The 114,455-nt window shown below is 61.6% G+C and carries 102 protein-coding genes and 1 other RNA gene (2 of these 103 running past the window's edge); 49 read left to right on the top strand and 54 right to left on the bottom strand.

Annotation, left to right across the window (positions count from 1 at the left end; all coding sequences use genetic code 11):
• The 4 genes from tilS to ftsA all read left to right on the top strand — a co-directional run.
• Positions 1–578, top strand: the 3' portion of a protein-coding gene (tilS, locus tag AC1DON_RS11250) for a tRNA lysidine(34) synthetase TilS (RefSeq protein WP_476934892.1). Its footprint begins 745 nt before the window's first position; the window shows 578 of its 1,323 coding nt (coding positions 746–1,323); its start codon lies beyond the left edge, outside the window; the stop codon is at positions 576–578.
• A gap of 175 nt (positions 579–753) precedes the next feature.
• The gene (gene ftsH, locus AC1DON_RS11245) at positions 754–2,661 is read left to right on the top strand and encodes an ATP-dependent zinc metalloprotease FtsH (RefSeq protein WP_476934891.1); all 1,908 of its coding nucleotides are present in this window, start codon (positions 754–756) and stop codon (positions 2,659–2,661) included.
• A 341-nt stretch (positions 2,662–3,002) separates the two neighbouring features.
• Positions 3,003–3,911: a cell division protein FtsQ/DivIB gene (locus AC1DON_RS11240; RefSeq protein WP_476934890.1), complete on the top strand. Its 909-nt coding sequence runs from the start codon at positions 3,003–3,005 to the stop codon at positions 3,909–3,911.
• Positions 3,912–3,948: 37 nt separating this feature from the next.
• On the top strand, positions 3,949–5,328 hold the full coding sequence (gene ftsA, locus AC1DON_RS11235) for a cell division protein FtsA (RefSeq protein WP_476934889.1): 1,380 nt from the start codon (positions 3,949–3,951) through the stop codon (positions 5,326–5,328).
• Positions 5,329–5,337: 9 nt separating this feature from the next.
• Here the strand turns inward: ftsA and AC1DON_RS11230 are convergent, their stop codons facing one another.
• Together AC1DON_RS11230 and AC1DON_RS11225 are read right to left on the bottom strand one after the other, a co-directional pair.
• On the bottom strand, positions 5,338–6,762 hold the full coding sequence (locus tag AC1DON_RS11230) for a DUF6880 family protein (protein ID WP_476934888.1): 1,425 nt from the start codon (positions 6,760–6,762) through the stop codon (positions 5,338–5,340).
• A gap of 72 nt (positions 6,763–6,834) precedes the next feature.
• Entirely contained in the window at positions 6,835–7,551 is a 717-nt protein-coding gene (locus AC1DON_RS11225; protein WP_476934887.1) for a response regulator transcription factor, read from the bottom strand.
• Between the two features lie 423 nt (positions 7,552–7,974).
• On the opposite strand from AC1DON_RS11225, the gene ftsZ reads away from it, so the two are divergent.
• The 7 genes from ftsZ (at position 7,975) to AC1DON_RS11190 (ending at position 16,656) form a co-directional block, all read left to right on the top strand.
• Positions 7,975–9,657, top strand: a complete 1,683-nt coding sequence (gene ftsZ, locus AC1DON_RS11220) for a cell division protein FtsZ (protein WP_476934886.1) — start codon at positions 7,975–7,977, stop codon at positions 9,655–9,657.
• Between the two features lie 149 nt (positions 9,658–9,806).
• Positions 9,807–10,700, top strand: a complete 894-nt coding sequence (gene lpxC, locus AC1DON_RS11215) for a UDP-3-O-acyl-N-acetylglucosamine deacetylase (RefSeq protein ID WP_476934885.1) — start codon at positions 9,807–9,809, stop codon at positions 10,698–10,700.
• Positions 10,701–10,800: 100 nt separating this feature from the next.
• Positions 10,801–11,685 (top strand): outer membrane protein assembly factor BamD, encoded by an 885-nt coding sequence (locus AC1DON_RS11210; RefSeq protein ID WP_476934884.1) that lies wholly within the window; start codon positions 10,801–10,803, stop codon positions 11,683–11,685.
• A 115-nt stretch (positions 11,686–11,800) separates the two neighbouring features.
• On the top strand, positions 11,801–13,531 hold the full coding sequence (locus AC1DON_RS11205) for a DNA repair protein RecN (protein WP_476934883.1): 1,731 nt from the start codon (positions 11,801–11,803) through the stop codon (positions 13,529–13,531).
• Positions 13,532–13,545: 14 nt separating this feature from the next.
• Positions 13,546–13,797, top strand: a complete 252-nt coding sequence (locus AC1DON_RS11200) for a hypothetical protein (RefSeq protein WP_476934882.1) — start codon at positions 13,546–13,548, stop codon at positions 13,795–13,797.
• Between the two features lie 46 nt (positions 13,798–13,843).
• A complete protein-coding gene (ligA, locus tag AC1DON_RS11195; protein ID WP_476934881.1) occupies positions 13,844–15,922 on the top strand; it encodes an NAD-dependent DNA ligase LigA in 2,079 nt (692 codons plus the stop codon).
• Positions 15,901–16,656, top strand: coding sequence for an SDR family oxidoreductase (locus AC1DON_RS11190; RefSeq protein ID WP_476934880.1), 756 nt, complete (start codon positions 15,901–15,903; stop codon positions 16,654–16,656). Before ligA ends, AC1DON_RS11190 begins: the two co-directional genes overlap by 22 nt.
• Here AC1DON_RS11190 and AC1DON_RS11185 read toward each other — a convergent pair.
• From AC1DON_RS11185 to AC1DON_RS11175, 3 genes are all read right to left on the bottom strand, one after another.
• Positions 16,653–18,488: an aminopeptidase P family protein gene (locus AC1DON_RS11185; RefSeq protein WP_476934879.1), complete on the bottom strand. Its 1,836-nt coding sequence runs from the start codon at positions 18,486–18,488 to the stop codon at positions 16,653–16,655. The genes AC1DON_RS11190 and AC1DON_RS11185 overlap by 4 nt on opposite strands.
• 194 nt (positions 18,489–18,682) lie before the next feature.
• Positions 18,683–19,174 carry a hypothetical protein gene (locus AC1DON_RS11180; protein WP_476934878.1) on the bottom strand — a complete coding sequence of 164 codons (492 nt, stop codon included), beginning with the start codon at positions 19,172–19,174 and terminating at the stop codon, positions 18,683–18,685.
• Positions 19,175–19,279: 105 nt separating this feature from the next.
• Positions 19,280–20,146: a 50S ribosomal protein L11 methyltransferase gene (locus AC1DON_RS11175; RefSeq protein ID WP_476934971.1), complete on the bottom strand. Its 867-nt coding sequence runs from the start codon at positions 20,144–20,146 to the stop codon at positions 19,280–19,282.
• 97 nt (positions 20,147–20,243) lie between these two features.
• On the opposite strand from AC1DON_RS11175, the gene AC1DON_RS11170 reads away from it, so the two are divergent.
• Together AC1DON_RS11170 and AC1DON_RS11165 are read left to right on the top strand one after the other, a co-directional pair.
• Entirely contained in the window at positions 20,244–20,981 is a 738-nt protein-coding gene (locus tag AC1DON_RS11170) for a hypothetical protein (protein ID WP_476934877.1), read from the top strand.
• 99 nt (positions 20,982–21,080) lie between these two features.
• Positions 21,081–22,922, top strand: coding sequence for an ABC transporter ATP-binding protein (locus tag AC1DON_RS11165; protein ID WP_476934876.1), 1,842 nt, complete (start codon positions 21,081–21,083; stop codon positions 22,920–22,922).
• A gap of 64 nt (positions 22,923–22,986) precedes the next feature.
• Here AC1DON_RS11165 and AC1DON_RS11160 read toward each other — a convergent pair whose 3' ends face one another.
• Positions 22,987–23,886, bottom strand: a complete 900-nt coding sequence (locus AC1DON_RS11160) for an alpha/beta hydrolase family protein (RefSeq protein WP_476934875.1) — start codon at positions 23,884–23,886, stop codon at positions 22,987–22,989.
• 319 nt (positions 23,887–24,205) lie between these two features.
• Here AC1DON_RS11160 and fumC point away from each other — a divergent pair, with 319 nt between their 5' ends.
• From fumC to AC1DON_RS11145, 3 genes are read left to right on the top strand one after another with little or no spacing between them, the layout of a single operon-like run.
• Positions 24,206–25,597 carry a class II fumarate hydratase gene (gene fumC, locus AC1DON_RS11155; protein ID WP_476934970.1) on the top strand — a complete coding sequence of 464 codons (1,392 nt, stop codon included), beginning with the start codon at positions 24,206–24,208 and terminating at the stop codon, positions 25,595–25,597.
• Positions 25,598–25,601: 4 nt separating this feature from the next.
• Positions 25,602–26,300, top strand: a complete 699-nt coding sequence (locus AC1DON_RS11150) for a phytanoyl-CoA dioxygenase family protein (RefSeq protein ID WP_476934874.1) — start codon at positions 25,602–25,604, stop codon at positions 26,298–26,300.
• A 42-nt stretch (positions 26,301–26,342) separates the two neighbouring features.
• Entirely contained in the window at positions 26,343–26,891 is a 549-nt protein-coding gene (locus tag AC1DON_RS11145) for a PH domain-containing protein (RefSeq protein WP_476934873.1), read from the top strand.
• 134 nt (positions 26,892–27,025) lie between these two features.
• Here AC1DON_RS11145 and AC1DON_RS11140 read toward each other — a convergent pair whose 3' ends face one another.
• The 3 genes from AC1DON_RS11140 to AC1DON_RS11130 form a co-directional block, all read right to left on the bottom strand.
• Positions 27,026–27,175, bottom strand: coding sequence for a hypothetical protein (locus AC1DON_RS11140; protein WP_476934872.1), 150 nt, complete (start codon positions 27,173–27,175; stop codon positions 27,026–27,028).
• 174 nt (positions 27,176–27,349) lie between these two features.
• Positions 27,350–28,423, bottom strand: a complete 1,074-nt coding sequence (locus AC1DON_RS11135) for a GIN domain-containing protein (protein WP_476934871.1) — start codon at positions 28,421–28,423, stop codon at positions 27,350–27,352.
• A 146-nt stretch (positions 28,424–28,569) separates the two neighbouring features.
• Entirely contained in the window at positions 28,570–28,968 is a 399-nt protein-coding gene (locus tag AC1DON_RS11130) for a YccF domain-containing protein (RefSeq protein WP_476934870.1), read from the bottom strand.
• Between the two features lie 351 nt (positions 28,969–29,319).
• Between AC1DON_RS11130 and AC1DON_RS11125 the strand changes: the two genes are divergently transcribed.
• The 5 genes from AC1DON_RS11125 to AC1DON_RS11105 all read left to right on the top strand — a co-directional run bounded on the left by AC1DON_RS11125 (position 29,320) and on the right by AC1DON_RS11105 (position 33,630).
• Entirely contained in the window at positions 29,320–29,529 is a 210-nt protein-coding gene (locus tag AC1DON_RS11125; RefSeq protein ID WP_476934869.1) for a DUF4169 family protein, read from the top strand.
• Positions 29,530–29,674: 145 nt separating this feature from the next.
• Positions 29,675–29,911, top strand: coding sequence for a ribbon-helix-helix domain-containing protein (locus tag AC1DON_RS11120; protein ID WP_476934868.1), 237 nt, complete (start codon positions 29,675–29,677; stop codon positions 29,909–29,911).
• Positions 29,912–30,130: 219 nt separating this feature from the next.
• Positions 30,131–32,431: an ATP-dependent helicase gene (locus AC1DON_RS11115; RefSeq protein WP_476934867.1), complete on the top strand. Its 2,301-nt coding sequence runs from the start codon at positions 30,131–30,133 to the stop codon at positions 32,429–32,431.
• Between the two features lie 30 nt (positions 32,432–32,461).
• Entirely contained in the window at positions 32,462–33,277 is an 816-nt protein-coding gene (locus tag AC1DON_RS11110; protein ID WP_476934866.1) for a peptidylprolyl isomerase, read from the top strand.
• On the top strand, positions 33,274–33,630 hold the full coding sequence (locus AC1DON_RS11105) for a RusA family crossover junction endodeoxyribonuclease (protein ID WP_476934865.1): 357 nt from the start codon (positions 33,274–33,276) through the stop codon (positions 33,628–33,630). The genes AC1DON_RS11110 and AC1DON_RS11105 overlap by 4 nt, the downstream gene beginning before the upstream one ends.
• A gap of 109 nt (positions 33,631–33,739) precedes the next feature.
• Here AC1DON_RS11105 and AC1DON_RS11100 read toward each other — a convergent pair whose 3' ends face one another.
• From AC1DON_RS11100 to AC1DON_RS11090, 3 genes are all read right to left on the bottom strand, one after another.
• Complete coding sequence (locus AC1DON_RS11100; RefSeq protein ID WP_476934864.1) at positions 33,740–34,633, bottom strand: DUF72 domain-containing protein; 894 nt, start codon at positions 34,631–34,633, stop codon at positions 33,740–33,742.
• Positions 34,634–34,684: 51 nt separating this feature from the next.
• Positions 34,685–37,213 (bottom strand): serine hydrolase domain-containing protein, encoded by a 2,529-nt coding sequence (locus AC1DON_RS11095; protein ID WP_476934863.1) that lies wholly within the window; start codon positions 37,211–37,213, stop codon positions 34,685–34,687.
• 107 nt (positions 37,214–37,320) lie between these two features.
• Entirely contained in the window at positions 37,321–37,857 is a 537-nt protein-coding gene (locus AC1DON_RS11090; RefSeq protein WP_476934862.1) for an SspB family protein, read from the bottom strand.
• A 208-nt stretch (positions 37,858–38,065) separates the two neighbouring features.
• Here AC1DON_RS11090 and AC1DON_RS11085 point away from each other — a divergent pair, with 208 nt between their 5' ends.
• Positions 38,066–39,409 (top strand): methyl-accepting chemotaxis protein, encoded by a 1,344-nt coding sequence (locus AC1DON_RS11085; RefSeq protein WP_476934861.1) that lies wholly within the window; start codon positions 38,066–38,068, stop codon positions 39,407–39,409.
• 84 nt (positions 39,410–39,493) lie between these two features.
• Here AC1DON_RS11085 and ssrA read toward each other — a convergent pair.
• Positions 39,494–39,846: a transfer-messenger RNA gene (ssrA, locus tag AC1DON_RS11080) on the bottom strand.
• 79 nt (positions 39,847–39,925) lie between these two features.
• Here ssrA and AC1DON_RS11075 point away from each other — a divergent pair.
• Positions 39,926–40,765, top strand: a complete 840-nt coding sequence (locus tag AC1DON_RS11075; RefSeq protein WP_476934860.1) for a hypothetical protein — start codon at positions 39,926–39,928, stop codon at positions 40,763–40,765.
• A gap of 23 nt (positions 40,766–40,788) precedes the next feature.
• On the top strand, positions 40,789–41,751 hold the full coding sequence (locus tag AC1DON_RS11070) for a M23 family metallopeptidase (protein ID WP_476934859.1): 963 nt from the start codon (positions 40,789–40,791) through the stop codon (positions 41,749–41,751).
• On the opposite strand, the gene AC1DON_RS11065 is transcribed toward AC1DON_RS11070, so the two are convergent.
• The gene (locus AC1DON_RS11065; RefSeq protein WP_476934858.1) at positions 41,748–42,590 is read right to left on the bottom strand and encodes a methyl-accepting chemotaxis protein; all 843 of its coding nucleotides are present in this window, start codon (positions 42,588–42,590) and stop codon (positions 41,748–41,750) included. The genes AC1DON_RS11070 and AC1DON_RS11065 overlap by 4 nt on opposite strands.
• 146 nt (positions 42,591–42,736) lie before the next feature.
• Positions 42,737–44,080: an MFS transporter gene (locus AC1DON_RS11060; RefSeq protein WP_476934857.1), complete on the bottom strand. Its 1,344-nt coding sequence runs from the start codon at positions 44,078–44,080 to the stop codon at positions 42,737–42,739.
• Positions 44,081–44,626: 546 nt separating this feature from the next.
• Between AC1DON_RS11060 and AC1DON_RS11055 the strand changes: the two genes are divergently transcribed.
• The gene (locus AC1DON_RS11055; protein WP_476934856.1) at positions 44,627–45,388 is read left to right on the top strand and encodes an alpha/beta fold hydrolase; all 762 of its coding nucleotides are present in this window, start codon (positions 44,627–44,629) and stop codon (positions 45,386–45,388) included.
• 59 nt (positions 45,389–45,447) lie between these two features.
• Here the strand turns inward: AC1DON_RS11055 and nhaA are convergent, their stop codons facing one another.
• The 7 genes from nhaA to miaA all read right to left on the bottom strand — a co-directional run bounded on the left by nhaA (position 45,448) and on the right by miaA (position 55,847).
• Complete coding sequence (gene nhaA / locus AC1DON_RS11050; RefSeq protein WP_476934969.1) at positions 45,448–46,629, bottom strand: Na+/H+ antiporter NhaA; 1,182 nt, start codon at positions 46,627–46,629, stop codon at positions 45,448–45,450.
• 85 nt (positions 46,630–46,714) lie between these two features.
• Positions 46,715–48,529 carry an IlvD/Edd family dehydratase gene (locus AC1DON_RS11045; protein WP_476934855.1) on the bottom strand — a complete coding sequence of 605 codons (1,815 nt, stop codon included), beginning with the start codon at positions 48,527–48,529 and terminating at the stop codon, positions 46,715–46,717.
• A 12-nt stretch (positions 48,530–48,541) separates the two neighbouring features.
• On the bottom strand, positions 48,542–49,732 hold the full coding sequence (locus AC1DON_RS11040; protein WP_476934854.1) for an aldose epimerase family protein: 1,191 nt from the start codon (positions 49,730–49,732) through the stop codon (positions 48,542–48,544).
• Positions 49,733–49,871: 139 nt separating this feature from the next.
• A complete protein-coding gene (locus tag AC1DON_RS11035; protein ID WP_476934853.1) occupies positions 49,872–50,672 on the bottom strand; it encodes a FadR/GntR family transcriptional regulator in 801 nt (266 codons plus the stop codon).
• Positions 50,673–50,793: 121 nt separating this feature from the next.
• Positions 50,794–52,740, bottom strand: a complete 1,947-nt coding sequence (locus AC1DON_RS11030) for a S9 family peptidase (RefSeq protein ID WP_476934852.1) — start codon at positions 52,738–52,740, stop codon at positions 50,794–50,796.
• 65 nt (positions 52,741–52,805) lie between these two features.
• The gene (locus tag AC1DON_RS11025) at positions 52,806–54,818 is read right to left on the bottom strand and encodes an alpha/beta hydrolase family protein (protein WP_476934851.1); all 2,013 of its coding nucleotides are present in this window, start codon (positions 54,816–54,818) and stop codon (positions 52,806–52,808) included.
• 177 nt (positions 54,819–54,995) lie between these two features.
• Positions 54,996–55,847 carry a tRNA (adenosine(37)-N6)-dimethylallyltransferase MiaA gene (miaA, locus tag AC1DON_RS11020; RefSeq protein ID WP_476934850.1) on the bottom strand — a complete coding sequence of 284 codons (852 nt, stop codon included), beginning with the start codon at positions 55,845–55,847 and terminating at the stop codon, positions 54,996–54,998.
• Between the two features lie 76 nt (positions 55,848–55,923).
• Here miaA and AC1DON_RS11015 point away from each other — a divergent pair, with 76 nt between their 5' ends.
• Together AC1DON_RS11015 and AC1DON_RS11010 are read left to right on the top strand one after the other, a co-directional pair.
• The gene (locus tag AC1DON_RS11015) at positions 55,924–57,018 is read left to right on the top strand and encodes an Mrp/NBP35 family ATP-binding protein (RefSeq protein ID WP_476934849.1); all 1,095 of its coding nucleotides are present in this window, start codon (positions 55,924–55,926) and stop codon (positions 57,016–57,018) included.
• A 113-nt stretch (positions 57,019–57,131) separates the two neighbouring features.
• Positions 57,132–58,451, top strand: a complete 1,320-nt coding sequence (locus AC1DON_RS11010; protein WP_476934848.1) for a hypothetical protein — start codon at positions 57,132–57,134, stop codon at positions 58,449–58,451.
• Here AC1DON_RS11010 and AC1DON_RS11005 read toward each other — a convergent pair whose 3' ends face one another.
• A complete protein-coding gene (locus AC1DON_RS11005; protein WP_476934847.1) occupies positions 58,452–58,982 on the bottom strand; it encodes a dihydrofolate reductase in 531 nt (176 codons plus the stop codon).
• Entirely contained in the window at positions 58,979–59,818 is an 840-nt protein-coding gene (locus tag AC1DON_RS11000; protein WP_476934846.1) for a thymidylate synthase, read from the bottom strand. The genes AC1DON_RS11005 and AC1DON_RS11000 overlap by 4 nt, the downstream gene beginning before the upstream one ends.
• A 79-nt stretch (positions 59,819–59,897) precedes the next feature.
• Here AC1DON_RS11000 and ilvC point away from each other — a divergent pair, with 79 nt between their 5' ends.
• Positions 59,898–60,902: a ketol-acid reductoisomerase gene (gene ilvC, locus AC1DON_RS10995; RefSeq protein ID WP_476934845.1), complete on the top strand. Its 1,005-nt coding sequence runs from the start codon at positions 59,898–59,900 to the stop codon at positions 60,900–60,902.
• 42 nt (positions 60,903–60,944) lie between these two features.
• Here ilvC and AC1DON_RS10990 read toward each other — a convergent pair whose 3' ends face one another.
• Positions 60,945–61,349 (bottom strand): TM2 domain-containing protein, encoded by a 405-nt coding sequence (locus AC1DON_RS10990; RefSeq protein WP_476934844.1) that lies wholly within the window; start codon positions 61,347–61,349, stop codon positions 60,945–60,947.
• Between the two features lie 77 nt (positions 61,350–61,426).
• On the bottom strand, positions 61,427–62,290 hold the full coding sequence (locus tag AC1DON_RS10985; RefSeq protein ID WP_476934843.1) for a tRNA1(Val) (adenine(37)-N6)-methyltransferase: 864 nt from the start codon (positions 62,288–62,290) through the stop codon (positions 61,427–61,429).
• A gap of 116 nt (positions 62,291–62,406) precedes the next feature.
• On the opposite strand from AC1DON_RS10985, the gene AC1DON_RS10980 reads away from it, so the two are divergent.
• Genes AC1DON_RS10980 through AC1DON_RS10970 form a run of 3 tightly spaced genes read left to right on the top strand, consistent with a single transcriptional unit; the run spans position 62,407 to position 66,275 of the window.
• Positions 62,407–63,459: a polyprenyl synthetase family protein gene (locus AC1DON_RS10980; RefSeq protein ID WP_476934842.1), complete on the top strand. Its 1,053-nt coding sequence runs from the start codon at positions 62,407–62,409 to the stop codon at positions 63,457–63,459.
• Positions 63,460–63,461: 2 nt separating this feature from the next.
• Complete coding sequence (locus AC1DON_RS10975) at positions 63,462–64,697, top strand: acyltransferase family protein (protein ID WP_476934841.1); 1,236 nt, start codon at positions 63,462–63,464, stop codon at positions 64,695–64,697.
• A 57-nt stretch (positions 64,698–64,754) separates the two neighbouring features.
• Positions 64,755–66,275 (top strand): helicase HerA-like domain-containing protein, encoded by a 1,521-nt coding sequence (locus AC1DON_RS10970; protein WP_476934840.1) that lies wholly within the window; start codon positions 64,755–64,757, stop codon positions 66,273–66,275.
• A gap of 240 nt (positions 66,276–66,515) precedes the next feature.
• Here AC1DON_RS10970 and AC1DON_RS10965 read toward each other — a convergent pair whose 3' ends face one another.
• Positions 66,516–67,259 carry an SDR family NAD(P)-dependent oxidoreductase gene (locus AC1DON_RS10965; protein WP_476934839.1) on the bottom strand — a complete coding sequence of 248 codons (744 nt, stop codon included), beginning with the start codon at positions 67,257–67,259 and terminating at the stop codon, positions 66,516–66,518.
• A 13-nt stretch (positions 67,260–67,272) separates the two neighbouring features.
• The gene (locus tag AC1DON_RS10960; RefSeq protein WP_476934838.1) at positions 67,273–67,623 is read right to left on the bottom strand and encodes a dihydroneopterin aldolase; all 351 of its coding nucleotides are present in this window, start codon (positions 67,621–67,623) and stop codon (positions 67,273–67,275) included.
• Between the two features lie 203 nt (positions 67,624–67,826).
• Here AC1DON_RS10960 and AC1DON_RS10955 point away from each other — a divergent pair, with 203 nt between their 5' ends.
• Positions 67,827–68,315, top strand: coding sequence for an NUDIX domain-containing protein (locus AC1DON_RS10955; RefSeq protein WP_476934837.1), 489 nt, complete (start codon positions 67,827–67,829; stop codon positions 68,313–68,315).
• Here AC1DON_RS10955 and AC1DON_RS10950 read toward each other — a convergent pair whose 3' ends face one another.
• Positions 68,316–69,494: an acyltransferase family protein gene (locus AC1DON_RS10950; protein ID WP_476934836.1), complete on the bottom strand. Its 1,179-nt coding sequence runs from the start codon at positions 69,492–69,494 to the stop codon at positions 68,316–68,318.
• A gap of 379 nt (positions 69,495–69,873) precedes the next feature.
• On the opposite strand from AC1DON_RS10950, the gene uvrC reads away from it, so the two are divergent.
• The 6 genes from uvrC to AC1DON_RS10920 all read left to right on the top strand — a co-directional run bounded on the left by uvrC (position 69,874) and on the right by AC1DON_RS10920 (position 76,828).
• Positions 69,874–71,772, top strand: coding sequence for an excinuclease ABC subunit UvrC (gene uvrC / locus AC1DON_RS10945; protein WP_476934968.1), 1,899 nt, complete (start codon positions 69,874–69,876; stop codon positions 71,770–71,772).
• Between the two features lie 223 nt (positions 71,773–71,995).
• Positions 71,996–72,616 (top strand): CDP-diacylglycerol--glycerol-3-phosphate 3-phosphatidyltransferase, encoded by a 621-nt coding sequence (gene pgsA, locus AC1DON_RS10940; protein ID WP_476934835.1) that lies wholly within the window; start codon positions 71,996–71,998, stop codon positions 72,614–72,616.
• A 158-nt stretch (positions 72,617–72,774) separates the two neighbouring features.
• Positions 72,775–73,911, top strand: a complete 1,137-nt coding sequence (locus AC1DON_RS10935) for an ABC transporter permease (RefSeq protein ID WP_476934834.1) — start codon at positions 72,775–72,777, stop codon at positions 73,909–73,911.
• Positions 73,908–74,615, top strand: a complete 708-nt coding sequence (locus tag AC1DON_RS10930) for an ABC transporter ATP-binding protein (protein ID WP_476934833.1) — start codon at positions 73,908–73,910, stop codon at positions 74,613–74,615. The genes AC1DON_RS10935 and AC1DON_RS10930 overlap by 4 nt, the downstream gene beginning before the upstream one ends.
• 22 nt (positions 74,616–74,637) lie before the next feature.
• A complete protein-coding gene (locus AC1DON_RS10925) occupies positions 74,638–75,624 on the top strand; it encodes an HlyD family secretion protein (RefSeq protein ID WP_476934832.1) in 987 nt (328 codons plus the stop codon).
• Between the two features lie 85 nt (positions 75,625–75,709).
• Positions 75,710–76,828 (top strand): acyltransferase family protein, encoded by a 1,119-nt coding sequence (locus AC1DON_RS10920; protein WP_476934831.1) that lies wholly within the window; start codon positions 75,710–75,712, stop codon positions 76,826–76,828.
• Here AC1DON_RS10920 and nadC read toward each other — a convergent pair.
• The 3 genes from nadC to nadA all read right to left on the bottom strand — a co-directional run bounded on the left by nadC (position 76,825) and on the right by nadA (position 80,407).
• Positions 76,825–77,673, bottom strand: a complete 849-nt coding sequence (gene nadC / locus AC1DON_RS10915; RefSeq protein WP_476934830.1) for a carboxylating nicotinate-nucleotide diphosphorylase — start codon at positions 77,671–77,673, stop codon at positions 76,825–76,827. The two genes, AC1DON_RS10920 and nadC, sit on opposite strands and share 4 nt — an antisense overlap.
• Complete coding sequence (locus AC1DON_RS10910) at positions 77,643–79,214, bottom strand: L-aspartate oxidase (RefSeq protein ID WP_476934829.1); 1,572 nt, start codon at positions 79,212–79,214, stop codon at positions 77,643–77,645. The genes nadC and AC1DON_RS10910 overlap by 31 nt, the downstream gene beginning before the upstream one ends.
• A 104-nt stretch (positions 79,215–79,318) precedes the next feature.
• Positions 79,319–80,407 (bottom strand): quinolinate synthase NadA, encoded by a 1,089-nt coding sequence (nadA, locus tag AC1DON_RS10905; RefSeq protein WP_476934828.1) that lies wholly within the window; start codon positions 80,405–80,407, stop codon positions 79,319–79,321.
• A 263-nt stretch (positions 80,408–80,670) separates the two neighbouring features.
• On the opposite strand from nadA, the gene AC1DON_RS10900 reads away from it, so the two are divergent.
• The 3 genes from AC1DON_RS10900 to arfB all read left to right on the top strand — a co-directional run bounded on the left by AC1DON_RS10900 (position 80,671) and on the right by arfB (position 82,425).
• Complete coding sequence (locus tag AC1DON_RS10900; protein WP_476934827.1) at positions 80,671–81,141, top strand: Dps family protein; 471 nt, start codon at positions 80,671–80,673, stop codon at positions 81,139–81,141.
• 123 nt (positions 81,142–81,264) lie between these two features.
• Positions 81,265–81,954, top strand: coding sequence for a DUF2459 domain-containing protein (locus AC1DON_RS10895; RefSeq protein ID WP_476934826.1), 690 nt, complete (start codon positions 81,265–81,267; stop codon positions 81,952–81,954).
• Between the two features lie 39 nt (positions 81,955–81,993).
• Positions 81,994–82,425, top strand: coding sequence for an alternative ribosome rescue aminoacyl-tRNA hydrolase ArfB (arfB, locus tag AC1DON_RS10890; protein WP_476934825.1), 432 nt, complete (start codon positions 81,994–81,996; stop codon positions 82,423–82,425).
• Between the two features lie 29 nt (positions 82,426–82,454).
• Here the strand turns inward: arfB and AC1DON_RS10885 are convergent, their stop codons facing one another.
• Positions 82,455–83,576: a glycosyltransferase family 4 protein gene (locus AC1DON_RS10885; protein ID WP_476934824.1), complete on the bottom strand. Its 1,122-nt coding sequence runs from the start codon at positions 83,574–83,576 to the stop codon at positions 82,455–82,457.
• A 123-nt stretch (positions 83,577–83,699) separates the two neighbouring features.
• On the bottom strand, positions 83,700–84,908 hold the full coding sequence (locus AC1DON_RS10880) for a pyridoxal phosphate-dependent aminotransferase (protein WP_476934823.1): 1,209 nt from the start codon (positions 84,906–84,908) through the stop codon (positions 83,700–83,702).
• A gap of 161 nt (positions 84,909–85,069) precedes the next feature.
• Between AC1DON_RS10880 and AC1DON_RS10875 the strand changes: the two genes are divergently transcribed.
• The 6 genes from AC1DON_RS10875 (at position 85,070) to rodA (ending at position 92,447) form a co-directional block, all read left to right on the top strand.
• Complete coding sequence (locus AC1DON_RS10875; RefSeq protein WP_476934822.1) at positions 85,070–85,801, top strand: TVP38/TMEM64 family protein; 732 nt, start codon at positions 85,070–85,072, stop codon at positions 85,799–85,801.
• Between the two features lie 338 nt (positions 85,802–86,139).
• The gene (locus tag AC1DON_RS10870; protein ID WP_476934821.1) at positions 86,140–87,183 is read left to right on the top strand and encodes a rod shape-determining protein; all 1,044 of its coding nucleotides are present in this window, start codon (positions 86,140–86,142) and stop codon (positions 87,181–87,183) included.
• A gap of 143 nt (positions 87,184–87,326) precedes the next feature.
• Complete coding sequence (mreC, locus tag AC1DON_RS10865) at positions 87,327–88,484, top strand: rod shape-determining protein MreC (RefSeq protein ID WP_476934820.1); 1,158 nt, start codon at positions 87,327–87,329, stop codon at positions 88,482–88,484.
• The gene (locus AC1DON_RS10860; protein WP_476934819.1) at positions 88,484–89,068 is read left to right on the top strand and encodes a hypothetical protein; all 585 of its coding nucleotides are present in this window, start codon (positions 88,484–88,486) and stop codon (positions 89,066–89,068) included. Before mreC ends, AC1DON_RS10860 begins: the two co-directional genes overlap by 1 nt.
• Positions 89,069–89,179: 111 nt before the next feature.
• Entirely contained in the window at positions 89,180–91,174 is a 1,995-nt protein-coding gene (gene mrdA, locus AC1DON_RS10855; protein WP_476934818.1) for a penicillin-binding protein 2, read from the top strand.
• Between the two features lie 109 nt (positions 91,175–91,283).
• Positions 91,284–92,447, top strand: a complete 1,164-nt coding sequence (rodA, locus tag AC1DON_RS10850) for a rod shape-determining protein RodA (RefSeq protein WP_476934817.1) — start codon at positions 91,284–91,286, stop codon at positions 92,445–92,447.
• A 179-nt stretch (positions 92,448–92,626) separates the two neighbouring features.
• Here the strand turns inward: rodA and AC1DON_RS10845 are convergent, their stop codons facing one another.
• From AC1DON_RS10845 to pip, 3 genes are all read right to left on the bottom strand, one after another.
• Positions 92,627–93,739, bottom strand: coding sequence for a D-Ala-D-Ala carboxypeptidase family metallohydrolase (locus AC1DON_RS10845; RefSeq protein ID WP_476934816.1), 1,113 nt, complete (start codon positions 93,737–93,739; stop codon positions 92,627–92,629).
• A gap of 5 nt (positions 93,740–93,744) precedes the next feature.
• Positions 93,745–95,067, bottom strand: a complete 1,323-nt coding sequence (locus AC1DON_RS10840; protein ID WP_476934815.1) for a hypothetical protein — start codon at positions 95,065–95,067, stop codon at positions 93,745–93,747.
• Positions 95,068–95,233: 166 nt separating this feature from the next.
• Positions 95,234–96,232 (bottom strand): prolyl aminopeptidase, encoded by a 999-nt coding sequence (gene pip / locus AC1DON_RS10835; protein ID WP_476934814.1) that lies wholly within the window; start codon positions 96,230–96,232, stop codon positions 95,234–95,236.
• A 75-nt stretch (positions 96,233–96,307) separates the two neighbouring features.
• On the opposite strand from pip, the gene AC1DON_RS10830 reads away from it, so the two are divergent.
• Positions 96,308–97,531, top strand: coding sequence for an MFS transporter (locus AC1DON_RS10830; protein ID WP_476934813.1), 1,224 nt, complete (start codon positions 96,308–96,310; stop codon positions 97,529–97,531).
• Here the strand turns inward: AC1DON_RS10830 and dgcA are convergent.
• The 14 genes from dgcA to AC1DON_RS10760 form a co-directional block, all read right to left on the bottom strand.
• Positions 97,520–98,497, bottom strand: coding sequence for an N-acetyl-D-Glu racemase DgcA (gene dgcA, locus AC1DON_RS10825; protein ID WP_476934812.1), 978 nt, complete (start codon positions 98,495–98,497; stop codon positions 97,520–97,522). The two genes, AC1DON_RS10830 and dgcA, sit on opposite strands and share 12 nt — an antisense overlap.
• Entirely contained in the window at positions 98,497–101,190 is a 2,694-nt protein-coding gene (locus AC1DON_RS10820; RefSeq protein ID WP_476934811.1) for a tipN, read from the bottom strand. The genes dgcA and AC1DON_RS10820 overlap by 1 nt, the downstream gene beginning before the upstream one ends.
• Before the next feature lie 210 nt (positions 101,191–101,400).
• The gene (locus AC1DON_RS10815) at positions 101,401–101,571 is read right to left on the bottom strand and encodes a hypothetical protein (protein ID WP_476934810.1); all 171 of its coding nucleotides are present in this window, start codon (positions 101,569–101,571) and stop codon (positions 101,401–101,403) included.
• Between the two features lie 169 nt (positions 101,572–101,740).
• Positions 101,741–102,262, bottom strand: coding sequence for a DUF805 domain-containing protein (locus AC1DON_RS10810; RefSeq protein WP_476934809.1), 522 nt, complete (start codon positions 102,260–102,262; stop codon positions 101,741–101,743).
• A gap of 83 nt (positions 102,263–102,345) precedes the next feature.
• Complete coding sequence (locus AC1DON_RS10805; protein WP_476934808.1) at positions 102,346–102,861, bottom strand: DUF805 domain-containing protein; 516 nt, start codon at positions 102,859–102,861, stop codon at positions 102,346–102,348.
• Positions 102,862–102,917: 56 nt separating this feature from the next.
• A complete protein-coding gene (gene hisIE, locus AC1DON_RS10800; protein ID WP_476934807.1) occupies positions 102,918–103,562 on the bottom strand; it encodes a bifunctional phosphoribosyl-AMP cyclohydrolase/phosphoribosyl-ATP diphosphatase HisIE in 645 nt (214 codons plus the stop codon).
• Between the two features lie 149 nt (positions 103,563–103,711).
• Positions 103,712–104,479 carry an imidazole glycerol phosphate synthase subunit HisF gene (gene hisF, locus AC1DON_RS10795; RefSeq protein ID WP_476934806.1) on the bottom strand — a complete coding sequence of 256 codons (768 nt, stop codon included), beginning with the start codon at positions 104,477–104,479 and terminating at the stop codon, positions 103,712–103,714.
• A gap of 5 nt (positions 104,480–104,484) precedes the next feature.
• Entirely contained in the window at positions 104,485–105,216 is a 732-nt protein-coding gene (hisA, locus tag AC1DON_RS10790) for a 1-(5-phosphoribosyl)-5-[(5-phosphoribosylamino)methylideneamino]imidazole-4-carboxamide isomerase (protein WP_476934805.1), read from the bottom strand.
• Positions 105,213–105,800: an imidazole glycerol phosphate synthase subunit HisH gene (gene hisH / locus AC1DON_RS10785; protein WP_476934804.1), complete on the bottom strand. Its 588-nt coding sequence runs from the start codon at positions 105,798–105,800 to the stop codon at positions 105,213–105,215. Before hisH ends, hisA begins: the two co-directional genes overlap by 4 nt.
• Before the next feature lie 187 nt (positions 105,801–105,987).
• On the bottom strand, positions 105,988–107,472 hold the full coding sequence (gene hisB / locus AC1DON_RS10780; RefSeq protein ID WP_476934803.1) for an imidazoleglycerol-phosphate dehydratase HisB: 1,485 nt from the start codon (positions 107,470–107,472) through the stop codon (positions 105,988–105,990).
• Positions 107,473–107,475: 3 nt separating this feature from the next.
• On the bottom strand, positions 107,476–108,780 hold the full coding sequence (gene hisD / locus AC1DON_RS10775) for a histidinol dehydrogenase (RefSeq protein ID WP_476934802.1): 1,305 nt from the start codon (positions 108,778–108,780) through the stop codon (positions 107,476–107,478).
• On the bottom strand, positions 108,781–109,662 hold the full coding sequence (gene hisG, locus AC1DON_RS10770; RefSeq protein WP_476934801.1) for an ATP phosphoribosyltransferase: 882 nt from the start codon (positions 109,660–109,662) through the stop codon (positions 108,781–108,783). It lies immediately after the preceding gene.
• The gene (locus AC1DON_RS10765) at positions 109,659–109,952 is read right to left on the bottom strand and encodes a YerC/YecD family TrpR-related protein (protein ID WP_476934800.1); all 294 of its coding nucleotides are present in this window, start codon (positions 109,950–109,952) and stop codon (positions 109,659–109,661) included. Before AC1DON_RS10765 ends, hisG begins: the two co-directional genes overlap by 4 nt.
• A gap of 129 nt (positions 109,953–110,081) precedes the next feature.
• Complete coding sequence (locus AC1DON_RS10760) at positions 110,082–111,320, bottom strand: Hsp70 family protein (protein WP_476934799.1); 1,239 nt, start codon at positions 111,318–111,320, stop codon at positions 110,082–110,084.
• A 126-nt stretch (positions 111,321–111,446) separates the two neighbouring features.
• Between AC1DON_RS10760 and AC1DON_RS10755 the strand changes: the two genes are divergently transcribed.
• Positions 111,447–112,568 carry a serine hydrolase domain-containing protein gene (locus AC1DON_RS10755; RefSeq protein WP_476934798.1) on the top strand — a complete coding sequence of 374 codons (1,122 nt, stop codon included), beginning with the start codon at positions 111,447–111,449 and terminating at the stop codon, positions 112,566–112,568.
• A gap of 1 nt (position 112,569) precedes the next feature.
• Here AC1DON_RS10755 and AC1DON_RS10750 read toward each other — a convergent pair whose 3' ends face one another.
• The 3 genes in view from AC1DON_RS10750 to AC1DON_RS10740 are tightly spaced (at most 26 nt apart) and all read right to left on the bottom strand, a layout consistent with a single transcriptional unit that may run on beyond the window.
• On the bottom strand, positions 112,570–113,265 hold the full coding sequence (locus tag AC1DON_RS10750; RefSeq protein ID WP_476934797.1) for a TPM domain-containing protein: 696 nt from the start codon (positions 113,263–113,265) through the stop codon (positions 112,570–112,572).
• 11 nt (positions 113,266–113,276) lie between these two features.
• Positions 113,277–114,104: a TPM domain-containing protein gene (locus tag AC1DON_RS10745; protein WP_476934796.1), complete on the bottom strand. Its 828-nt coding sequence runs from the start codon at positions 114,102–114,104 to the stop codon at positions 113,277–113,279.
• Positions 114,105–114,130: 26 nt separating this feature from the next.
• Positions 114,131–114,455: the final stretch of a LemA family protein gene (locus AC1DON_RS10740; RefSeq protein ID WP_476934795.1), read on the bottom strand. 347 nt of this gene lie beyond the right edge of the window; the window shows 325 of its 672 coding nt (coding positions 348–672); the start codon falls outside the window, past its right edge; the stop codon is at positions 114,131–114,133.

The raw sequence follows: 114,455 nt of genomic DNA, 5'->3' as shown, positions 1-114,455 counted from the left end.
CCTTCGATGCCGAAGTCTTCGATGGATTGCCGGACGCCGTGGCGCGGCACAGGCTGGCGGCGGCCGTCGTCAGCGCCGGTGGCGGCGACAGGTTGCCCCGGCGTGACAGCATCGACCGCCTGCGTCAGGACCTGACGGCGGATACGACGGCGAGCTTGAGTGGCGCGCGCATCTGGCGCGAAGGCGGTCATATCGGGATCGCGCGTGAGGCCGGTGAACTTGAAAGGCGCAAGCGTGATGCTGTCCGCCTCACTGCGGGACAAACGGTGATGTGGGACGGGCGGTTTGTCGTGTCGAGCGATCGTGCCGCCAGCATCTTTCCGTCGGGTCAGGTACGCGCGAAACTCGGTGACCCTGAACGGATTGCCTTGCTGGCCCTGCCTTTGGCCCTGCGTACCGCGCTTCCGGCGGTAATGTCCGACACTGGCGAAACCGTTATGCCGCTCACGCTTGCGACGGATGATACAGGTCACAGCGGCATAAAGTTTGCTTGCTGGGTCATGCCGCGTTTTCTGGCGGCCTGTGGGGTGTTTGCCTGCGAAAGCGATTGTTCCCGAATGCGGGAAAAACCGCAGTAGCATTGTTTACATATGCTCCCTATATGGTGTGACTGAAGTGTATATCGCTCTTTTACCGCCGCCGTGATAAGCGGGCAGGCAGGGGCAAGGACCACCGGCGCGTCGTCTGACGCGACTGTTTTTTGAGGCCTGCGGGCGCGTTGTCTACGCGACCGTTTACGAGGAATGACCCGGCATGAATATGCGTTCCATCACGATCATCGGTATCGTCCTGGCCCTGTTGATCGGGCTTTACGTCGTGATGCAATCCCAGATGAAGGGCTCGTCCATCACGGGCGCGGCGCCGACGCCCATCATCTATTCCGACCTGCTGGCCAAGGTGAATGCCGGCCAGGTCAAGGAAATCGAAATCCACAACGACGAAGCCACCGGCGTGCTGAGCGACGGCAAGACGCGCTTCAAGGCGACCCTGCCACCGCTGATGGGCGTCGCGCCGCTGCAGAACGCGCTGGATGCCAAGGGCGTCAAGACGACCTTCCAGTCGAACCGAACGCCGCTGCTGATGACGATCATCACCACGCTTCTGCCGGTTATCCTGATCATCGCCATCTGGATATTCTTCATGCGCCAGATGCAGGGCGGTGGCCGTGGCGCCATGGGCTTTGGCAAGTCCAAGGCGCGCCTTTTGACCGAACACAAGAACCGCGTCACCTTCCAGGACGTCGCCGGCGTCGACGAGGCCAAGGAAGAACTGCAGGAGGTCGTCGACTTCTTGAAGGATCCGTCGAAGTTCCAGAAGCTGGGCGGCAAGATACCCAAAGGCGCTTTGCTGGTCGGCCCTCCGGGCACCGGTAAGACCCTGCTGGCGCGTGCTGTCGCCGGTGAAGCGGGCGTGCCCTTCTTCTCGATCTCGGGCTCGGACTTCGTGGAAATGTTTGTCGGCGTTGGCGCCTCGCGCGTCCGCGACATGTTCGACCAGGCCAAGAAGAACGCTCCGTGCATCATCTTTATCGATGAAATCGACGCTGTCGGCCGCCATCGCGGCGCCGGTCATGGCGGCGGTAACGACGAACGCGAGCAGACGCTGAACCAGTTGCTGGTCGAGATGGACGGCTTCGAGGCCAATGAAGGCATCATCATGATCGCCGCCACCAACCGTCCGGACGTCCTCGACACCGCTCTGCTGCGTCCCGGTCGCTTCGACCGTCAGGTGACCGTGCCCAATCCCGACCTGATCGGCCGCGAGTCGATCCTGCGCGTTCACATGAAGAACGTCCCGCTGGCCGTGGATGTGAACGTGAAGGTCATCGCGCGCGGCACGCCGGGCTTTTCGGGCGCCGACCTTGCCAACCTGGTCAATGAAGCCGCCCTGATGGCGGCGCGCAAGGACCGCAAGCTGGTCACCATGCGCGACTTCGAAGACGCCAAGGACAAGGTGCTGATGGGGGCGGAACGCCGCTCGATGGCTATGTCCGAAGAGGAAAAGAAGCTGACGGCCTACCACGAAGGCGGCCACGCCATTGTCGCCCTCAAGGCGCCTGAAGCCGATCCGGTCCACAAGGCGACTATCATTCCGCGTGGCAGGGCCTTGGGCATGGTCATGCAACTGCCGGAAGGCGACCGCTATTCGCAGAACTTCGTCCAGATGACGTCGCGTCTCTCCATCCTGATGGCTGGCCGGGTCGCCGAAGAACTCATCTTCGGCAAGGACAAGGTCACATCGGGCGCCTCTTCGGACATCCAGCAGGCGACGCGTCTTGCCAAGGCGATGGTTACGCGCTGGGGCTATTCGGATGAACTGGGCCTGGTGAACTACAAGGACTCCGAGGACGAATACGGCGCACTGGGCCGCGATACATCCGAAGCGACGGCGCAGAAGATCGATGAAGAGGTCAAGCGCCTGGTCCGGTCCGGTTACGACGATGCCAAGCGCATCCTGCAGGAACACCACGACGGCCTGCATCGCCTGGCCAAGACCTTGCTGGAGCTTGAGACACTGAGTGGGGAAGAGATCGCCAAGATACTCAACGGCGAGGAGATCAAGCGCGACGAGACCACGGGTGTGGCGGTCGAGCTGAGCTCGAACCTGGCGGTGCCGGAGACCGAGCCGGTCGCGGCCGAAAGCGTCGCGGTCCGGATCTGAGCGGTACAACATTAAACGATGCGGGCAGGGGAAACCCTGCCCGTTTTTGTTTATGCGTTAACAATTTTCTTTTTTAATTTCGGCCGACAGGCGTCCGGCGCTGGTGGGCTTTTATCAACGAATCCAAACGAATAGGTACCGAGAAGCCTTACCGCCGGCTTAAAGGAATCGCCGTTCGTTATGACATTGTTAAGGACGTTGGGGTTTTTATGGCTTCCTAACATACAGGGGTCATGAGAACGCGACGTTCGCTGCCGTCCGGCGGCGCGGTGCTCCCGTGACACCCTGTTCCGGCTTTGCGGAACGCGAAGCCATTCGTGACGTGATGTGGAGATCCGACTATGCCGGCTGTCGTGCGTGGTGGCAGACGACAAGCATCGAAACCCGAGGCGGCGCCGAAGGCAAGCCAGGGCAAGGGTGCACCAAGGGGACGGGGGGCCGCGCGTAAAGCGTCGTCGCCCGGCGGCAAGCGCGCCATTATCGGCTCGGTGCCGATCCCCAATGAAGTTACCGCCTGGTTTTCCGTCATCATGGTCGTGAGCCTGCTGGCCGTCGTTCTGATGACCGGCGGTCGCGCCACGGCCCTGGGCCAGGGCCTGACCCGTTTCGCCGACGGCCGCCTGGCGGCCATGGGCATGAACCTGCAGCACGTCCGCCTGGAAGGCGTGTCCGACGCCGCTGCCCCTGATATTCAGCGCGTCCTTGAGATGAAGCGCGGCGATCCGCTGGCCCTGATGGACCTGGCCGCCGTGCAGAAGTCGGTCGAGAGCGTTGGCTGGGTCCGGCAAGTCTCCGTCCGCCGCCAGCTTCCCGGCCTGCTGGTCATCACGGTCGTCGAGCGCCCGCGCCTGGCTGTCTGGCAATACAAGGGCAAGAGCATGGTCGTTGACGACCAGGGCCAGATCATCCCGGAAGCGCGCGCCACCAACTTCCTCAACCTGCCGCTGGTCGTCGGTGAAGGCGCCAATGAACAGGCAGCCGGCATCCTCGAACTGATGAATGCCCGCCCTGGCCTGATGCAGAAGACCTACGCCCTGGTGCGCGTCGATACGCGCCGCTGGGACATCCACCTCAAGAACGGCACCATCGTCAAGCTGCCGGCGCTGAACCAGGGCGATGCCATGGCGCGCCTCGACGCCCTGATCACCGAGCGCCGCGTGCTCGACCAGGGTTTCGCCGAAATCGACCTGCTGGATCCGACCGCGTTACAGGTCGTTCCACTGGTTTCCCGTCCCACTCCGCAACCCTGATCGTTCCCCGCAGTATCCGCGCCCGAAGTATTCGCCCATGTCCCGTTACGAAGATCGCCAGAACGCCAAGCTGCAGGCCACCAAGGGGGCCTCCGCCTCCGGTCGCGCCGCCATGGCCGACGCCGCCGTTCGCCCGGTCGTCTCTTCGGGGCTGATCGCGTCGCTGGACCTGGGGGCTTCGAAGATCGGCTGTTTCATCATGCGCCCGGAAGGCGCGCGTCAGTCGGACCAGTCGATCCGCGTTGCCGGTGTCGGCTATGTGCAGTCCAAAGGGATCCGCGCCGGCGCCATCATCGACATGGAAGCGGCATCGCAAGCCATCGCCCAGGCCGTCGAACGCGCCGAAGCCATGGCCAATGTTTCGATCCAGGGTGTGCGCGTCGCCATTCCGGGCGCACAGACGGCGTCGCACCGCGTGTCGGCCGCGGTCTCGCTGGGCCTGAAGCCGATCACCGACGACGACCTCAACCGCGCCATCGCTTCGGCCCTGGCGCAGGTCCGCTTCCCGAACAGGCGGGCCATCCACCTGCTGCCGGTATCCTGGAGCGTCGACAGCCATGCGGGTGTACGCGATCCGCGCGGGCTGAACGGCCGCAATCTCGGTCTGGAACTGCTGGTCGTCACCATCGACGAGAACGTTTTCAACAATATCCAGCAATGCGTCAGCCTAGCCCATCTCGAAGTCCAGGCCATCGTGTCGGCGCCGCTAGCGGCCGCCGTCGCGTCTCTCGAAGAAGATGAAAAAGAACTGGGCTGCATCTGCATCGACATGGGGGCGTCATCGACGACTGCCGCCATTTTTGCCAACGGTACACTGATCCATGTCGATTGCCTGAATGTCGGCGGTAGCCATGTCACAGCCGATATCGCGCGCGGCCTGTCGACCACCATCGCCGGCGCCGAGCGCATCAAGACCCTGCATGGCTCGGCCATTGCCTCGTCGAACGAAGACCGTGAAACCGTCGAAGCTCCACCACGCGGTGACGATCGTGGCGGCGGCCCTATTGTGGTGCCGCGCTCGATTCTTAAGGGCATCATCGCCCCGCGCGTCGAGGAAACCTTCGAACTGCTGCGCGAGAAGATCAAGGCGTCCGGCGTCCAGATCGAACCGGGCGCGGGTATCGTCCTCACGGGCGGCGCATCGCAACTGGCCGGCGTGCGCGAACTGGCCGTGCGGGTATTCGACCGTCCCGTCCGTCTCGGTAAGCCGATGCGGGTGCCGCATCTGGGTGACGCAGCGGCGGGCCCATCGTTTGCGGCTGCGGCAGGCGTTATCCTGCGCACGCTCTATGGTCCGCGCGACGTCGTTCAGGTCCGCCGTATCATGACGGCCAAGATCGGTCCGAAGGATGCCCCGACGACCAGCCAGGGTGGCCTTATCCAGCGTGTGATCAACTGGTTGCAGTCGAATCTGTAGCTTGCAAAATCAGACCGCGTCCCAGAACTCGGTCTTGCGGGCATGCTGCGTTTGCAACTGCTTCACATAGGTGGCGTGGTCGGCAAAGCCCTTGAAATCATCAATCCCGGCGCTGAGTTTTTCGGCTTCTGCCAGACGATCCGCGGCGAGTTCGTAATCGATCGACCGTGAATTGGTCAACGTCGCCTCGACCATCTTCCGCAGTAGAAGCACGGCGGCCAGCGGATAACGCGCCCCCAGCTTTTCGGCCGCGATCGTCGGAACCTCGTCGTCGCTGCCGTCGATCGCATTGATACGGGCGACGACGAATCGCGAGGCGCGTTCAAGTGCCGGCCAACTGATCAGGAAGTCGAGCGCCACCAGGGCATCGGCTGCCTTGGCGACGAAATCCAGTGCCTCGTCCTCGGCTTCGATATCGTCGAAGTCGGGCAGGCGCTTGAGATAGGCCCGCAGATATTCCGGATTGAGCGACTGGTGAAAGGCATCCAGCCGTGCAACCTGCGCATCCGCTTTGTGGCCAAGGATTTCCAATGCCTGGATGCGCGCCAGCGTCCATTCGCGCGGCCGGACTTCGCGCAAGCCACTGCGGACATTGTCGAGCAGGGCCAATGCCTCGGCGGCGCGCCCTGCCGCCAGCAGGCGTTCGGCGACCTTTGCTGCCGTCGCCGGTACGCGCAGGTCGGATTGCAGGGCCATATAGGCTTCGACATCACCTAAGGCATCGGCGATATCCAGTTGCGCCTGATGCAGGATCTGCGCGCGGCTGCGACGCGCTATGGTGGAGCGCTCGAGCTTCTGGCGCCGCCAGCGCGAGATTTTGCGTGTCCTGGTAATCTTGCGCGCCTCGGGTTCTTTCGCTGCCGCCAGCAGTTGGACGCGCAACTGCTCCAGGCCGTCTGGACACAGGCGCGGCGCCAGATCGCGGATCAAGGTATCGCTCTGGCCGTAACCATTAGCCAGGATCGCATCGGTCAGCGGCTTAAGCAGGATGTCAGACGAGGCTTCCGCCTTTACGGCGATTTCGCCCTGGTCGTGCGCGGCCTGACGAAAGATTTCGAGGACTTCGCCGGAGGTGTCGGTGGTACGCTCCAGCACCGAGCCGCCAAGACAGATGAGCTGCCACATCAACTCTAGCGCTTCCGCCGGCGCGCCGACGGCTACCTGTTCGGTGATGAGCTTGCGCTGGCTGTGCAGGTCGGCTTTGAAGGCCTTGAGGCTGCGCCAGCCGATATTGTTCGTGGCCGCGCCGATTGAGGTCAGGCGTTTGCGGATCTCGTTGACCAGCTTGGCAGGGCTTTCGACGCCGGCCAGTTCCATACGCAGGCGCCGCTTCTGGTTGGCATTGCCTTCACTGATTTCGATCAGCAGGGCGGCGAGGCGCTCAGCGCCTAGCGCTTCGAGGTTTTTCTGATTCAGCGTGCTTTTGGAGGCCATGACACAGCATTACGCACAAACGACAGGATGGACATATCGTTTGTGCGCGATGGTGTGCAATGAAAACAATGCCTATTCGGCTGCGACGGCCGCCGCCGGGCTTGACAAGGCTTCCATACGGTAGCCGATGCCGGATTCCGAGGTGATGCTTTGGCCGAGATTGCCGGCGCGTTCCAGCTTCTCGCGGACCTGGCCGATATAGACGCGTAGATATTGTGTATCGTCGACGTGGGTCGGGCCCCACACTTCGCGCAGGATCTGCTTGTGGGTCAGCATCTTGCCCTTGTTGCGGACGAAGAACTCCAGCAGCGCGAATTCCTTGGGCGTAAACGGCACCAGTTCGTTGTTGATATGCACTTCGTGACGCGTCAGGTCGATGGCAACGGGGCCGTTCTCAAGGCCTTCGGGCTCGGCCTCAGGCTTGCGCTGGCGCAGATTGGCGTGGATGCGCGCCAACAGGACTTCGGCGCGGAACGGCTTGGTAACATAGTCATCGGCACCGGCGTTCAGGGCGGTCACAACTTCGCGGTCGTCGGCGCGGGCAGTCAGCACGACGATGGGGGTGTTGGAGAACTGGCGCACGGCCTTGATGACTTCCTGGCCGTCCATTTCCGGCAGCCCCAGATCGAGCACGATCAGGTCTGGCTTGGCCGAGATGACCTGGCGCAGGGCGGTCTTGCCGCTGTCGGCCTCGATGATCTCGAAATCCTCCACGCTCAGGAATATGCCGAGCATGCTGCGGATTTCGGCTTCGTCGTCCACCAGGAGAATTTTTGCGTTGGAATTCATAAGATTATGCCCGCCTCTAATACAAGGATACCTCAGTCCATAGGTCATGGCGGGTCATAAAGAGTCACTAGGGAGTTAATGGCCTAAATTATAAAGCGGCGATTATGGACGGGCACCGGGCGAGGATAGGAGCAGCTGACGGCGCTCATAAAGAGGCAATTATGAATGCCCCTGGAGCCGTCACGCCTGAGCGAGTGAAAGTCACACTTTGGTAATTTTTCTTAAAAATTATTACCAAAACGGCTTCAAAAACGCCCGACTCAAGTTATCGGGTAATCAATTGTTAAGCATATATGATGTCTCATTCATCTCTGCTATTAGGGGCGGATTCGGTGGATGAGAACTATCCGCTTTGTCACCCCCTTGTACGGGGAAAGCCCCTGGCTGAACGCCGGGGTCTGATTGGAAAGGTAGTCTGAAGCCATGGCTATTAGTCTTTCTGCGCCGCGCCACCAAGAGCTGAAGCCGCGCATCGTCGTCTTTGGTGTCGGCGGGGCTGGTGGAAACGCCGTCAACAATATGATCGAGGCCGGGTTGGAGGGCGTAGAGTTCGTCGTAGCCAATACGGACGCTCAGCAGCTGCAGTTTTCGCGTACCGAAGCCCGCATCCAGCTGGGTGTCGGGATCACCATGGGACTGGGCGCGGGTGCTCATCCTGAGGTCGGCATGACCGCCGCCGAGGAGTCGAGCGACACGATCGCCGAGCACCTGGACGGCGCACACATGGTCTTCATCACTGCCGGCATGGGCGGTGGCACCGGCACCGGTGCTGCGCCCATCATTGCCAAGTGTGCCCGTGAGCGCGGCATCCTGACCGTCGGCGTTGTGACCAAGCCCTTCACCTTTGAAGGCCGCCACCGTATGCGACTGGCCGATGCCGGCATCAGCGAGCTGCAACGCTACGTCGATACCCTGATCGTTATTCCGAATCAGAACCTGTTCCGTATCGCCAATGAGCGCACGACCTTTGCCGAAGCCTTCGGCATGGCCGACCAGGTGCTGCACGCTGGCGTCCGTTCGATCACCGACCTGATGGTCCTGCCGGGCCTGATAAACCTCGACTTCGCCGACGTCCGTTCGGTCATGTCCGACATGGGCAAGGCGATGATGGGGACGGGCGAGGCTTCGGGCGAAGACCGCGCCCTGCTGGCCGCACAGAACGCCATCCAGAACCCGCTGCTCGACGAAACCTCGCTGAAGGGCGCCAAGGCCGTGCTGGTGAACGTCACCGGCGGTCTCGACATGACCCTGCATGAAGTCGACGAAGCGGCCAACGCCATTTCGTCGGAAGTCGATCCGGAAGCCAACATCATCTTCGGTGCGGCCTTCGATCCGGCCCTGGAAGGTAAGCTGCGCGTGTCGGTCGTCGCCACCGGCATGGATGGCGTAGCCCTTCAGACTCCGCTCAACACCACTCAGGTCAAGACCCATACGCCGGCCCCGACCTTTGGTCTCGGCTATGCGTCGCGTCAAGAACAGCCTGCCCAGCAGCCGGCTCCGGCGCAGCCTTCGGCTCCGGTCGCTGAGCGTGCGCCTGCCCCGGCTCCAATCGCTGCACCCGTTGCGCCGCGTTCAAGCCTGTTCGAAGCCGCTCCGGCAGCCCAGGCGCCCGCGCCTCAGCCGGCCCCGGTCGCTGAGGAGTCGCAGGTGATCCGCAAGATCGTCGATCCGATGGCTATGGAAGACCTGCCGGCCGCTGCTGCGCCTCAAGCCGCGCCAGCCATTACGCCGGCGCCGCGCGTCGAGCCGCAGATCAGCCGTCCGGCCATCACGCGCCCGAACGCCTACGGCACGCAGGCCCCGGTTCAGCAGCCGGTCGCTCAGCAGTCCCGTCCGGCCGCGCCCGCGCCGGCGCCCCGCCTCAACACCGAAGAGGAGGGCCGCGAATCGTTCTGGCGCGGCCTGTTTCCGCAACGCCAACGCAATGATTTCTCGCCGATAGGTACGCCGCAAGGCGCGGTCGAGGACGAAGGCGATCGCTATCAGCCGGCACCTGCCAAGAGCAGCGTCTCGGCAAGCCCGGCCACCAAGCCGGTGGAGCAGCCTTCAGCCGATGCGGAGGATGATCTGGAAATCCCTTCTTTCTTAAGGCGCCTCGCTAACTAAGACCCTGTCTTCTTAGCGTTACAAACGGAAATACAAGTTCGTTTGAGGATAGGCGCCGAAAACCCTATAAATTAAGGCGAGGACAGGGTTGTCCTCGCTTTTTTATGCCCAGCCAACGGGGGCGAGGGCGCAGCAGGTTTCGCATCAACATGGTTACTGATCAGAACGAACAGACCCTGGCGCGCGCCGCAATCATCGCCGGCATTGGCCTGCATACGGGAGCCACGGTGCGCATGGTCGTGCGTCCGGCCCCGGCAGGTACGGGCGTGGTTTTCGTGCGTTCCGACGTAACCGATCGCGACAACCGCGTCGCCGCACTGGCGCACAATGTCACCCAGACGCGCCTTGGCACCGTCATAACCAATGACGCCGGCGTCTCGGTTTCGACCATTGAACACGTCATGGCTGCCTTTGCCGCCATGGGTATCGACAACGTCCATGCCGAACTCGACGGCCCCGAAGTGCCGATCATGGACGGCTCCTCGCTGCCGTTCGTCCAGATTCTCGACCAGGCCGGTTTCCGTCGCCAGGGCACGCCGCAAATGGCGATCGAAATCCTGAAGCCTGTCGAAGTCGTCGAGGACGACAAGAGCGCTTCGCTTGTACCGTGCGACCGCTTCGAAGTACGTTTTGAAATCGACTTCCCGAACAGCCCCATCGGTCATCAGGCCGTCGATCTGGTCATCACCGAAGACACCTTCCGCACCGAACTGGCGGCAGCACGCACCTTTGGCTTCCTGCAAGGCGTCGAAGCTTTGCGCGCAGCCGGCCTGGCGCGTGGCGGTTCGCTCGACAATGCGGTCGTCATCGATGGCGATACCATTCTGAACGAAGGTGGCCTGCGCTTTGCCGACGAATTTGTCCGTCACAAGGCGCTCGATGCCATCGGCGATCTGTACGTCCTGGGCATGCCGATTCTTGGCAGGTTTGAAGGAATCCGTGCCGGTCACGGCCTTAATAATGCCCTTGTTCGTGCCCTATTGTCGGCCCCGGATAGCTACCGTATCGTCACACGCGGCGCGGATCTGGCCGAAGTCGGCTAATTCTCCGGTTGGCGCGGGCCTTGCCCTCGTGTAGATGTATCCCTCACAAAACTTATGGCGAGGCGCTGGTATAAGGCGCCAGGGAAAAGGGTTATCTGGCGTGAACGCTGTACGGCTTCTCAAGACCTCCGCGGCTGCGATTCTGCTGGCTACGGTTTCCGTCACAGCGTTGTCCGGTTGCGCCGGCAAGGGCAAGACTGAGCATCTGGTCTATGAAGAGCGCCCCGTTGAACTGTTGTACGCGACCGGCATGGAACGTCTGGACGACAAGCAGTGGAAAGACGCCGTTCAGTTTTTCGAAGAAGTCCAGCGTCAGCACCCCTATTCGGAATGGTCGCGCCGCGCGATTGTCATGACGATCTACGCCAACTATCAGGGCGGAAGCTATCAGGAAGCCACGGCCGCGGCCGATCAGTTCATCCACCTGTATCCGGGCAGCGAACTGACACCCTACGCCTATTATATGAAGGCGATTGGTTCGTTCGAACAGATCGTCGATGTCGGTCGTGACCAGGCCTATACGACGTCGGCACTGGGCCTGCTGGGCGATGTCGTTCGCCGTTATCCCGATACCGAATATGCCCGCGATGCCCGCGTCAAGATCGACATGGTGCGCGACCAACTGGCGGGCAAGGAAATGGAAATCGGCCGCTGGTACCTGAACGACAACCAGCCGCTGGCAGCGCTTGGCCGCTTCAAGTCGGTCGCCACTGAATACCAGACGACCAGCCACACGCCTGAAGCCCTTTACCGCCTCGTTGAGGCCAACGAGACCATGGGCCTGCACGACGAAGCCGTGCGCGTCGGCGCTGTCCTGGGTTACAACTATCCGGGCGACCGCTGGTACGGTAAGGCCTACAAGCTGTTGACCGAAAAGGGCGAAACGCCTGCCGTCAAGCCGGACCCCAACGGCAAAAAAGGCCCGGAAGCGCCTGATACGAAAAAGAAAAAGGGCTGGTTCAGCTTTATGCGCCCAAACGTCTAAAACGTTCGGTACGTAAAAGTTCTCGATTTGTTCTTGATTTTCGCGGAAAATGCGCTTTAATGTACTGACTGCGGACAACTAGTGTGAGTCGTCCGGAATTTAACGGACGGCCCATATGCTGACCCGCCTGACTATTGCCGATGTTGTCCTCGTTGATCGGCTCGATCTGGATATTCGTCCCGGCCTCAGCGTCCTGACGGGCGAAACCGGCGCCGGTAAATCCATCCTTCTCGACAGTCTTGGTCTGGCAACCGGCGCGCGCGCGGATGCCGGCCTGATTCGTTCCGGCGCCAACCAGGCCTCGGTGACTGCCGAATTCGAGCTTGCGGCCAACCATCCCCTCTATGATTTTCTCGAAGAGCGCGGACTGGGCGTCGAGCCCGGCGAAGCCCTGTTGCTGCGCCGGGTTGTGACGCGCGATGGCCGCTCCAAGGCCTTCGTCAATGACCAGCCCGTCAGTGTAGCGGTGCTGAAGGCAATGGGCGAAGGCCTGCTCGAAATTCACGGCCAGCACGAAACGGTCGGGCTTTTGGATGCCCGCGCCCATATGGGCATGCTCGACTCCTATGGCGGCACCGTGGGGGAGCGCGCGGCGGTGAACGAGACCTTCAAGGCGCTGAAAGTCTTGAAAGACGAACACCGCGATCTGCTCAAGCGTGCGCAAGGCGACAAGGCTGAACTGGAACAACTGACAGCGCGGTTGCAGGAACTCGATCGTCTCAACCCTCAGGTTGGCGAAGAAGGGGAGCTGGCATCGGAACGCGCGCTGCTGGGGGCGGGCGAACGGGCGCTGGAAGACATTACCGAGGCACGTGACGCTGTCGGCGGCGATCAGTTGTCGCAACGCCTGGTCAAGGCCTTCCGCGCGCTCGACCACGCCCGTACCCGGGCCATCCAGGCTGGTGCTGTTGGCGAAGACGAGGTGCTGAAACGCCTGACCCTGGCGGCGGATGCGCTCGACCGTACCCTGATGTCGGCTGATGAAGCCTTGGCCCTGATGGACCAGGCCGCCGACAGTCTCGATTTCGAGCCGGGGCAACTGGACCGCGTCGAGGAGCGTCTGTTTGCCCTGAGGGCAGCGGCGCGCAAGTTGGGCGTGCTGGTCGATGATCTGCCGAAAGAACGGACCCGAATCGCCAAGGCGCTGAACGGAATCGAAGATCTCGACGCCCATATGGTGCGGCTCGACAAAGCGATTGCCGAAGCGCAAACGCGCTTCAACGCGGCGGTCGATGCCTTGCGTGCACGGCGTGTGGCGGCGGGCGATACTTTGGCGGCATCCGTCATGGCCGAACTGACGCCGCTCAAGCTCGACAAGGCGCGGTTCCGCGTGCGTATCACGGCGCTGGAACCTGAACGTTACGGCGCGAGCGGCGGTGACGCCGTCGAATTCGAGGTCAAGACCAATCCCGGAGCCGAATGGGGCGGCCTGGGTGTCATTGCCTCGGGCGGTGAACTGGCGCGGTTTGCCCTGGCGCTCAAGGCGGCTTTGGCCAGCCGTGGCGGCGATGAGGCGGTCTCGCCGGTCATGATATTCGATGAAGTTGACCAGGGTGTCGGTGGCGCCGTCGCCGATGCGGTTGGTCTGCGTTTGAAGAAGCTGGCCCAGACGTCGCAGGTCATCGTGGTGACGCACAGCCCGCAGGTGGCGGCGCGCGGCGACCAGCATCTCAAGGTCTCGAAGGCTGCCTACGTCTTTGAGGGTGGCGAAGGTGTGCGTTCGAGCGTAAACTGTCTGGATGAGGCGCAGACCCTTGAGGAACTGGCGCGCATGCTGGCCGGTGCGGAAATCACGCCGGAAGCGCGCGCGGCGGCACAGAGGTTGAGAGGCGCCGAACTGGTATAGGAAAGGCGCAGGCCGTGATCGGTCGTCTGATCTATTTCGTGCTTCAGTTTGTGGTGGTTGCGGCCCTGACCATTGGGGGGACCGCCGCCTACATTATTCACGACAAGGGCATGGTCTACGCGCATTCGGCCTTCTTCCTGGAAGACATGCGTCCGGCCTATCCTATGGCGCTGATCGCCGCGGGTTTGGTCTCGCTGGTGTGGATCTGTTACCAACTGACGAAAAAGTCGCTTGAGCGTGAGCCTTTCGATCCTGACACGTATTGAGCTTTGTGGCAGGTAGGCTGACTTACCCAAGTTAGGGATTCTCTCCATGACGCTCGACGACGCCCGCGTTGCGCACGCCGATCTGGCAGCCCAGGTCAAACATCATCGCGAACTCTACTACCGCGAAGAAACGCCGGAACTGACCGACGCTGAATACGATGCTCTGGAAAAGCAGCTGCGCGACATCGAGACGCAATTCCCCGAGTTGAGAACGCCCGATAGCCCGACCGAGCAGGTCGGCGCACCGGTGTCGGAAAAGTTCGCTCAGGTGACACATGGCATCCCCATGCTGTCGCTCGACAATGCCTTCGACGCCGAGGACATTGCCGATTTTGAGAAAAGCCTGAAACGCTTTCTGAAAATTCGCGAGGACGAGGTTGTCGCCTATGCTGCGGAGCCTAAGATCGACGGCCTGTCGTGCAGCATCCTTTATGTCGAGGGCAAACTGGTGCGCGCTGCGACGCGCGGCGATGGCCGTGTCGGCGAAGACATCACCCAGAATGTCAAGACGATCAAAGGCATCCCCCACACCCTCAATGGTTCCGGTTTTCCGGAACGGATCGAAATCCGCGGCGAGGTCTATATGCCGCTCGCCGAATTCGCCGAGATGAACGCCAAGGCGATTGCCGAAGGCGGGCGGACCTACGCCAATCCGCGCAACTTTGCTTCGGGCTCGTTGCGCCAGATCGACGTCAGCGTCACGGCGTCGCGGCCGCTGCGCTTTTTTGCCTATGCCTGGGGAGAGGTCAGCGATGCGGACTTCGTCACAACCCAGAGCGAGGCGCTCGAGCGCTTCCGCGCCTGGGGTTTTGAGGTCAATCCGAATTCGCGCCGGGTTGAAGGTACCGCCGGGCTGCTGGAGCTTTACGATCATATCGGCAAGACGCGCTCGCAACTGGGCTACGACATCGATGGCGTGGTCTATAAGGTCGACCGCCTCGACTGGCAGAAGCGCCTGGGCTTTGTGTCGCGCAGTCCGCGCTGGGCGATCGCGCACAAGTTCCCGGCGCAGCAGGCCCTGACGCGCCTGCGCGGGATTGACATTCAAATCGGCCGCATCGGCACGCTCACGCCCGTGGCGCGGCTTGAGCCTATCAATGTCGGCGGCGTCGTCGTCACCAATGTCACCCTGCACAATGCCGACGAGATCGAGCGCAAGGACATTCGCATCGGCGACATGGTCCGCGTCCAGCGCGCCGGCGACGTTATCCCGCAGATCGTCGGTGTCGAACTGACCGAGCGGCCCGATGATGCACAGGTCTATGAATTCCCGAAGCTGTGCCCGTGTCCGTTGAAAACCGAGGTCGTACGCGAAGCCACGGCCGGGGGCAGTGAGGGCGTGGCGCGCAAGTGCTCTGGTGACCAGGCCTGTCCGCACCAACGCGTCGAGTATCTGAAATATGTGGTCAGCCGCCGCGTGCTCGACATCGAAGGGCTCGGCGAAAAGCAGTTGCAGAAATTCTATGAAGACGATCTGATCAGGGAGCCGGCCGATATTTTCACCCTGGCCGAACGTGACGCAACAAATCTGAAAAAGCTGAAGGATCGCGAAGGCATGGGCAGCCAGAGCGTCCAGAACCTGTTTGCGTCGATCGAAAGCCGCCGTGACCTGCCGCTGGAACGCTTTATCGCCGCGCTCGGTATCAAGCACGTTGGCGAGACGACAGCGAAATTGCTGGCGCGGGCCTTTGGTTCGGAAGAGGCTTTCCGTAACACGCTGACGGCTGCAGCCGAGGGCGACGAGACGGCGCGCGAGGCTTTCGAGCACTTCGACCAGATCGGTCCGGTCGTCACCAATTCGGTTATCAGCTACTTCGCCCATCCTTATCAGCGCGCCATCTACGACCGCTTCCTGGCACAGGTGACGGTTCGTGACGCGGAAGTGGCTGCCGGCGATCACGAAATTTCCGGGAAAACCGTAGTGTTCACCGGCTCGCTGGAGAAGATGACGCGTGATGAAGCCAAGGCCCAGGCCGAGCGGCTGGGCGCCAAGGTGTCGGGCTCGGTGTCGGCCAAGACCGATATTCTGGTCGCCGGGCCGGGGGCAGGATCGAAGCTGAAGAAGGCCGCCGAGCTCGGGATCAAGACCCTGAGCGAGGACGAGTGGCTGGCGATGATCGCATGAGCCAGGTCGCCGTCGTCACAGGCGCAGGCAGTGGCATCGGCCGCGCGGTTGCCATAGCCCTCGCCGAAGCGGGCTTCACGGTTGTTCTGGCCGGGCGTCGCGCGCAGGCTTTGGAAGAGACCGCTGGCTTGGCTGCAAATGCCGTCGCGGTACCGACGGACGTCACAGATGAGGCGTCGGTCGACAACCTCTTCGATAAGGCCGTGGCGCGGTTCGGCCGTATTGATTTGCTGTTCAACAATGCCGGTGTCAGCGCGCCCGCCGTGCCGCTCGATGAGTTGTCTGTCGCCGATCTGCGCGCTGTGCTCGACATCAATGTCCTGGGCGCCATGCTGTGCGTGCGAGCGGCCCTGCGCGTGATGAAGGCGCAAAGCCCGCAAGGCGGCCGGATTATCAATAATGGCTCGGTATCCGCCTACGGCCCGCGTCCATTGTCGGCGCCCTACGTGGCCAGCAAGCACGCCATGACGGGCCTGACCAAGTCGCTGATCCTCGATGGCCGGCCATTTGGCATCACGTGCGGGCAGATCGATATCGGTAATGCGGTCACCGACATGTCGGCGCGAATGGACAGCGGCGTGCTTCAGGCCGATGGTCAGACGCGGCCCGAACCGCGCATGGATGTTGCCCATGTTGCGCGCACAGTCGTGCATATGGCAACCTTGCCGCCCGAAGCCAACATGCCGTTTGTTACAGTTATGGCGTCCGCCATGCCGCTTTATGGACGCGGCTAAAGCGGCGCGCAGACGGTTTCAAGCCAGCGACGAACTTCAGGCGACACGAGCGGTCCGATCAGTTCCAGTACGCGGCCGTGGTACCAATCCATGTAAGCGCGCTCCACAGGAGTCAGCAGCGTCACGTCGATCAGGTCGCGATCGATCGGCGCCCAGGTCAGGTTCTCGAAGCCGTGCATGGCGCGTTCGCCGCCCTTGGGGATGACGGCTTCGGTGACGAATTGCAGGTTCTCGATCCGGATGCCGAAGTCGTTTTCCTTGTAGAAGCCGGGCTCGTTCGAGACGATCATCCCGGTCTGCAAAGCGTAGCGGTTCAGCGCTTTTGAGATACGCTGCGGGCCTTCGTGGACGCCCAGATAGACGCCGACGCCGTGACCTGTGCCGTGGTCATAGTCAAATCCCTCGGCCCACAGGAACTGGCGCGCCAGGGCATCGAGATGCGTGCCCGTGGTTCCGGCTGGGAACCTGACGGTCGCCAGGGCGATATGACCTTTGAGGACCAGGGTGAACATGCGCTTGTGCTCTGCGCTGGGGGTGCCGATCGCCATGGTGCGGGTGACGTCGGTCGTGCCGTCCATGAACTGGCCGCCGGAATCGACCAGCAGCAGGTTGCCTTTCTGGATCGGGATATTGCTGTTGCTGTTGACGCGATAGTGGGGCAGGGCGCCGTGCGGCCCGAAACCGGAAATCGTGTCGAAGCTCAGGTCCTTTAGCCCGCCATGGGCGACGCGTAGCGCTTCCAGCTTCTGCGCCACTTCGATCTCGGACGGCAGGGTGTCTTGCGCTTCCGTTGCCACCCAGTGCAGGAAGGTGGTCAGGATAGCGCCGTCGCGGATATGGGCGGCCTTGGTGCCTGCGATCTCCGTCGCGTTCTTGCAGGCGCGCGGCAGCAGGCACGGATCGTCCTGCATCACAGGGCGGGCACCCGCAGCGGCCAGGGCTTCGAACCAGAAGGCCGATGACTGGCCGGGATCGATAAGCACGGCTTCCCCTTGGAGGGCTTCGAGGCTTTCCGGGATATCGGCGGGTGTCTTGACGCTGACTGCGTTGCCCAGCCATTCCAGCAGGCCCTCGGACACCTTGACCGGCTCGATGAACAGCTCGGCTGACCCGTCGGCCCGGAGGATGGCCTGGCCCAGCGGCAGGGGCGAGCGGATGACGTCACCGCCACGGATGTTGAACAGCCAGGCCAGGGACGATGGTGCCGTGATCAGCGCCGCGGCTACGCCATTGGCTGCCAGGCTGCTGGCGATCTGGGCACGCTTTTCGGTCGACGAAAGACCGGCATAATCGAGCGGCTGCGGCACGATGGTTGCGGCGGGCTGGGCCGGGCGGGCATTGCCCCAGGCGGCGTCAAGCGGGTTGACCGGCGTGGCCTTGAGCTTGACGCCCGACGCCTTGGCGGCGGCGTGCAGGCGGCTTAGGCTATCCGGTGTGATCAGGCCCGGATCGTAGCCTATGACGCTGCCGGAGGCGGCCCCCAGCAGCTCATCGGCCAGAGCCGCAGCGTGGAACTCCTTGACCTCGAAGACGGATGCGTCGGTCTGTTCGCGCGATTGCAGCGTATAGCGACCATCGGCATAGAGGACGGCGCGGTCCTTGAAAATGATGGCCGCGCCGGCCGAACCGGTGAAGCCAGATACCCACGCCAGGCGCTCATTGGCGTCGGGCAGGTATTCGTTCTGGTGCTCGTCCTCGTGCGGCACGATAAAGCCGTCCAGCCCTTGCGCGGCCATCTGGACGCGCAGGGCGGTGACATTGGCGATGCCCTGCGACGGATGAGTCGTGACGTCGTAGGTCTGGAAGACGGGGCGAGCTGAATCGGCGGTCATGGGATGTCTCAGGCAAGCAAAAGGCGATGGTTACACATATAACCACCGCCTCGCCAAATCCAGTGTTGTTGGATCAGTCTATTTTCTGAAGCGTCTTTAGACGCTGAGGCAAGCGCGACTGCGCGCCGCCGCCCGGCTAAGCGTACTAACGCTTCGCTCATTTAGCATTCTGCAGTGAGCCATGCGGCGCTTGCTTACTCAAATTGAATCTTGGTGATGTAATACGCCGGATAGGCATTGGCCTGGGCCTGGAACCAGATGCCGTTGATCGTCTTGTTGTCGGCGGCGAAGTCCTTCAAGGCAATCGACGCCGGCTGCCATGACTTGGCCTTGAGGGTGATCAGGCAGTTGGATTCCACGGCCTTGCCGTCGACCAGAGCCTTGATAGCCAGGTTTTGGCCGCCTTCTATTCCGCCATTGATGAAGAAGGTCAGCTTGGTATAGGGGGCGGTCGAAAACGGATCGTGGCCAAGGGCCAGGGCCGACCACGGATCGCCCTCGACCTTGATGGGCTTGGCACCACCGGCTGGCACCGAAAGTTCGGTCTTGGCCCAGCTCCAGTTCTGCCAGCCATTTTTCAGTTCGTCGTCATAGGCGACAAACGGTTCGGCGGCGAGGGCCGGCAGGGCCGAAGCCCCGACGGCGGCAGTTGCGGACGCAATAAGGCTGCGACGTGAAATAAGCATGAGATACTCCCCGGCATAGGAACCCTGCTCCCGTGCAAGGTTCTTTTATTTGATTTATTTAATCATGCCGCGTTGTCATACAAATGCAAGAGTTGGGATAACAGGCTACACTTTTTCCATGACGAGTGTGCACCAGGCGTCACGGTGGATGCGGCGGATCAGCCGGAAGCCATGGCTCAGATAGGCGCCCTTGACGAAGCGTTCCTGGGTGCGCAGCAGACCCGACAGGATGACCAGGCCCTTGGGTTTCAGAGCGCCGCGAATGGACGCTGACAGGCTGACCAAAGGCCGCGCCAGGATATTGGCGAAAACCAGATCGTAAGGCCCGTCCTGGCGCACCAGCTTGTGGCCCAGGCCGTTGGCGTAGACAAAATGCGCATTGGCGTTGTTGAGCTTGGCGTTTTCGTTGGAGATGCGCACGCTGATCGGGTCGATGTCAGTGCCGACGGCGACCTTGGTGCCGGTCCGCGAGGCGGCGATGGCCAGAACACCGGTGCCGGCGCCGACGTCCAGAACGCGCTTGAAGCCGCGCTTCTTGAGAAGGTCGCTATAGGCCAAAAGGCAACCGACCGTCGTACCGTGGTGCCCGGTGCCAAAGGCAGCGCCGGCTTCGATGCGCAGATTGACTGTGCTCACGGGCGCCTTGCCGCGATCGTGCATGCCGTAGACGAAGAAGCGTCCCGCGCGCACCGGCGGCAGGCCCGACAGCGCCATGGCCAGCCAGTCGGCATCTGCCAGCTTGTCGTGCGTGATGATCAACCCGTCAAAGCGGCTCAGTACCTCCTGAAGGCGCGTGTCTTCTTCCTCTGCGGTCGGGAAGGCGTCGATACGCCATACGTCCTTGTCCTCGTCTTCTTCGAGGATGGAATAGGTCACGGCTTCCAGAAGTTCGTCAGAGTCAATGGCCTCTGCGGCGGCTTCGGATATGGCACGCGGGCCACGGGCGACGATTTGTTGAGGATTATAGGTCATGCTGCTTTGCGGTAACATTGATTCAGCACCCGGACTACGTTACTTTTCCTTTTTCAGGTAACGATTCGGGCGCGTGCCAGGCACTTAAGGACGGACGATGGCGAGAGCTACCACAAAAACGAATTCCGGCGACAAAAAAACCGGGGCTGACGACATTGCTGCCGATGCAGGCGTGAAGAAGACGATTGCACGCAAGGCGCCGGTCGCCAAGGTCGATGCTGCGGCACCTGCCAAGGCGCCGGTCAAGGCGCCTGCCGCCAAGAAGGCCGCGCCGAAATCATTGGTCAACGACGTCAAGGCGGCTGTTGTCGCCGAGGCGCCCAAGGCCGTGAAGAAGGCGCCTGCCAAGGCTGCTGCGGTCGTGAAAACCGCGGCTAAGGCTGTGACGGAAAAGGCAACCGCCACGAAAACCGCAGTCGCCAAGACGGCTGCTGCCAAGGCTGCGCCGGTCAAGAAGGCAGCCGCCAAGGTTGCGACCAAGACCTCCGCAAAGGTCGAGGCTGCTGTCGAAAAGGCCAAGGACTCGCTTGCCGACGCCAAGGTCAAGCTCGACGAAGCCAAGGACATGGCCGCCGCCAAGATCGAGGAACTGAAGACCGCCGCCGAGCCGGCGCTGAAGGATCTGGGCGAAAAGGCCGAAGCCGCGCTGGACACGGCGAAGGCCAAGATCGATGAAGCGGTCGAAGCCGCCAAGCCGGTCATCGCCGAGGCTGCTGAAAAGGCTGACAGTATCACCAGCGATATCGTCGACAAGGCGCATGAAGTCACTGGCAAGGCTGCGGAAGCCACCAAGAAGAAGCCAGGCTTCTGGGCACGCCTGTTCGGCGCAAAATAACGTCACATCCTGCGGGTAACGCATTGAAAGCGGGCCTGACAGGCCCGCTTTTTTATTATGCCCGCGCCCTTTCAAGGCAGCGGGAAGGTGAGACACTCGATGCTAAACTGGCTCTATAAACCCGTTGAGCGGCTGATCGATCCATTCCGGCCGCACGACGATACCACCCCGCCGACCGGGTTGGTCGCCTATATCTGGACCTATCTGCGTCAGGTCTGGCCGGTGTTCGCGGCGGTGATTTTCGTCGGTCTGCTCGCCACCTGCGCGGAAATCATGGTCTTCCGCTTTATCGCCGAAATCATCGACATCCTGACGGTGGCAAAGCCGGGCGAGCTGTGGGCAAAGCACGGCTCGACCTTTGTTGTCATGCTGCTGACGGTGGCGATCGCCTGGCCACTGCTGGTCATGGCGCAGTCCCTTCTGCTTCAGCAGGGGCTGACCAGCAACTTCCCGGCCCTGATCCGCTGGCAGTCGCACCGCCACGTCGTGCGCCAGTCGATGACCTTCTTCGCCAATGATTTTGCCGGGCGCGTGGCGTCCAAGGTGGCCGACACGGCCTCGTCGGTACGCAACACGCTGGTGACGCTGAGCGATACGTTTCTGTACGTCGTTGTCTATTTCACCGGCGCCTTCGTCATGTTTTTCGAAGCCGATGTGCGCCTGGTCCTGCCATTGGTTATCTGGTGCGCCGGCTATGGCCTCATCTGCTGGCGGTTCGTTCCCTTGCTGTCGACAGCGTCGGAGGAGGGCTCGGAGGCGCGCTCGGCCCTGGTCGGTCGGCTGGTCGACAGCTACACCAATATCCAGACCGTCAAGCTGTTCGCAGAGCCGACCCGCGAGGACGCCTATGTCCGCGACGCTCTGGAATTCAACACGGCCAAATGGCAGGTCCAGCAGCGTCTGATCACCCGGCTCGACATCATGGTCAACTGGCTGAACATCGCGCTGCTGGTTGCAACGGCGGTCCTGGCCATCTGGCTATGGAGTCAGGGCGCTATCAGCGTCGGCGCCATTGCACTGGTCGGCGCCCTGACGCAGCGCATCCTCAATATGTCGGGCTGGATCATGTTCCAGGTGACCAGCCTGTTTGAGAACATCGGCACGATCCAGAACGGCATTGAGACCATATCCCAGCCGCACAAGGTTACCGACATATCCGACGCTGACACTTTGGCGATCGCGCGTGGCGAAGTCCGCTTCGATACGGTGCGTTTCGTTTATGGTGAAGCGGGGCAGGCGGCACTGGATGGCATCGACCTGACGATTGCACCGGGCGAAAAGATCGGCCTGGTCGGTCCGTCGGGCGCCGGCAAATCGACCCTGGTCAATGTCTTCCTGCGCCTGCACGATCTGACGTCGGGGCATATCCGGATCGATGGCCAGGACATCGCGCAGGTGACCCAGGATTCGCTGCGTTCGCACATCGGCATGGTGACGCAGGACACATCGCTGCTGCACCGCTCGATCCGCGACAATATTGCCTATGGCCGGCCGGAGGCTTCCGACGCGGCCATCATCGAAGCCGCGCGCCGCGCCCACGCCTGGGACTTCATCCCGTCGCTCCGGGACAATAAGGGGCGCAGCGGGCTGGATGCCCATGTCGGGGAACGCGGCGTCAAGCTGTCGGGTGGCCAGCGCCAACGCATCGCCATTGCGCGTGTTCTGCTCAAGAACGCGCCGATCCTGGTGCTGGATGAGGCAACCTCGGCGCTCGATTCCGAGGTCGAGGCGGCGATCCAGGACAGCCTGCTGGAACTGATGACGGGCAAGACGGTGATTGCGATTGCGCACCGTCTCAGCACGATCGCGCGCATGGACCGGCTTGTGGTTATGGAGGCCGGGCGGATCATCGAAAGCGGCACGCATGCGGAGCTGATCAGCGCTGGCGGACTTTATGCACGGTTATGGGCGCGCCAGACGGGCGGGTTTATTGCAGCTTAGGGCGATATGCCGAAACGGTCAGCGATTTTCGGCTAAACATCGCGACAAAGCAATAACGTGGCGACTATCTCAGTTGCTGCATCATGAAGGCATCGACCGCTGATGTGTAGGCCGAAGGTAGGCCGAGCTGGTGATTGATGTTGGCGTGATTGAGCTCCTGGGGCAGGACAGGTATCAGCTTGCCGGCAGCCGCGGCCTTCGCCTGAAGGCCATTGGCCTGGTCGCACGGCCTGTCCTTGCGCTGGCTGGAACAGACGATCATCATCGGCACCGCCTCAGGCGTCCACTGGTCCATGGGCGACGCTTTTAGCCAGTAGGCCTTATCCGTGCCGAATGCTTCGTCATAGAAGCCCAGATGCCGCCGCGACATCGCTTCGGGCACGTTCATCACGGCGGAGTCGAGTACGACCGTTGCCGCCCACTTTTGCCCTACCATTTCAGGTTTGGCCGATAGGAGCGCCACGATGTGCGCGCCGGCCGAATGCCCCATCAGGGCGATGCCGTCCGTTCGGCCGTTCCATTGCGTCGCGTGCGCCTGGACGAAACGCAGCGCCAGCGCCACGTCCTGTGCTTGTTCGTAAGCCATAATATCGGGCAGCATCCGATAATTGACGCTGACAAAGATGTAGCCCTTGGGCAGCCAGTACTTCAGCTTGTTTTCGATCGAGCCGGTATTCGCCTTGTCGCCGATCTTCCAGGCGCCGCCATGGACCATGACGATGACAGGCGCGTTATTCGCATTGGGAGGTATGTAGACGTCGAGCGATTGCAGCGCTGCTGAACCGTAAGCCAGGGTCTGCTTTGTCGCACCGGGCGCGATGGTCGCAAGATCCAGGGCGCTGCCCTCTTCGGCTTGCTTGGCCTGCATTCTGGCTTTCAGGCGATCACGCAGCGGTCCAGCATCGGCAGCGGGCGCGGTTGCGATCAGGGATAGCGCGGCGAGGGCGAGACAGGCGTATTTCATGAGACCTCCACGACAATGCCCTAATGGCATAGCCCGGAGGTCATGAACGATGGCTGAACGTGGCACTGACGCGCCTGTGCGCCACAGACAGCTATGCCAGTCTGAGCAGACCCGTCTTTTTCGTTGCACTTTACCGGTCGGGGTCTTAGGACAAACGCGCATTTCCAAGGAGTGACGCATGTTCGGCTGGGGCAAGAAGTCCAAGGACCAGAAACGTCCGCAAACCGGCGCCAAATTCGAGACGCCCGAGGTCATCCAGGCCGGGCCGTCCGGCAACGAGCCGCCATCCACTCCCCCGACGACCCCGGAGACGAAAATAATGTCCAAGACGCGTGTTGAGACCGATACCTTTGGCCCGATCGAGGTCGCTTCCGACCGCTATTGGGGTGCGCAGGCGCAACGCAGCCTCGGCAACTTCAAGATCGGCTGGGAAAAGCAGCCCCTGCCGATCGTGCGTGCGTTAGGTATCGTCAAGCGCGCCGCCGCCGAAACCAATATGGCGCTGGGCAAGCTGGATGCGAATATTGGCGCCGCCGTCATCCAGGCCGCCAACGAAGTGATCGAAGGCAAGCTCGACGACCACTTCCCGCTGGTCGTGTGGCAGACCGGTTCCGGCACCCAGTCGAACATGAACGCCAACGAAGTTATCTCGAACCGCGCCATCGAAATCATGGGCGGTGAAATGGGCTCGAAGAAGCCCGTCCACCCGAACGACCACGTCAACATGTCGCAGTCGTCGAACGACACCTATCCGACGGCCATGCACGTCGCCTGCGCCGAAGAAATCGTCCACCGCCTGCTGCCAGCGCTGCAAACCCTGCGCAATGCCCTGAACGACAAGGCCGAGGCGTGGAAGGACATCATCAAGATCGGCCGCACCCACACCCAGGACGCGACGCCCCTGACGCTCGGCCAGGAGTTCGGTGGTTACACCCAGCAACTGACCAATGGCATCGAGCGCATCCAGCAGACCCTGCCTAAGCTGATGCAACTGGCGCAGGGCGGCACGGCCGTCGGCACCGGCTTGAACGCGCCGATCGGTTTTGCCGAAGGCGTGGCGCAGAAGATCGCGTCGATCACCGGCCTGGGCTTCACCACGGCGCCGAACAAGTTCGAAGCCCTGGCCGCCCACGACGCCATGGTCTTCAGCCACGGCGCCATCAACACGGTCGCCGCCTCGCTGTTCAAGATCGCCAACGACATCCGCTTCCTGGGCTCGGGCCCGCGCTCTGGCCTGGGCGAACTGGCCCTGCCGGAAAATGAGCCGGGCTCGTCGATCATGCCGGGCAAGGTCAACCCGACCCAGTGCGAGGCCCTGACGCAGGTCTGCGTGCAGATATTCGGCAACCACGCCGCCCTGACCTTTGCCGGATCGCAGGGCCATTTCGAGTTGAACGTCTTCAACCCGGTCATGGCCTATAACTTCCTGCAGAGCGTGCGCCTCATGGCCGATGCGGCGGTCTCGTTCACCGACAACTGCGTCGTCGGTATCGAACCGCGCCTCGACAATATCAAGCGCGGCCTGGAAAACTCGCTGATGCTGGTGACGGCGCTGAACGGTCGCCTGGGCTATGATATCTGCGCCAAGATCGCCAAGACCGCCCACAAGAACGGCACGACCCTGCGCGACGAAGCGGTCGGTGGTGGCTATCTGACGAACGAAGAGTTCGATCAGTTCGTTCGCCCGGAAAACATGACAAAGCCGGGCTAACGCCTTGAGCTACGACGCCGAAGCGTTTCAGCAGCGGGGAGCGATACTGTTTCCCGCCGTGCTGGATGCCTGGGCGATAGCGGCGCTTGTCGATGCGCTTGAACCTGCCCTGGCAGGACATCGCCCGGGTAAGCGCCTGACCGGTGGAAGCTGGATTGACGTGCTGTCTGATGGACCTGTCGGTCGGGTCGCCGTGAGGCTGATCGGGCCTGCGGCGCGGCCGGTGCGTGTTGTTTTCTTCGACAAGACCCCGCAAACCAACTGGAGCGTGGCCTGGCATCAGGACCGCACCATTGCCGTGCGTGAACGCAAGGCGGTCGAAGGCTTCGGTCCCTGGTCGGTCAAGGACGGCATAGTTCATGTTGAACCGCCCATGGAGCTTCTCGAGGCCATGGTGACGCTGCGTGTCCATCTGGATGATTGCGGCGGTGACAATGGACCGCTGAAAATCCTCCTGGGTAGCCATCTGCTCGGCGTTGTCGCCGCTCACCGTGCCGCCGACCTGGCAGCGGACCTGCCGGTAGAGGTCTGCATTGCGCAGGCCGGCGACGTCTGGGCCTATTCTACCCTCGTCCTCCACGCTTCGGAGCCGGCGTCTAATCCCGGCCGCCGGCGCGTGCTGCAATCGATTACGCCGCCGTTGGGCTACCGGGTGGGCTGGAATGGCGCGGCCTTGATGAAGCAGACTCGCCAAATGGCGTGAGTGCGCTATAGTTCCCCGTCAACCAACGGGGGAGCTTTGACGATGCCGCGCTATGTCGATACGGCCTTGAGGCCAGGCGAAAAGATCATTTACGACGCCAAGGTACATTGGGCGATCTTCGTGACGCCCTTCATCCGCGTTATATTTTTTGCGATTGTGTTCGGCGGCATCTGGCTGTTCACCATGGCCGGCAAGGTTTTTGAACAGGCCGGCCAGAGCATCGATAAGGCGTTCCCGTGGCTTCCCTTCTCGCTTCCCGGCGGAATCTTCCTGCTGGTGCTGACGCTTACGGCCGTGGGCGGCTTCATTCGTGCGCTGATCTACTATTTCAATTCTGACTTTGTCGTCACGGACCGTCGCGTCATTGCCAAGTTCGGCCTGTTGTCGCGCACCACGTCTGAGCAGCGTCTGTCCAAGGTGGAATCGATCCACGTCTATCAAAGCTTCCTGGGCCGCATGCTGAACTTCGGCAATATTACTGTCACTGGCACGGGTTCGTCGGAAACCAAGTTCGGACCACTAGTCGATCCGGTAGCCGGCAAGCACGCCCTCGAGGAGCAACTCGACAAGGTGCGCGGGCACGAGGATTAAGCTTCGGGTTCCAGACAATGCAAAAGGCGCAGAGGGGGATCTCTGCGCCTTTATTCATGAGCGATATGCCGAAAAGTGTGAAGCGGTTTTCGGCATGAAAATCGCGCCAAAAAAAGTCCGGGCATGGTCCTGATTTAGATCGTGCCGATGGTGAGCAGGGCGGCGGCCATCAGCAGGGTCATGGCGAACAGGCCGGCGGCGGAAGCGATATTGAGGGTCATTGTGTAGTCTCCTTTGGTTGGTGTTGATGGAGACGTTATGCGCCCTCGGCGTGTGTAGTTCAAATTAATACCAAGTCATGAACTCGATTTAATATAATGATTTCAATGTGTTAATATTGCAATTCTGTAATGTTAGCAGGCGCAGCAAAAGCCGTGCAATCACAGCCGGTTGCAATGGCGCAAACAAAAACGGCGGCCCCGGGGGAGCCGCCGTTCGATATGATTTTGTAGGCGGTATCAGTTGCCGATATGCATTTCGCCCGAGCCGACCATGCGCGATTGCACCGGGCCCGTGGCCTTGACGATGCTGACATCGCCCGAGCCGTTATTGTCAATATTGACCGAGCCGGCGGTGCCGCCGAAGCTGACGTCGCCAGAGCCCGAACCGCGGATGACGAAGTTGCTGGCCTGGCCGTCATCGATATTGACATCGCCGGAGCCCGACATGTCGAGCGAGGCGGTACCCAGCAGGCGGCCGATACTGACGTCGCTGGCGCCGTTATTGACCAGGTTGAAATTGCCGCCGATATGCTGGACGCTGAGGTCGCCCGAGCCGTTTAGTCCGGCCTTGAGCGAGCGCACGACGCCGAGCGAGACATCACCCGAGCCCTGGTTCTTGACATCGACATCGGCAGCGTTCTGGGCGGAGACATTGCCCGATCCACTGACGGTAAGTTTCAGCGACCGGACGGCGTCGATGGCAATCGTGCCTGAGCCGAGGTTGTCGATAATGGCGTCACCGGCCTGAGTGACGCGGATATTGCCCGAGCCGGCGTCGATGATGTTGAGCGGGCCTGAGACCGGCGCGATTTTCCAGTTGCCACTGCCGTTCAGGATGAAGTCGAGGCTCTTGGCCGGGCCGACCTGACCGAAGACGTAGGCGCTGTCCTTGACGACGGCGTTTTGCGGCACGCGAACAAAGACCAGCGGCAGTTCATTGATATCGACCTGGCCGATGCCGGAGACGAAGACCGTTCCGCGCATGGGATTATCGCTGTCTTCGAAATTGATGCGCAGGTTCAGATTCATGCCGTGCGACTTGGACAGGTGGCCATTCAGGACGGTCGTCTGGCCGCGCTTGGACACCATCAGGGTCGGGACCTTGGCTTTGCCGTAGCGGACGCGGATATCGACATCGCTGCGCTCTTCCGGGGTCACGACGACGCGGGCGACCATGTCGCGGAATTCAACCTGCGGACCATCAGATAGCAGGCGCATCTGCGCGAGTGCGCCCGTCGACGCGGTCAGGGCCATGGCGCTGACGAGGCCGGCAGCGCCAAATTGCCAAAAGGATTTTACACGATTACGCATTGTACTCTCCAGGTGCCGGCGGGGCTCAGGGAGTCCGGGCGGCTGTTGTCCTAAGAATGCGGCTCAGGGAGGCTGAAATCAAATTAAAATCGAGTCATGAAGCAATTGTAAGAGTTGCCGTTACCTTAGGGAAGGGTTGAGCGGTTTCAGCGCTTATCCACAATTGTCTTGCCCACCGGCGCCAGCGCCAACTGCGCCAGTTGCAGGTCCTTGAGCGCAAAAGGAATGCCGATGATGGTCACGGCCTCGCCGATAGCGATGATGACGTGGGTGAGGGCGATCCACCAGCCGGCGAAGACAAACCATACGATATTCATGATCATGCCCAGACAGCCGGTGCCAAGGTCGCCTTCGCCGTTATAGACCTCGCGGCTGACAATTTCGCGGCCGAAGGGCCAGAAGACGAAACCGGCGATACGCCACGCCGAAAACGCCCACGGCAGGCCGACAATGGTCACGGCCAGGATGGCGCCGCCCAGAAGCCAGGCGCAGCCGGCCACGAAACCGCCGAAAATCAGCCACAGAATATTGAGCAACAAGGCCATAGGTATCTCCGAAGCGAAACCGGTCTAGGTTCCGGCGGGTGAAATTATAGGGCGTCCGCGCGCGGTGACATGTTAAATTTCGTTTATTCGAGTGGGCGGAGGCCGGTGGTACTGAGGCGCGTAAGACGCGTCGTTTCGCAGAATTTATACTTTTTATGAAAAGTGTTCAGGAAGAAGTTCGGTTTCTATCCTTACAAATTTCAGGATTTAGGGTCGTAAAGTTTTGCATATGGATGATAAATACTTTAATCGCATAGCGTGCCGGTATAGTATGTACAAGTTGTTGCGTTCGGTCCATGCCATCACGACAGCCAGTCCCATAAATGGGGGTCTGTGGAAGATTTCTCAAAAATGACAGAGATAGTCAATCTCAATAAGGCGCGAAAAGCCAAGCGAAAACAAATGCAAACCGAGACAGCGCAAAAGAACCGTGTTATTCATGGTTTGCCTGGTAAAGCCCGAAAACAGGAGCTTGAGACGCAAAAACGTCTTCAGGCGCAGTGGGAAGGAAAGCGTTTAAATACGCCTAGTCCAATAAATGGGGTTGACGAAAAACAATAAAAGTCCGCAAATTCGTACCACCTGAACGGCCAAGGTCAAATAGTACCAGGAAAACTAGGCGATGGCGGCTACGCAGGTGAAAGCAGGGGATGCAACACACATCTTGCCTGAGGGGGAGCAAAGGTCATGAATCCGGGAGAAAGTCATGCCTGGCCTAAAAAAACGATCGGTAAACCTGGCCGGACACGCCACATCGGTCGCCTTGGAACCTGAGTTCTGGGCGGTCCTTGAGACCATGTCAAAGGAGCGGCGAATCAGCCTCGCCGCGCTCATCGCAGAGCTCGACGGGCGACGCGGCGAAAGTCTGCTGGCATCATTTTGCCGGTTGTCTGCGCTGTCACACGTTCAGAATGCCGGACCGGCCAGGCGCAAACGCGCCTAGCCTTAGTTTGCGCGGCGGCGCAATCGACTGCACGACGGCCGGAAGCTCGCTTCCGGCCGTTTTGTCTGCTCTCCGCACAAATGCGCGATCGAAGCGATATGTCGAAACGAAGTTCGGCGTAGCCAAAAGTGTGCAGCGGTTTTCGACAAAATATCGTGACAAGCCAAAACTGGACATAAAGCCATTGGAGTGGAACATAAGGCGTACTAAATTGCACGGATGGAATCGATAACCACCAAGATCAGTGAACTGGCCAGCCCGCGTGGCGCGCCCAATGCCACCATGTTCGAAGGCCTCAACCCGGAACAGCTCGATGCCGTGCGCAGCACCGAAGGACCTGTGCTGGTCCTGGCCGGGGCCGGGACGGGCAAGACGCGTGTCCTTACGACGCGCATCGCGCACATCCTGCAGAACGGCCTGGCACGGCCGTGGGAAATCCTGTGCGTCACCTTCACCAACAAGGCCGCGCGCGAAATGCGGGAGCGTACCGAGCGGCTGATCGGGCCGGCGGCAGAAGGCTTGCGTAATCTTGGCACCTTCCACTCCATCGCGGCGCAGATCCTGCGCGCCAATGCCGACCTGGTCGGCATGAAGTCGAGTTTCACGATTCTGGACGATGACGATCAGGTGCGGCTGCTCAAGCAGATCTTCGAATCCGAAGGCATCGACCAGAAGCGCTGGACGCCCAAATCGTTCGCCTGGCACCTGGACCAGTGGAAGAACAAGGGGCTGTCGCCGGACAAGGTCAGGGGCGATGGCACGGAATTCGCCAATGGCAAGGGCCAGAAGCTCTATGCCATGTACCAGGATCGCCTGCGCATCCTGAACGCCTGCGATTTCGGCGACCTGCTGCTGCATAACCTCAGACTGCTGACCGAAAACCCGGACGTTCTGGAACGCTATCACGCGCGCTTCAAATATGTGCTGGTCGACGAATATCAGGACACCAATGTCGCTCAGTATCTGTGGCTGCGGCTGCTGACCAATGCGTCGCGCAACCTGTGCTGCGTCGGTGATGATGACCAGTCGATCTATGGCTGGCGCGGCGCCGAAGTCGACAACATCCTGAAGTTCGAACGTGATTTCCCGGGGGCCAAGGTCATCCGGCTCGAGCGCAACTACCGCTCGACGCAGCACATCCTGGCGGCGGCGTCCGGCCTGATCAAGGCCAACAGCGCGCGCCTCGGCAAGACTTTGTTCACGGACCAGACCGGCGGCGAGAAGGTGCGCGTGCAGGGCATCTGGGACGGCGCGGCCGAGGCACAGTTCGTTGCCGAGGACATCGAGCGGCAGAAGAAGGCCGGCCGCGGCTATTCGGACATGGCTATCCTGGTGCGGGCATCGTTCCAGATGCGGGCCTTCGAAGAGCGCTTCGTCATGCTGCAGATCCCGTATGTGGTCGTCGGCGGCCCGCGCTTCTTTGAACGCGCCGAAATCCGCGACGCCATTGCCTATCTGCGTCTGATTCAGTCGCAGGACGACGATCTGGCCTTTGAGCGCATCATCAATGTTCCCAAGCGCGGCATCGGCGACGCGACTGTCTCGAAACTGCTGCAGCAGGCGCGGTTGTCGGGCCAGAGCGTCATGACGGCGGTGCGTGACCTTGTCGAAACCGACGAGTTGCCGGGCCGGACCAAGACGCCGCTGATCGCCTTCCTGCGCGATTACGACCGCTGGGTGACCCTGTCGAAGTCGATGAAGGCCGAGACGGTGCTCGACACCCTGTTGACCGACAGCGGCTATTACGACATGCAGCGCGCCGACAAGACGTCGGGCCAGACCCGCCTCGATAACCTCAAGGAACTTGGCGACTCGATGGCGGCGTTCGACAATCTCGAAGCCTTCCTGGAGCACGTCGCCCTGGTCATGGACCTTGAGCGCGACAGCGGCCAGAACAGCGTCAAGCTTATGACCCTGCACGCCGCTAAGGGGCTTGAGTTCCCGGTCGTCTACCTGCCGGGCTGGGAGGAGGGCATCTTCCCGTCGCAGCGCTCAATGGACGAGGGCGGCCTCAAGTCGCTGGAAGAAGAGCGCCGCCTGGCCTATGTCGGCCTGACGCGGGCGCGCGAAGAGGCCAGGGTCAGCTTCGTCGCCAATCGACAGGTCTATGGCCGCTGGACGAACCAGATACCTTCGCGCTTCGTCGACGAACTGCCGATCGATAATGTCGAGGCGTCGTCGCAGACGGGCTATGGCAACCAGGGCTGGACGTCGCAGCAGTCGCGCTGGGACCGTGCGGGCTATGAGCCCAACTACACCAAGCGTGAAGCGCCCGCGGCCGGACCGGCGCACAGCAACATCAATGGTGTCGACATGTCACGCCTGGCGCCGAAATCGACGCCGCACCGGCTGCCGGTTGCTGCCAAGCCGCAGAGCAAGAACATCATCATCGGCGAACGCGTCTTCCACATCAAGTTCGGCTATGGTCTGGTCGTCGAGGCCGACGGCAACAAGCTGGTCGTCGACTTCGAAAACAGTGGTGAGAAGAAGGTGATCGACAGCTTTGTTGACAGAGCCTAGTGCATCTCGAAAGCAAGAATAGAGGGCATCATGAAGATTGTGGCCTGGGTAATCTCGCTATCGCTGCTGCCGATCGCGGTGCAGGCAGAGACCTTGACGCAATGGAAGCGCGTCGATCCGGAAAACACCCTGGTCGTCGATACGGCCGCGGGGCAGATGTTTATCGAGTTGCATCCCGAAGTCGCTCCAAAGGCCATCGAACGCATCAAGCTGCTGGCGCGGCGCGGCACCTATGACGGGCTGCAGTTCTGGCGCGTCGTGCCGAAGTTCGTCGTCCAGATCGATGTTGGCAATGCTGAAGGCGGCAAGACCGAGTTGCCGAACCTGGCGCCAGAGTTTCGCTTCCGCATACCGAAGACCACGACATATCCTGTAGTTGCGCACCCTCAGGGGCTTGAGGCCGGTTTTATCGGCGCCACACCATACGTCGCTGTCGAAAGAGGTTCCACCGCGACGCCGGCGCCTGCTGACGGCAGCCGTTCTGCCTGGGTCAGTTATTGCACGGGCGTCACCGGCATGGGGCGCGACGCGGGTAATGACACGGCTAATGCTGAGCTGTTCTTCATGACCGGCGCCTATCCGGCGCTCGATCGCCTGTTCACACCGGTCGGCCGCATTGTCTACGGCCAGCCGTTGCTGGACAACTTGCCGCCGGGCGAGCCGCCCGCGGCGCCGCAAACGCTGCGTACCATCCGGGTGCTGGCGGATGTTTCAAACGCACCGAAGGTCGAGGTTCTGGACACGACGGGCAGTGAATTTGCCGCGCGGGTCAAGGCGGTGCGTAAGGCGCGCGGCGCCGATTTTTCGGTCTGTGATGTCGCCGTGCCGTCGCGTGTTGCACCGTGAGCGAATGGATTACGCATGGCAAGGTGCGGGCGCGGGAAACCGCTGACGGGATCGAAATCCTGATCGACGGGCTGACGACGCAGGGCAAGTATTATAAGCCTCTGGTCTATGAGTTCTTCCGCAAGCAATGGAAGGGCAGCCGGGCGGCCTGGGGCGATCACGCCGTCGAAATTCGCATGGAGCACATTGGCGACCCGCCGTGGATGGATCTCGACAATCTGGCCAAGGCTTTGCTGGATGCGATCAAGGGTTTTGTCTTTCACGACGACAGCCAGGTGGCGCGATTGCTCGTCGAACGGTTTCCGGGGGAGCGCGAGCAGATTTCGATCAAGGTGTATGCGTTGAAGCGTTGACAACTTCCGGGGTGTGGGGGCCGCGACCCCACGAACCTTTCTTAATCCAAATAAAAGCCCTCGCCCTTTATGGGCGGGGCTTTCATTTGGAATAGGAAGACTTGGGGCCTCAGGCCCCAAACCCCGAAACCGTCAGCATCTCACGCAACGCCTTGCCGTTATCAATCGCATTGCCGTGGTAGTCATTGTTGAAATAGACCCACACCCGTTTGGCGCCGCTGTCTTCGATCCGTTTCGCCCAGTCAGCCAGTTCCACATCGGAATAGCGATAATCGTACCATTTGTCCGTGCCGTGAAACCGAACATAGATCTCGTCCGCCGTCCGGATCAAATCGTCAGGCAGCTTGGGGCCACTGGTGGCGCAGAACATGATGCCGGCGTCGCGCAAAGCCGCGTAGACCTCGGTATTCCACCAGCTGGCGTGACGAAATTCCACGACATTGCGCCGGCCGGGTTGAAGCTGTGACACGATCGACCGCAGCAGCTCAGGATCGTACTTCAGGCTCGGCGGCAGTTGAAACAGCAGACATCCCATATGCTCGCCCAACAGGTCGGCGACATAGCCGAAATCCTCGACCAGTCCGGCCGTATCCTGGAACCGCCGGACGTGGGTAATCAACTCATTGGCCTTGACGGTGAAGACGAATGGCGTCTCCGGCAGCCCCTTCATCCACGCCTTGACGCCTGCAACCGTCGGCCATGAATAGAAGGAGGCGTTGATCTCTACGGTGTCGAAGGTCTCCGCGTAATGTGGGAACCACTGGCTGGTCGGCATCTGACTTGGGTAAAACAGGCCCTTCCAGTCCCAGTAGAACCACCCGGAACAGCCGATATTCAGGCGCGGCAGTTTGACGGAAACAGGCGCGAGCGGATGCTCCAGCCGGTACTTATGCATCTTCTCGGCACGCATCGGATTGGCGGCGCGCTGCTTGGCGCGGCGTTCGGCGCGTTTGCTGAGTGGCTTATCTGTAGCGGATACAATGTCTGAACTGTTGTCTGCCATCTGCGCAGACTGCCGGTCAAAAAATCAAATCTCAATCGGACGCAAGCCCCGTTAGCGGCTCCAGGCCGCAAGTCCGCCCCACATCGCGATGACGATGACGAACAGCAGCCAGTACAGCACCAGCGCCCCGTGCAGGTATTTGCGCCACAGCGGCCAGTCGTCGCCATAGCGGCCTTCGGCATAGACAAAGACAAAGGTCCCTGCCTGGAAGAGCGTGCCGATTGACGCCAGCAGCGCTACCCACGCAGCAACCTTGACCGGTGCCGCCGGCCAGTCACTAAACAGCGAGGTGGCATCGTCGGACAGGCCCTCCAACCACTGCCGGAAGACGAAGATCGACAGCAGCCACAGCGCCGCCAAACCCAGCGAGATGATGGTCGCGCGCGCCTGCCATTCGGTCGGGCGTTCATTGCGACCCGGGCGCAGCAGCAGCGAAGCAAACACGGCCAGGCAGCTTAAGCCCATGCCGATGGTGAGGTTGCGCACGAATTCCGGGCTATGGAAAAAGCCGACACGCTCATAGCGGCTCATATTGGTCGCGGTCTCGAAGGCGCCGACCTTCGTACCCTGGGCGTCGAACAGGAAGTGCAGGCCGCCGGTCTGCGACGCCGGGCCCGGATCTTCGCTGTCCTGCGGATTGAAGAAGCCGCGCGCGGTCGAGGGCACGAAGGCCGACAGGCCGTTGCGTGTTTTCAGGATAAGGCGGCCGTCGGCATCGACATCGACTTCGACCGTGTTGATCAGGCGGGTAATCGCACCCTCCAGCCCGCTGTAGGCGCGCCGCGTCGAGACATACTGGCCCTTGATTGCGTTGTAATAGGGCTTATTCCGCTCATAGGCCTGCTCAGGCGTCGGCGTCAGAGGTGGATGGGCGGGAATGCCGGCCAGATGCTCGATCAGCAGGTTGGGATAGGAATCGGCCAATGGCGCGCCGGTCTGGGTATTGGTGCTGATGAAGATGCCGATATTCAGTTCGGGCACCAGGACCATGTTCGCGTTGAACCACAGGGTCGAACCGGCATGGCCGATGGTCGTGTGACCCGACGGCGCCTCGCGGATCATCAGGCCCGACGCCCAGCCATTGTAGCCTTCCGGCATCTTGAGCAGAGGTGTGCGGAAGGCGCGGGCGGAATCGGCGTTGAACAGTTGCACGCCTTCGTACTGACCATTGCCGAGCATCAGCGACATGAAGCGCGCCATATCCTTGGCGGTCGATGAGGCGCCAAGCGCGCCCGACAGTGGTGCCGCGTGATCGAAAGGCTGGGGCTCAAAGGTCGCCCCATCCCACAGGAAACCTTGCGACAGGCCTTGCGCCAATCCGGTCGACATTGGCGGCGGCAGGTCTTCGATGTTCGATGCCGGCAGGGCGTAGGGCTCGCGCAGGGTGGTGTGATCCATGCCCAGCGGCTGAAAAACGCGCGCTTCCATCAGGCTGGGCACGTCCTTGGCCTGGGCGGTTTGGGTCAGGGCGCGTGCCGCCAGGGCCGGGCCGAAATTCGAATAGGAGCTGAACAGGCCGGGCTCGCGGACCCGCCGGGGCTTGTGCTGGCGGAAATAGCTGTCGGGCCCTTTCAGGTGCGTCGCATTCAGCTCGAACAGGTGGCCAAGGCTGGTGTCCTCGAAACCACTGGTATGGCTCATCAGCGCGCGAAGGGTCAGCGGCTTGTACTTGGTCCTGTCGTCATAGACGTCGGTGGCGACGTAGGTGCCGATCGGCGCGTCCATCTTGATGCGCCCGGCTTCCAGTTCCTGGCGCGCCACGACCCAGGTGAATGTCTTGGTGATCGAGCCCAGGCGGAACAGGCTGTTGGCGGCATCGACGCGCCGCGCCGGCGAGGTGCGGTCATAGCCATACCCCTTGACCAGGACAGGGGTATTGCCCTGGACGACCGCGACGGTGACGCCCATGACGTGATCGCGCTGCATAAGGGCGCGCACGACCGAGTCCGTAAAGGTCTCGACGTCTTCGGCGCTGATGGGCGTAGAGGCATCGTGCGCCAGAGGCGCCAGAGTGGTAGATGCCGGCAGGGCGGTCGGCGGCGGCGCGGCCATGGCGCCGGGAACGCCGTTCACTGTCGGGAAGGTCGCAGGCGCGCCAACTGGCTGAGGGGGCGCTTGCGGCGTTACCGGCGGTGTGACCGGAGCCGCGACGGGCTGAAGCGGTTTTTGCTGTTGCGGGACGACCGGCACAGGACGCGGCGCCAGACCGGTTACCGTCGGTGCAGGCGCGGCAGTCGTTGTCGTCGAGGTAGCGGGGCGCAGCGGACGCGGACGACGCGGTGCGGCTGAGATTGAACTGGACGATGACGCGGCTGCCGGCGCGGGTGCAGGTGCTGGAGTTGCAGCAGGTGGTGCTGCCGGCGCCGCTTGTGGCGCTGCGGGCTGGGCCTGCGGCACAAAAGGTTTGAGCTCGGGCAGGGGACGGGCATCTTGCGGCACAGCCGGCCCGGCAAATGCCAGGAGCGTGGTCAGGGTTGCTCCGGCCAAGGTGCGCATAAGCGAAAAACGGGCGAGCGATGAAAAACGGGTCTTCTCGATGCCAAAAGCCTTCTGGCCTGCCGTAAAACGCCGCAACTTCATGTGTTTTAAGGTCCGCTGCTCGTCCGCCAAATTGCGTCCAGTCCTGACCGTGAATCTATGCGATTCTGCTCGGTTTTACCCGACTTTTTTGGCGTTGCCGCCGAAATCTATTTCTTGCGAAACTGGTCGAGCGAAACGATCTTGGGTGCGTCGCTCCCATCCTTGCCGTCCCCATCCTTGCCGTCTCGGGCCTCCCCGGCGGTCGCGACCGTTTCATCTGCGTCGGCCTCGCCGGCTGACGGGTCGAGGTCCTGGGTCAGGACCGCCGCATCATCGGCTTCGAACTCCAGCATGAACTGGGCGTGCGGATCGTGGAAGCGCGAAATCGCCGCGTACGGCACCGTGAGAATCTTGGGCACGCCACCAAAGGTCAGGGTAACGCGCATGAAGTCTTCGGCCACGCGCAGGTCGCGGAACTGATGCTGCAGCACGATGGTGATTTCGTAGGGATAACGCGCCAGCAGGTCGTCCGGGATCGATACCCCGGTGCCGCGTGTCAGGAACGTAATATAGAAATGGTGCTCACCGGGCAGGCCTTCGGGAGACGCCGCACGCAACAGGGCCTGGCGGATCACGCCACGCAGCGCGTTCTGGGTGATGGAGGCATAGTCCATCAAATCGACAGGGACCTGGTCTTCGGACATGGGCGGCAGCATAAACCTGAAGGGATTGAAGCGAAAGCAGGCTTATCACGCAGCCTGGAAAACGGAACTAAAAAAAAGCGCCGCCGGACAAAAATGCGTGAGAGATATAAATCCATAAATTTAATAGGGTGATTAAATTTTATGATAACGATTGCGTAACTATGTTTGCCTAACGTGCGCAAGGTTGAGTCAATTCGGATTTGTAGCTATGGTAGAAATTTCGCACTCTGATCTGTCCAATGCATCACGTCTCGTTTTCGCACGAATTGGCCAAGCCGATATTGTGGAATTGCGGAAGGTTTGGCCGCTGATTTCCCCGAAAATCCCTGACCTTCTTAACGGCTTTTACCGCCATATTGCTGGTGAACCCAGTCTGGCGGCAATGATTGGAGAACAGACCGGACGCCTCAAAGGCGCCCAGACCCGCCATTGGGAGGCTCTTTTCACCAGCGGCTTCGACAACACCTACTTCGACAACGCGGTGGTGATCGGCCGCACCCACCACCGCATTGGTCTGGCGCCGCGGTGGTATATCGCGGCCTATCAGTACATGCTGGATGGTATTGTGGACATCGTCACTGCGTATCATCGTTTCAATCAGCCAGCCGCCAGCCGCGGGCTTATCGCCGTCAACAAGGCGATATTTCTGGATATGGACGTCGCGCTGTCGACCTATCAGGAAGCCAGCGAGGCGCACATCCGTGAACGCGCCAAGGCAACCGATGACGCCATCGATGCTTTCCGGGGTGAGTTCAGCGGGGCGGTCGAAAGCTTCAGCACCTCCGCGGCCGACTTGCAATCGACGTCGCACTCACTCAATGAGGCCGTCCAGCAGGCTCAGGCCAGTTCCCGCGACGTAGCGGTGGTCGCTGATACGGCGTCGAACGATTCGCAGTCTGTTGCCGCCGCTTCGGAAGAGCTGTCGAAGTCCATACAGGAAATCAGTGCCCAGCTTAACGGCGCCTCGCGCAATGTTCGCGATATCGTCCATATGTCTGAAGCTTCCAACACCGAAATCAAGCAGTTGTCAGGCGCGGTTGACAAGATCGGTGAAATTCTAGGCCTCATCCAGGGTATTGCGTCCCAAACCAACCTGCTGGCGCTGAATGCCACCATCGAAGCGGCGCGGGCAGGGGATGCCGGCAAGGGTTTTGCCGTGGTGGCTTCGGAAGTCAAACAACTGGCGGCCCAGACCGCGCGCGCGACAACGGAAATCGTCCGTCATATCCAGGACATCCAGACCTCGACTGAAAAGGCGGTGACGTCGAACCGTGACATCATGACCGCCATTCACGGGGTCGAAACGGCGACCACCTCCATCGCAGCCGCGATGGAAGAACAATCCACAGCGACCAACGAAATCTCCAGTCGTATCCAGCATGTCTCGGACTCGGCGTCCCAGTTGTCGGAACATATCTCCAGCCTTGATGCTACCGTGCGCCAGACACGCGAAGCCACGGGACAGGTAGGAGGTTCGGCCCTGGAGCTGGACGCTCAGTCGTCAGCCCTCAGCAATCATGTCGAACGCTTCTTCCAGCGCCTACGGGGGTAATTTCGCTCACGGCCATTCGCTGTCGCGCGCTGCGGCGGATGTCCGCTGGTGGGACACTTTGCGTCGTTTTGTGAATTGAGTGGAAGTGGCAGGCTTCTGTTGCAAGGCGCCTGCCGGGCCCCGCCTAGAGGGCTTATTCCCTAGGAGTTTAGTTGGAACTGCTTTACCGCATTACGCGGCGAGAGCGTGTTCCGAAGCGAAGTTATCGTTCGCATTTAAAAAATGGGCCGATCGCGGGAGCCCATGCCGAGGGAAAGCTTCACCTTTACACGCCTGTCGATGCTGATCGGCCCCATAAACCCAATAGCCGGGAGAGATGGTGGAGCCGCCGGGAATCGCACCCGGGTCCAGTTCGCTTATTACGTGGGCGTTTATCCCCATAGTCCGGTTGCCCGGACACGACCAATATAGTGCGTCCCGGCCACAGTTGAAAGCCCCCTGTGCATCATCATGGGGGATAGCGTTGTTATTTTGATGGCTGCATGGCATAGGTTAACAACCGTCAGGAGGGCTTGGGTGGCGATCGATCTGAAATCCATAGTGCGTCCCGCCGTCATCGTCGCAGGCATGGCCGTGGCGATGGTCGCCCTGGCCCAGGATCAGGGTGCGACTTCGGCCCTGATGCGCGCGCCGTCTCCACAGGTCCTGCCGCCGGCTCAGGTCGACTGGAAGGCCGTCTCGGACTTCTATGCCCGCAGCCAGCCGCCCCAGATGCCCTATTCGCGCGTCAAGGGCTTCCTGGCTGAGCGTAAAGGCCTGGATGTCCTTGAACTTCCTGTCCTCTTGCCCGGCCCCGGTAATGCCCTGCCCATGCAGGAAGCGCGTCTGGTGGCGTTGGGCGAAGTCTATGACGTCGTCGTCCAGCCGTCGGATCAACCGGGGCTGACCGTTACCTTCTCCGGCACGCGCGTCATGTCCGAAGCCCTGCCAGGCAGTCTGTCGCGCCAGAAGGCGCAGACGGTGGCGACCCTGGCCGGTCCCGAACGCGTGCTGATCGATGCCTCCGAAACGGGATGGAGCGCGTCCTTCGTGCGTTTCGGCGTCCTCTATTCGGTCGATATCACCTGCGCCAGCGACATGACGGCCTATTGGTGCGCCGACGACAGCCGCGTCCGCCAGCTGGTGGCGGCTTCGACCGAGGTCGTGCTGGGCGAAAACGCCGAAACGGCAATGAACCGTGCGGGCTTCAAGCTGTCGCGCAATCCGCCGCCGCAAAATCCAGCCGGTACGGCGCCCCTGAACCGGGCGGTGCTGGCGCCCGCCAAGGCGTTGACCAATGAGCAGGCGGTGGCACTGAAGCGCGCCCAAATAGCGAACGGTACTGCCAAAGCCGCCAACAACCCGAAACCGCAATAACCGGCCGTATGGAGAGCTGATACATGGCTGGCAGGAAAGACAATAATAGCGGCATACTGATCATAGCCTTGCTGCTGCTGATCGCGGCGGTTGCGGCCTATATCTTCTACGAACAATCCAAGCCCGATCCGGCCAAGCCCAACAATCCGGCCGGGCCAGGCGAAAGCCACGTCGTCGACAGCGCGGCGCTGGAAGCGAGCGCATCCGTCTCCGCCACGCCGACCGCGACGCCGGATGAGGCCGCAGCGGCGAGTGCCGCCGCAGCCGGCTTCAGCTACCTGCCCAATGCCGAGTATCGCCCCGCCGTCTGGGCCGGCAAGGCGACGGGCAAGGGCTATGGCGACTTCCGCAACTGGTCGGATGAGATGTGTTTCCCACTGGCAGACGCCGGTTATGCCAACAGCCAGGTCTACGGGCCGGGCGGCGGTGGCAACGGCTCTCCCGTATCCGGAGGCTACAGCCAGGCGCCCAACTTCGCCTATCCGTGGGCCGACAATTTCTGCGAATGGCGCGATCGCGCCACCGGCTATTGTTCGGGCGGCAAGGGCCATGCCGGCCAGGACATCCGCCCGGCTTCGAACGCGCCCGACACCTACTGGGCGGTGGCGGCGGAGGACGCGGTCTTCGTGTCGTATGACTATGTCACCTTGCAGATCCGCGGCACGAAAGCGCCATACCGCGTCTATAACTACCTGCACATGACGCCGTCCTCGATCCAGATTTCGGCGGTGCCCGGCAACAATACGGTCAGCAAAGGCCAGAAGCTTGGCAAGGTGTCGAACTATCTCAAGGTCACCGGCAAGGACGGCGGCGGCAATCCGATCTTCAGCCGTGCCACGTCGCTGCACCTGCATTTCGAGATAAAGTCGGCCCAGGCCGAAACCCTGAGCAACGGCACGATCATCGCGGCCAACAAGCCGGTGTCGCCCTATTCGGCGCTGGTCTTAAGCTATCAGCGCAAGCTGGGCGGGATTGGCTGTAATTAGTCCAACACCAGTTCACGCAGTTTCAGCTCAGCCTGACGCTCGGCTTCGCGCTGGGCGCGGGCCAGCCGTTCGGCTTCGACGGCGCGCTCCTTGAGCACGGCCAGGGCCTTCCACACGCTGGCAACCTCGTCCTTTGCTTCGCCGGCTTCCTTCTGGACTTCCAGCGGCAGTTCATAGTCGCCCCTGGAGGTGCGGATGATGGCCGAAGCCAGGGCGCGCAACGGCTTGGTGATAAACTCGGCTATGATCCACAGCGACAGGCCGGCCATCATGGCGATGCCGGCCAGGCAGGCCGCCAGGAATTCGAACGCGCGCTGGCGGTTGAACTGGTCGGCGCGCTGCTTGGCGATATTGAGCTCGTTCAGGGTCTGCTGGACGATGCCTTCGACCTTGCCCTGGAAGGCGATACGGTCGTTGCGCGACCCCGTGGACCTGGCGTAGGCGGCTTCCATTTTGCCGGAGCCCGCCAGTTGCGCGACGTCCCGGCGCAGGGCGATGAAGGCCGCGACGTCGCCTTCCATGCCCGAAACGAGGGAGGCTTCCTTGCCCTTCCACTGCCGCATCAGACCTTCGAGCTCATCGAGGTTGCGGTTCAGTCCGCCGACAAACCCCTGCAACTCGGCGTCGCTGCGGGCGATGTAAAGGCCGCGCGTTTCCATGACGACATTGCTGACCAGATGATTCAGGCGTTCGCCGCGCCAGGCATTTTCGTAGGCGCGGTCGTAGTCGCGCATCATGCGGTTGTAGTCGCCTATGGTCGTCAGGCCAAGAAATGTGACGACGAGGGCCATGGCGGCAAAGCAGCCGACAAGGGCGAGAATTCTGGCACGAATGGACACGGTACGCTCCTGGCAGACAAGTCTGTCCTGCCAGCATAGCGGGAAATTATAAGCAAAACGTTAGAGCCGCATCTCCAGGCTCGGGCAAACAAAAACCCGGACCGCGCCAGGCGGTCCGGGTTATGTTTTCAGTCGTGACGCGATGCTTACGACGCGACGCCATCCAGCTTGGTGGTGCGTTCCAGCTTGGGGCTGATCAGGTGGATGGCGATGACAGCGATCAGGTAGACCGAGCCGGCAATCCAGAAGATCGTCTTGTAAGACCCTGTCGTCTCCAGGATGAAGCCGACATTCTTGGACATCAGCATGCCGCCGATGGCGCCGCACATGCCGCCAAAGCCGATGACCGAGGCGACGGCCGCCCGCGGAACCGTATCCGAAGGGATGGTATAGACGTTAGCCGAGAAAGCCTGGTGCGCGGCCGTGGCGATGCCGATGATCAGGACCGCGGTCCATAGATCCTTGACGCCGTCGAGCAGGAAGACCGGCATGACGAACAGGGCAAAGATAAGCAGGGTCAGCTTACGCGACAGGTTGACGCTGACGCCAGCCTTGATCAGTGTCGAGGACAGCCAGCCGCCGGCGACCGAACCAACGTCCGACATCAGGTAGATGGCGATGATCGGCAGGCCGAAGCTCGACAGGTCCAGACCGTAGTTTTTCTTCAGCAGGTCCGGCAGCCAGAACAGCCATACCCACCAGATCGGATCGATCAGGAACTTGGCGATGGCGAACATCCACGTTTCCTTGACGAAGATGATCTTGCTCCACGGCACCTTGGCCGACTTGTCGGCCGGATCGCTCTGGATGAGGGCCAGTTCGGCAGCGTTGACCTTTGGATGCTCCTGCGGTCTGCGGTACATCAGCCACCAGGCGGCCAGCCAGATCATGCTGCCAAGGCCAGTGACGAAGAAGGTGGCGCGCCAGCCCCAGCCCAGGCCGTCCATCTGGACGTGGTAGCTGCCAAACGTCATGTTGACGCTGGCCAGGGTGATGAGCGGGACGGCGAACGGCGCGACGATGGCGCCGAGGTTCGAGCCGGCGTTGAAGATACCAACGGCCAGGGCGCGTTCCTTTTGCGGGAACCATTCGGCAATGGCTTTCAGGCTGGCCGGGAAGGCGCCCGATTCACCAATGCCCAGCGCGAAGCGGGCGACCATGAACTGGAAGGCGTTGCCGACGAAGCCGGTCAGGGTGTGCGAGATCGTCCAGATCGCGAAGGCGATGCTGTAGCCGGCGCGGGCGCCGATGCGGTCGATCAGGCCGCCAAAGGTAACGTAGCCCAGGGCGTAGGCTGTCTGGAACCAGAAGACGATGTCGGCATAGGTCGTTTCGGTCCAGCCCTGCTCAGGGCCGACCGTATCCTTCAGCAGAGCGAAGGTCTGGCGGTGGGTATAGTTGATGACCATCGCCAACAGGAGCAAGATACAGATAACCCATCTATACTTGCCCGGTTTCAGCGATGTCGCGGCGCTTGGGTCCTGCGGCATTCGTTTTCCCTATGTTTGCAACTTCTGTTGGCCTTTAATCCAGGTGTAACCTGTTTTTTTATGGCTGCATACTAGTCAGGAAATGACACCGGTGGCAAGTCAAATATAAAACAAAAATAGTGTAACAAATCATACAGTTGTTTCACTGGTAAAACCACTTTGCGTCAGCGATCAAGCCAAAATCCCGCGGGGCGGGAATCGTAATGTGAAGCTTCCTGCAGACTTTGCCGGGGCCCGGAGGTGATCGGTTTCCCGGTACGATTTGGCAGGCAGCGCTTGCGTCCTTGGTTAATCGGGCGCATAGTTAAACCTACGCGGGTAAAAAGCCCGCACAGGGGGAGCATGGCGGCCCGTCGGCCGCGATTTAATTGCGTGCCGCGTGAGAGCGATAAGGCCTGCACCCCACAAGCGGTTTCCGGTCATATTCGCGATAGAACCAGAGCACGGATCGGGGCGCAGCTTCCTGCCTTCCTTCGGTCCCGAATTCCCAAGTCCTCGTACCGCCCCGATCCGGGGTTCTTTTCAACCGAATGAACGGAGACGAGCATGCCCGATACCCTCGCAGCCCCGACAACCGGGGCCACCTATATCAGCCAGGACAGCCTGAAGATCTTTTACCGCTCTTGGTTACCCACGGGCGCGCCGCGCGGCGTGATCCTGTTGTGTCATGGCTTCAATTCCCACAGCGGCCAATATGGCTGGCTGGCCCAGCAACTGATTGTGGCGGGATTTGCCGTCTATGCCGGCGACATGCGCGGCCGCGGCCGGTCCGACGGCGAGCGGTTCTGGGTCGACCGGTTCAGCGACTATGTCGCAGATGTCGCAGGCGTGGCGGATATCGCGCGGGCCCGGCATCCGGCCCTGCCGTTGTTTGTCTTGGGGCACAGCGCCGGAGGCGTGGTCGGGGCGGCCTATGTCCTCGACAATCAGGACAAGGTGAAGGGCTTTATCTGCGAAAGCTTCGCCTATCGCGTGCCGGCCCCCCCCAGGGGGCCTGAGCCTGATCAAGTTGCTCAGCGGCGTGTTTCCGAAAGCACCGGCGCTGAGGCTCAACAATGCCCATTTCTCCCGCGATCCGGAGATGGTCAGGCAACTGAACAGCGATCCCATGACGCTGAACGAAACCCAGCCGCTGAAGACCGTTGCCGAAATGGTGCGCGGCGGCGACCGTCTGCGCGTCTCGTTCGGCAGGATCACCGTGCCGACCCTGATCATGCATGGCACCGCAGACAAGGCGACCCTGCCGTCCGGCAGCAAGGAGTTCTACCGGAACTCCGGCGCGACCGACAAAACCCTCAAACTGTATGAGGGCCACTATCACGACCTGTTTGCCGATAACGGCCGGGAGAAGGTGGCAGCTGAGACGATCAGCTGGATTGTCGGCCGTCTGGTTTGACACGATCAGGCCTGACCAGGCGGAACAGCAGATAGCCCGCCAGCCCGGACACAAGCGACCCCAGCAGGACGCCGGTCTTGACCGCGTCCTGCGCCTGTGGGGCGTCGGGGAAGGCCAGCAGTCCGATAAACAGGCTCATGGTAAAGCCGATGCCGGTGAGCACCGACACCGCATAGAGTTGCATCCAGCTTACGCCGTCGGGCAGGCGCGCCAGTTTTAGCCGGATCGCCAGCCACGACGCGGCGAAGACGCCGGCCTGCTTGCCCAGTACCAATCCGGCTGCGATGCCGAGCGGAATAGGCGCCAGCAGGGCTTCCGGCATAAAGCCGGCCAAGGACACTCCGGCATTGGCGAAGCCAAAGATCGGCACAATTAAGAACGCCACCGGCTTATGCAGCGTGTGTTCAAGTCGGATCAGCGGCGAATGGTGGTCGCCCTTCAGCGGGATGAACAGGGCCAATGCCACACCGGCCAAGGTGGCGTGGATGCCGGACTTCAGCACGAAGAACCACAAAGCGCCGCCGACCAGAAGGTACGGCCACAGGGCCCTGACTTTCAGGCGATTGAGTCCGAACAGCAGGCAGAGGCCAGCGCCGGCAAGACCTAGCCACAGCAGCGACAGTTCCGCCGTATAAAAGAGGGCGATGACGACGACGGCGGCCAGGTCGTCGATAATAGCCAGTGCGGTCAGGAAGATCTTCAGCGCCATCGGCACACGCGAGCCCAAAAGCGCCAGCACACCCAGGGCGAAGGCAATATCGGTTGCTGTGGGAATGGCCCAGCCACGCAGGGTTTCCGGCGTCGTGCGGTTGAAGAGGACATAGATGACTGCGGGCACGATCACGCCGCCGGCGGCTGCGATGCCGGGCAGGGCGCGGCGCGGCCAGTCTGACAACTGCCCCGTCAGCATCTCGCGCTTGATTTCCAGCCCGACCATCAGGAAGAAGACCGCCATCAGCGCGTCATTAATCCAGTGCAGGACGCTCAAACCTCCGACATAGATGTGCAGGGTGTGGAAGTAGGCGTCTGCCCATGGTGAGTTGGCGATGATCATCGCTACGGCCGCCGCGGCCATCAGGACGAGTCCGCCCGCCGCTTCGCTGTTCAGGAAGGCGGTGGTCATATTGATGGCTTTGCGGATGGCGTGCTTCATGGGAATGACCATAAAGCGTTTCCCGTCCGGACACAAAAAAATCGGCCCCGCGAGGAGCCGATTTTCCTGAAACTTGGTATTCGCTTTAGTGGTTGTCTCTCGGCAGGCCCATCGTCTGGGCGATGCGCTGGAAGTCCACCGCGTCTTCCAGGCAGGCGCCCGAACCCATCTGGCCGACATTGGCGCGCTGCATGGCCTGCCACGGAGTCTGGCTCTTCGGGAACTGGAAGCCGCCGGCGGCTTCGAGGGCCTCGCGGCGCGCCTTCAGCTCTTCGTCGCTGATCAGGACATTGACGCTGCCCTTGTTCAGATCGACGCGAACATTGTCGCCGCTCTTGAGCAGGGCCAGGTTGCCGCCTGCTGCCGCTTCCGGAGAGGCGTTGAGGATCGACGGCGAACCCGACGTGCCCGACTGGCGGCCATCGCCGATACAGGCCAGGCTGGTGACGCCGCGCTTGATCAGATAGGTCGGCGCGCGCATGTTCACGACTTCGGCCGCGCCAGGATAACCGATCGGGCCGGCGCCGCGCATGAACAGGATGCAGTGTTCGTCGATGCCGAGGCTCTCATCGTCGATGCGGTGGTGATAGTCTTCCGGACCGTCGAAGACGACGGCGCGGCCGACAAAGGCCTCTGGATCGTTCGGATTCGACAGGTAGCGTTCGCGGAACTCGGGCGAAATGACGCTGACCTTCATGACGGCCGAATCGAACAGGTTGCCGGACAGGACGCGGAAGCCCGCGCGGGTCTTCAATGGTTGGTCGAACGGCTTGATGACATTGGTGTCTTCGGTGACGGCGTCCTTGCAGTTCTCGCCGATCGAGGTGCCGGTGACGGTCAGAGCGTCTTCGATGATCAGGCCCTGGTTCATCAGCTGCTTGACGACCGCAGGCACACCGCCGGCATGGTGATAGTCTTCACCGAGATATTCGCCCGCCGGCATCAGGTTGACGATCAAAGGAATGTCTTCGCCGTATTCCTGCCATTCCTCGATCTTGAGGTCGACGCCGATGTGGCGCGCCAGGGCGTTGAGGTGGATCGGGGCGTTGGTCGAGCCGCCGATGGCCGAGTTGACGCGAATGGCGTTGATGAAGGCGTCCTTGGTCAGGATGTCCGACGGCTTCAGGTCTTCATAGACCATGTCGACGATGCGCAGGCCGGTCTTGTAGGCGCATTCCTGGCGATCGCGATGCGGCGCGGGAATAGCGGCCGAATAGGGCAACTGCATGCCGAGTGCTTCGGCCAGGCTGTTCATGGTCGTTGCCGTGCCCATGGTGTTGCAGTAGCCGGTCGACGGCGCCGAAGAGGCCACGAGCTTGATGAATCCCTGGTAATCGATCTCGCCGGCGGCCAGCAGCTCGCGCGCCTTCCAGACGATGGTGCCCGAACCGGTGCGCTGACCCTTGTACCAGCCGTTCAGCATCGGGCCGACGGATAGGGCAATGGCCGGGATGTTGACGGTCGCCGCCGCCATCAGGCAGGCAGGCGTTGTCTTGTCGCAGCCGATGGTCAGCACGACGCCGTCCAGCGGGTAGCCGTACAGGACTTCGACCAGGCCGATATAGGCCAGGTTGCGATCGAGACCGGCGGTTGGGCGCTTGCCGGTTTCCTGGATCGGGTGGACCGGGAATTCCAGAGGAATGCCGCCAGCCTCGCGGATACCGTCGCGGATGCGGTCGGCAAGGGCGAGGTGGTGGCGGTTACACGGGCTGAGGTCCGAGCCGGTCTGGGCAATGCCGATGATCGGCTTGCCAGACTGAAGCTCCTCCAGCGACAGGCCGAAGTTGAGGTAGCGCTCGAGATAGAGCGCGGTCATGTCGGCGTTCGACGGGTTGTCGAACCACGCGCGCGAACGCAAGGGAACTTTAGGCGTGCGCGAGGGCTTGCTGGAGGAGGTCATCAGGTCTTGGACTTACTTTATGGTGTAGAAGTGGTGGACGGTGGTCTGGGTGTATGTCTGGCCTGGGTCCAGACGGGTCGTCGGATAGGCAGGGTGGTTCGGGCTGTCCGGATAGCGCTGGGCTTCGAAGGCGACAGCCTGGTACTTGACCAGCTTTTGTGCGCCCTTGCCGGCAACGGTACCGTCCAGGAAGTTGCCGGTATACATCTGGATGCCCGGCTCGGTCGTCGAGATGGTCATGCCGCGTCCCGAGGTCTTGTCCTCGAGGGTGACAGCCAGCTTCGGCGTAGCCGTGACACCGCCACGGATGATGTAGTTGTGGTCGATGCCCTGGTTGCCGATGATGATCTGCGGGTGGTTCGACGTAACGCGCTCGGAGATCAGGGCCGGCGTGTTAAAGTCGAACGGCGTACCCTTGACCGGCAGTTCGGCGGTCGGGATCAGTACCTTGTCGACCGCCAGGATGGCGTCGGACTCGATCTTGACCGTGGCGTCGGTGGCCAGACGTGTGACCGGCACGCCGCCCAGGTTGAACAGCGAGTGGTTGGTCATATTGACCACGGTCGGCTTGTCCGTCGTTGCCTTGTAGCTGATCGTCAGGTCGTTGTTTTCATTGAGCGTGTAGGTGACCTCGGCCGTAACCGTGCCGGGATAGCCTTCTTCGCCGTCAGCCGAGACGTATTGCAGGGTGACCGAAGCGGCATCGGCGCCGGACTTCACGTCCTTGATGGTCCAGTTGCGCTTGTCCCAGCCCTTGACGCCGCCATGCAGAGCCGTGGCGCCATTGTTGTTCTTGGCGAGAGTGTAGGTTTTGCCGTCGAGCGTGAACTTGCCGCCGGCGATACGGTTGGCGTAACGGCCGACGGTGACGCCCGTATAGCCCGGTGTCTTTTCATAGCCTTCGATCGTATCATAGCCGATGACGATGTCGGCGGCCTTGCCGGCATTGTCCGGCACCATCAGGTCCTGCAGCGTGGCGCCGTAGGAGATGACGCGGGCGGTGACGCCCTTGGAATTCTTCAGTTCAACAGCCTGGACCTTGGTGCCGTCCGACAACGCGCCCCATTCGGCCTGCGTCGCCGTGGCGCCAGCGGCGGCTTCGGTCTTTTCGGCGGGCTTGGAACAGGCGCCGAGGGCGATCAGGGCGCTCAACGTACCGACAAGGGCAGCCTTCCTGAAGGCTGCGGTGGAGGTCATCATCATGGTGGCGGTCACTCCTTGAGATTGCGCTCCGCTCTTCCGGCGGGCGGAGTCACGTCATAACCCCCACCCATTGGTCAGACAATATAAAAATACTATATATCGCCGCTTGAGATCGCTTTTTGAGACTTTCGCGCCAATCTCAGTGCGCAGCGGCCTTTTGTGTGTCCTGAAGCGCCATGCGGATGAGTGATTCCATGCACCACCGCGCCGCGCTGCCGTCACCTGCCGCAATGGCCTCGAACACCCGCTCGTGGTCGGGGACAGGATCGCGGGTCAAGGCGTTATGGCGCGCCTTGTACCGGGTCGTCCAGGCGACCGCCGCTTCAATGGAACTCGACAGCGATACCAAGGCTTCGTTCTGGGTTGCGCTCATCAGCGTGCGGTGAAACTCGCGGTCAGCCTTGCGTCCAGCCTCGGTTTGCAGGGTTTGCTGCGCCATGATGTCGAGCGAGTTGCGCATGGAGGCTATGTCGGCGTTGGTCCGGCGCTGGGCAGCCAGATCGGCGGCCGCCGGCTCGGTGATCAGGCGCAGTTCAAACAACGCCTTGATGAAATCCTGACTCGGCTCGGTGTCGAACATCCAGCCCAGGACTTCGGGATCGAGCAGGTTCCAGCGGGTCCGTTCTGTCACGCGCGTGCCTGTCTTGGGGCGGCTTTCGACCATGCCCTTGGCGGCCAGGATACGGATGGCTTCGCGATAGGCCGAGCGTGAGATGTCGAGAGACGACGAGGAATCGATTTCGTTCGGCAGGGTCTCGCCGGACTGGTAGACGCCGCGCAGGATATCGACACCCAGGCGGTAAGCCAGGGCGCCATGGATGCGGCCCTGGTTCTGATAGGGTGGATTTTGTGACAGCGTAGGGTCGCTGCGCAGCGGGCGTGCGGCACTGCCCTTCAGGCGGCCGGAAGGCGGGGGCAAGATCGCGGACGGCTTTTTCATCTCGTTGTCATGCCACCTAAGGGACGGTTTGACAAAGCAATTTTCACCAAAGGTTCAGCCAACCCCTTCTTTTGTCTGAGTAAAAATTTTGTCCAGTCACGATATATAGGCCGTAATCGCCCTATGCCGGGTTGTTCTTCTGCAGGAAGGTGGTGACGTGATTTATGAACTCAATTCGCGACTTCTCGACCAGATGCCAGTTGTCTTCGGCCTTGAACTCAATGAACTCATGTGGCTTGCCAGCAGACTTCAGTGCGCCGGCCATCTTGCGGCTTTGCTGAATGTCTATACCGCTCTCCTGCTCACTGTGGATCAGCATGACGGGCACGGCCACCTTGCTGGCGTTCCGGGCAGGTGAGATCGCGGCCAGGTCTGTTTTTTCGCCGACCAGTTTGCGGAAATAACGATAGGACGGATCCGCATCATCGCCGACATTGGTCAGGCGATAAAGCTCCATGTCGCTGATCCCCGCCGACGAAATGGCGCAGTTGTAAATGCCGGACGCCAGGGCAACGCCCGCCAGCGCCGCATAGCCGGAATAACCGTTATTGCCAAATATTGCCACACGCGCCGGATCGACGATGCCCTGTCTGACGAGATGGGCGACGCCATCGGACAGGTCAGTCAGCATCTTGCCCGCCCATTCGCCGTTGCCGGCAGCGATGAAGGCCTCACCATAGCGGGTCGAGCCGCGATAATTCGGCTGTAATACAGCGTAGCCCTTTGACGCCAGGGCCTGAACGATCCACTCCAGGTCCAGGCTATCATTAAACGCCGGGCCGCTATGTGGATAGACGATCAGCGGCAAGCGCTTCGGGTCCTTGTTGGGGGGCAAGGTCAGATAGGCCGGGATATCCAGCCCGTCGGCGGCCTTGTAGGTAATGGCTTGCTTCTCAGTGACCCATTCGAGCGGAATTTGCGGATAGCAGGCGCCGATTTCCAAAGGCTTGTTGGTAGCGAAGTCGACATAGTAATAGGTGCCGGCGTCGTCCGGCCCTTCGCTGTAAAGAATGGTCTGCTTCGGATTGTCGCCCGTGTCTGTAATAAGCATCCGGTATTCACCCATTGCGGCCTGTGCCTTGCCGGCAATGTCGGCCCAGGCCGGGTCACTGTACTCGTAGCGTGGCCAGCCATCTCTCCGTATGAAGCCATTGTGGCGATAGGTCAGCGGGTCATGCGTGGGGGAGCGGTTGGTGCCGTGTTCGACGATGGGCGCCGAGACAATGCCATCCGGGGAAAGTTGATGCAGATCACTGATCTCCCCCTTACCGGGAATTGAAACGATCAAGCTGGCGCCGTCGGCGGCCATGCACCAAAGGACCGGAAAATTGCGCTCGACGGTGTAGCTGTAGATTTCCTTCCACGCGCCATTCTTGCGGTAATCTATACTCCAGCGTTTGCGCCGGTAGTCGTAGCAGGTCCGGGCCAGCAGTTCGCCTTCCGGCGTCACCGTCCAGCTAAAGGCGTTGGACGCGAAGTCCATTTCCCAGGATTTGGTGCCATCCAGATCGAAGCGGTAAAGGTGGACATAATCGTCATTGCTGTCTTTTTTGCTCGACAGAGCGACAAGTTGCGTCTTGCCTTCGTGCCGTATCTTCATCGGATAGTCGTACACGAATACGTTAAACACCGGCATGTTGGAGAACAGTACGTTCTGGGTGCCAGTGGCGAGGTTGAAGACCGTCGCCACCATGCGCTGTCCCTTATAGCCGCCGCCGGTCGTATAGCGCGCCGCCATAAGGGCCGTCACCAGTATGTGAGTCTCGTCCACCCAGCTAATGCTGGAAACATCAGAATTGCCCATATTGATGGACCGGGCATTTTCGGACGCCAGGTCCATGGTATAAAGATACTTTACGGCATCCTTTTCGGTCATGTAGCAAATCTGCTTGCCGTTGGGGGACAGGCGGACATAACGCAGGGCATTGGGTTTGGCCCAGTCCGCGGGGCTGGGCGCTGGCGGAAACGCAGGCGCGGGCTGAGCCCACAGCGTTGCAGGCTGTGCCGCCATAAGAATGCCGGCGCTTCCGGCTGCCAGCAGGTGACGTCTATCTATAGTATCGGTCATGGTGTCCCCCAAAGTTCTTCGCGGCAACCTTACCGGGTATGCTTGCGAGCGCAATGATTTTCAACCTAATCGGCCGGATTATGCTTCTGCAGGAAACTCAAAGCGGCCTCCATCATCGCGACGCGCGCGGTGCCGCGGGTTTCCCAGTGGTCCTGGCCCTTATAGGTGACAAATTCGACCTCTTTGCCAGCGACTTTCAAAGCTTTTTCCATGCGCTTGCTCTGCTCGATGGGGACGATGGTGTCATCGGTGCCGTGCAACAGCAGGATAGGGCAGGATGCTTTCGCAGCCTGTTTGACTGGAGAGATATCGTCATAGGTTTTGCGCTCGCCCATGCGGGTCTTCCAGATCAGGACCGAGGTCTCGCTGTCGCCCGTCTGCGTGTCGACATAGTCGATGAAACTCTTGGGATCGGTGACGCCGGCCACGGAAATTGCGCATCGGTAAATGCCAGGATCCAGTGTAGCGCCAGCCAGCGCCGCATAGCCGCCATAGGACGCGCCCATGATGGCAACGCGCTTCGGATCGACAATGCCCTTGGCCGCCAGATGGTGGACACCGTCGGAGATATCGGTCTGCATCTTCCGGCCGAATTCGCCATCGCCCGCGGCGGCGAAGTCACCGCCATAACCACTGGAGCCGCGGAAGTTCGGTTGTAGAACCGCGTAGCCGTGGGCAGCCAGAACCTGGGCCTGCCAATCGAAATTAATGCGGTCGCGGGCATATGGACCGCCGTGCGGCAAGGCCACCAGTGGCAGGTTTTTGCCATCCTTGAATGGCGGCAGGGTCAGATAGCCACGAATTTCCAGGCCGTCCGCCGCCTTATAGGAAATGGCTTGTTTTTCCGTGATCCATTCTTCCGGCAGGTCTGGATAATTGACCGCCACGGAAATGATGTCACCATTGGTAAAGTCACAGAAGAAGTAGCTGCCTGCGTCTCTGGCGTCTTCGGTATAGAGGATCATCTTCCGAGGATCTTCGGCATAGCTCTCGATGCGTGCACGCACGCCCTGGCCCAGGGCCTCGGGAAGTGCGTCATAGAGCTTCTTCATCAAGGGGTCGGTCCACTCATAGGTGAACCAGTCGTCATTGCGACTGAAGCCGGCCAGCCGCGTTGTCGTCGGGTGAAAAAGTGCACTGCGCGGCTTGTCGGCGCCGTCGGGATCAAGGGCTTCGCTCAAGACGCCGGCGGCCGAAATTTCGCGGAAACCGATCTGGTCTTCATTCTCACCGACATAGGTCCGGATCAGCACTGAATTGCCGTCGCGGCCCAGGCCCAACAGGTCAGGGTAGCTGATGGCCTCGCCCTTCTGGCTGTAGATACGTTTAAAGTCGGTCTTGCCCTTCTGAAGCGCGGTATTGAAATAAAGCTCCCACAGCTTACGGGTATCGTCGAAATCGGCGTAGGCGACAGGGCGGCCGTCGGGCGTGACAACGAATTCCTGGGTTGTCCGATTGCCGCTTATGAGCTTTTTGCCCGTTTCGGTATCGAACCCGAAGCTATAAAGATAAACTTCGTATCCCTCGGACATGAGGCGGTTAGATGCCGTGACGCGGTATTCGCCATCGACCTTGATACGCTGCATGTGGCCAAAGACGATCCCGTAGAAGTTATCCTCGCGCGAAAAAAAAGTCCGCACCTTCAAGGTCTCAAGGTCGATGCTGCGGCCCACAAGGAATTCATGCCGTCCGCCGGCAAACATTGGCAGGCTTGTCGTCGTCGATGTCGTCAATACGACGTGGTTATTGCTGCCCCACATCATGTCGCGGACCTTGGCGGGCCCCAGGCCGATGTTCTTTATCTTCTGGTCGGCAACGTCGAAATACATCAGGTAGTTGTTGTCGTTCCTTTGCGTCACCACGGCGACGCGCTTGCCGTCTGGAGACAAGGCAATATGATCGACAACCGGCGTCTGTGCGTAGATGGCGACAGGCGGTCTCGGCGTCGTAGGCACAGCCGGCTTGGTTGGTGCAGTGGTGTCTGCGGTTTGCGCCTTCGCAAACCCAGGTAAGGCGGCGGCTGCCGTCAGGGCTGCGGTCACGCCAAGGACGCCGCGACGCGTAACAAGCTTCAACATTTCAGATAATCTCCCCCAAACGCCTCGGCAAAGAGTAGCGCGATGCGTGCGCCTTCGCAAGATTCGCCCGAGCCGTCGGAGACAGGAAATTATACGGCAGGATTATGTGGCTGTCTCAATGCGCGCGATCCATGTGCACTCAGTATTCCACCCCCTTGCACGTGATGGATGGGCGTATCAGTTGAACTGGTTCCTAAACCAGGTCATCTGCCGCTTGGCGTAGTTGCGCGTTTTTTGCCGCGCCAGTTCCAGCGCCGCGTCCAGAGTCATCCGGTCTTCCAGATGGGCAGCAAACTCGCCGAGCCCCAGCACGCGCATGATTGGCCAGTCTGGACGCAGGCCGCGCTCCATCAGGTCGCGCACCTCGTCGAGCGCGCCATTGTCCAGCATTGCCTGAAGCCGCTCGTCGCAACGGGCATACAGCCGGTCGCGATCCGGCGTCAGAATTTCCAGTTCGTAGGAAGTGTCGGGCAAGGCGGGCGTCGTGCGATCCTGCCATTCGCTCAAGGCGATACCAGTTTGCAGCCACACCTCCCAGGCGCGAGTCAGGCGCTGTCGGTCATTGGCGAGGATGCGTGTCTCGGAACGTGGGTCGGCATGTTTCAGCTTTTCGCGAAATATTGTCTCACCCATGGTCTCATAGTCGCTGCGCGCCCGTTCCCGGATGGGCTCGTCAATTTCAGGAATCTCGGCCAGGCCGTGCACCAAGCTGTTGAAATAGAGACCGGTGCCGCCGGTGACGCAGACCGGCCGCCCGCCGTCGCGCGCCGCGTCAAGAATGGGCAGGGCGGCGCGCAGCCATTCACCCGCCGACCACAGGGCGTCGGGCGGCAAGTGGCCATAGAGGACGTGCTCGGCCCTTGCCATGTCGGCGGCGTCCGGCCGTGCCGTTAGAATCGGGACATCCGTATAGAGCTGCATGGAATCGGCATTGAGGACCAGGCCACCGGTCTTTTCGGCCCAGTCCAGCGCCTTGGCGGACTTGCCAGATGCCGTCGGCCCGGCCAGCAGATAGATCGGTGCGGACACGGCGGATTAGCCCTTTCAAGCGCATCTTAAAGCGCCTATGTGACGGGCGAATTTACCAGCGTCAAGAAAGTCTGAGATGCTCGACCGCGATACTGTGCTCAAAGAATTGAACCGCATCACCGATCCGGCCACGGGCCGGGGGCTCAGTGATGCCGGCATGGTGCGTGGGCTGGTGGTCAGCGAGGACCGCGCCGGCTTCATGCTGGAAGTGCCGCAGGACCTGGTGGCGCGCTACCAGGCGGTCCAGCAGGCGGCCGAAAAGATCCTCTCCGGCCTGCCTGGCATCCAAAAGGCGCAGGTCGCCCTGACCGCCGAAGCGCTTGGTACGCCGCCACGCGCAAAGTTGTCGGATCGCGCCGTCAATGACGGCAAGCCGAAGGCGCCGGTGGCCTCGGCGCGCCCCGATCATGTGCGCCACGTCGTCGTCGTCGGATCGGGCAAGGGCGGTGTTGGCAAGTCGACCGTATCGTTGAGCCTTGCGCTCGGTCTTGCCGCAAACGGAATGAGCGTCGGCTTTCTCGATGCCGACATCTATGGCCCATCGGCGCCGACTCTCCTAGGCTTGCGCCGGCCGCCGGAGTTCGGAGATGACAAGAAGATGGTGCCGTTCGAAGTCTTCGGCATCAAGGCCAATTCGGTCGGCTTTCTGGTCGATGCCGACCAGGCCATGATCTGGCGCGGGCCGATGGCATCGCAGGCCCTGACCCAACTCCTGACCCAGACGCGCTGGGGAACTGAAGAGGCGCCGCTCGATGTGCTGATCGTCGACCTGCCGCCCGGCACCGGGGACGTACAACTGACCCTGACGCAGAAGACGGTGATCGACGGGGCGGTCGTGGTGTCGACACCGCAGGAAATGGCTCTGTCGGATGCGCGTCGCGCCATCACGCTATTCGAAAAAACCGGAATCAAGGTGCTCGGCGTTGTCGAGAATATGGCCTATTTGAAAGGCCCTGATGGTTCGGAGATGGAAATCTTCGGCCGTGGCGGCGCGAAAGCCATGGCGGAACAGGCGGGTGTCGCCTTCTTTGGGGAAGTGCCGCTCGATCCCGCTCTGCGCCGGGGCTGCGACGAAGGCCAGCCTGTGGTAGCGGTTGACCCCGATGGCGATGTCGCGGCCAGGTTCCGTGCAATGGCCGTAGCCATCCAGAACACGTTCAACGCAGGCTAGGCACCAACTAAGCGAACTTCGTTATTTACGAATGTGATTGAGTACGCGTATTATGGCGGTGTTTTTACACCGTTTATTTCCGCTATTTCATAAAGCCTGGGGAGGCTATCACCATGCGTTCGTCCTCGCGCGTCGCCGTCAGCCTGATCGTTCTGTCGCTTTTTGCCGGTCAGGCCGGTGCTGTATCAAAGCCCGCGGCCAAATCGGCTGCCAAACCCGCCGCCGCCGGAAAGCCTGCTGCCAAGCAGATCGTCACGGGCCCCGTCACCACCTACTGGGTCGATACCAAGACCAATTCCGGCATGACGCTTGGCGGAGCAGGCGGCAAGCCGTCGATGGGCGCGATCATGAACATGATGAAGGGCGGCGACAATGTTTCGCACTCCCTGAACCTGCGTCTGGGATCTACCAATGCCGCCCCGGCAGAAGCGGTCGGGACGCACCTGCCGCCTGTGGGACTGAATGGCGGCAAGCCTCTGCCGCTCTACTGGAAGCCGGCGAAGGCCGGACCGGTCGAGACGCCTGAGCACGCGGCGCCCTCAACCTATGAACCGCCAAAGGGCAAGATCCTGATCTTCTGGGGCTGTGGCGACCACGCGCCGAAGAACCAGCCTGTCGTGCTCGACCTGTCGAAACTGACCGACCCGGCGGCGCGTGTTGAGATGCTGAAGCAGATGGTCCCGGCAGGCAGCCTGACACTCGACAATGTCGTCGGGCCGCTGCCGTCAACCTCGAAGGGCTACACCGAATGGCCCAATGCCAAGAACACGAAGCTGTTCGAAGGTGACGATTCGATCGTCGGCGCCCATACGGTCAAGGCGGCTTTTAGCCCGGACGTGAACTTTACGCTCGACCAGTCACAGGACTTCCTGCCGCCGGTCAATGTCACCGGCAACAACAAGAGCGCTTCGGGCTCGGTGCCGCTGGCTTGGTCGCCGATGGCGCGGTCCAAAGGTTTCATCGTCACGGCCGTTGGTGGGGGCCAGGACAATACGGTGGTGATGTGGACGTCGGCCGAGATGCAGACGGCATTCATGGGGCTATCGCCGGAATATCTGACGGCCAATGACGTCGAACGCCTGCAGGCCAAGAAGGCCCTGCTACCGGGATCGGCGACGGGCTGCACCGTACCGGCGGAGGTCGGCAATGCCGCCCAAGCCTTGATGTACGGTGTGACGGCGTATGGCGGCGACACGGTTCTGTCGTATCCGCCGCGTCCGGAGGATGTGAATACGCCGTGGAATATCCAGTGGCAGACCAAGGTGCGTTACCGCTCGACGACCGGTGGCCTGCTCGGCCAGGATATGGGCATGGCTGCGGCGTCGCAAGACAATGGCAAGACGGGCGAAAAGTCCGGGGATAAGAAAAAGAAGAAGAGCGGCATGTTCGGCGAACTCGTCAAGCAGGGCCTGGGCGGCGGCTTGATTCCGTAATCAGGCCTTCCGGTCGTAAACCTTGAGCGTCCAGGCGTAGTCATCGCCCTCGGCTTTTTCGAACGCCTCTTCGGAGCTTAGCGTCCATTGGCTGTCGTCGATCGCCGGAAAGAATGTATCACCTTCGACCGTCGCATGGACCTGGGTCAGGTAGATGCGCCCAGCCTTGGGCAGTAATTGTTCGAAGACATTGGCGCCGCCGATGATGCAGATCTCGTCGGCGCCGTCATCGACGGCGTGTTCACGGGCGATATCGAGGGCTTCGAACAGGGTGTTGCAGACGATGCCGCCTTCGGCTTCGAACTTGAGATCGCGACTGAGCACCAGGTTCAGCCGGCCGGGCAGGGGCTTGCGCGGCAGCGAGTCCCAAGTGTTCGAGCCCATGATGATGGGCTTGAACTGGGTGATTTCCTTGAATTTCTTCAGGTCCGAGCGGATATGCCACGGCAGTCCGCCGTCCTTGCCGATGACCCGGTTTTCGCTCATGGCAACGACTAGGGCGAGGCGGACCTGTCTACCGGCGAGGCTCATACCGCCACCGGCGCCTTAAGCGCGCCGTGTGATTGATAGTTTTCAATGGCGAGGTCCGTGTAATCAAAGCCGAACAGGTCGGTCTTTGGCGCCAGTTTCAACGTCGGGAAGGCCATCGGCGTCCGCGTCAGCTGGGTCGTCGCCTGCTCGACATGGTTCAGATAGAGGTGCACGTCGCCGAAGCTGTGCACGAAGTCGCCGGGCTCTAGGTCTGCGGCCTGCGCCACCATGTGGGTCAGCAGGGCGTAGGAGGCGATATTGAACGGCACGCCCAGGAAAATATCCGCCGAACGCTGGTAAAGCTGGCAGGACAGCCGGCCATCGGCGACGAAGAACTGGAACAGGCAGTGGCACGGGGGCAAGGCCATGTCGTCGACCTCAGCCGGGTTCCAGGCCGAAATGACGTGGCGGCGCGAATAGGGATTGGCCTTAAGATTGCGCACCAGATTGCTCATCTGATCGATGATTCGACCGTCGGGCGCGGCCCAGGACCGCCATTGCTTACCATAGACCGGGCCCAGATCGCCGTTTTCATCGGCCCATTCGTCCCAGATGCTGACGCCGTGATCGTGCAGATATTTGATATTGGTGTCGCCACGCAGGAACCACAAAAGCTCGACCGCGATCGACTTGAAATGCACCTTCTTGGTCGTCAGCAGCGGAAAGCCTTTGGCGAGATCGAAGCGGATCTGCCGTCCGAATAGGCCCAGGGTTCCTGTGCCCGTCCGGTCTTCGCGCCGGACCCCATTGTCCATGATATCGCGCAACAGGTTGAGGTACTGGTATTCCGGGTGATCAAACATGCGTCCTGGCCTCTTGCCCTCGCTCCTGCCCATGTCATGGGAAGCGGTGGAGGGGTATCTGTTTTTAGCCTAAAGAGGATCGGCTTTGTACGATTCTTTTCGGTGATCTGCCATGACCCTGCCTGTTTATCACGACCGCGACTGCGACCTGTCGATCATCCGCAAGCGTAAGGTGCTGGTCATCGGCTATGGCTCGCAAGGTCGGACCCAGGCGCTCAACGCCCGCGATTCCGGCGTGACGCAGATCAGGGTGGCGCTGAAACCGGGCTCCGCGACGCGCGCAAAAGCCGAGACCGATGGCTTCGACGTTGTCACTGTGGCGGACGGCGTCAAATGGGCCGATGTTCTGGTCATCCTGACCTCGGACGAAGCGCACCAGTCGCTGTTCCGCGACGAGATCGCGCCTGGTTTACGCGCCGGTCAGGCGCTGATTTTCGCCCATGGTCTGTCGGTCAATTTCGGCCTGGTGACGCCGCCAGCCGATGTCGATGTCCTGCTGGTGTCCCCCAAGGGTATCGGCCCGCGTATCCGCGACATCTATGTTGCAGGCGAGGGCGTCTTCTGCCTGTTCGCCGTCCAGCAGGACGCCACGGGCTACGCTAAGGCGCTTGGCCTGTCGTTTGCGGCAGCCTTGGGCTGCGGCCGCAAGGGTATACTGGAAACGACCATGAAGGCCGAATGCGAGAGTGATCTCTTCGGCGAGCAGGTCGTGCTGTGCGGCGGGACACGCGACCTGGTGACCAATGGCTTCCAGACGCTGGTCGATGCCGGCTATCCGCCCGAAGTCGCGTGGTTCGAAACCTGTTATGAGCTCAAGCTGGTCGTCGATCTGCTCTGGGAGCTGGGCATGTCGGGCGGCTTTGCCAAGATCTCCAACACGGCCGAGTATGGCGCCTACCTGACCGGCCCGCGCATTATCAATGACACCTCAAAGGCGGCCATGCAGGACGTGCTGAAAGACGTGCAGTCGGGCGACTTCGTCCGCCGCCTGATGGCCGATTACGATGCTGGCAGCCCGGACCTATTGGCGCGGCGCGAGGCCTTGAAGGACAATCTGCTCGACCGGACCAAGGGCTATCTCGACGGCATCTCAGCCGCCGGAGCTGAAAAGCGCTAGCCCCGCCATTATTCGAACGCCTGGCGGGGCTAACGCAAATAGCTATTGGTTATATTTCTCGTCGAACCTGTCTTCGCTCATGAAGGCGTAGATAAGGAATTCGATGAAGGCGATACAGGCAGGAACCAGAGTCCAGAAGAACAGGAGATAGACCACGCCCCAGACGGTCCGTCCCAGATAGAACTTGTGAACGCCAAAGCCACCCAGGAAAAACGCCAGCAGCATGGCGGTAACCTTGGACTTCTGGTTGCCGGAGCCGGTCTTCTTCATGACGATGATGTGTTTCGCAGCCTTGTCGTCAATTTCGAAGTCGACAAGCTGGCCTTCCCTCGGCATCTTGTTCTCGGACTTCCATTCGAGCATCACGAAGTTGTAGCGGTTTCCGTCGTGGCCGCTGATCAGGCCGGTGTTGGTTTCAGGCTGAAAACTTAGGACAGTCCCCTGCATTTCGCTCCCCATTCAAAGACATGTGACGTGACCTCGTACACAAGGTCGAACGAATTGGCAACAGTTGCGGCCTGTCCTTACCAATTCAGGTCGTGCGTGCCGTCGAGTATCGCTTCGACCTCATCCGTGTGCTTGCGGACACCGTTATCGTGCAGAACCAACGGCGGCAGCAGACGCAGCGGCGCGCGGCCCAGCCGTTTGGCGCGGACGATGACGCGTTTGGCCTCCTTGTCGGCGAAGGGCTGGATGGGCCGGACTATAAAGGAGCCGGCCTTTTCGGACAGGCCGCCCAGGATATCGCCTAGCCGGTCGGCGCGATGGATAAAGATGATGTCGCCGCCGTCCTTGACTGCTGCCAGCGCAAAGTCGAGCCAAGCGCCGAGACCATCATCCGCGATCCACGCCGGACGTTTGGCTTCGTGCGGTGCACGCAGGGTATCCGGATCGTCGAAATAGGGTGGGTTGGAAAAGACAAGATCGAAGCGGGGAAGTGCAGAGGGCTTGTCATCGACAGCTTGGCCCCGCCCACCGCCTGACGGCGGTCCCCCCTCCCCATAAATGGGGAGGGCGAAGAGGGAGCGATAGCCTTGTCCGATATCACCTTCGATGATCGCGACATTGTGCATCGCATTCAAAACCACGTTACGGCGGGCGAGATTGGCATAGACCGGTTCGCGTTCGATACCGGTCAGGTCCAGGTCCGGACAACGCGCTTTCAGCGATAACAAGGCGCCGCCCGCGCCGCAGCCCAGCTCCAGGGCGCGCAAGGGTTTGCGCCGTTCACTGATCACACCTGCACACGCGGCCGCCAATAGGGCGCCATCCATGCCGATACGATAGCCCTTGGCCGGCTGCATCACTTTGACGCGCTGCCCCAGGAGATGCGTAAATGCCTCAGATGTGTCAGACTGTAGCGTGTCGTCGCGGCTTTCGGTTGTCATACGCTCTTCGATGACTAAATGTTGCCTTAAGGCTTAGACAGGCACCTGTACCACGGTGACGAATAAAAGCCACGGGGCATGGACTATACCGCTCGGGCGGTTTATGGCCTTGCCATATGTCAGGAGTAAACGCTTTGGATTCGGCCAATATCGACGCAGTACGCAGCACGACGCGGGAAGCTTCTCCCCCGAAGGCCGACGTACGTGCCCTGGTAAGCCTGACCGACCCGGACATGGTCGGCGTCAACGCGCTGATCACCGAGCGCATGCAGTCCGAAGTCCCGACCATTCCCGCCCTGGCCGATCACCTGATCGCCGCCGGTGGCAAGCGTCTGCGTCCGCTGTTGTGTGTGGCTGCGGCGCGTTTGTGCGGCACCGATAATATCAATCATTATAAGCTTTCGGCCGCCGTCGAGTTCATCCATACCGCCACGCTTTTGCACGACGATGTCGTTGACTCGTCAAGCCTACGCCGTGGCAAGGTCGCTGCCCACCTGATCTGGGGCGCGCCGTCATCCGTACTCGTCGGCGACTTCCTGTTTGCCCGTGCTTTTGAGCTGATGGTCGAAACGGGTTCCCTGCGCGCCCTCGACATCCTGTCCAAGGCCTCGGCCGTCATCACCCAGGGCGAGGTGATGCAGCTTATGAAGGCCTTCGATCTCAACCTGTCGCAGGACGATTATATCGAAATCATCTCGGCCAAGACCGCTGCTCTGTTTTCGGCTGCGTCGCAGGCCGGCGCTGTTGCCGCCAATGCGCCGGAAGCCAAGATCCAGGCGCTTTACGATTACGGCCTCAATCTCGGCTTGGCCTTCCAGATCCAGGACGACGTCCTCGACTATCAGGGCGCCGCAGCCGATCTGGGCAAGAATGCCGGTGACGACTTTGCCGAAGGCAAGTCGACCCTGCCGCTGCTGCTGGCCATGGAAGCCACCCGCGCCACCGAGGCGCCTTTCTGGGAACGCACGATCGGCAAGCGTCAGCAAACCGACGGTGATTTCCAGCACGCCCAGACGCTGATGCGGACTTCCGGTGCGCTCGATGGTGCGCGTGCCGTTGCCGAAGCCTATGCCGACAAGGCGCGTGCGGCGCTGAGCATCTTCGAGCCCGGCCCCTGGCGCGATGCCCTCGAAAGCCTGGCGCTCTATAGCGTCGAGCGCGAAAAATAGGCGTGCGGGCGCAAGCGGCCGCATCTCCTTCGCCACTGCCGCCGCAGGCTGCTGCCCGCAGCGAGGAAGCCCGTTTCTTCGAACTCGATATCCTGCGCGGGCTGGCGGCGATCTTCGTCGTTGTCTTCCACTATAAGCACTTCCTGCTCAGCAACTTCGAGGTTTTCGACTACCGGCATCTGCCGTTCGAAGTGCTGTTGACGCCGGTCTATGTCTACGGCCAGCATTTTGTCGAGCTGTTCTTCGCCATATCGGGCTATGTCTTCTTCTGGCTCTATGGTGATGCGGTCGAAGGACGTCGCCTGAGCGCGCGCAGCTTCTTTTCGGCGCGCTTTGCCAGGCTCTATCCGCTTTACCTCGCCATGTTGCTCGCGGCGGTTTTCCTTCAGGCAGCCCACAATGCGCTTTACGGCGCGCCCTTTATCTACAAGCACAATACCGTCGGCGACTTTGTTCTCAGCCTGTTCATGATCCAGCAGTGGCTGCCGGGTGCCGAGCAGACCTGGAACGGGCCGTCATGGTCTTTGTCGGTCGAGCTGTTTCTCTACATCGCCTTCTTCGCCGTTGCGTTTTGGCGCGGCAATAAGCCGGTGGTATTGGCGGCCATCGTCGTTGCCGGGCTGGTCTTCAAGCATATTCAGGCCGAGCCGGTCAGCGACTTTTCGCGCGGCGTGCCGAGTTTTTTCCTCGGCGGGCTTGTCTTTCATGCGGTGCGCTTTCTCAATCATGAGGCACAGGCGGCATGGCGCCGGCGTCTCGACACAACCCTGAAATGGCTGGTGCCGGTCCTGTGGGGGCTGACCTATATTAGGGCCCAGCCGCTGATCTGGGAGCCACTGACGGTAGCTTTGAAGCTATCGCCGCTGCCGATCTTCAACACCCTGACGATCGAAGGCTTTGTCTACGGCCTGATGCCTCTGACCCTGCTGGCGCTTGGCTTGCGGCGCGAAAACTGGCGGCATCCCTTGCTGTCGCTGGAACGCCTGCGCAGCGTCGCCTGGATCGGCGACATCTCCTACTCGATCTATCTCATCCATTTCCCGCTGCAGGTGGCGGTCATGCTGGTCATGGGCCATTTTACCTGGGCAGATCGCGTGGCTATCTTTGCCTCGCCGCTGACCTTCCTCGCCTTCCTGGCCGTCGCCATCGGTCTGGCGCGCCTGAGTTTCGTCTGGTTCGAGATGCCGGCGCGCGAATGGCTGCGCCATAAACTCCGCCGGCCACAGACGCCGATGTAGCGCGGGTTTCCGCCGCCTGATAAAGCTGAAATGAGATTCGCAAGCGGAGACGGTGCAATGGCTGATACGGGTGTTTTTGTCGGGCAGGCCGAAAGCGGCGACAAGCTGCCGCAAGTCCTTTTGTACACCCGCGCCAACCGGCACGGCCTGGTGGCCGGCGCGACAGGCACCGGTAAGACGGTGACGCTTCAGGTCATCGCCCAGGAATTTTCCGATGCCGGCGTGCCTGTCTTCGCCGCCGACATCAAGGGCGACCTGTCTGGCGTCGCCATGCCGGGTACACCCAATGAAAAGCTGCTGGCGCGCGCTGAAGGCATGCAGCTCGATCTCAAACCTGTCGCTGCGCCGGTCATCTTCTGGGATCTGTTCGGCAAGAAGGGCCACCCGATCCGTTCGACGATTTCGGAGATGGGACCGCTGCTGCTGGCGCGCCTGCTGGAGCTGAACGACACCCAGGAAGGCGTGCTGAATATCGTCTTCCACGTCGCCGACAAACAGGGCCTGCTGCTGCTCGATATCGCCGACCTGCGCGCCATGCTCAACCACGTGTCGGAAAACGCCAAGACGATCAGCGCCGAATACGGCCAGGTCGCGCCGACCTCGGTCGCTACTATCCAGCGCGCCCTGCTGCAACTGGAAACACAGGGGGCCGATGGCTTCTTCGGTGAACCCGCTCTGAAGCTGAGCGACCTGATGCGCACGACGCCCGATGGGCGCGGCTATATCAATGTGCTTGCCGCCAATCAACTCATCGAAAGCCCGCGTCTCTATTCGACGTTTTTGCTGTGGCTGATGTCGGAGCTGTTCGAAGAGCTGCCCGAAGTCGGCGATCCCGAAAAGCCCAAGCTCGTCTTCTTTTTCGATGAAGCCCATCTTTTATTCCGCGAGGCATCAGCCGCCCTGCTGCAGAAGATCGAACAGGTGGTGCGCCTGATCCGGTCCAAGGGCGTCGGCATCTATTTTGTCACGCAAAACCCGGCCGATATTCCTGACAGCGTGCTGGCCCAGCTCGGCAACCGCGTGCAGCACGCCTTGCGCGCCTACACGCCGGCGGAACAGAAAGGCCTGAAGGCAGCGGCGCAGTCCTTCCGCCCCAATCCGGCTTTCGATACACAGACCGCCATTCAGGACCTCGGCGTCGGGGAGGCGCTGGTGTCGCTGCTCGATGAAAAGGGGCGCCCGACGATTACCGAAAAGACGCTGATCCGTCCGCCGGCGTCACGTCTGGGGCCTGCCAATGATGCCGAACGAGCGCAGATCATGGCGTCTTCGCCGGTCGGGGCCTTGTACGATACGGCAGTGGACCGTCAATCTGCTTATGAGGTCCTGACCAAGCGCACGACGGTGACGGCAGCGCCGGAACCTGAGCCAGAACCCGAAGTTGAAGTTGAAGAGGATCGCGAAACCAAGACCGAAGAACGCGCCCGCTTGGCCGAAGAAAAGCGCCGTCAGCGCGAGACGGAGCGCACGACGAAGCAGGTAACGTCTGTGGCTGTGTCGGTCATTCGCTCGGTTGGCGTCGCGCTGGGGCGGGAGTTGATCCGGGGCATGTTCGGAACGGTCAAGCGCCGACGGTAGTTCTCTGAATATGAGATAACTCGGCACGGCGTGTGTTTCTTCCTTCGGAAAACCCCTCACCCTAACCCATCGCTGGCGAAAGCTATACTTTCGCTGGCGCTATACCCCTTAAATGGGGCGAGGAGACTTTAGAGCGATGCCGTGCTCTCTTCCCTTCTCCCCACGGAGAGGGGAGAAGGTGGGCCAGCTTTGCTGGGCCGGATGAGGGGTTGTTTCCGCGCAAAGAGCAGCGGGAGCGCTTTAACTCTTCAAATCAAACGCCACATCTCTCGGCCGTCGCGTCAAGCTCTCGCCGCCGTCGACCGTGACGACTTGGCCGGTAATGCTCGGCGTCTCGATCAGGAAGACCGCAGTGCGACCAAGATCCTCAATCGTGCAGGTCAGTCCAAGCGGCGTATCCTTCGCAGCCGCCTGAAAATCCGCTTCGGTCTGGTCGCCGCTCGGCAGCACCAGTCCCGGCGACAATCCGACCACACGCACCTTGGGCGCCAAGGCCATGGCCAGAGGCTGGGTCAGCGACGCCAGCCCCATCTTGCCGGCCGTGTAGGAAAAGAAATCCGGATTGGGATTGCCGACCTTCTGATCGAGAATATTGACGACCACCTGACCATTGGCTTCCGCCAGAGCTTTCGCCAGGAACACCGGAGCCGTCAGGTTCGATGCCAGATGCCGTTGCCACAGATCGTCAGTCAGGGTCGTCAGACTGTCAAACTTGAACAGCGAGGCACAATTGATCAGCACGTCGATCCGGCCGAAATGCGCAACGACCGCCGGGATCAGCCCATCACGCTCTAACGGCTTATCCAGATCGGCGGCAAAGGTCTCGACTTCAAACCCGGCCTTCAGAAGATCGGCCTTGACCTCTGCGGCCTCGGTCACCGACCGATGATAGTGCAGGGCGATCGTATAGCCTTGCGCGGCCAGGAAGCGGCACAGACCGGCGCCAACACGCCGCCCACCACCTGTTACCAGGACAACGGTCATGCCAAGAACACTATCATGAGGGACGATAACGCGCCGTTTCGACGCCGGCGCTTTGGGTATCTGGAAAGATATCCGGCTTGATGATGCGCGCCTTGCACGCCAGCACCAGTGGATTGGAAAAGGCCGCAGCCATCAGGTCGTCGAGCAGGGTTTCGAGCAGCTCGACGTGCGGCTTGTCCTGCCAGGCGACGACGGCATTGCGCACCAGGTCGTAATCGATGAACTCACCCGGTTTCAGCCGGCCATATTGCCAGACGCTGACCAGCAGGCGATTCGGTCGCTCATATTCGAAGGCGTGCAGCCCGCAGCGCACATGGACCTCTATGGTCTCAAGCACGGCTGCGGTGTAGTCGCCCTCAAGCATCAGTCGATACGGCCAAAATCGACCAGGTTGAAGATCGCGACGACGACAAGGAAGGCGGACATGATGGCGATGGCGACCATGGGAATACTCCGGAAGCTATAATGTCCTCCTGTTAGCTGCCTTGGGGCGACGACACAAGTCTCGACTGAGAAATCTCTATTGGCGGCTTGCCATTATTGCTGCACCGCGACATGGTGCCGCCTATGACCGACACAAAATGGCAGGACTGGAAGCGCTGGGTCGAGCCCTATACGCGGCCATTGTTCTTTACGCATTCACGCTTGACGCGCGGGAAGACGCTCGGCGTGCGGGGCCTGGTGCTCGATGAGCGCGGTCGCGTCCTCCTGATCGAGCATACCTATATCCAAGGCTGGTGGCTGCCGGGCGGTGGCGTCGATCGCGGCGAGACGACTCAGGCGGCAGTGGCGCGGGAACTGCGCGAAGAGGCGGGCGTCAATCCGCTGGAGGCGCCGAAACTGCTGTCGATCCACTCCAATGAGCGTTTCTTTCCGGGCGACCACGTCCTGCTGTTCCGCGTCGATAAATGGGAAACGGTCGAGCGCACCTCGCACGGCGAAATCCGCGACGCTGCCTTTTTCGATCTCGACAAGCTGCCGGATAATATCAACGGCGGCAGTCTCAGGCGAATCAACGAAGCCCTGCGTGGGGCGCCCGTCGATCCGACGTGGTAGTTACTCGGCGGGCGGAAGCGGCCGGGCGGCGACAGAACGCAAATAGCCGGTGACGCGCGTAAAGGCAGGACGGAAGACCGGCTTGCGGTTGTCGAACGCCTTGATCAGGTCGCGGGCCCAGACGCGCGACGGCTTTTCGAAATAGTAGTGCGCCAGGGCCGCGATACCCAAAGCGGCGGCGACCGAGATGGCGACCCAGGCCATCTTCGGGATGCCGGTGCCGACGCCCCAGACCGGGAAGGATTTGAAGATCACCTTCTGGATCAGGTCGTGCACCAGATAAAGCGCGAACGACACGACGCCCAGCCAGTGCAGGACAGGCGTGCCAAGGGCGTGGGCGACGCGGCCCTGGTCGTGGCTCAGCGCCATGATCAGGACAGTGAAGACGCCGATCAGCCACAGGTCGGTCTGCTTGAGCGCCAGCAGGAAGAGGGCCAGCACGAGCATCACGCCGGCGGCGCGCGCCGGGATCAGATGTTTGAAGCGGAAGGCGACGAGGCCGATATAGAAGGAGGCCAGGCAGCGCAGCGTCGTGCCCGGCGCATAGGAGTGGACGACGTCCAGTTTGCCGATCGTGCGGTGCGAGTGCGTGAGCCAGTAGGGGCCAAACGCGATCCACACCAGGACGGCGAAGGCAGCGGCGACACCGAGGACCGCATAGCGGCGCGGTGTGCTCAAGCCCAGCCAGACGCCGGCGGGGAAGAGCAGATAGGCCGCCCACTCGGTGCTGATCGACCACGACGGCGGCACGATCGAATAGGCCAGGCCCCAGACGTGCGTCATCGTCAAGTTGAAGGGCAGGGCGCGCAGCACATTATCGTCGAAGCGGTAGGTATGGCTGAGCACGGTGGTGATGGCCACGGCGGTGATCACGGTGATCAGCAGGTACAGCGGATAGATCCGCGCCAGGCGCAGCAGCAGGAACTTGCGGAAGGTCTTGAGGTCGAAGCCGTTGCGGAACATGTGGCCATAGATCATGGCCATGACGAAGCCGCTGAGAATAAAGAACAGGTCGACCGCCATATAGCCGTGACGGATGAACGGGCGCACCGCATCCGGAAAGGCCACAAGTCCGTTGGCGTGGAACAGCACGACGTACAGCGCTGCGATGCCGCGCAGGCCGGTCAGGGATCTGATCTCGGATCGGAATGCGGCTGGCGCGGATGCGTCGGCGGACATGAAGACTCTTAAGCAACAGGGATGCAGCCGCACCATGTAGGCAAATACGCGTCTGACGCAAGTGCGAGATCACGCCGCCGTGAACAGAAATTGTTACAGGTTGCGTAAAGGACACGATGTCTTGCATTTCCGCGGGCGCGGGATCATGTGTCTAAGGGAATCGCTGCTGACAGGTTTGGCGGCGGAAATGTGTAGAAAAACAAGAACCCCACCACCATTGGCTCCGCCAATGGTCCCCTCCCCATCGCTCCGCGACAGGGAGGAGTGATCGCGCTCTTTCTCTCCTCCCTGTGCCGAAGGCATGGGGAGGGGGACCGCGCCGTGAAACGGCGTGGTGGTGGGGTTTCTTTAAAAGGCCCAGTACGCTTTGAGCGAAGAGATCATCATCGACATCCCCGATCAGGGACCGGAACCCCAGCCCGACGCGCCCTTGATCGGCGCGGCGCTGATCCGGCGCGAAGCCTCGCTGGCGCCCGATGCGCCGGGTGTCTACCGCATGCTGGGCGTCGATGGCGAGGTGCTCTACGTCGGCAAGGCCAAGAGTCTGAAGCGCCGCGTCCTGCAATATGCGCAGGGCCGCGTCCATTCCCAGCGCATCGGCCGCATGGTCATGCTGACGCGCGAAATGGTCCTGCTGCGCACCCAGACAGAGGGCGAGGCGCTGTTGCTGGAAGCGCGCCTGATCAAGGCCCTGCGCCCGCGCTACAATGTCCTTTTGCGTGACGACAAATCCTTCGCCGAAATCCTGGTGCGCAAGGATCACGAGGCGCCGCAGATTTCCAAGCACCGCGGCAGCCATTCTATCCCTGGCGACTATTTCGGGCCTTTTGCCTCGACCGGCGCCGTCAACCGCACGCTCGACACCCTGCAAAAAGCCTTCCTGCTGAGGACCTGCACGGACTCGGTCTATGCCTCGCGCACCCGGCCATGCATGCTGCATCAGATCAAGCGTTGTTCAGCGCCGTGTACCGGCGTTGTCTCCCTCGAAGAATACGGCGGGCTGGTCAACCAGGCTGCGGACTTCCTGCGCGGCAAGAGCCGCGTGGTGATCGAGCGCCTGACGCAGGAGATGATGGTCGCCTCGGACGATATGGAGTTTGAAAAGGCTGGTCACCTGCGCGACCGCATCCGGTCGCTCAACCACGTCGTCATGTCGTCTTCGGTCGACCTGCAAGGCGAAGAGGCCGACGTCTTCGCCGTCCATTCCGAAGGCGGCGCGGCCTGCGTCCAGGTCGTCTTCTTCCGGGCGGGGCAGAACTGGGGCGACCGCGCCTATTTCCCGCGCGTCGATTCCGAAGATACCGAGGGCGAGATCCTCGATGCCTTCCTGGGCCAGTTCTACCAGGACCGCCAGATACCCAAGCTGGTCCTTGTCTCGCACGCACTGACTGAGCCCGACCTGATGATGGAGGCCCTGGGTTTGCGTGCCGGCCGCAAGGTCGTCGTCACAAAGCCCCAGCGCGGCGACAAGGCCGATGTCGTCCACAATGCGCTCAACAATGCACGTGCTGCCTTGGGCCGGCGCATGGCCGAACAGTCGGCACAGTCGCGTCTGCTGCAAGGCGTAGCCGAGGCCTTTGGTCTGGAGCGGCCGCCGATCCGCATCGAGGTATACGACAACTCGCACCTCGGCGGCACCCATGCGGTCGGCGGCATGGTCGTTGCCGGCCCCGAAGGTTTCATGAAGGGGCAGTACCGCAAGTTTACCATTCGCGATCTCGACGCCAAGCCGGGGGACGACTACGCCATGATGGCCGAGGTCTTCCGCCGGCGCTTCATGCGGTTGATCAAGGAAAAGGACTTGCCCGAAGGCGAGAAGGGCTTTGGCCGGCCTGACCTGGTGCTGGTCGACGGCGGACAGGGGCAACTCGACGCGGTGCTGGCGGTTATGACCGAACTGGGTGTCGCGGACATCAAGGTGATCGGCGTCGCAAAGGGGCCGGACCGCGACGCCGGGCTGGAGCGCTTCTTCATTCCCGGGCGATTGCCCTTCATGCTGGAGCCCAAGTCGCCGGTCCTTTATTACCTGCAACGCCTGCGCGACGAAGCGCACCGGTATGCCATCGGCGCCAACCGTCAGAAGCGCGACGCGGCCATCACCAAGAATCCGCTCGACGAGATCGACGGCATTGGCCCGCGCAAAAAGCGCGCTTTGCTGGCGGCTTTCGGTTCCGGCAAGGAAGTGTCGAAGGCGCGCATCGAGGACCTGCGTCAGGTGGCCGGTATCAATGAAGCTCTGGCGCAGAAGATCTATGGTTTCTTTCATGGTGAGACTTGATTTAACCACGGAATAGACTGAAAGGCGCTTCCGTGCCTTTTCCGTGCCGCCTCGCAACGCGAGGCTTTCCGTGTTTTTCCGTGGTTAAATAAGGCAAGTGGGCTCACCCGCAGGCGCCTCATATGCTCAGCGCCTTTTCTTACGCTATTGAATATAAAACGCTTCCGTTGACGGCACTGCCCCGGTTACAATGGCGCAAAGCCAATCCCGAAAGCGCTGCCCAATGACCGGTGAGAACGTCAACCCCATCCCCAATGCCCTGACCGTCATCCGTCTGATCGGCGGCGTTGTGATGTTCATCTTGCTGGCCGGGGCCGTCGGCGGTATTCCGTTCCTCAACGTCACGCCGGAAACCCTCTATGCGCTGCAGCGCTGGGGCGTTTACACCTACATGCTTGCAGCCATCACCGACCTTCTCGACGGCTGGCTGGCGCGCAAGCTGCACGCCGAAAGCCGCTGGGGGGCGATTCTTGACCCGATCGCCGACAAGATCCTGGTCTGTGGCACTATTCTGGGCCTGTTCTGCATCAAAACCGGCGACCCGGTCTTCGCGCTTCCGGCCGCGCTGATCCTGTTCCGGGAATTCGGTGTCAGCGCCCTGCGGGAAACTGCCGCCGCCAAGGGCGTCCAGGTGCCGGTCAGCTTCATGGGCAAGATCAAGACCACTTTGCAACTGGTCGCATTGGGTGCGCTGCTGGTCACCGAAAGCTGGTCGGCCTTCGATCTGCCGCCCGACTTCTATGACGACGCCTTTGTCGTGTCGAACCTGGCCCTTCTGATCGCCGCCATTGTTTCGCTGTGGTCGGGTCTGGCCTATTTCTACGCGGCGCGAAAATCGCTTTAACGCGTAAGTCGCTCTAATTGTTCGATTACGAACAGTCTGGCCATGGTTTTTTAGCACCACGTAAAAAGTCCATACTTGGTTACGCCGATTTAATTAGACCTTTGCGATAAAGTCGCAGATGTTACCGGCCACACCCTGTGCCCTCTTTAAGTGGTATTATGTCCCTAGCCCTATCCACCCTGCTCTATGAATGGCGGCGGTATCTCGCTGCCGTTATCGCCCTGGCTTGTGCCGGCCTTCTTGTGCTAGCCATGACCGGCATGTTCATGGGCATGGCCAAGTCGTTCACGGCCACAGTCGACAAGTCGCCGGCGCACCTGATTGTGCTGCCGCCGCAGGCTGATGGCATTTTTGGTGATAGCGGCCAGCCGCGCCGCATGATCCCGCTGGTTTACCAGCACCCGGAAGTCGCGGAAGTTCAGCCGATGATCATGAACTTCGCCTTCTGGTCAAACTTCCCCAAGGAAGGCCAGCCGCCCAAGGGCGATGGCGTCCGCGTCGTAGTGGTCGATCCGATCAAGGGGTCAACAACGCTGCCCACTGACTTTTCGGATGAAGTCATCCAGGCGCTTCAGGAGCCGTACGCGGTTATCCTCGACCGTTCGAGCCTGGGCAAGCTGGGCGTTCAGGTCGGCGACAAGGCCAAGATGAACGGTCGCACCGTCACGGTCGCCGGTGTCGTCGACGGCTATCCCAACATGTTCAACACCCAGGTCTTTACCTCCTTCCAGACCGCCAAGCTGATCTATGTGTATGATGATGGCCCCCGCATCGGACCACTGCTGGTCAAGCTGCGCGATCCCAGCCGCGCCAAGGAAGTTGCGGCGGAACTGACGGCAATCGGCAATGGCCAGTTCAAGGCCTGGACCCGGGAACAACTGTCCGCCAGCTCGCAGCGTGGCATCCTGAAGGAGGGCGGTATCGCCATCATGATCGGATTCATGACCTTCGTGGGCATCGGCATCGGCATCATCATCACCTGGCAGACCCTTCAAGGCGCCATCATGGCCAATATCAAGGAGTTCGCGTCTCTGCGGGCCCTGGGCGTGTCGATGGGCTCGTTGCGGCTGATCATCATGGAACTCAGCTTCTGGGTCGGTATCGCCGGACTGGGGCTAACAGCCCTTCTGGTCCTGGGTGTCGGCGCGCTGGCAAAGTGGGGCGGGGTTCCCATGGACTTCCCGCTGTTCGTCGATATCCCGGTCGGCATCATGCTGATGCTCATCTCCATCGTGTCGGGCCTGATTTCGCTCGGCGTTCTCAAGAAAAGCCAGCCTGCGGACCTTCTCAGATGACAGCCAAACTCGCATTGGATGCCAAGGGCCTGTCCAAGGGCTACAAGATCGGCAAGCTCAAGCAGCAGGTCCTCAAGGGTGTCGATTTCAACGCCTGGCACGGCCAGGTCACCATGGTCATGGGGCCGTCCGGCTCCGGCAAGTCGACCCTGATCGCAGCCCTGTCCGGCCTTATGAAGCCCGACGAAGGCGAGGTGATGGCCTTGGGCGAATCGCTTTGGAAGAAGAAGCGCGCCAAGATCGACAAGTTCCGCCTCGACCACTGCGGCTTTATCTTCCAGGGCTTTAACCTGTTCCCGGCGTTGAACGCCACCGAGCAGGTCGAGCAGGTCCTGAAATACTGCAAGGTCCCCAAGGCCGAAGCGCATCGCCGCGCCAAGGAAGTCCTGGAAACGGTCGGTCTCGGCCATCGCCTGAAGCAATATCCGTCCGAACTGTCGGGTGGTGAAAAGCAGCGCGTCGCTATTGCCCGCGCGCTGGCGAAGGAACCGCAACTGTTGTTCGCCGACGAGCCGACCTCGGCGCTCGATTCAGTCAGCGGCCAGGTGTGCATCAAGCTGCTTCACCAGGCAGCCAAGGAACGTGGAGCCGCGGTGGTCGTCGTGACTCACGACCCGCGTCTCGAAGCCTACGCCGACCGCGTCATTCATATGGAAGACGGCCACATACTGTCGGACACGATGGTCAACCCGCCGGCTGAATAAAAACATGCAAGAGAAAATCCCGATGTCCCGCAAATTTATCTCCGCTACCGCCGCCAGCATCCTGGCACTTGCCCTGGCCGGCGCTTCGCTCACCGCCTGCCAGAAGCCCGGCGCGCCCGGCGGCAAGCCCGGCGACCCCAAGGCTGCCGTCAAGGCACCGCCGTCACCTTACGCCGCGATTGCCGCCGGCAAGATCGACGTCGAAGGCGGGGTGATCGAGGTCGCCGCCCGCCGCCCCGGCATCGTCTCCGAAGTCTATGTCCAGGAAGGCGAGATGGTCAAAAAAGGCCAGATCCTGGCCAAACAGGAAGACCGCGACACGCTTCTGGCGGTCAACAGTGCCCGTGCCAGCGTTTCCCAGGCGCAGAGCCAGTTTGCCCTGACCCAGGTCACGATCAAGACGGCCCAACGTGAATATGAGCGCCTGGCCAAGCTGGCGCCGTCGAACTTCGTCGCCCAGCAGAAACTCGACGCGGCGCGCGACGCCATCGATACGGCCAGCGCGACGCTGGGTACCCAGCAGGCCGCTGTCGCCACGGCACGCGCCCAGTTGGCCCAAGCCGAGTACAACCAGGAACTGACGACCATCCGCGCGCCGATGGACGGCAAGATCATTCGCCGCTACGCCCAGCCGGGTATGGGCGCTTCAACGCTCAACGTGTCGAACATGTTCGACCTGGAACCGTCTATCCCGCACATCGTCCGTTCGGAAATCGTCGAAAGCGCCATTCCTTCGGTCACGGCCGGCCAGGAAGTCGAGATCATCCCTGAGGCGGACCCCTCCAAGATGTATGTCGGCAAGGTCATCCGTATTGCCGCTACCTTCGGCGCGCGCAAGCTGAAGTCAGATGGCGGCAACGAAGCCAGTGACGAACGCGTCGTCGAGGTCGTCGTATCGGCCGACAACACGCCCTTCCTGATCGGCCAGCGTGTGCTGGTGAAGTTCATGAAGCCGGGCGAAAAAGCGGGCATCAAGCGCGAAGCGCCGAAGCCGCCCGAAAAGAAGTAGGCAAACGCACATACGAATGAGACCGTCCCCTCGTGGCCTGCGCTGCGAGGGGATAATTTTAATCCGTCCGTGTTATGCAGGCTGGGTGAAAGCCGCGAGTGTTCCGCAATCATCTGCCGTCAGCCTGTCGTCAGCCCGTCTGGGTGTCGCCAGTCTCGATGTGCTGCGCTTTGCGGCGGCCGCCTTCATCCTCATCTACCATTACGGCATGAATGCGCCGATCGAACTGGAACGCATTCTGCCGGTGTTGGGCCGAGGATGGCTGGCCACGGACTTCTTCCTGATGCTGTCGGGCTATGTCCTGTCGCGCGCCTATGGCGACCGTCTTGCGACTGGCACCGTTCGTCCGGCGCAGTTCTTCCTGCGCCGTTTCGCGCGACTGTGGCCGCCACACATGATCGTCCTGCTGGGCTTCGGCGCCTTTGTCCTGGGCTGCACGGTGGCGGGCTTTCCGGCGGGCCATGCTGACCATTACAGTCCGATCGGCTTTGTCGCCCAGGCATTCCTGGTCCACGGCTGGGGAATGTTCGATGGCCCGGTGTGGAATGTTCCGACCTGGACCCTGTCGGCCCTGCTGGTCTGCTACGTCCTCTATAGTGTCTATGCACCGGTGCTGCGGACCCTCAGCCATCCTGTTCTCATCGTGCTGGCACTCGCGGTCCTGACGGGGGCGCAACTGGCTGCGGCGCATTTCGCTCACCGCGCCCTGGCGGACCTGCCTTACGCCTGGGGCCTTTTGCGCGCCGTTCCGCTTTTCCTCGCCGGCAATCTGATCGAGCGTGCGACGCGCGGCTGGCAGATCGAACCGCCGGCCTTCTGGACCGGTCTGGTCGTCAGCGTCCTCTGCGTGGTGCTGCTTCAGCAGGTGCCGCGTACAGTGTTGACCGATGGTGTGGGCCTGCTGGCCCTGGCGACCCTGATCGCCCTGTCGGGCGCAGTGGCCCTCTCCGAGGGTGCGATGTCGCACCAATTGGGACGCGTGTCGTTCTCGCTGTTCCTGACCCACTCGCTGGTTGGCGCACTATGGTTCGGCCTCAGCCCCCGGCTGATCGGCCTGCTGCATATGCCGGTCATAGCCCAATGGGCCTTATGGGCGGCGGGTGTCGCCACCGCCCTGGTCATGGCCTTCCTGTTCGAAGCCCTGATCGACCGCCCGCTTAGCCGGTATGTGTCGAAGCTGAGCTTTATCCGGGGCGAAGCTTAGACGGCATCGAGGCCAATGTCGAAGTTCGGCGCTGAATGCGTCAGGGCACCGACCGAAATAACGTCCACGCCGGTTTCGGCGATAGCGCGCACCGTCTCAAGATTGACACCGCCCGACGCTTCGAGGATCGTCTTGCCAGCCGCCAGCTTGACGGCTTCGGCGTACATGTCGAGGCTGAAATTATCGAGCAGCAGCACGTCGGGCTTATAGGGCAGGGCCTCTTTCAGCTGCGAGATCGAGTCGACCTCGATCTCGATCTTCATGGTGTGGCCGACCCCGGCCTTAGCGCGTTCCATGGCTGGGCCGACGCCGCCGCAGATGGCGATGTGGTTGTCCTTGATCAGGATGGCGTCATCCAGACCGTAACGATGGTTATGGCCGCCGCCGCACTTGACGGCGTGCTTCTGCAGCGCTCGCAGATTGGGCAAGGTCTTGCGCGTACAGGCGATCTTGGTCGCCAGGCCTTCGACCGTCTCGACATATTTCGACGTCAATGTAGCGATACCGGACAGGTGGCACAGCAGGTTCAGCGCCACGCGTTCGGCGGCCAGGATGGCGCGCGCCTTGCCTTCGATGCGGGCCAGCACATCGCCGGCCTTTACCGCGCTGCCATCCGGCAGCAGGGTTTCGAACCGGATCTGCGGATCCATCATCGTCATGGCCAGGCGGGCGCAGTCGATGCCGGCGCTGATGCCGGCTTCGCGGGCGCGGAACTCGGCCTTGAAGCGCGCCTTGGGCTGGATGACGGCCGAGGCGGTCACGTCGCCGGCGAGGCCCAGGTCCTCGCGCAAGGCGTCGCGAACGACGGGTTCGATCAGTAGGTCAGGCAGGCCGGTGATATACATGCTGTCGCGTCCCCATGGGTGGTCTTTTGGACTTCCGCCCAGCGCACATAGGTCCGTTCACCCTGCGCCGCCGTTTGCGGATAATCGCTGCGGTAATGAGAACCGCGACTCTCGTGACGATGCAAGGCGCAATCGGCAATCAGGCGTGCATTTACCAACGCCAGCGCCCCTTGGTAGCGGGCTTCGAGCTCACCGATCAGCTTTTGCAGGGTCTTGAGGCCATTTTCATCGCGGACCACACCAGCATATAGGCTCATGGCTTCGCGCAGGCGCTTGAGATCGGCGGCATCGAGTTGCGGTGGGGTTTCGGGGCGCAGGGCGGCCTTGACGTCGGGCGCGAACATCTCGGTATCGACGGTGCGCACAGCCTGGCCGACACGTTCACCGAAGGCAGCAGCTTCGAGCAGGCTGTTGGACGCCAGCCGGTTGGCGCCATGGACGCCTGTCGAGGCGCACTCGCCGGCAGCATAGAGGTGCTTCAGCGACGTGCGGCCGTGAATGTCGGTCTTGACGCCGCCCATGTGATAGTGGGCGGCGGGGGCCACCGGCATCAGCTGGGTGCGCGGATCGACACCGGACTCCATGCATGAGGCAAAGACGGTCGGGAATTCTTCGGGGAAGTGCGCGCCGATGGCCTGGGTGGCATCGAGAAACGCGCCCCGGCCTGATGACCGCGCCTTGTGGACGGCGCGGGCGACGATGTCGCGCGGCGCCAGCTCGCCGTCCGGGTGGTCTTCCAAAGCAAAGCGGACCCCCTTGCTGTCGACCAGGATCGCGCCTTCGCCGCGCAGGGCTTCGGTGGCCAGAGGGGCCGGATCCTTGCCGAAGTCAAGGCCGGTCGGATGGAACTGGACGAACTCGGGATCGGCGATAATGGCGCCGGCCAGGGCGGCCATGGCCATGCCCTCGCCACGGAGATTGGCCGGATTGGTGGTGACGGCGAACAGGCCGCCCAGGCCACCGCTGGCCAGCACCACAGCCGGGGCATAGACCTCGATTCGGCGCCCCTGATAGTCGACCAGGGCGCCGATGACGGTGTCGACATCGGACTTGATCAGGCCCAGCGCGAACGCGCTTTCCCATATGTCGATGTGCGGGGAGGTGAGGGCGGCGTTGACGACGGTTTCCAGGATCGCCTTGCCGGCCAAGTCGCCGCCGACACGGGCTACGCGCGCCAGGCCGTGGGCGGCTTCGCGGTTGAGGATAAAGCTGCCGTCGGGCTTGTGGTCGAAGGGGGCGCCCATGTCGTTGAGCTTGCGAACAACGCCCGGTCCCATCTCGGTCAGGGTTTTGGCGGCCAAGGCATCGACAATGCCCGCGCCGGCGGCGACCGTGTCGGCTTCGTGGGCTTGGGGCGAGTCTTCCGGCGAGAGGGCTGCGGCGATCCCGCCCTGCGCCCATGCTGACGAACAGGCTTTCCCGAGCGCGACCGGCGCCAAAACCAGCACGTTCTGCGGGGCGGCATTCAGCGCGACCGACAGACCGGCCAGGCCTGCGCCAATGACCAGCGGACCTTTGTGGATATGGACGTCGTTGGCCATAATGGCCTCCTTCCAAACTCCCTCTCCCTGCTTGCGGGGAGAGGGTTGGGGTGAGGGGCTAACGGAAGTTGATACGCACTCCGGCCCTCGGCAGGTGTTTCGGACTAACTAATCATCTCGACATCGACGTGATGCCGGGCCTTGACCATGTCGTAACGGGCGGGCTTGTCGAGCGGCGGCATGTCGATCATGCGCTGTACGGCCAGGGCGGCGCGCGGGATGATGGCCGGATCGACTGTCACTTCGAACTGGTGCAGGCGCAGGCTGTCATAGATGCCTTGCAGCGTAATGCGCTTCATGTGCGGACACAGGTTGCACGGCCGCAAGAACTCGACGCCCGGCGCATCGGCGGTGACATTGTCGGCCATCGAGCACTCGGTAATCAGCACGACCTGCTTGGCCTTGGATGACGTGACATAGTCAGCCATGGCGGTCGTCGAACCGGTGAAGTCCGAGGCGGCGATGACGTCCGGCGGGCATTCCGGGTGGGCCAGGACTATAGCGCCAGGGTGGGCCGCGCGGACATCGGCGATGTCCTCGGCATTGAAGCGCTCATGGACCTCGCAGGCGCCGGCCCAGGCGATGATCTTGATATCGGTCTGGCGCGCGACATTCTTGGCCAGGAACTGGTCGGGGATCAGAATGACGCGGTCAGTGCCCCATTGCTTCGCGGCCCATTCGACGACCTGTACGGCATTCGCCGAGGTGCAGCAGATGTCGGTTTCGGCCTTCACATCGGCCGTGGTGTTGACATAGGTGACGACGGGCACGCCCGGATAGCGCTGCTTGATCAGGCGAACCTGCTCGCCCGTAATACTGGTCGCCAGCGAACAGCCGGCGCGGAGATCGGGGATCAGAACGGTTTTTTCCGGAGCCAGGATCTTGGAGGTCTCGGCCATGAAGTGCACGCCGCCCTGAACGATGATCTGCGCGTCCGATTTGGCGGCTTCGCGCGCCAGGCCTAAGGAATCTCCGACATAGTCGCCGACGCCATGGAAGATGTCCGGCGTCATGTAGTTGTGCGCCAGGATGACGGCGTTCATTTCCTTTTTCAGGCGATTGATCTCGGCGATCAGCGGCGCCTGGAGCTGCCATTCCAGCGGCGACACCTTTGACTTCAGCTTTTCCCAGATGGGCGCTGTTTCAGCCGCGACCTGAGGCGTGAATTCAAAGGGGCGGGCGGTATCGGCCATGCCGGTCTCCTGTAAACACTTATGCTCAATTTCAGCATAAGGTGGTCATAAGATAGTCCCGGCGCTGCAGGATGCAATAGGGAATATGTATCGAAGCTTCACGAATTATGACAGTTTGATCCACGAAATTTCCTTGCGTCATCTATTGAATCCTTATGCGGACAGGACATATCTGAGGCATTCAAGCCGCACCTTGCGGCGATCTTTTGCCAAGACCGCTGCACAATTTTCGGCATATCGCTTTGTGAGAGGAGCCCTGAACCATGCCTGATTCAGCCAAGAAGGCCGTCGACACCGACAAGGCCGTCGCCCACGAACTGTCCAAGGTCCTGGCCGACAGCTTCACCATCTACCAGAAGACCCACGGCTACCATTGGAACGTGCGCGGACCGAACTTCCGCGGTCTGCACCTTCTGCTGGAAGAGCAGTACACCGAAATCTGGACGGCCATCGACGAGATCGCCGAACGGATTCGGGCACTCGATCAATTCGCGCCCATGGGCCATGGCGCGCTTGGTAACCTGACCTCGATCAAGGATGGCGACCCTACACTGAACGCCGAAGGCATGCTTAAGGACCTGATCGCCGGCCACGAAACGACGGTTGCCACGCTGAAAGCAACAGCCGAAGCCGCTGAGGAAGCTGGCGACCTGTCGACGGCCGACCTTGCGACCCAGCGCATCACGGCGCACGAAAAGCATCGCTGGATGCTGAAGTCGACCCTGAACGCCTGATCGGAGGGCACTTTAGGAAAAGGCGCCCGCAATGCGGGCGCTTTTTTATTATCACGAATCCGTGATAATTCGCTGGACAGTTTACTTTGAACGTGGTTCATTTCCCATCGAGGAGATGCTGTCATGCAGATGTTCCGTAAAGGCCTGGTTTGGAAATTGCCCGTCGCCTTGCTGTGCGCCTGGTTGTTGGCGGTCGTTTTCACAGCGCGACCCGGTGACCGGGCAATCTATCCAGCTCGCGACAAGGGCGTGACCATTTACGTCCTTAACAACGGCTTCCATAGCGATGTTGTCCTGCCGGGCGATCGGGTTATGGCGCGCGGTGGCATGCTGGCCGAAGCCGGCAAGGCCGGCGGCAGGCATAGGTGGCTGGCTTACGGCTGGGGCGACAAGGGCTTCTATACCGCCAAAGGCGTGTCATTCGCGCGGATGATCGACGGTCTTCGCGCACTGTTTTGGCCTGGCAATCCTTCGGTCATTCGGGTCTATGGGTTTGACGCGCCGCCCGAGCACGCCTTTGTCGATCCAATCGCCACGCCCGTTGTCATTTCCGAAGCCGGGTTTGCTGCCTTGGCGCGGAGCCTGGAGGGGTCTTTCGTAGTGCAGGCTGGCCAGCCGGTGGACGTCGACCTTACCACGTCCGATAGCATGTTCTTCAAGAGCCGCGAGCACTTTTCCATTGCTCGGCTCTGCAACAATTGGACGTCAGATCAACTGGCGGCGGCAGGTCTGCCCATGACACCGATGATTGACGGACTGGCGCCTCTGCTGGCGCTTGACCTGGGCATGCGGTCTGGCGTGAGCAAGCCCTGATCCTCTGGACAGCGCCCCCGCTTTCCAGCACAAGGCGCCATGGTTTTCATCACGCCGAAGATTTCTGTTCCCGATGACGAGCTGCACGAAAGCTTCGTGCGGTCGTCGGGCGCCGGCGGCCAGAATGTCAACAAGGTGGCGACAGCGGTCGAGCTGCGTTTCTCGATCGAAAACAACTGGACCATTCCCTATGACGTCAAGCAGCGCCTGACCAAGCTCGGTGGACGGCGCGTGACGCAGGAAGGGGAACTGGTGCTCTTCGTCCAGGTTCACCGTACGCAGGATATGAACCGCAAGGCGGCGTTGGAGCGTTTCGTCGAACTGGTGCGCAAGGCCGCCGAACCGCCGCCGCCGCCGCGTGTCAAGACAAAGCCAACCCAGGGATCGGTACGCCGGCGTCTGTTGGGCAAGTCTATACGCTCGACCGTCAAGGCCAATCGCGGTAAGGTCGGGGAAGACGAAGACGGGTAGTCGCGCTTTCCAAAAAGCGCGACAAACAATCAGCCGAAGACCGGCCGGCCGAACAGTTTGCGGCGAATGGCGAACCAGCCGAAACCGTAGACAACAACGACGAGCACGAGGGCGGGGAAGCGGACATCGACGCCGGTCTGGACGCCGAAAAAACGCGCGATCAGGCCGACCATCGACGACGCCAGGCACAGACCCCAGACGCGCAGGGCCAGGTTCAGGTGGCTGGGGTCGCGGCGCTGCAACCACAGTTGGTAGAGATGCTCCTTGTGCGATTGCAACAGGTTCTTGCGCGTACGAGCGCGTAAGGCCAGGGTCAGGACGACATCGACCAGCAATGGCGCCAGCAGGAAGCCGCCGAACCACACCGATCCGACATTATAAGCCTTGAGTTGCAGGCAGGCGCCGCCGATCAGGGCGCCGGCAAAAAAGGCGCCTGCGTCGCCCTGGAAAGCCTTGGCCTTGCCTGGGTGTTGAAAGGGCAGGTTGAACGGCAGAAAACCCAGGTTGGCGCCGGCGGCACAGATGCAGATCAGGGTCGGTATGCCGACAAAAGCGCCGGTGAGGCTGGATGGCGCCATCAGGACGGCCAGAAGGGTGATGACCAGAAGCGCAATGATTTGTGACCCGAGCGCAAGGCCGTTGGAACCGTCCATGAAATTGATGGCGTTGATGCACAGGACCAGCCAGGCCGCGCTGCCCAGGACGCCAATCGGCCACCAGACATCCAGGGCGATGCCGAAACCGAAGGTCAGGGTGTCGACGCGGTACATGTAGCCAAAGGCAGCACACAGGGCGATTTGGATACCCAGGCGCAGCTTGGCGGGCAGGCCAAGGATGTCATCCGTCGCGCCCGTCAGGCCCACGAGAATAGCGAAGCCGAACAGGGCTAGTCCATCCTTGCCGCTGCCGGGAATATGACCGGGAGACAGCCACAGGATCAGCCCTGTCGCAAGCGCCGTCGCCGCCATGACGGCCAGGCCGCCGCTGGTTGGCGTCGGTTGACAATGCATGCCGCGCTGGCGCGGTTGGTCGACCGGCCCCCCGCCTGTCACGAGCATGCTAAGCAGCATGGCGGCTATGGCCGCGCCCGCCAGGCCGGCGAAAAGCAGGCCCGGTGCAATCAGCCAGACTTGGGGGATAAGATTGGTCACGGCAATAACGCGTAAGCACACAACGTCGCGCCTTCCTTCCCGATAATGGGGAGGAAGGCGGACGCTTCAGTCTTGGAAATGGAGAGCCGTGGCACAGACGCGACGTTTACAAAACGTCTGATCTTACTTCAGCGCAGCGCAGAAGCGCTGAATACGCGAACAGGCTTCGGTCAGGACCGATTCCGACGTCGCGTACGAGATGCGGAAGAAGGGCGACAGGCCGAAGGCGGCGCCGTGCACGACAGCGACTTCTTCGGTTTGCAGCAACTCACCGGCGAAGTCCTCGTCCGAATTGATGATCTTGCCCGACGGTGCCTGCTTGCCGATGCAGCCGGCGATCGACGGATAGACGTAGAAGGCGCCTTCCGGTGTCGGGCAGTGGATGCCCTTGGCGTTGTTCAGCATGGCGACAACCAGGTCGCGGCGCTTCTGGAACACCGAGGCGCGCTGCGGGATGAAGTCCTGCGGCCCGTTGAGCGCTTCGACGGCGGCCCACTGGGCGATCGAGCACGGGTTCGAGGTCGATTGCGAGATGATCTTGGCCATGGCCTTGATCAACGGCTCAGGACCCGCGGCGTAGCCGATGCGCCAACCGGTCATCGAATAGGCCTTCGACACGCCGTTCATGGTCAGGGTGCGGTCGTACAGTTCCGGCACGACCTGGGCGATCGTCGTGTACTTGAAACCGTCAAAAGTCAGGTGTTCGTACATGTCGTCGGTCAGGATCCACACCTGCGGGTGCTTCTTGAGCACTTCGCCCAGCGCCTTCAGCTCGGCTTCGGTATAGGCTGCGCCCGACGGGTTGGACGGCGAGTTGAGGATGACCCACTTGGTCTTTGCCGTAATGGCGGCTTCGAGCGTTTCCGGCTTCAGCTTGAAGCCGGTCGACATTTCGCCGACCGCGAAGACAGGCGTGCCGCCGGCCAGCAGGACCATGTCCGGATAGGACACCCAGTAAGGCGCCGGGATGATGACCTCATCGCCGGGGTTCAGCGACGCCATCATAGCATTATAGATGACCGGCTTGCCGCCAGGCGAAACGCTGACCTGGGTCGTCTTGTATTCAAGGCCGTTTTCGCGCTTGAACTTCTCGACGATGGCCGCCTTGAGTTCAGGGATGCCGTCGACGTCGGTATAGCGTGTCTCACCGCGCTTAATCGCCTTGATGGCGGCATCGCAGATATTTTCGGGCGTGTCGAAATCCGGCTCGCCGGCACCCAGGCTGATGACCTTCTTGCCTTGACGGGCCAGTTCTCTGGCCTTGGCCGTCACGGCCAGGGTGGGGGAGGGCTTCACGCGCTTCAGCGTGTCGGATTCGGAAAAGGATGCCATCGGGTTGACCTTAGCCTGGGGATTGGAGGTGCCAAAATGCAGGACCCTCTTTACTCGCCCAATTTCGTTTGTCCAACCGTCATCGCTCATCTTTGCCAAAATCTCTTGCTAAGGGCCGGGAGTTATCCCAAGTGTAGCCTCCCTGCCATAGAGGGTGTGCGATGCACAATGATTTACAAGAGATGTGGCGCAAGCTGAGCGGATTTTTCGTCCATCTCGATGCAAAAATGTATCGCGCCATCGGTGCTTCGGTTGTTGTTTTAGCCCTTGTCGTCCTGACACTGCTCGTCAGCCGGTCGGAATGGGGGCAGTTGGCCCTGCTGGCGCTGGAAGACTGGATGGCAGGTTATCGCAACTCGCCGATGGCTGTCGTGATCGTTACGCTCGTCTTCTGCGTCTCGGCCCTGTTCGGTGCGCCGCAGTTCATCCTGGTGGCCGCATCGGTCCTGGTCTTCGGGCCGATCTGGGGCGGGCTGTATAGCTGGGTCGCGACCGTCACGTCCGCGGCCATGACCTTCTATATGGGGCGGTTCATGGGCCAGGGTCTGCTGCAGAAGTTCGGCGGCAATCATGTCGACAAGCTGTCGGGCTATATCGGCCGCAACGCCTTTTCGGCGTCCTTCATCATCCGCAATCTGCCGACCGCGCCGCCGATCGTCGTCAATATGGCCTTCGGCGCCACGAAAGCATCCTTCCTGGCGTTTCTCTCCGGCTGCGCGCTGGGCAGTATTCCGAAGATCCTGCTGGTCGCGATCCTGGGCGGGTCCTTGACGGCCTTTCGCGGTCCGGACGGCTGGAAGACGGGCCTGCTGCTGGCCCTGCTGGCACTCGTGTGGCTGGGCGTCATGATGGGCGCGCGCAAGCTCTATCTGGCGGGCAAGGATCGGGGCTGAACGGCCAAAATCCGGACAGATTTCACGTAGTGGCGTGCGGTCACGATTCGTGCTGATCAAGCCCCACTTCGACACCTAAAATAAAAGTGATTTCAGTGTGCGAGACCCTTTGATTTATAAGGGAAAACGCTAAATTAACCAATTGGCTTGTAACTTGAAACCAACTTTTTCACCAAGCCCCTTGAAATTCATCTGAGATACGGGCAAGTGATGGCTTTCTACAAGGTCACGCCTGCGATTCAAGCCCCTGAATAAGGCTTGCCAGCGCGCAATCTTACCCTTCGCTTCTCCCCCAATCCCGGCCTCCCACACTTTCGGAACCCAAGGCAGTTTAGTCCATGTTTAAGTCCCTTTTCGGCGGTTTTTCCAACGATATCGCTATCGACCTGGGTACGGCCAATACGCTTATCTATATGAAGGGCCGGGGCATCGTGCTGAATGAGCCGTCCGTCGTGGCACTGCGCAATGTCGGCGGTATCAAGAGGGTCCACGCTGTCGGCATCGAGGCCAAGCAGATGCTGGGCCGCACGCCGGGCCACATGGAAGCCATCCGCCCGATGCGCGACGGCGTCATCGCCGACTTCGAAGTCGCCGAGGAAATGATCAAGTACTTCATCCGCAAGGTTCACAACCGCAAGGGCTTTGTGAATCCCAAGGTGATCGTGTGCGTGCCTTCGGGCGCCACCGCCGTCGAACGCCGCGCCATCAACGACTCGTGCCTCAACGCTTCGGCCCGCCGCGTCGGCCTGCTGGATGAGCCCATGGCGGCTGCTATCGGCGCCGGCCTGCCGATCCATGAGCCGACGGGTTCGATGGTTGTCGATATCGGCGGCGGCACGACAGAAGTCGCGGTTCTGTCTCTGTCGGGTATCGTCTATTCGAAGTCGGTCCGCGTCGGCGGCGACAAGATGGACGAAGCCATCACCAACTTCATGCGCCGCAACCACAACCTGCTGATCGGCGAAACGACCGCCGAACGCATCAAGAAGGACATCGGCACCGCCCGCGTCCCGCACGATGGCGAAGGCATGGCGATCGAGGTCAAGGGCCGCGACCTGATGCAGGGCGTGCCGCGCGAAGTCCGCATGTCGGAGCGCCAGGCCGCCGAAGCGTTGGCCGAGCCGGTCGCGCAGATCATCGATGCGGTCAAGGTTGCCCTGGAAGCCACGCCGCCGGAACTGGCGGCCGATATCGCCGACAAGGGCATCATGCTGACGGGCGGCGGCGCGCTGCTGCGCGGGCTAGACGTCGAAATCCGTGATCAGACCGGCCTGCCGGTATCGGTCGCCGAAGACCCGCTGTCGTGCGTGGCCATCGGTTGCGGCCGGGTGCTGGAGCATCCGCGCTGGATGAAGGGCATTCTCGACGCCACCTTGTCATAATTGGTCATAATGGCGTCGCGGTCCGGTCGTACTTGACCATTACAGCGACGCCTGTCTGACGAAACGTTCGATTGCGAGGGGATAGCCGCAGGTTTGCTGTCCGAACAGTTCCGGTCCCCGGCAGGGGCCAAGGAAGTACTTAAGTGGCTTACGGGGACAACAAGCACTTCGAGCATCTTAAACTGCCCGTGACCTGGGCGGTGATGGCCATCGTCGTCGGCGTCTGCATCTTTGCGGCGCTGATGCTGCTGGGCGACCGGCGCGAAGAGGTCGAACCCAATACCTACGGCGACCGCTCTGCCTTCGACAGTGCCGCCAAGCCAGTGAATGGTGCTTTGGCCGCGCCCGTCCACGTCGTTGGCGCCGGCACCAGCTGGCTCGACGACTATCTGTTTGCCGCCAGCGAGAACCGCACGCTGAAAAAGCAGGTGGCGGAACTGCGCCAATACCGCGACGCATATTTCGTTCTCAAGGACGTCAATGAGCGCTATGAAAAACTGCTCAACCTGCGCACCGAGCCGGCGGTCGAAGCTGTTACGGCGCGGTCTGTGTCGGTGACGCGTGGGCCGTTCAACAATAACCGCCTGATCGACGCCGGCGCCAGCCGCAAGATCACCTTCGGCAACCCGGTCATCACCGACCAGGGCCTGGTTGGCCGCATTGTCGGCGTCAGCCCCAGCGTGTCGCGTGTACTGATGGTTACCGACGTCACCAGCCACGTGCCGATCATGGTCATGCGCACCGACGCCCGCGCGATGATGAAGGGCGACGGCGGTTGCTGCCCCAAGCTGGAATTCATCCGCGGCAAGAATGTTATCAAGAAGGGCGACCAGATCCTGACCTCAGGCGACGGCGGCATCTTCCCGCGCGGCCTGCCGGTAGGCGAGGCCGACCAGGGCGTCGACGGCGTGTGGCGCGTGCGTCTCTATGCCGACCGCGCACCGATCGACTTCGTCAAGGTGCTATTGTTCAAAGACTTCTCGCGGTTGCCCGACGCTGACCAGTTGCTGAAAACGCCGCCGGTCAGTGACCTGCTGCCCCCGCCCGCCCTGCCTCCGGTCGTACCGGCTTCGGCCAGTGCAGGCATTAGTTCCAGTGCGGCCGTTACTTCGGCCACGCCAGCAACGGCAACTGCCGTTTCGGCTTCGTCGGCCGCTTCGCGCACCGTTGCGCCCAAACCGAAGCCGCGCCCCGCCGCGTCAGTGTCTGCATCGTCGTCTCAGGCGGCGCCTGAACTCCGACCCTTTACGCCCCAGCCTTCAACGCCCCCGCCTTCAACTCCTGCTGGGGGCGCCAACTGATGAAAGCGCCGCTTGACCGGGGTTTGTTCCGGCAGCGCCCCAAGAAGGCGACCATCAGCCGCAATCTGCGTGGCTCCATCGCCTCGCGCGTCATCGGGCCGTGGGAATGGCTGTTCATGCCGGCCCTGCTGGCAATCGCCATAACCATCGTCCTGGCGACGCCGATCCGCATCTTTGGCCTGCACCTGCCCGAACCCGTCATGCCGCTGGTCCTGGCCTTCGTCTGGCCGCTGGTCCGGCCATCCTATCTGGCGCCACTCGTCCTTGCGGCGCTTGGGCTCTTCCTTGACGTCTACTGGTCGGCGCCGCTCGGCTTCTACACCCTGACCCTGATGATCGTGTACGGCGCTCTGGTCACGGTGCGCAGCTACGTCGCCGGCCAGGACTGGCGCGTCGTCTTCGGCATCTATATCGTGACAGAGATCGTCTTTTTCGCCATGGGTGTCATGCTGATCGCCCTCGATACAGGCTCAGTCGTCCGCCTGATCGGTGTCGCCGAACAGCTAATCGCCACGACGCTGCTGTTCCCGGTCGTGCCCTATATGCTGGACAAATATGTCCACGCTGACGTTCGCTTCGGGTGATAGAGATGATATCGCTCACGGCTAATTCGCTGCGCTCATGCCTCCGCGAGGGCGGCGAATTGTCGCCGGCGCCCGGTCGGGCGCTGACGCCTCACCGAAGTGAGGCGTAATATGGCCGAGCCGTCGATCGTCTTTACCGATGTCAATGAACGCCAGGGCGCGTTTCACCGCCGCATCTTCATCCTGGGCGGAACGGTTGCGCTCGGCCTGTTCGCGCTGACCGGCCGGTTGGCACACCTCCAGGTCCTGCAGGGTAACAAGTACCAGAAACTGTCGGCCGCCAACCAGTATAATTTCCGCCTCATCCCGCCGCCGCGCGGTGACATCCTCGACCGCAACGGCAAGGTCATCGCGGGTAACCGCCCGTCCTTCCGCGTGATGATCGAGAGCAACGAAGTCAAGAATATCGACGACACCCTGGCGGAGGTCTCCTATATCCTGCCCCAGGCGGTGACCAACCGGCGCCGCATCCTGCGCGATCTCAACCAGAACCAGCGCTTCGTGCCGACCATCCTGGCGTCGGACCTGAACTGGGAGGACTTCTCGCGCGTCAGTCTCTACGCGAAGGACATTCCGGGCGTCGTCGCCGACATGGACCAGCTTCGGGTCTATCACTATGGCGGCGCCTTCAGCCACGTCATCGGCTACGTCTCCAAGATCAACGCTAAGGACCTGGCGCGCGAAAAGGCCCGGCCGGACTACAACGAGGCCGAAGACAAGCTGCTGAGGCACCCGTCCTTCCGCATCGGCAAGACGGGCATCGAACGCTCCTACGACGCGCAGCTGCGCGGCACGGCGGGCGGGCGCAAGGTTGAGGTCAATGCCGAGGGCCAGGTCGTAGCCGAAGACCCCGCGGGCATGATCCCGCCTAAGCCGGGCCAGGACATTACCCTGACGCTTGACGCCGATATCCAGATGCGTGCCCTCGAAGTCTTTGGCGAGGATTCTGGCTCGGCGGTCATGATGAACGTCCAGACGGGCGAAGTCCTGTGCATGACCTCGACGCCGGCCTTCGATCCGAACCTGTTCGTGTCGGGCATTGCGGGCGACGCCTACGGGCTGCTGCGCGACTATGAACGCCTGCCCCTGCTCGACAAGGCGGTCGGCTCGACCTACGCGCCGGGCTCGACCTTCAAGATGACGACTGCCCTGGCCCTGCTCGACGCCAACATCAATCCGGCCGAGCGCGTCCATTGCAGCGGATCCTTCTATTTCGGCCGCCGCTTCGGCTGCTGGAAACCCGGCGGCCACGGTTCGGTCGACATGGTCGGCGCCATCAAGCATTCGTGCGACGTCTACTTCTATTCGATGTGCAATCGCGCCGGTATCGACCGTATCGCCCGCGCCGGCCGTAAGCTGGGCCTGGAGCACATCTATCCGGACCTCGGCATCGAAGGCCAGAAGAAGGGCCTGCTGCCTGACCAGGAATATGTCCGCAAGTACCGCAAGAAGGACCCTGTGTGGCATCCGGGCGAGACCCTGTCGGCCGCTATCGGCCAGGGCATGACCCTGGTGTCGCCTATCCAGCTGGCGACCTATGTTTCGCGCATCGCCAACGGCAAGAAGGCGGTCGAGCCCTATCTGGTCAACAAGATCGGCCCCGAACTCGAAGACCACATGTCGAAGTTCAAGACGATCGAGATCCCCGAAGCGCACCTTGCCATCGTCCGCGATGGCATGAACCGCGTGTCGAACGACGCGGACGGCACGGCCTATCGCCAGTCGCAGCTCGACCTCGGCCCCAATATTCACATGGCCGGCAAGACCGGCACGGCCCAGGTGCGCGGTTACGACAAGACCGGCATCCGCAAGGCCAACGAGTGGAAGTACAAGGATCACGGCCTGTTTGTCTGTTACGCGCCCGTCGATCAGCCGAAATACGGCCTGGCGGTCGTCGTTCAGCACGGTGTCGCCGGCGGACGGTTCGCGGCGCCCAAGGCGCGTGAAATCATGCGCCTGGCCCTGATCAAGGACCCGGAGATCCGCAAACGCATTACCGGGCCAGTCAATACCGCGATCGACACCGGCAAGCTGAACGCAGATGCTTCGGCATCAACGACAGCCGAGGTCGATGTGCCGGTCGATACCACAGCGCGGGCGGATTAAAGCAATGTCCGAAAAAGTGTGCAGCGGTTTTTCGCCAGACATTGCGATAAAAGAAAAGCGCAGAGCAGGCCTTGCGGCGGCGCCGCAAGGGCGGGTCTAGGAGTAGATTATGGTCGATTCAGCCCTTTCCCGTCCCGGTCAGCGTGAACGTTATGACTCCAAGGTCATGCAGATCAACTGGGTGTTTGTCGTCTGCCTGATCGGCCTGGCCAGCATTGGCCTGCTTTTGCAATACAGCGCTGGAGGCATGAGCTGGCAGCCCTGGGCCTATCGCCAGCTGATCGTCTTCTGTATCTGTCTGGTGCTGACGCTTTGTCTGGCCCTTGTCGATCTGCGCGTCTGGCTGTGGATCGCCTATCCCGCCTATGCTGTGTCACTGCTATTGCTTGTTGCCGTCGAAGCGTTCGGCGACGTGCGCATGGGCGCCCAGCGCTGGCTGGCGATCGGCAGTTTTGCCTTCCAGCCGTCGGACCTGATGCGGATTTCCATCGTCCTTGGGCTGGCGCGCTTCTACCACGAAGCCTCGGCCAAGGAGGCGAACTTTTCCTGGAAGCTGATCTTTCCGACCCTGATGATCGGCGTGCCGTCGGCCCTGGTCATGCACCAGCCCGACCTCGGCACCGCCTTGCTGATCGCCTTTACCGGTGTGGCCGTCATGGTTCTGGCCGGTCTCAACTGGAAGGTCATCGCGGGCTGCGCCGCTGCCGCAGCGGCAGCCGTGCCGGTCGCCTATCAGTTCGTCCTGCACGACTATCAGCGCAAGCGGATCGACGTTCTGTTTAATCCCGAAGCCGACCCGTCGGGCGCCGGCTACCACATCCTGCAATCGAAGATCGCCATGGGTTCCGGCGGGCTGCTGGGCAAGGGACTGGGGCTCGGTTCGCAGTCGCAGTTGAACTTTTTGCCGGAAAAGCACACTGACTTCATCATGGCTGGCGTCTGCGAAGAACTGGGCTTTGCCGGCGGCTTTGCCGTGTTTGCGCTAGCGGGCGCCATCTTCTTCATGGCGCTGCGCATGGCCTCGACCTCGCACTCGCACTTCGGCCGCCTGGCTGCCGGGGGCGTGACTGCGACCTTCGCCTTCTACGTGCTGGTCAACGGCGCCATGGTGATGGGTCTGGCGCCGGTCGTCGGCGTGCCCATGCCGCTGGTCTCGTACGGCGGCACGGTCATGCTTTCGCTGATGACGGGTTTCGGTCTGATCCTGGGCGTCCACGTCCACCGCTATCAGGAGCTGCCGAGGCAGCAGTCCATTTTCGCGCGCTTCGAGTAAAAGCCCTGAAATTGGTGATCTGGTGCGTCGCTATCGCTTGCCTGTACTCAAGTACAGGCGGCGCTCAGCTCCTGCCATCTCATCCAATTTGAAGGCTTTTACGGCCAGGAGCGCGCTACGGCCAGTCGGCTATAACTCAACTCAAGGCTCCGGATTTCCGGGCAGTTTCGGGAGGCAGCTTAAAGCCCTGGCGTATAGGTCGTCGCGCTGCCTGAGAAGTTGGCGGTCTTGATTTCGCGGCGCATGCGCGGGTCGAATGAAATATGTACCCACGTCCCTTCCTGGATCAGCTGGTCGAAGCGGATATTGCTGGCCGCGATCTTATGGCAGATCTGCAGCGGCGTGCCGAACTGGCGGCAGACGAAATCGACCGCCTGGCCGCTCATATGCGCGCTTGTCGGCGAGCCCTTGATCAGAGCATTGAGTGCCGGGCTGCGGTAGCCGCTGGTCACCGTTATCGGATAGCCCAGAAGCTCGCGTACCGCGTCCATCTGGTTGGCCGTTTCCCGCAGCTTTTCCAAAATAGCTGCCGACGGCGTGTTGTCGATCTGCTGACGGGCTGCCGTCGAGGAAAAGGTCATCTCGTCCAGCGAGAAATAGCGACTGAGCATGCCCGGCGGCAGGGCAGATGGTGGTGCGGGTAATGGCGGCGGTGGGCTGGGCAAGGCCACGGGGGCCGTCACTTGCCAGAGACGCCGTGCCTTATCGGTCAGCACCCGGCGATCCGCCAGCCCGTTGTCGCCGCCATTGATCAGGCGCGTCACCAGGCCAACATCGTCCTGGTCGGCGGCGGCATTGAGATTGTTCATCTGCCAGAAGGCTGCCGACGCCAGGGCGGCGATGGCCGGCTGCTCCAGCAGTTCGGGCCGCTCGGTCAGGGGCTGGCCTATGCGGTTGCCGCACAGCTCGTAATTGGTGCGGCCGGTGACCATGATGAAGCCGCGGCCGATAAAGCGGGCGCCGTCGCCGGGGTTCACATTCCCTAGCCGTCCGCCGTAGATATGTTCGGCGATGGCGTCCTTGCCGGCATTGACGAGCGCCTGCGCCTGCTCGAGGGTCGGAACGCGCTTCTTGAACACCGCCATCAGGGTCTCAGGGCGGTAGTTGAGGTTTTCGACCAGGGCGCGGAACCCTCCCGATTCATGGCAGAGCTGGGCCATGAAATGCGCGACCCGCAAAGGCGTCGTGACGCCTGCGCGTTCGAGCACGGCGTCCAGGGCGGGGGCGTATTCCGCCGCCCGCCGCGTCGTCGGCGCCAGAGCCAGAAGGGTTTCAGGCGTGATGATTGCCATGGCGATCAGGCGTCGCGCGGGCGCTGGTTGGGATCAACCGGCAGATCGTCCTGCAGGACAACGGCGACCTGGCTATTGCTAAAACTCAGGAAAGGCTTGGTTTCCTGAACCACCGGCTGTGGCGGAGCCAGCGTTGCCGCGATGGCCGCCAGTCCGGACACGGTGTCTTTTTGACCGTCACCGCGCTGGCCGCCGCCATTGGGTTTGAAGGTCGAACGCACCACCATCAGCTTGCTCAGCACGTCGAACCAGAAGGGCGCGCCCAGGGTCACGGCAAAGGCCGTCATCACCCAACCCATGATCAAGGACACGAAGGGCAGGAAGTTGAACAGCGTGTTGTCGCCGAGTCCCGGCGTGCCATAGTAGAAGTTGACGACCTCCTGCCAGGCGCCATTGACGGACGACGCGACCTGGCCGGTCCAGCTCTGGCTGTCCTTTGCTGTGACCGTCAAAAGGGCGACCGCCTCCGGATCAACTGCGCGGGCCTCTTCGCGGGCAAACAGCCGTGCCATTGCGTCACGCGTCTGCTGCGTCCAGCCCAGCGGCAGGCCCAGCTCGTTCAGCGGGTTGTTGCCCAGCGTCTGGAGCTCACCGGTCTGAAGCTGGCCGGCGGCGTGTTTCTGGTAATAGGCCTCGGCCGCCACTTCGACGCCTTTGCGTAAGGTGGGGCTGCGGTAAAGCGCATCGGCGATGACGACAGTGTTGACGTTCAGTATGACACAAGCCGCCAGGCTGACCCAGAACAGGAAGGTTTGCGTTTCCAGGCGATACCAGCCCGAGACGCGGTCCATGGTGGCGTTGAACCAGCTTTCGAGGAAGACACGTGCCTTGTCGACATCGCCGCCGGCATTGCTCACGGCGAACTGAACCATGCGGGCCAGGCGCGGATTGCCCAGTTGACGCGATCCGTCCATGACCGCGTTGAGGCTGACGCCCTGGTCGGTGCCTAAGCCGCCGCGTTCCGACAGCATGTCGAGCAACACATAGGCAAAGTGCGAGCTTGGCACGTAGGACGGCATCGACCGGCCCTGAAGCGGGTGGCGCTTGGGCGGGATGGTGTAGCGGCCGCGATAGAGCGACATGATCAAGGGGTGATCGTAAAAGGCCTGAAGGACTTCATAGCCCTCGATTGTCTTTGTCTTGGCTTTGGTCTTGCCCTTGGGCTTTTCCACCGGGTGATCGCACAAAAGTTCGATCAGGCCCTTTTCCAGGTTGCGGGAACGGCGCTTCATGAAGCCTTCGAAGGCCTCGCGCGCTACGGTCGCGAGCACGCTCATGAGCAGGTAGACGAAGACAAGCCCCGCCGCTACGTCCAGAGATTCTGGCAACAAACTTCCCACGCAACCCCCGGGGAGCGCGTCAGTCCTTTGCCCCAAATGCTGGCCATACCTGCGCTCACAAACACCTTAACAACAATTAACCATACGGCAAGACCGCCGTTATGTTGTTATGTGATCAAGAAGCGGGTGTGGCTTTTTGCCCTCAGCGGATATGTTATTTTGCGAGTAATGCCAACGCTTCGTCAGCAGCGGCGACAAGGCCGTGCAATATGCCGTCGTCGCTCGACGAGTGGCCGGCCTTCCTGACCAGGTTGAAGCGCGCTTCCGGCCAGGCCTTATGCAGCTCCCACGCCGTCGTCATCGGCGTCACGACGTCATAGCGGCCCTGGACGATCCAGGCCGGCACGTCTTTCAGACGGCGGATATTCTCCAGAATCCAGTTGTCAGTCTCGAAGAAGCCGCCGTTCTTGAAATACCACGACTCGATGCGCGCAAAGGCGATGGCGAAGTCGGGATCGGAGAATTTCGAGCCGGCGTCCGACGGCCCTTCAATCGACAGGGTGTCGCCTTCCCAGCCGCTCCAGGCCAGCGCACACGCCCGCTGCACCGCCTTGTCGGAGCCATTCAGCCGCGCGATATAGGCGTTGAGCAAATCACCGCGCTCTGCCTCAGGGATCGGCGCGATGAAGCGTTCCCAGATGTCCGGATAGATGTGGCTGGCGCCCTCCTGATAGAACCAGTCGAGCTCGGATTTGCGTACCAGGAAGATGCCGCGCAGGATCAGGCCCAGCACACTGTCGGTATGTTTCAGGGCGTAGGCCAGCGACAGGGTCGAGCCCCACGATCCGCCAAACACAACCCATTGGCGGACGCCCAGCTTTTCACGTAAGCGCTCGATGTCGGAGACGAGGTGCCAGGTCGTATTGTCTTCCAGCGACACGTCCTCGGAGGCATGCGGCGTAGACTTCCCGCAGCCGCGCTGGTCGAAGAGGATGATGCGGTAACCGTCCGGATTGAAGTACGAGCGCAGGTTCGCCGAGATGCCCCCGCCCGGGCCGCCGTGCAGCACGACGACCGGAATGCCGGCCGGATTGCCGCACTGTTCGTAATAGATCCGGTGCTTGCCGCCGACTGCCAGATGACCGGTATCATAGGGTTCGATGTCGGGATAAAGACCCCGCGGAGCCGCGCCGGATCGGGATTTCGAAGTCATGGAAGAATTTACAGAATCGATCATGGTCTTTAGAAAATAGCGGCGCACCTGTGTGTCTCAAAGTTTACGCCGCAAATGGCCGCCGCCACAACCCCCAATCCACCGAACCCGTTGCTGACGACATCCGCTCGCCAGGCAGGTTTCTATGTGCTGCTGTTCTCCATGACCGGCGCTAACCTGCCGTACATGCCGGTGTGGCTGCGCGATCAGGGGATCACCGCGCAGCAGATCGGCGTTATCCTTGCCGTGCCCCTGTTGCTGAGGTCCCTGAGCGGTCCATTGAGCGGCCTGTGGGCCGACCGGTTCACCCTTTACCGCACGCCGATGGTCTGGCTGGCGGCGGCGGCCTGCCTGTTCTACGCCCTGATGGGGCTGGGGGACGTCTATGGCCCCTGGCGCTTTGTGGCGTTTCTGATCCTCTATGCCTGTGCCTACACCTGTTCGACCAGTATCAGCCCGATGCTCGATTCGATGACCCTGCAACTGTCGCGCAGCCAGGGTTTTACCTACGCCATCCCGCGTTCGGTCGGGTCGTTCGCCTTTATTATCGCCGACGTCGCCATGGGGTGGCTGCTGCTGGTCCTGCCGCCGGACATCATCCTGTTCTGGGTGGTGTGCGCCGTCGGCCTGATGGCCATGCTTGGGCGGATCGTCCTGCCGCCCGAACCGCGTCAGGATCGCAGCCATTTGGCAACGGAGACGCGGGGCTCAGGCTTCGCGCGCTTGAAAGTCCTGCTGGCGACGCCCGGCCTGGCCTGGCTGTTCATGGCCATTGCCTGCCTTCAGGCCTCGCATAGTTTCTACTATGCCTTCTCGACCCTGATCTGGAAGGAGGCCGGCCTGTCGCCGGTCTGGTGCGGCAACCTCTGGGCGATCGGCGTGATCGGTGAGATCGCTTACATGATGCTGGGCGAACGCTTTCGCCGCTTCATGGGGCCGTGGCGGATGATCCTGCTGGCGGGCGCCGTGACAGTCTTCCGCTGGAGCCTGATGATGTGGGACGCGCCGCTGTGGCTACTGGCGGCGTCGCAATTGCTGCATATATTCAGCTTCGCCGCGACCTATATGGCTGGACTGGAACTGGTCTACCGCCTGACACCCAAGGGCTATGAAGGCCTGGCACAGACGATCAACGCCGCCTATTCCAACGGCGTGATGATGGGGTTGGGGACATTGGCTTCGGGGATGGCCTTCGCGCATTTCGGCCTGCATGGCTACGGCGTCATGGCGGGGCTGGCAACGGTCGGCTTGCTGTGTGCGGTCAGGCTTTATCGGTTGCGCCTGAGGTTAACCCCATAGGGCGGGTGTCGGAGGATGCAGGATGGAGCCGGTGACTTCCAGCCCATGATCGCGGTCGCGCGCCAGCAGCAGCGGCCCATCGAGATCGACGAAGTCCGCGCCCTGCGCCACCAGCATCGCTGGCGCCATGCTGAGCGAGGTTGCGACCATGCAGCCGACCATGATCTCCAAGCCGACTTCTTTCGCTTCGGCTTTCAGGGCCAGGGCCTCGGTCAGCCCACCGGTCTTGTCGAGCTTGATATTGACACAGGCATAGAGTCGGGCGCACCGCGCCAGTTCGGAGCGATCGTGCAGGCTTTCGTCGGCGCACAGCGGCACAGGACTGTCGAAACCCAGCAACTGCTCGTCCTCGCTGACCTTCAGCGGCTGTTCGATCAGCTTGACACCGAGCTTGGCGAGGTCCGGTGCGATGCGGACGAGATCGTCGAAACTCAGGCCTTCATTCCCATCGACGATCAGCCGGGCATTGGGGGCGTTGGCGCGCACGGCTTCGACGCGATCGAGATCGTTGGCGCCGCCGATCTTGAGCTTGAGCAGCGGGCGGCGGGCATTGGCAGCGGCCTGCTGGCCCATGACTTCGGGCGTAGCCAGGCTCAACGTATAGGCTGTCTTGAGCGGATCGACCCGCTTTAGTCCGGCGGCCTGCCAGGCCGGGACGCCGCTCTGCTTGGCGCGCAAATCCCATAGGGCGCAGTCGAGCGCGTTGCGTGCCGCGCCGGGTTTCATCAGGCTCTGCAGCGCATCAAGGGTGAGTCCGGCTTCGACCTGATTGCGCACGGCTTCGAGTTCGGCCAGGGATGCTTCGATGCTTTCGCCATACCGCGCATAGGGCACGCTTTCGCCGTGGCCGATATGGCTGCCATCCGCGACTTCGACGTAAACGACGTGGGCTTCGGTCTTCGATCCGCGCGCGATGGTAAAGGTGCCCGCGATCGGAAAGGTTTCAGCGCGAAGGGTAAGTTTCATTAAATGATATCAGCGATCGCCGCGTCGATCAGCAGATAGGCGCGGCCCTTGTCATTGCCGAGCACTTCTTGCAGCCCGCGCGACGCATCCTTGGACATCAGGGCAAGATTGACCTGCTGGTCGTAAGCATTGACGAATTCAGACGCGTGCTGACGCAGTACGGGATCAGACATCATGCGTCGGTTCAGGCGGCGGACGGCCGCTGGCGCGATGCGGCGCACCAGGTTACGCGCGCCTTCGTTGTTTTCGGCCATGATCGAGGTGATCATTTCATCTATGCGCGTGCGGCTGAGAAGCGATGCAGCATCCACGCCCATGGCGCTGACCTCACCGACCATGACGTCATCGAGATCGTCGTCGAAGTCGGCGTCGACAGGGGCTTGCGGTGCCGTGCGCGCGCCGGTGTCCGCAGGGATTTCAAGGGGATCGCGCGGAGGATTGCCGTTGCTGTCCATGCCATTCAGTAGATCGCGCCATGACCAGCCGTTCGATTCGTTGGCGCGGCTTCCCTGGGGCTTTTGCCCCTGAGGCGACTGACGCTGGGGCTGCGGCACGGGTGTCGGGCGGGTTTCCGCGGGCAGCGGCGTCAGGCGCAGGCGAGACGTCTCACGCGCCGGCTGCGGGGCAGGCGTTGGACGCGGCATCGCCTGGGGGTGTGGCGCAGTCGCGCGCGGCAGGGCGGGCGGCGGGGTACGGGGATCGCGCGTGACGGACTGGGGCGCCGGTGCTGACAGGTGCGCGGAGGAGAGCGGTTGATCTCCGGAGATAACGCCCATCAGGCGCACGGCTTCGGTCAGCATGTCGTAATTGCGGCGAACGCGGTCCTGGAAGGCGCTGTCGACGGCTTCGGTTTCGAGCGCGGCCTTGCGCGCCGCCGCCGTCATCGCCGCCAGGCCTTCTTCGACGGCGCTGCGGATTTCGTGCAGGCGGTCCTGGGCCATCAGCGGCAACTGGTCGGCGCTGTGGGTCAGTTCATTGAGCGCCTCATTGACCTCAGCGATAGTCTGCCGCGTGTGGGCAAAGCTGTTGTCGAGCCGCTCGGCGGTCTGGTCGCCGGCCTGGTTGATCAGTTCGGCCGAATCCTCGATCAGGCGGCGTGCAGCGGAAAAGCGCGAATCGAACACCTCGTCGGCCTTCTTTGAGGCTTCGAAGATCGATTCGTTGAGGCGATCGACGCGGCCCTGGGCCGTCTGGGCAGCTGTATCGGCGGCCTTCTTGGCGTCGCTGGCAGCCGCCGTCAGTTGCTCGAGCGAGCGGCGCGTTTCGCTGATCAGGTCGTCGCGGGCGTCGGCGGCCATGACCGAGATGTTGGACAGGGTGGCGTGGATGCGCGTTTCGAACGAGGTGCGTTCATTCTCAGCAACACCCAGCACGGCGCGGAACTGTTCCTGAGCCGACTGCACGATATCGCGCAGGACGTCGACGCCGCGCGCCGAAGTCTCACCCAGATCGACGGTGGCGACACGAGTGATGGCCAGGGCCTCGGTCAACTGAGCGCGCTGGTTTTCGATGTGAACGGCAAAGTCTTCCTGATCGGCGCGTAGGGAAAGGGCGGCAGCGACAAGGCCGGCGCGTTGCTGCGACAGGCCTTCCTCGACCGAACGGATTTGGCCGGCGACGCCCGAACCGGCCGTTTCCAGCCGCTGGGTCTGACGGTCCAGGTCTTCGCTGATCAGGCGGGCATTGGTCGAGACATCGTTGGCGGCCGTCATCATGTCCGTAGCGCGAACGGCCAGGGTGGCCTCGGCTTCGCGCAACTGCGTTTGCGCCAGGTCGGAGGCATCGGCAACCATGCGCGCCTGACGATCGACGACTTCGATAATGCCGTTGGCCTGCAAGGCCAGTTGCTCGCTCATGCGTGCCACGGCTTCGCGTTCGTGCTCCATGGCGCGCGTGACGCTCATGGTGGTGGCGCGGGCGATATTGGCGGCATCGTGCAGGCGGTCGGTCTCACTCTTCAGCTTGGCCTGCAGTTCGGTGATGTCGACGTGTGCCAGGCGGACGGCGCGGACGGCGTGATCGACCTGAGCGCGCAACTGATCGACCAGTTCGTGCGTCTGCATGGCGGCCGAAGCCGCCGGCGCCAGCATCGAATCGGCCAAAGCTGCTGCGCGGGCGGATTGCCGCGACAGGGCTGCGGCGTTGCGAAGTGCAAAGGCAGCGGCGAAGATCAGGCCGGTCGGGAATACAGCCAGGAAGCCGATCACGATCAAACGGAAGGGTTCGACGGCGAAGGCACCGCTATTGTTCTGAGCGCCCAGCATGAAGGCGGCCAGGCCAGATGCCCATAACAGGCTGATGAAACCGGTCGTGCCCCAGAAGAGCAGGGGCGAGGCGCCCGTGGCCTTAAGTACCCCTTCAGGCTCGACACGCGGTGTCAGTTCGCGGCGCAGGCCCGGCTTGGCGTCGTCCTGCGTCGCGGTGTCCCTGGGCTCGAAACGCGCCGGTGGCATGTCCGGCGCCGGCGGCGGCGAAAAGTCCATGGCCGGCGGCGCGTGCGGGATGTCGAGATCGGCGGTCGCTTCGGTATCCAAAGACGTCGTCAGGGGCGCTTCGAGCAGGTCATCGGCAGGCGAATCCAGGCCTGCATCCACGCTGATGTCCGCTTCGGTTTCAGAACCGGCTATGCCTGTCTCCAGGCGCGTTCTTGTGCGGGTACCGGAGGTGTTCAAAGGGGGGCGTCTCGATTTCATCTAACAGTCCTGCAACCCCGCCGCTTCCGCCAGAATACATATCTCCGGCATCGCCCCGACAGGTTCTCCCATCAGGCGAAAGCTATCTCTAACTCACGTGCAAGGCAAAGGAATTTGTCAGAATCCCGCGTTCCGGAAGCGCGAATCCTATCCTTTCACGGACAATTAACGGCTGCGACCTGTGCGGCTCAGTACATGAACTTGCGCGAATCAGGCGTCGCCCTGGTCGGATGACGGCGCCATGGAGTGATTCGCGGACTGTTCGGCCGGCACAGGATCAGGCTGGGCGGTAATTGCATCCTTGTCGGCGCCAAAATGCAGGAAGGCCGCCGACACCAGAAGGGCGATAAACGCCGTGATCATGTCGATGAGCGAAGCCATTTCCGCGTTTACCCCTGAGCGATATGCCGAAAAGTGCTAGCGGTTTTCGGCAAAATATCGCGACAAAACAAGAATCTTATTGCCCTGAGCGCTTATGGCGCACGCATAGGTGCAGTGCAAATAAAACCATCACAATCGATGACGCGATATTAACCCTGCGGCAATTCGGTCACTCGGCGGGCGCCGAATCGTAGCGGTTCGGCCCCGGTTTGGCGTTGGCGTTCAGGTTGTACTGGATAAAAAGGCTGTAGCCGACCATGGCCAGGGCGGCGAGCGCGCCATAGCCGCCCAGGCTGAAGGCCAGTCCGACGAGAGGCTGGGTGAGCTCCCACAGATTCCACAGAAAGCGCATCAGGCCGCCTTCATAGAGCGCACCCATCAGGACCGTGCTGGCCGTGCCGATGACAAACAGGGTGAACAGCATGATCGGCCACAGCAGCCATCCCGGCAGGTTGCGGTCGTGCAGGCGCCGGATGGCCAGTTGTGCGTCACGATACTGCAGGTAGAGCACGCCGGCGACGACGACCGCCACAACGGCCAGCGACACATAGGTGTTCTGCTTGGTGAAGCCAAGCACTACGCCGGCGCCCAGTATGACGGCGATCAGTGAGGTCACGCCGATCTTGGTCTGTGCCGCGCGATAATCCTGACGGCTAAGGCGGCCTTCGGTGTTCCATCCCAGCTTCAGCATATCCATGTTCCCGTAACCCCGTTAACCAAGTCTAAGCCCAAATCTCTTCGGCTGTAAACGGGTGTCGCCGCCCGGCGGGAAGATTAGCCTTCGAGGATTTTGGGCTTGGGCAACGGATTGCCGAGATTATTGCTGCCATACCTGTTGGGGCCGCGCGTCCCGGGAACGAACAGCAGCAACAGGTGCGCAACGATGATGGCGCCGCCCAGGATCATCCCGATGGTGGCCAGCATCTTCGGCTCAAGATTGAATTCTTCCAAGGGAGGGACAAAGCTAAAGACAACATTGAAAATGATTTCACCAAACAGCGGTACTGCCAGGATCGCCGGCAGGTTCAAGTCGTGGAGCCGTTTGGCGTAGATACAGAATTGGCCGTAGAGCAGTGGCAACACCACCAACGCGAGGTAAATGGCGGGATATTCCGAAATATAGGACTGGGCGGTGTCGCCCAATACGGCCGAAAATGCCAGTAGCGGCCCCTGGATAACGACACTGATGATGCCGAGAATCGCGCCGTATATGAAATAGGTCAGCCGGTCGATCCGGCCCTTCGGATCAAAAATGTCCTTGATACCTAAGGATAAATAGCCTCGACGCATAATGTCCCCCTGCGCTGCCGATGACGCAGGAAACCACGTAATGCCGTTATTGTAAATCAGCCGCGGTGGCGCTCACGCAGGACATCGAGCACGGCCTCCAGCGATGTGTCGCGCGCCATCAGCAATACCGTCAGATGATAAAGCAGGTCGGCGGCTTCGCTGTGCAGTTCGTCGAGATCGCCGGCGCGGCCGGCCAGCGCCGTTTCCAGGCCTTCTTCGCCGACCTTCTGTGCGATCTTGGCAATGCCCTTGTGCATCAGCCGTGCCGTATAGCTGTCGGCCGGATCGGCGGCGGCGCGGTCCTTCACGATGGCCGCCAGATGACCGAGGAAGCCGATGCCCGGCGCGTCTTCGTGGCCAAAACACGAGGTCGTCTTGGTGTGGCATGTCGGGCCTTGCGGCCGGGCATAGACGAGGAGGGCGTCTTCGTCGCAGTCGGTCAGGATTCGGTCGAGTTTAAGCGTGTCGCCCGAGGTTTCGCCCTTAGTCCACAGACGCGATTTCGAGCGCGACCAGAAGGTCACCAGACCGCTGTCCAGCGTGTGCTTCAGGGCGTCGGCATTCATGTAGCCGAGCATCAGGACCTGGAGCGTATCGGCGTGCTGGACGACGGCGGGCACCAGGCCGCCTTCCTTGGCAAAGTCGATCTTCGCGATGTCGGCGATCGTCAGCGGATCGGGCAGGGTATGAGCGTCTGGCATGGTCGTCCTTGGATAGATACCCCTTCACCACTTCGTGGTCCCCCTCCCCATTGTCATGGGGAGGAGAGGGGCGCTTCTCCTCCCTAGCGAATGCCTGCCGGCGAGGCTGGGGAGGTGGCATTCCTTGCGGAATGACGGAGGGGTAGTCTTTACAGTCTCACGGCAATCCCGTCCCCGCGCAATTGCGCTTTCAGGTCGGGGATGGCGATGATTTTCTTGTGGAACACGCTGGCGGCCAGGGCGCCGGAAACGTCTGCCTGGTCGAACACGTCGCGGAAGTGCTCGGGCGCACCGGCGCCACCGGACGCCACCAGCGGGATGTTGAGCTTGTCGCGTACCAAACGAAGTTGGACGATATCGTAGCCCTTGCGCACGCCGTCCTGGTTCATGCAATTGAGAACGATTTCGCCTGCGCCACGGCTTTGCGCTTCGATGACCCAGTCGAGCGTCCGGCGGCCAGCCTGGCGAATCTTGTCAGGATCGCCGGAGTACTGGTGGACGTAGTAATCGTTGTCCATTTCTCGTGAATCGATACCTACGACGACGCATTGCGATCCGGCCATTTCGGCCAGTTCATTGATCAGATCCGGGCGTTCCAGCGCCGGCGAGTTGATCGACACCTTGTCGGCGCCAGAGTCGAGGCATTTGACCGCCTGTTCGGCCGAGCGGATGCCGCCGGCGACACAGAACGGAATGTCCAGCGCGCGCGCGATGTCGCGCACCCAGTTGTAGTCGACCGTGCGGCCCTCGGACGAGGCGGTGATGTCGTAGAGCACCAGTTCGTCGGCGCCTTCGTCGCGGTAACGCAGCGCCATGTCGACGGCGTCGCCGAGGACTTCGTGACCGACAAACTGCACGCCCTTGACGACCTTGCCGTCCTTGACGTCGAGACAGGGGATGATGCGTCTGGCCAACATGGTTCTTATCCGACGTTCAGAGCGGCTTTGAGATCGATCAGACCTTCATAAATGGCCTTGCCGACAATGGCGCCGTGGACGCCCAAGGCCTTCAGATCATAGAGATCCTCGACCGAGCGCACGCCACCGGACGCCTGGATTTCCAGGTCGGGACGTGCCTTGCGCAGGGCCTTCATCAGTTCCATGTTCGGCCCCATCAGCATGCCGTCGCGCGACACGTCGGTGACGAGAATACGTTGGGCGACATTGACGGGGTATTCGTCGAGCACGCTCCACAGCGAGATGCCCGAGCCCTCCGTCCAGCCATGCAGCGCCGCGTCGAAATCACCGTCTTCGGTCGGCAGGACGTCGAGCGCCAGGGTGATCCGGTCCTTGCCGAAATCGCGCAGCCATCCGCGCACCTCTTCGGGGTTTTTCACGGCTGCGGAGCCGACGACAACGCTTGAGACACCTTCATCAAGAAGGGTTTGCACGTGTTCGCGCGTACGCACGCCGCCGCCGGTCTGGATCTTGGCGCGCGACGCCTTTGCCAGGCGGCCGATCAGTTCGTGCTGCTGCGGCGATCCGGCCTTGGCGCCGTCGAGGTCAACGATGTGGACCCACTTGGCGAACTCTTCGTTGAAGAGATTGAGACGTTTAAACGGATCGGAATCGTAGCGCGTCACGGCGTCAAAACGCCCTTGCGTCAGGCGTACGCATTCGCCGTTGATCAGGTCGATGGCAGGATAAAGGATCATAGCTCTACAAAGTTCTTCAAAATGTTGGCGCCAACGGACTGGGAGCGTTCGGGGTGGAACTGGCAGCCCCAGACATTGTCCTTGCGAACCATGGCGGCGAATGGCGCCCCGTAAGTCGAGGTGGCGAGCGTCCAGTCATTGACCGGACAGACATAGGAGTGGACGAAATAGGCGTAGTCGCCGTCTTTGACGCTTGCGGTCAGCGGATCGGCTTTCGTGACGTCGAGCTGGTTCCAGCCCATGTGCGGCACGACCATGTCGTTGCTGGCCTCCATCTTCGTGACGAGACCGGGAATAAGCCCCAGGCATTGGACATCGCCTTCGGTCGAACCGTCGAACAGCAGCTGCTGGCCGAGACACACCCCCAGCAGCGGCACGCTCAGGCCGCGAATGGTGTCGAACAGGCCAAGCTCATGGATCCGCGACATGGCAAAGCCCGCAGCGCCAACGCCCGGCAGGACAACCTTTTTCGCGCCGGCAATCTCGGCCGGGTCCGACGACAGCTTGGCTTCGGCGCCCAAGCGGTCCAGCGCAAACAGGACAGAAGCCGTGTTGGCGCAGCCGAGTTCAATAACAGTGATCATGACTTGAACTCCGTAGGCAAGTTCCTTCCTTCCCCGTTTACGGGGAAGGTGGCATGGAGCGTAGCGAACGTGACGGAAGGGGGAAACCCTGCTTCCACCTGCATCCCCCTTCCGTCTGCTCGTAAACTCGCAGACACCTTCCCCGTAAACGGGGAAGGAAAAGGTAGGGTTGTTTCAACAGGGCCCATCACGCCAACATTCCTTTTGTCGACGGCAGGGCATCGCCTTCGATGCGCGTCGCCTGACGCAGCGCCCGGCCCAGAGCCTTGAAGCAGGCTTCGGTCTTGTGGTGATCGTTACCGCCCTCGACTTCGACGTGGATCGAGGCGCCGAGCGTTTCCGACAATGATCGGAAGGCGTGCGAGGTCATTTCGGTCTGGTAGTCACCGATGTGCGTCGATTGGAAGTTGCCCTTGAAGACGCAGAACGGCCGGCCGCCGAGATCGACCGACACCTTCGCCTCGGTTTCGTCCATCGGCAGGACAAAGCCGAAGCGCGCCATGCCGACCCGGTCACCCAATGCCTGTTTTAACGCCTGTCCGAACGCCAGCATGCAGTCTTCGACTGTATGGTGTGCATCGATTTCCAGATCGCCATCGCAGGCCAGTTGCAGCGAGAAACCACCATGAGTCGCGACCTGATCCAGCATATGATCGAAGAAGCCGACCCCGGTGTGAACTTTGACGGGTTTGGGCTCGTCGAGATTGACGAGAACCGAAATTTTCGTCTCCTTGGTGTCGCGCATGACTTCGCCGATGCGTGGCGCGGGTCCGTCCATCAAGACGTCCAACGCCTTTAGAATGCGGTTGTTCGTCGCCTTGTCACCGAGGGCCAGCAGCAGGCCATTGGCTGTATTCTGTGTCGACAGGCCCAGCTTTTTCAGCGCGGTCTGCGTCTTCAGCAGGTTGACCGGGCGCAGCAGCATGAACGGCCCATCATTGAGGTCGAAGCTGTCCAGTTGCGGCGAGCGCGCCAGCGCTTCGCGCAGGCGGGCCTGTTCGCTGCGGATCAGGTCGATGCGCGCCTGGACGCTGAGCGCGCGCGACGGCGAAAGCGCCGCTTCGGCGGCGCGCACCGACAAGGTCGGGATCGGGTGTCGCTCGCAGAACTTCAGCAAACCCTGGAGCGTCTTGGTATTGGCGATCAAGGAGCCAACGCGCGCGCCGGCCATGCCAAACAGATAGGACAGGCTTTTCAGCACTACGACATTCGGCTCTGACACGGCCAGTTCAACCATGCTGGCGGCGCTCGAGGCGTCGAAATAGCTTTCGTCGATAACCAGGATCGACGGGAAGATATCGACCGCCAGGGTGCGCGCCTTGACCAGATCCCACGCCTTTCCGTCGGTCTGTTGCGGGTTGTGGACGAGGTAAAAGCCCGCGCCCTTGGCGATGGTGCCAGACGCCGGCGGCGTGCGCACGGTCAGGTTATAAACCGCGCTCAGGTCTTCGAGATAATGATCGGCCGGCGCCCAGATAAACTCATGGCCATGCGTGCGCAGGCGGCGCATCAGCACTTCCATGGCATGTGAGGCACCGCGCGTGACCATCAGTTGATGGGCTTCGACGCCGTAAAAGGCGGCCATGCGCTCGCGCAGAGGTTCCAGCGACGGCGGCAGCGACTCCAGTCCGGAGCCGGAAGATGACAATGAGGAAAAGGGTGAGTTGAACATCGGTTATAACTCAGCGTTCAGGCGGAAATCGGCAGCCAGGGCGTGGGCTTCCAGTCCTTCGAGCCTCGCTAAGCGGGCAGCGGCAGGCGCAATCGCTGCGGCGCCTTCGCGGGTGGCTTTCTGGACGACGAAGCTGGTGAGGTAGGAGCGGACGGTGATACCGTCCCAGGCGCGCGCGGCGCCGTCGGTCGGCAGGACGTGACTGGGGCCGGCGGCATAATCGCCAAAGGTTTCCGCGGCGTAGGTGCCGGCGAAGATTGTGCCGGCGGCGGTCAGCTGCGGAATGACGGCGTCGACGTCTGCGACCTGAATGGCCAGGTGTTCCGGGCCGTAAAGGTTGGACACCTCGGCGGCTTCGGCCAGCGACGAGGCGATGAAAAGGCGGGCCTGATCAAGCGACGCCTTAGCGATGGCGGCGCGCGGCAGGCGTTCGACCTGCGCAGTAACTTCATCAGCGATGCGGGCAGCGATATCCGTCGACAATGCGACGAGGATCACCTGCGCGTCGGCATCGTGTTCGGCCTGGCTGAGCAGGTCGGCGGCGACCAGTTTCACATTGGCCGTGTCGTCGGCGATGACCAGCAATTCCGATGGGCCGGCCGGCATATCGATGGCCAGACCCGATACGCGCTCCGTGGCGTAGCGCTTGGCTTCGGCGACGTACTTGTTGCCCGGGCCGAAGATCTTGTCGGCGGCCGGCAGGCCTTCGAGGACGCCTAAAGCCATGGCGGCAATGCCGTGCGCGCCACCGACGCGCCAGACGGTGTCGAGACCGGAAGCGGCACCGGCGGCGATCATCATCGGGTGGATCGAGCCGTCTCTTGCAGGCGGCGTGATGCAGATGCGGTTGGGCACGCCAGCGACCAGGGCAGGCACAGCCGTCATGATCAGCGTCGAGAACAGCGGCGCCAGACCGCCCGGCGCGTAAAGGCCGGTGGTGGATATAGGACGATAGACGCGTTGCAGGCTCAGGCCCGGCTTGGGGGCGATGATCGGACCGTCACCCGGCAGTTCGGCCTGTTGGAAGGCGCGGACATTCTCGACCGCCAGTTCCATGGCTGCCAGGTCTTCGGCCGTCAGTTGCGCGCGAGCGGCATCGACCGTCTTTGCATTTAAACGTACGGCGTCCGGCGCATGGCCATCAAGTTTCACCGCCCAATCGGTCAGGCCGGCAAAGCCGCGGGCTTCGACATCGTCAAAGATCTCGCGCACGCGCTCCAGCACGCGCGGATCACGGCGGTTTTCCGGGCGGCTGAGTGCGGTTTTGCGTTCCGCTGCACTGAGGTCTTTCCAGACAAAGGTCTTCATCTATTTCATCATTTTTTCGATCGGCAGCACCAATATGGCTGATGCGCCGGCGGTTTTCAGCTTGTCGAGCGTGTCCCAGAAGACATTTTCCTGACAGACCGCATGGACGGCCACCGTGTCGTCGCGCCCGGCCAGTTGCATGATGGTCGGGGCGTCGGCGCCCGGGATCATCTTGATAATCTCATCGAGATGCGCCCTGGGGGCATTAAGCATGACGTACTTGGCGCCGGTCGAAGCGACCACGCCGTCAAAGCGGCGCACGACCATGTCATACGTATGTTCTAACTCGGCAGGTGGGGCGTGTGGCGCCTTGATCAGCACGGCTTCGGATTTGAGCACCAGGTCAGTGGCGCGCATACCGTTGGCCTCGAGTGTAGCGCCGGTCGAGACCAGGTCGCAGATGGCGTGGGCGATCTTCATGCGCGGGGCAACTTCGACGGCGCCGCGCATTTCGATGATTTCGGCGGTGACGCCATTCGCCTTCAGCCACTTGCCGAGGATGTTGGGATAGGAGGTGGCGATACGCTTGCCTTGCAAGCTTTGCGGGCCCTCATAGACGGCGTCGTTCGGCACGGCGATCTTGAGCGTGCACGACCCAAAGCCGAGACGCATGACGATCATCGATTCGATGTCTGCGTCCGGGAAGTGTTCGCTCAGGACGTTCAGCCCAACGATACCCAGTTCGGCAACATTGTCGGACACAAAGGTCGGGATGTCATCATCGCGGACGCGCAGCAGTTCGATCGGCTGGTTTTCAATTCGGTACAGCAGCTCATTGGCGCCTTTCAGGACGCGCAGGCCCGCGCCGGAGATCAGCTCCAGCGAGCGGTCGGCCAGTCGGCCCGACTTCTGAACGGCAATACGGAGTCTCGGTTCACTCATTTTAGGTCTTTCATTCGGTCCAGCACCAGCCGGTAACCCTTATGTGGCATTTCGCGCAGGAACCTGGCGACGCGTGTCACGGTCGTAGTCGATGCGCCGGTGCGTTCGGAGATTTCGCGATAGCTGAGCTGGCCTTCGTCGAGCAGCCGCGCCACCTTGAAACGTTCGGCGAATGCGCGCAGTTCCGCTGGCGTGCACAGGTCGTCGAGAAAGGCGCGAACCTCTCCGGCGTCCTTGAGCATCAGAATGGCTTTCGCCACCGCATCTCTGTCTTCGGCACTGTCGCGCATCTGTACCAACGTGTTAGTGTGTTATCGTGCTGATACAGATGCGGGCGCGACTTGGCAAGCGGTTTCCAAAGCAATGTCCGAAAAAGTGTGCAGCGGTTTTTTCGTTAGACATTGCGACAAAGCAAAAACTCAGCTTCCAAATCTTTGCTTAGCGGCCAATCCCAGACCACTGGCGACGCTGGAGAAGCGGTCGCCATAATGGACGCGGGCATTTGGAAAGGCGGCGCGCATCGCAGCTTCGAAACCGGGCAGGGCGGTCGAACCGCCCGTCATGAACAGGGTTTCGATCGCCTCGGGTGCAAGACCGGCGCGCGCAGTGACGGTGTCGATCGCGGCACCAACGACCTTTTCGACATCGTTGTAAGTGGCGCCTAAAAGCGCAGCTCTGCCGATAATGTGAGTCCACCCCTTGTCTACCGCGTTGAGGTCCACCGTGGTCATTTCCGCGTCCGACAAGGCGATTTTGGCCAGTTCGACACGGTTGGCGATCTCATGGCCGGCATGGTTTTCCAGCACGGTCATCAGGCGTTCCGTCATTGAGCGGTCAACCGCCTGATGGTGCAGTTGCCGGACACCCAGCATCGTCTTCTGCGTATAGAGGAAGTTGATCAGGTGCCAGGTCGAAAGCTGATGATAATACAGGCCAGGCATCTCCAAACCGCCCTTCAACTGGCTGCGATAGCCGAGATCACGCATCAGGGTGGCGAGACTGAGCCGGGTATCGAAGTCCGTGCCGCCGATATGGACGCCGCCATTGGCCAGGATATCTGAGCTGTCGGGCGCCAGTTTCAGCACCGAAAAGTCCGACGTGCCGCCGCCGATATCGGTGACGAGGACAGTCTCGGCGCCTGACAGCCGCGATTGGTAATCGCGCGCCGCCGCCAAAGGCTCGTATTCAAAGGCGATATCTCGGAAGCCTTGCGCTTCGGCGATGCCGCGCAGTTCGGCTTCGGCGCGGGCATCGGCAACGTCGTCATTGTCGACAAAGCGCACGGGACGGCCGAGCACGACCTGATCGATCGCGTGACCGGCAAAGCCCTCGGCACGTGTCTTCAGTTCGGCGATATACATGCCGATAATGGCGCGGAAATCCTTGCGGCGATTGCCGACTTGGGTGGTCTCGCCGATCAGGCTGGAGCCGAGGATCGACTTCAGCGCGCGCATCAGCCGGCCGTCATAGTGGTCGAGATATTCCGCCACCGCCTGACGGCCAAAGCGCGTCTCGCCGGTCTCGAAATTGAAGAACAAGGCCGACGGCAGGGTGACAGAGTCGCCTTCGATCGGCACCAACTTTACATTTTCGCTCTGTCCCACGCAGACGGCGGAATTGGACGTACCGAAATCGATACCGCAATAGGGTCGGGACATGGCTTGCAACGCGAGACGGAGGAGGGGCGCGGTGTTTAGCGCTGTCGCCGCCGAAAAGCGATAGGAAATCGAGCCACAAAAGCGCTTTAATCCGTGCCTAGCGTCGCCGCCAAACGGGAGGGTGTCATGCGGATAACGATCATCGGTCTCTTGCTGGGGCTTGCTGCGCCTGTAGCCCTCGCAGAGGTGCCAACGGACAACCCGCAGGTCTCCGCGCTGGACAAGGTGGTGCAGACGGCGTCGACCAGCTTCTTCGCCGACACCTGCCATGTCGGGCTCGCCATTGGCGTCTATGACCGGGGCGCGGTCAGCTTCTATAATTACGGCACGACATCCAAGGTCAAGCCCGCCCTGCCGACCAGGGACAGCCTGTTCGAGATCGGTTCGGTCACCAAGACCTTTACCGGGACCTTGGTGGCCAAGGCCCTGCTCGACGAAAAGATGACCCTGGACGCCGACTTCAGGACCTATCTGAAAGGCGCCTATCCCAATCTGGAGATGAACGGCAAACCGATCACCTTGCGCACCCTGGCGGCCCACACGGCCGGGATGCCGCGAGATATTCCCAATAGCGACGATCTGTTCAAAAATCCGGATTTCGAAAAGTTGCCGGATCAACTACAGGCGCGCGAAAGGGCTTACGACCGCGCCCGCTACCTGAAGGAACTGCATGACGCACGCCTGGTCACTGAGCCAGGCCAGACGATGAGCTATTCCAATATCGGGACCAAGCTGGTCAGCTTTGGTCTCGAAGACGTCTACGGCAAGCCTTACTCCACGCTGCTCCAAGATCAAGTCTTCAAGCCGCTGGGCATGACGGATACGGGCCTGACAGTATCGTGGAAAAACAAGGGCCGCAGGGTGCTGGGCTATGGCCCCACCGGCAAACCTGCACCTTATGTCTTACCAAATCTGGGCGCGGCGGGCGGGCTGATTTCCAGCACATCCGACATGGTGAAATACGCAGGCTGGCATCTGGATGAGACCAACCCGGTGGTACGAACGGCGCACACGGTCATCCACGGCGATGAAAAGACCTACGGCGAAGCGCTGATGTGGCAGGTGATCACCACCGAAGGCGGTGAACGCAAGCTATGGCAGAGCGGCGGTGTCTTCGGCATGTCAAGCGCGACCATCCTGTTCCCGGACGCCAAACGCGCCTACGTCCTGCTGGCCAATGATGCGTGCTTTGATACCCAGAGCCAGCTTCAGACGCTGGCGCTTTCGGTTCACGCCGCCCTGAAGTAGCTCAAATCTCGATCAGCACGTCGGGCAGTTCGTTGGGGTTGTTGGCGTCCGGGGGGAAATGCCCGGCCAGCGCCGTGCCGCAGGCCGCGACCGCCTCTACGAAACCGGTCGTCAGATCCCCGGCCTTGATGTGCTTCAGCAGCACCGCCACCGTGTCGTTCCACAGCGCCTTGTCAACTTTTGAATAGATGCCTTCGTCGGCGATCACTTCGACAAAGTGTTCCTCCAGAGCGCAGAAGATCATCACGCCGGTGCGGCCGGCGGTCAGGTGCAGGCCACGCGCATAGAACTGTTCCATCGCCTTTTCGTGGGCCTTCTTCAGGCGCGTTGCCTTCGGCGTCAGCCACAGTTTGAGGGGCGTGAAATTGATAAGCGTCCAGCTTATGGCGAAGACGACGACCTGCAGGGCGGTCAGGCCCAGTGCCATCTCCCACGTCGCGTACTGGCCGCTGACACCGATGCTGTGCCAGCCAAGCACGCGGCTGAGCAGGGGCTCAAGCCAGGCATGCGGCATCAGGCCCATGCCGGCGGTGACAAGTGGCGCCAGAAGCGTCAATGCGGCTGCCCAGCCAATCGGTGTGGCGCTGTAGTCCAGCGCCTTGCCGCGCACGACGCAGGTGATTTCGCCGGAGGTCGTGGTTTCGGCCTGGGCGATGGCCGCGTTGACGCGGGCGTGGTCGATTTTCAGCTGTGACATGTCCGCTTCCCCTACCAGCTACCCGACGAACCGCCGCCGCCGAACGATCCTCCGCCACCGGAGAAGCCTCCACCGCCGAACCCGCCGCCGCCGCCTCCGCCGCCGCTCCAGCCACCGCCGCCGCCACCGAACAGGTTGCCAAGCAGGAACCACGGCAGCCAGCCGCGCGAGAACAGGATGAAGATGATAATGATGAAGATGATGACGCCGAGCGGCAGGCCGTGTTCGCGGCCCTCGGGCTGGACGTTTGCGGCCGCCTGCGCCTTTTGGATGGCGACGTTGCGGTCGATCGACAGCTGCTGGATGATGGCGTCCGTGCCGGCTTCGACGCCGCCGTCATAGTCGCCCGACTTGAACTTCGGCAGGATGTCGCCCTGGATGATCATGTGCGACATGGCGTCGGTCATGACCGGTTCCAGGCCGTAGCCGACCTCGATACGCACCTTGCGATCATTCGGCGCGACGAGCAGGATCAGGCCATTGTCCTTGTAGGTCTCGCCGGTCGAGGCCTTGACCTTGCCGCTTTGGCCAACGCCCCAGTGGCGGCCAAGCTTATAGCCGTATTCCTCGATCTCGTAGCCCTGCAGGCTGTCGACGGTGACCACCAGTACCTGGTCGGTGGTAGTGTCTTCCAGACCCTTAAGCTTGAGTTCAAGGTCCTGCTCGGTCGCGTCGGACAGGATATTGGCCTGGTCAACGACGCGCTTGCCGCCGTGATCCGGGAACTTCGGATCGGCCAGCGCCGCCGTGGCGATCCACGCCAGCGCAAAGACGATAAGCGCGAGCCAGGGCAAGGCCACCCGGTTCAGGCGGGTTTTATGCAGGGAAAACACCGTCATGGCTGAGTGGCCTTGTTTTTATGAATTCAGTGAGCCGAGGCCGGAGCAGCGGGGGCTGCCGGCTGGGCCGGTTGCGCACCGATATCCGAGAAATCGACGGTCGGAGCGTTTGCGGCGGCAGGGGCTGCGGCAAAATATTCCATCGGCTTCGACGAACCGTACATGGTCTTGGCCCAGATAACGGTCGGGAAGGTGCGCAGAGAGGTGTTGTAGTCCTGAGCGGCGCCATTGTAGTCACGGCGCGCGATGGCGATGCGGTTTTCCGTGCCTTCCAGCTGGCTTTGCAGGGTCATGAAGGCGGCGTTCGACTTCAGGTCCGGATAGCGTTCCTGGATGACCATCAGGCGGCCG

Source organism: Asticcacaulis sp. P4_H10, from assembly GCF_056400965.1.
This window is presented reverse-complemented; position numbering and strand designations above follow the sequence as displayed.

Bases quoted from the DNA above. Each gene is read 5' to 3' on its own strand.
- ftsH (WP_476934891.1), top strand. From the start codon at position 754: ATGAATATGCGTTCCATCACGATCATCGGTATCGTCCTGGCCCTGTTG.
- AC1DON_RS11240 (WP_476934890.1), top strand. From the start codon at position 3,003: ATGCCGGCTGTCGTGCGTGGTGGCAGACGACAAGCATCGAAACCCGAG.
- ftsA (WP_476934889.1), top strand. From the start codon at position 3,949: ATGTCCCGTTACGAAGATCGCCAGAACGCCAAGCTGCAGGCCACCAAG.
- AC1DON_RS11230 (WP_476934888.1), bottom strand. From the start codon at position 6,762: ATGGCCTCCAAAAGCACGCTGAATCAGAAAAACCTCGAAGCGCTAGGC.
- AC1DON_RS11225 (WP_476934887.1), bottom strand. From the start codon at position 7,551: ATGAATTCCAACGCAAAAATTCTCCTGGTGGACGACGAAGCCGAAATC.
- ftsZ (WP_476934886.1), top strand. From the start codon at position 7,975: ATGGCTATTAGTCTTTCTGCGCCGCGCCACCAAGAGCTGAAGCCGCGC.
- lpxC (WP_476934885.1), top strand. From the start codon at position 9,807: ATGGTTACTGATCAGAACGAACAGACCCTGGCGCGCGCCGCAATCATC.
- AC1DON_RS11205 (WP_476934883.1), top strand. From the start codon at position 11,801: ATGCTGACCCGCCTGACTATTGCCGATGTTGTCCTCGTTGATCGGCTC.
- ligA (WP_476934881.1), top strand. From the start codon at position 13,844: ATGACGCTCGACGACGCCCGCGTTGCGCACGCCGATCTGGCAGCCCAG.
- AC1DON_RS11185 (WP_476934879.1), bottom strand. From the start codon at position 18,488: ATGACCGCCGATTCAGCTCGCCCCGTCTTCCAGACCTACGACGTCACG.
- AC1DON_RS11180 (WP_476934878.1), bottom strand. From the start codon at position 19,174: ATGCTTATTTCACGTCGCAGCCTTATTGCGTCCGCAACTGCCGCCGTC.
- AC1DON_RS11175 (WP_476934971.1), bottom strand. From the start codon at position 20,146: ATGACCTATAATCCTCAACAAATCGTCGCCCGTGGCCCGCGTGCCATA.
- AC1DON_RS11170 (WP_476934877.1), top strand. From the start codon at position 20,244: ATGGCGAGAGCTACCACAAAAACGAATTCCGGCGACAAAAAAACCGGG.
- AC1DON_RS11165 (WP_476934876.1), top strand. From the start codon at position 21,081: ATGCTAAACTGGCTCTATAAACCCGTTGAGCGGCTGATCGATCCATTC.
- AC1DON_RS11160 (WP_476934875.1), bottom strand. From the start codon at position 23,886: ATGAAATACGCCTGTCTCGCCCTCGCCGCGCTATCCCTGATCGCAACC.
- fumC (WP_476934970.1), top strand. From the start codon at position 24,206: ATGTCCAAGACGCGTGTTGAGACCGATACCTTTGGCCCGATCGAGGTC.
- AC1DON_RS11145 (WP_476934873.1), top strand. From the start codon at position 26,343: ATGCCGCGCTATGTCGATACGGCCTTGAGGCCAGGCGAAAAGATCATT.
- AC1DON_RS11135 (WP_476934871.1), bottom strand. From the start codon at position 28,423: ATGCGTAATCGTGTAAAATCCTTTTGGCAATTTGGCGCTGCCGGCCTC.
- AC1DON_RS11130 (WP_476934870.1), bottom strand. From the start codon at position 28,968: ATGGCCTTGTTGCTCAATATTCTGTGGCTGATTTTCGGCGGTTTCGTG.
- AC1DON_RS11125 (WP_476934869.1), top strand. From the start codon at position 29,320: ATGACAGAGATAGTCAATCTCAATAAGGCGCGAAAAGCCAAGCGAAAA.
- AC1DON_RS11120 (WP_476934868.1), top strand. From the start codon at position 29,675: ATGCCTGGCCTAAAAAAACGATCGGTAAACCTGGCCGGACACGCCACA.
- AC1DON_RS11115 (WP_476934867.1), top strand. From the start codon at position 30,131: ATGGAATCGATAACCACCAAGATCAGTGAACTGGCCAGCCCGCGTGGC.
- AC1DON_RS11110 (WP_476934866.1), top strand. From the start codon at position 32,462: ATGAAGATTGTGGCCTGGGTAATCTCGCTATCGCTGCTGCCGATCGCG.
- AC1DON_RS11100 (WP_476934864.1), bottom strand. From the start codon at position 34,633: ATGGCAGACAACAGTTCAGACATTGTATCCGCTACAGATAAGCCACTC.
- AC1DON_RS11095 (WP_476934863.1), bottom strand. From the start codon at position 37,213: ATGAAGTTGCGGCGTTTTACGGCAGGCCAGAAGGCTTTTGGCATCGAG.
- AC1DON_RS11090 (WP_476934862.1), bottom strand. From the start codon at position 37,857: ATGTCCGAAGACCAGGTCCCTGTCGATTTGATGGACTATGCCTCCATC.
- AC1DON_RS11085 (WP_476934861.1), top strand. From the start codon at position 38,066: ATGGTAGAAATTTCGCACTCTGATCTGTCCAATGCATCACGTCTCGTT.
- AC1DON_RS11070 (WP_476934859.1), top strand. From the start codon at position 40,789: ATGGCTGGCAGGAAAGACAATAATAGCGGCATACTGATCATAGCCTTG.
- AC1DON_RS11060 (WP_476934857.1), bottom strand. From the start codon at position 44,080: ATGCCGCAGGACCCAAGCGCCGCGACATCGCTGAAACCGGGCAAGTAT.
- AC1DON_RS11055 (WP_476934856.1), top strand. From the start codon at position 44,627: ATGCCCGATACCCTCGCAGCCCCGACAACCGGGGCCACCTATATCAGC.
- nhaA (WP_476934969.1), bottom strand. From the start codon at position 46,629: ATGAAGCACGCCATCCGCAAAGCCATCAATATGACCACCGCCTTCCTG.
- AC1DON_RS11045 (WP_476934855.1), bottom strand. From the start codon at position 48,529: ATGACCTCCTCCAGCAAGCCCTCGCGCACGCCTAAAGTTCCCTTGCGT.
- AC1DON_RS11040 (WP_476934854.1), bottom strand. From the start codon at position 49,732: ATGATGATGACCTCCACCGCAGCCTTCAGGAAGGCTGCCCTTGTCGGT.
- AC1DON_RS11035 (WP_476934853.1), bottom strand. From the start codon at position 50,672: ATGAAAAAGCCGTCCGCGATCTTGCCCCCGCCTTCCGGCCGCCTGAAG.
- AC1DON_RS11030 (WP_476934852.1), bottom strand. From the start codon at position 52,740: ATGACCGATACTATAGATAGACGTCACCTGCTGGCAGCCGGAAGCGCC.
- AC1DON_RS11025 (WP_476934851.1), bottom strand. From the start codon at position 54,818: ATGTTGAAGCTTGTTACGCGTCGCGGCGTCCTTGGCGTGACCGCAGCC.
- AC1DON_RS11015 (WP_476934849.1), top strand. From the start codon at position 55,924: ATGCTCGACCGCGATACTGTGCTCAAAGAATTGAACCGCATCACCGAT.
- AC1DON_RS11010 (WP_476934848.1), top strand. From the start codon at position 57,132: ATGCGTTCGTCCTCGCGCGTCGCCGTCAGCCTGATCGTTCTGTCGCTT.
- AC1DON_RS11005 (WP_476934847.1), bottom strand. From the start codon at position 58,982: ATGAGCCTCGCCGGTAGACAGGTCCGCCTCGCCCTAGTCGTTGCCATG.
- AC1DON_RS11000 (WP_476934846.1), bottom strand. From the start codon at position 59,818: ATGGGCAGGAGCGAGGGCAAGAGGCCAGGACGCATGTTTGATCACCCG.
- ilvC (WP_476934845.1), top strand. From the start codon at position 59,898: ATGACCCTGCCTGTTTATCACGACCGCGACTGCGACCTGTCGATCATC.
- AC1DON_RS10990 (WP_476934844.1), bottom strand. From the start codon at position 61,349: ATGCAGGGGACTGTCCTAAGTTTTCAGCCTGAAACCAACACCGGCCTG.
- AC1DON_RS10985 (WP_476934843.1), bottom strand. From the start codon at position 62,290: ATGACAACCGAAAGCCGCGACGACACGCTACAGTCTGACACATCTGAG.
- AC1DON_RS10980 (WP_476934842.1), top strand. From the start codon at position 62,407: ATGTCAGGAGTAAACGCTTTGGATTCGGCCAATATCGACGCAGTACGC.
- AC1DON_RS10970 (WP_476934840.1), top strand. From the start codon at position 64,755: ATGGCTGATACGGGTGTTTTTGTCGGGCAGGCCGAAAGCGGCGACAAG.
- AC1DON_RS10965 (WP_476934839.1), bottom strand. From the start codon at position 67,259: ATGACCGTTGTCCTGGTAACAGGTGGTGGGCGGCGTGTTGGCGCCGGT.
- AC1DON_RS10960 (WP_476934838.1), bottom strand. From the start codon at position 67,623: ATGCTTGAGGGCGACTACACCGCAGCCGTGCTTGAGACCATAGAGGTC.
- AC1DON_RS10955 (WP_476934837.1), top strand. From the start codon at position 67,827: ATGACCGACACAAAATGGCAGGACTGGAAGCGCTGGGTCGAGCCCTAT.
- AC1DON_RS10950 (WP_476934836.1), bottom strand. From the start codon at position 69,494: ATGTCCGCCGACGCATCCGCGCCAGCCGCATTCCGATCCGAGATCAGA.
- pgsA (WP_476934835.1), top strand. From the start codon at position 71,996: ATGACCGGTGAGAACGTCAACCCCATCCCCAATGCCCTGACCGTCATC.
- AC1DON_RS10935 (WP_476934834.1), top strand. From the start codon at position 72,775: ATGTCCCTAGCCCTATCCACCCTGCTCTATGAATGGCGGCGGTATCTC.
- AC1DON_RS10930 (WP_476934833.1), top strand. From the start codon at position 73,908: ATGACAGCCAAACTCGCATTGGATGCCAAGGGCCTGTCCAAGGGCTAC.
- AC1DON_RS10925 (WP_476934832.1), top strand. From the start codon at position 74,638: ATGTCCCGCAAATTTATCTCCGCTACCGCCGCCAGCATCCTGGCACTT.
- nadC (WP_476934830.1), bottom strand. From the start codon at position 77,673: ATGTATATCACCGGCCTGCCTGACCTACTGATCGAACCCGTCGTTCGC.
- AC1DON_RS10910 (WP_476934829.1), bottom strand. From the start codon at position 79,214: ATGGCCAACGACGTCCATATCCACAAAGGTCCGCTGGTCATTGGCGCA.
- nadA (WP_476934828.1), bottom strand. From the start codon at position 80,407: ATGGCCGATACCGCCCGCCCCTTTGAATTCACGCCTCAGGTCGCGGCT.
- AC1DON_RS10900 (WP_476934827.1), top strand. From the start codon at position 80,671: ATGCCTGATTCAGCCAAGAAGGCCGTCGACACCGACAAGGCCGTCGCC.
- AC1DON_RS10895 (WP_476934826.1), top strand. From the start codon at position 81,265: ATGCAGATGTTCCGTAAAGGCCTGGTTTGGAAATTGCCCGTCGCCTTG.
- arfB (WP_476934825.1), top strand. From the start codon at position 81,994: ATGGTTTTCATCACGCCGAAGATTTCTGTTCCCGATGACGAGCTGCAC.
- AC1DON_RS10880 (WP_476934823.1), bottom strand. From the start codon at position 84,908: ATGGCATCCTTTTCCGAATCCGACACGCTGAAGCGCGTGAAGCCCTCC.
- AC1DON_RS10875 (WP_476934822.1), top strand. From the start codon at position 85,070: ATGCACAATGATTTACAAGAGATGTGGCGCAAGCTGAGCGGATTTTTC.
- AC1DON_RS10870 (WP_476934821.1), top strand. From the start codon at position 86,140: ATGTTTAAGTCCCTTTTCGGCGGTTTTTCCAACGATATCGCTATCGAC.
- AC1DON_RS10860 (WP_476934819.1), top strand. From the start codon at position 88,484: ATGAAAGCGCCGCTTGACCGGGGTTTGTTCCGGCAGCGCCCCAAGAAG.
- mrdA (WP_476934818.1), top strand. From the start codon at position 89,180: ATGGCCGAGCCGTCGATCGTCTTTACCGATGTCAATGAACGCCAGGGC.
- rodA (WP_476934817.1), top strand. From the start codon at position 91,284: ATGGTCGATTCAGCCCTTTCCCGTCCCGGTCAGCGTGAACGTTATGAC.
- AC1DON_RS10845 (WP_476934816.1), bottom strand. From the start codon at position 93,739: ATGGCAATCATCACGCCTGAAACCCTTCTGGCTCTGGCGCCGACGACG.
- pip (WP_476934814.1), bottom strand. From the start codon at position 96,232: ATGACTTCGAAATCCCGATCCGGCGCGGCTCCGCGGGGTCTTTATCCC.
- AC1DON_RS10830 (WP_476934813.1), top strand. From the start codon at position 96,308: ATGGCCGCCGCCACAACCCCCAATCCACCGAACCCGTTGCTGACGACA.
- dgcA (WP_476934812.1), bottom strand. From the start codon at position 98,497: ATGAAACTTACCCTTCGCGCTGAAACCTTTCCGATCGCGGGCACCTTT.
- AC1DON_RS10820 (WP_476934811.1), bottom strand. From the start codon at position 101,190: ATGAAATCGAGACGCCCCCCTTTGAACACCTCCGGTACCCGCACAAGA.
- AC1DON_RS10815 (WP_476934810.1), bottom strand. From the start codon at position 101,571: ATGGCTTCGCTCATCGACATGATCACGGCGTTTATCGCCCTTCTGGTG.
- AC1DON_RS10810 (WP_476934809.1), bottom strand. From the start codon at position 102,262: ATGCTGAAGCTGGGATGGAACACCGAAGGCCGCCTTAGCCGTCAGGAT.
- AC1DON_RS10805 (WP_476934808.1), bottom strand. From the start codon at position 102,861: ATGCGTCGAGGCTATTTATCCTTAGGTATCAAGGACATTTTTGATCCG.
- hisIE (WP_476934807.1), bottom strand. From the start codon at position 103,562: ATGCCAGACGCTCATACCCTGCCCGATCCGCTGACGATCGCCGACATC.
- hisF (WP_476934806.1), bottom strand. From the start codon at position 104,479: ATGTTGGCCAGACGCATCATCCCCTGTCTCGACGTCAAGGACGGCAAG.
- hisA (WP_476934805.1), bottom strand. From the start codon at position 105,216: ATGATCCTTTATCCTGCCATCGACCTGATCAACGGCGAATGCGTACGC.
- hisH (WP_476934804.1), bottom strand. From the start codon at position 105,800: ATGATCACTGTTATTGAACTCGGCTGCGCCAACACGGCTTCTGTCCTG.
- hisB (WP_476934803.1), bottom strand. From the start codon at position 107,472: ATGTTCAACTCACCCTTTTCCTCATTGTCATCTTCCGGCTCCGGACTG.
- hisD (WP_476934802.1), bottom strand. From the start codon at position 108,780: ATGAAGACCTTTGTCTGGAAAGACCTCAGTGCAGCGGAACGCAAAACC.
- hisG (WP_476934801.1), bottom strand. From the start codon at position 109,662: ATGAGTGAACCGAGACTCCGTATTGCCGTTCAGAAGTCGGGCCGACTG.
- AC1DON_RS10765 (WP_476934800.1), bottom strand. From the start codon at position 109,952: ATGCGCGACAGTGCCGAAGACAGAGATGCGGTGGCGAAAGCCATTCTG.
- AC1DON_RS10760 (WP_476934799.1), bottom strand. From the start codon at position 111,320: ATGTCCCGACCCTATTGCGGTATCGATTTCGGTACGTCCAATTCCGCC.
- AC1DON_RS10755 (WP_476934798.1), top strand. From the start codon at position 111,447: ATGCGGATAACGATCATCGGTCTCTTGCTGGGGCTTGCTGCGCCTGTA.
- AC1DON_RS10750 (WP_476934797.1), bottom strand. From the start codon at position 113,265: ATGTCACAGCTGAAAATCGACCACGCCCGCGTCAACGCGGCCATCGCC.
- AC1DON_RS10745 (WP_476934796.1), bottom strand. From the start codon at position 114,104: ATGACGGTGTTTTCCCTGCATAAAACCCGCCTGAACCGGGTGGCCTTG.